Genomic DNA, 115,343 nt, shown 5'->3' with positions numbered 1-115,343 from the left:
CAACCACTTCGGAAATAAATAGTGATAGATTTGAAATCGAAAGAGGATTTGATGGAAAAAATTGGACACGAATTGTCAGTATCACTGCTGTTGCGGAAAGTTTGGAAAGATCAAATTATAGGTACGTGGATCAGAACCCTCTACCGGGTCAAAGCTTCTACAGGTTAAAAATGGTAGACAAAGACGGCAGTTTCACGTATTCGGGAACAAAAAGTGCAACAATCAATATGGCCTTGAGTGTTGGTATTTACCCGAATCCGGTCCACGACAGATTCTTTTTCCCTCCCAAAACTATCGAGCAGCTTAAGGAAATAGCCATATTCAACGTTCGAGGTCAACGTGTATACAATTCTTCTTACATATCCAGAGAAGGCGTTCCCGTAACCCAACTGACTCCCGGGCTTTTCACCGTCAGAATGTTAAATCTCGACGGAAGAGTTGAAATTCAGAAGATTGTCGTGACCAGGTAAATCCAGGATCAAAATCAAAATTAATATACCGGCTGGCGATTAGCCGGTTTTCCCCATTTATAACGGTGCGTCCAATACGCTAATTTCATGGATAGGATCCCGATGCCCGCGCCAACCAATATATCACTGATATAGTGTTTATTATTAGCCACCCGCAGCAGCCCTACGGAGGACGCAACTGTGTAAGAAGCATATGGCATCCAGTGGTAGCGGTCTTTATATTCTTCATTCAAAAATGTCGCAGCAGCAAAAGCCTGAGTGGTGTGTCCGGACGGGAATGAGGTATATCCGCTTCCGTCAGGACGAAGCGTGTGGGTTACGTTCTTCAATAGATGTACTGTCCCAATGGCCATCAATTCTCCTTTTAAAAGAATCACGGAGCGGTTGGCGATGTCTGTCTTCGACTTCATCCCCGCCAGGTCAAGGGCATATGCTACAACCAGGGGAGAGAACTGAAGGTAGTCATCAATATGGGTACGAAAATGCGGAATATGCCTATTGCGGTCTTCCGCAATTTCGTTCTTTATCGATTCCTCGGAAGGTCCGTTGGCAGCTAATCCCACAAGGATAAGCGAGGACGGGGCATATAGTTGCTGAGCTGTAAATCGAGCGGCCAGGGAGGTTGAATCCGTTCTTTCAGCAAATACTGAACCGGCAACCAGACATATTAGCGTTAAATGGACCAAAAACTTGCTCATAATTGAAGTGGAAAAGCTGAAAACTGATGGGGTTAGTTGTCGGGACCCGGAGCACTGTGCAGGAAGTCATTTCCCTGGTCTTTTGTCTTCTTAAACTCAAGTTTTCCGAATTTGTAGGTCAGGCTGATTCCAAAGGATCGGTACGGCACAAGTACTTTGTTGGCAGATATATAGTTGGCCGTCGTGACCGTCGTAACCTGGCTGATGTATTTTGTAAAGGGGTTCGTCGCTGTCAATCCGATACTCGCATTTTTGTGGTAAAACTGCTTCCGAAAGGCGAAGTTGTAGGTAAGTTGTTGAGGGCGCTTTCCCTGAATGGTATTGATTGCAGAAGAGAAGTTTCCAAAACCTTCCAATATCAAATTTTTTGGTAATTGGTAAGTGGCATTCAGGTTGAAACGCCAGTTGGTTCCGTTCGTCACGTTCCCCTGCAACAGGTTATTAACCACCCTTTTTTGAGTGACCATCAGATTTCCGCGAAAGTTCAGTTTATCAGTGATTGGCATTGAACCTGACATACTTATTCCGGAATTGTACTCAACACCAATATTCTGGCGCCGCGTCACAGAAACGTTCTGATAGGTCGAGTCTCCGATTACATAGCTCGGATAAAAGGTTGTATATGGCTTAATATCATCCGTGTTGATGCGTTCAATGAGCGCGATGTACATATTCCCGCCATTTTTGAACGATTTGTTATAACCCAATTCAAAATTGTTACCGATCTCTGGCTTTAGCAAAGGGTTGCCGGCTGTAATATTGTAAGGATCGCTCAGGTTCATAAATGGATTGATTTCGCGATATTCGGCGCGCTCCACACGGCGGGTGTATGCCAGTTTTAATGACTGTTCGTCCTTGAAATTATGCGAGAGAATCAGTGATGGCACCGGGTTATTGTAAGCCGGAATATTCGTATCTGGATAGTCAATCGCCACGTAGGTATGTTCCAGACGGGCTCCTGCTTTTACATTCAGGAAATGAAATATGGAAAATGTAGTGGAAAGATATCCGGCATAGATGTTCATATGGTAATCCAGCTGATAGGATTGAGTTGGGTCCGAAACGAATTCATTGCCCCCCGGACTGAAAACCTTGATATCCGCAATACTATTGATGTGCTGTAAAACGGTTTTCACCCCGGTTTCAATGATAAAATCCTTTTTGACCGGATGAGAATAGTCGATTGAAATGTTGGTCTGATTGTCGTTTCCCGGCGTGCTGCCCCAGGTACCTGCATATGGCATTTCCTCACCACTGTAGTTTTGCAACTGGCTGTAGTTATTACGGGGTTTTCCGAAGCTGGAACTGTATACCAAGTTCAACTCCTGACCGTCCTTTTTGAGTTTTTTGATATAATTTAAGCTGAAATCAATAGCATTAATTCCTCCATTGTTTCTTGAATTCCGGATAATGTCCGAAGTGGTAACTGGTTCCTCATCCGAGTTCAGAAGCGATTGGGTTATATCGGCGATACCGCTACTTTGGCTGTTGAAATTGGTGTAGCCAACTGAACCGATCAAATTGTCTTTTTTAGTTGGGCTCCAGTCGAAACCAATACCTGAACGGTAGCCACTTCTTCGAAAATCCTGAAAGCCGTTTTGTAAGAGAAGGGTCTTAGTATTGTCGGTTTCATTGGTTGATATGCGTCGCTGTGAGTTTGGCGTTCTTGAGCTAAGCTGCTCGTTTCCACTCAAAAATGCGTTCAGCCCAAAATTGTTTTTTCTGAAATTCAGGTTTACCGCTCCATTCTGTAATCTTGTTCCGCCAGTCAGGCTAATACTGCCATTTATTCCTTGCAGACGATTGTCTTTCAGTATGATATTGATAATTCCGCCGGTTCCCTGCGCATCATATCTGGCCCCGGGACTTGTGATGGCTTCCACACTTTTGATCTGACTGGCCGGAATGGATGCGAGCGCATCCGTGACGCTATTTCCAAACACGGTGGACGGTTTGCCGTTGATAAGAAAACGTACATTGGGATTTCCCTGAAGCTCTACGTTACCTTCTATATCAACCGAAACCTGTGGCACTTTTTTCAAAACATCCAGTGCCATTCCTGCCTGGGAAGTAATATCGTTTGCAGCATTGTATACGATTTTGTCAATCTGATTTTCAACAATGGCCGCACGACCGGACACAGTTACTTCAGAAAGCGTTTTAACCGAAGACACCATTGCGATGGTATTGAGGGGCGTCGGCTTTCCGCCTTTTACCGTGATATCAGCTATCGCTTTTTTCTCATAACCTATAAAATCAATATTGAGTGTATAAAGCCCCGGCAATACGCCTGCAATTTCAAAATAGCCCGTCGAATCTGTCACCGCGCCGTTCACGACCTTGTTAGTTTGCTGATCTGTAAGACCAACAGATGCATATTCAATGGCCTCATTGCTGGCGGCGTCCACGATTTTACCGGTTATTTTTGAACCAGATTTGCTTTGGCTGAAAGATTTTCCGCAGACAATCAGTAACAGAATTAGCGTCGATAAGAAGGGCTTCATCGGAAATTTGGAAAATAATGAAGCAAACCTAAAAGTCAATTCTGAAGATTTTTGGTAGAGGAGGTATTTGCCGGATTTTAGCAACGGCATGACTGAGCGTGGCGGCAGGTTGTTGGAGTGAGTGACTGCCATCTGAATTTAGTATTCCAAATCCCGATTTGCGTTGTTTTGGAAATTAAATGAAGCCTGTCGGAGAAGATTTTTATACCAAAAAGAAGATGCAGGCGAAACAAAAAAAACGAGGTGCTCTTTCGCAACACCTCGTTTTTAAGCATTATTCCTATCTATCTGCTAATAATTTGCATTCTGCTTCAACTGGGGATTTACGTCGATCTCACTTTGTGGGAACGGGAACAAGTAGTTCTTTGATGGATCGAATTTGCGCTTAACTCCACCCGCATCGACAATCGTCGGAACGTAAGTTTCAATAGTTTTCCAGCGCTTCATATCCAGATATCTTTTGCCTTCCAATCCGAATTCAACTCTTCTTTCGTGCATGATTCGGGTACGCATGTCGTCTTTTGAAAGTCCTGTTGGAATGGGTGGCATATTGACACCTGGTCTTGCCCGTACATCGTTAATTGCCTTATATACAGACGCATCCGGACCTGATACCTCGTTTTGAGCTTCCGCGTACATGAGCAGAACTTCCGCATATCTCAGGAGAATCCAATCCTGATCACTTTTGACACTATAATCCACAGGCATATTGTCGGCGTTGCAGCCTTTCAGTGGCTCCCAGCCGGTTTGAGATGGACCGTTATAGGTGTTAGCGATCTTGGTACCGTCTGATTTCACCATAGGTTCCGCAAAGGTTTTTACGGTAATAGCCAGACGCGGGTCACGATTCTTTTTCATATCCGTCGGGTCATAAAGTGGCGATTTGCTGATCGACAGCCCGTCTGTGCATTCAAATTCGTCCACAAACTCCTGACGAGGGTTCATCACACCCCACCAAAGATACTCCACGTCAGGGCCACTTGGAATATTGCGGTCTGGATTGAGGTATTGCGCCGAAAACATAATTTCCGGATTGTTGGTCTGACCGGAGGTAAGGAACAGCGTTTTGTAGTTATTGAAAAGGCTGAATTTCGCGTCTGTCATAATCTGTTTCGCCGCTTCGGCCGCTTCCTGAAACTTTTGGTTATGGAGTAAAACCTTCGCCTTCAATGCCAACGCCGAACCCTTTACCGCATGACCTGTATAGACCGTGTTGGGAAGGTTGGCAATCGCAAAATCCAAGTCGCTGAGAACCTGGCTAACTACCTGATCTTTAGTGCTTTGTTGGATTTTTGCTTCTTCTGCTGTTACGAGTTCAGTATAAATTGGAACACCGCCGTAATATTCCGAAAGTTGAAAGTAAAACAGCGCTCTCAGAAACCTCGCTTCGGCTTTATACTGGGTTTTTAAGTCCTCTGAAATGGGCGTGCGATCAATATTCTCCAGAAAGAAATTGGTAGACGTGATCCCCCTATATGCATCGGTGTAGATACTTGGGATCGGGCCGCCGGAAGTAGACTCAATATTGCCTTGCGCTACGTTCAGATACGATTGGTCGGAGGTATATGCATCGCCGCCCAACACATCGATCTTCATCTGTGTATAGTTGAAACTAGAGCTCAAAACACGGGCATATACACCGGCCAGCGCCATGTCGGCTTCCGCCTGATTGGTCCAGAAGGTTTCACTGGATACCTGATCAAGCGGGGTTTTGTCCAGAAAATCCGAACATGCGGAGAGTTGGAGCACAAGCGCAAGAACTGCTATATGTTTGCTTATCTTTTTCATAGTTGTCATATATTAATTGACAATACCGTTGGGCGGCAAAGTCAGATTAGTAAAATGTTCTGTTTTAAATTCTCACTCTCAGTCCCAATGCGAAGGTTTTCAACTGAGGATATGCACTAAATCGTCCTGTATTGGAAATCCTTTCAGGATCCGCTCCCGGATATTTGGTGATCGTAATCAGGTTGCCCCCCGATACATATAGCCGCAAATCTTTGAGACCAATTTTGTGCGCAACAGGTGTTGGGAAATTGAAACCAACCGTTACATTTTTTAACCGAACATATGAGGCGTTGTAGAGCATGAATGTTGAGGCAGTTCCGGTAACTGGCTGGTATCCATTGAAATACATCGCCGGTTGAGAATTGGTCGATCCTTCCCCTGTCCACCGGTCCCTGACAAAATCAAGGGTGGGAGCAGAGCCCTGGGTATAGGGAGTTACGCCCCAACCGCCGCCGTTATAGAATTTTTGCCCTTGAACGCCCTGGAAAAATGCAGATAGATCAAACCCCTTCCAATTGAGATTGATGCTGCCACCATAATAGAACTTGGCATATGCACCGTCCACAACCACACGGTCTTTGGAGTCAATCGTGCCGTCTCCATTGGCATCTTTGAATTTCAAATCTCCAGGTTTTGGGTTGAAAGGGTGTTTTGGTGCGCCGTCTATTTCAGCCTGGTTCTGGAAAATCCCATCCATTTCAATCAAATAAAATGAGTTCCACGGTAGTCCTTCCTGAATAGTAAATGTACCGTAGGTAGGATTATTCACGCGCACTACCTCGTTTTTAACCGCCGTAAAATTCGCTGTCACGTTATACCCGAAATCACCAAACCGTTTCCCATGACCGATTTCAAACTCGAAACCGGTATTTTTCATTTTTCCATAATTTACTGTTGGTGCGTCGAGGCCCACGCTCAGCGGAACAGGGACCTGATATAGAATGTTGTCCGTTGCTTTATTGAACCAGTCAGCGGTTAGTGTCAGTAATCCTGCTTTTATATTGAGGTCAATACCAATATCGGCGATGGAGGTTGTCTCCCATTTCAGATTTTCATCAACCAGCCGGTTTAATTGTACCCCCGGACTTAGGCTGGTAAATGGATACGAAGCTGTCGCAGGGTTCGCGGAAAGAATATTTTGATAAGGATACAGCCCCACATTCTGATTCCCAAGCTGTCCATATGAAGCTCGCAGTTTCAAATTGCTGACCACATTGCTTCCCTTTAGAAAGGCTTCTTCTGATATTCTCCAACCTGCTGAAACAGAAGGAAATACGCCCCATCTAGTTTGCGGGGCAATTCTTGAAGAGCCGTCTACACGTGCATTGGCTTCGAATAAGTACTTGCCCTTGAAATCGTAATTCACCCTTGCAAAAAATGATCGGATAGCCCATTCATTCGCAGTTCCATAAGTTGTTTGCCCGGTAGAACCACCGGCCGCCAGCTCATTGATGTTGTCCGTCGGGAAAGATTGCTTGGCACCATTCAAAACCCGGTAGAAATTGGATTCCTGATTGTATCCAGCCAATGCACTGAAATAATGACTGCCGATAGTTGTCGAGTAATTCAGTGTCGAATAAAGAGTCGTCAACAGATTGGTACTGAGACTATCACTCACCCCCAAATGCCAGACTCCGTTATTATGAGCAAAAGATCCATTCTGGAAATAGTAATTGTTTACCGGGTGCTCCCTTAATTTGTTAAAATTATTGTCCAAACCAACCGCCAGTTTTGTCATCCACGTTAGGCCTTTGGCCAGTCTTATGTTGGTATAAAACTGTGAGTTAATATTATACCGATCCTGGTCATAAAATCCGCTGGCGGCAATCGATTCCGGGTTTCTAACTGTCCATTCGCCGATTGACTGACTGTATCGCGCTACATAACCCGTGGAGCCATCTGGCAAAGTCATGGTAGGGGTATAGTTTGGCCCGGATCCGTATATGGCCAGCATAATCTCGTCAGACGTATTGAAACTCGACTGGATAATATCCTTTTTAGTCATCTGCATGGTTCCTCCAATCGAAATCCAGTCACGAATCTTTGAGTCTACCGACAGCAGAGCATTATATCTTTTAAAGTCATAGTTTCCCGCCACGCCGCCCTGATCAAGATATCCCAGCGAGAGGTTAAAAGTTGTATTTTCATTGCCTCCACTTACGCTCGCGTTATAGTTTTGAGCCCAACCAGTATGAAAAGAATGGTCTATCCAGTCGAAATTTGGGTATTTGGTGCGGTCTGTGGCATTTCTATATGCATCGATATCTGACTGCTGAAAATATGGAACCTGACCCGCACGTACTTTTGCTTCGTTCCAAAACTGCATATAATCAGCAGAGTTAGTTAACAGTTTGGGCAGGTTGGTCGGGTTTTGTGCCTCGACAAAGGCGTTTACTTCAATAGACAATTGTTTGCCTGTTCCTCTTTTTGTCGTCACCAAAATAACGCCGTTTGCCGCACGCGCTCCGTAAATAGATGCCGACGCGGCATCCTTCAAAACTGTGATCGATTCGATATCATTTGGAGCAAGGTTGGTCATATCGCCCACCACACCATTAACCAAAATCAAGGGTGAGCTTCCTGCGCTGGAAAACGTGCCTATTCCGCGAATCCGCATGGAGGCATTATCATCACCAGGTTTCCCTGAGCTCTGAATTACCTGAAGCCCGGATACCTTACCCTGCAGCAAATTCTGGGTATTGGTGGCCGTCCTTTTGGTCAGTTCCGCTCCGTCCACTGACGATACCGACCCTGTCAAATTCACCTTTTTCTGTGTTCCATAACCTACAACCACCATTTCTTCCAACATCTTGGAGTCGGCCAGGAGCGTTATATTGAGGATGGAACGGTTTCCTATTTTCACTTCCTGACGCTGAAACCCTACCGACGAGAAAATCAGCGTGACGTTTTCGTTGGGAATATCTATTTTGTACTTGCCTTCTGTGTCGGTTGTCACACCTTTTGTAGAACCTGAAATTAGAACGCTGACACCGGGAACAGGCTCGCTTTTTTCGTCGGTAACTGTCCCTGATAAACTTCTATCAAGAAAAACATCACTTCCCGGAGTTTTTTCGTGAATGGGTGAGCTGGCGAGTGATGCTGTTTGAGCAACATAAATAACGAAGAACATAAAAAAGCTCAGTCTCTTAATCAGGCATTGCAGCCAGATCGGTACATTTCTTTTCATAAGATTGGGTCAAATAAGGTGAGTAAATGATTAGTGGTTTAAGCAGGCAGGGCACTTAAACGCCCTGAATGGTTTCCAATTGATCAGAGAATTTTTAACAGGCGGATATGCCATAGGCGTGAGGTTTAGGATGACGAACGTGAAAATTTTATCGAAATAAGTCTACGAGAGCCTGTACCACGTTGATGGCAGCAAGCAACGCAGGCAATTGATGAAGATTTCTGGAAAAGGACTTTGTGATTTTAGACTGGTATTTTCTTGTGTAAAATTTGAATTATAATACGATTATTGCCTATGGTGTGTTGATATTATTACATACTATATTAACATCTCACTAATTTATTGTAGCAGAAATATGAGGTGGAGGAGAAAAGAAGTTGCCCGGAAAGTCTTAATTTACTGTGAGTCCTAAAAATGAATTGGGTACTTGCAGTCCGGTGGGTTAGGAAGAGGTATCTTCATCTATATGGAAGATTGCAGGTAAATAATACACCGCCGAATGGAAGGGGGGTCAGATCATAGCTCAAAAGTGCCTGATTCTAAAAGGTGAAACGGTAGGTGCTAGTTTCACCTGGCGGTATGCCTCACGTGCATCGCGTTAATGCCCTTGTTTAATTTAGCCAATATAGTGTTGGATGCATTAGAATTTTAGCTGTACCAAAGTGTAGGAGAAATCCGAAGGTTAGCAAGAGTCTCAGCTCAAGATTGATATAATATTAATGTAGTAAGAGGTTGATTTCACTATAACATATTTCAGAACAGTAATATCCAGTTTCTAATTTGAAAAGAGGTAAACCCAATAAAGTAGTTTCTCCAAAATGGCGGAGTATTGTTTTACCTCAGAGCCACATCAGTTACTACCTTATATTTGTCATTGACGACCTGTCGCCAGTCCTTCTTCCACAGTCGTTGAATAAACGTTGCGTATCGTTCTACAACATATTCTTCCGGATAGCCAATAGCGTGATTTGGTTCGTTTTCGTAGTTGAGCTCGTAAGGATATTTAAGGTTTCTGATTCTACCCGAAACTGGCCCCGCGCCGTATGCGGTCAGATAGCCCGGGCAGCCGAAAAGTGGGCCTTGCTGATATGCCAGCACATTGTCGCCAGTTCGTTGGAAAAATAATGTAGGTCTTACATTGGTTGATTTGATATATGAATCTTTGAACAGCGCATATCCCAAAGAGGTCAGAATAGCACGTAATTTAAATTTTTTGGAAGTGTTGTTGGGATCAAGCGAGCCCAGTGCCTTGACAATCCCGGGGTTGAGCGCTTCGAAATCCGCTTCTGTCATATAGGCAAACGCGCTGACCGTCATTCCACCTGAGCTGCTGCCCGCCAGCACGATCTGCGAAGAATCGATGCCGAATTTTTGTTGATTGATCAGAAAATAATCAAGTGCTTTATAGGTATCCTGAACGGCTCTGTACAATGCCCGAACGATATCTTCCTGCCGCCCACCACAGGCAAAAGATTCGCTGCCACCCGTAAATCCCACACGATAGTTGATAGCCGCCGCCGCATATCCCCTCCTTGCCAACCTCGTGGCTTTCCCCATTTCACTGTTAAGGCTTCCATATATCAAGGCTCCCTCATGCAACATTAACACAAAAGGCCGAAGCTTGAGCGTATCGTTTGCTGGAGCTACAAACGAATAGGTCAGGCTTATATTCTTGTTTAGATAATCCATGCCTTCCCCAAACTGACCGGTCTGATTTTCAATATTTTGGAACAAATCGGTAGCTCCGAAACGCGGGCTAAGAGCCAGTATAGAGTCTGTTTTGCTGAGCTGATTAGTATCGAGTTTGATGGGCGTAATTGGTCTCGGATCAGAAGGATTGTCAGGATCAACTGTTCCTGTGGTATCCGTATTGTCTATTGGCGCGGGAAGTCGTTTGATAAAGCATGAAAAAAAGACAAAGTTCACACCTAGCAGAACAACTAACCGGAAAAGGATACTACCTGACATCAGTGTATCAAAGAGTAAAGATAAAGTGGGATTATGAGTACAAATATATGACTTGTCGCACGTTTTCTAAGTCGAATTTTCATATAAAAGTGGGTGGTGGCGCAATGGACTTAATCCACTGTATTTCGAGATTATTCGATTTTAGGCAACAGAAAAATAAGATTGAAAGTAGATTTTTGTAAAATTTCCTTTTTTTTATTTGATTTAAACACTGAGTTAAAACGGGTTCATCGCCTGTATACGTAGGCTTATAAAACAGCGCAACTCTGCGAGAAACTCTTTTAACACCGCGTTTTGACTACAAATCTCACTCACAAATAAGAATGGAATTATGAAAAGAAATTGCAATCTGATCGTCCTGACGCTTGTTTTCGTTCTATTCTTTCATGCCGGGTCTTTCGCCCAGCACCCTGAACCTCTCGCAATTGGTGCTGCTGCGCCTGATTTTAGCCTAAAAGGTGTGGATGGAAAAACCTATTCTTTGAAGTCGTTTGCGGCGTCCAAAATCCTGGCGATTGTTTTTACATGTAACCATTGCCCGACGGCGCAGGCCTATGAAGGTCGTGTTAAAAAACTGGCGGCAGACTTTAAATCGAGTGGCGTGGCTGTTGTCGCTATTTCACCGAATGACCCAAAAGCAATTCGTCTGGATGAATTGGGTTATACTGACTTGAGCGACACATATGAGGATATGCAAATCCGGGCGAAGGATATGAGTTATAACTTTCCCTATCTGTTTGACGGCGATACTCAGAAAACATCCATTGCATATGGACCTATCGCCACCCCTCATATTTTCATTTTTGACAAAGATCGCAAGTTAAGATATAATGGCAGAATCGATGATGTTGAGAAGCCGTCAGGTACCCCAAAAAGCACCGATGCCTATAATGCATTGAAGGAAATGGTGGCTGGCAAGCCGGTTTCTGTGCCGACGACCAAGACATTCGGCTGTTCAGTAAAATGGGGTGACAAGGAGTTGGGCGTGCAGAAAGAGCATGCAGGATGGGCCAAAGAACCGGTTTCGTTAGAGACTATCACGGAAAGCGGGTTGAAAGAGTTAATTCAAAACAAAAGCGACAAGCTGAGATTGATCAATGTGTGGGCAACGTGGTGTGGTCCATGTGTGACCGAGTTTCCCGATTTTATGGAAATGCATCACATGTATCGTGGTCGGGACTTTGAGTTTATATCAATCAGCGCGGATGTGCCTGATAAAAAAGATAAGGCGTTGAAGTTTCTGCAGGGCAAGTTCGCCAGCAACAAAAACTATATCTTCAACAGCGAAGACAAGTACAAGCTCATAGAAGCAGTAGATCCAAAATGGCAGGGCGCACTTCCATATACGATATTGGTAGAGCCGGGAGGGAAAATCGTTTACGCCAATCAAGGTCCGATTGATCCTCAGAAAATGAAAAAGATGATCGTAGAAAATAAGTTTGTGGGTAGGTATTATTGAGCCGGTAGCAATTAGCTGTCAGCGTTTAGTTTCAACCCATAAACAATTTATCTGAGAGATATTTTTTGAGAATATGTTATTATTCTAAGTGATTGACCTGGCAGGATAAATTCACCCGAAATCTATCACCTCCCCGTCGTCAGGTACAAAAACTTTAGACAACAAATTTCTCTTTGCTAATTCACTTTTCAACTGAAGCCGGGTGGTAGGGCAGTGGTTGACAGCTTCCATATGATTCGCGATAACCTGCCCGGGAGCGTTTTCTGCAAATTTGACGATATCATCCATTCTCATGAGAAGTGGCTGAAAGATGTCAAGTTGCGCAGTACCGCAGGCAGCGACACTGATAGCCGGCTGATATGTGTTCAGAACCTTATCTACCGCGTCGGTATATATGGTATCACTACTCAGATAAATAGACGGCTGGTTGAGTAACTCGACATAATAGCCCATCACATTTCCCATAGGCCTGGCAACAAATCCATATCCGTGACGAGCCGGAATGCCCTCAATGGTGCCACCCAAAAATTCGCTTTTCTGCCAATATTCGACTGACTGAACAATATTATGGCCCTTTTTCTTGAAATCGTTCTCATCTTTGACACTGCAAGTGACCGGAATCTGTCGCTCTTGCAGAAACCGCTCACCCTCTCCATCGATATGATCGGGGTGCTGATGAGTGATCAAACAATGCGTTACCTTTTCCAAAATTGACCGACTGGAATCAGGCATTGCCACAATAGGATTTCGTCTTGGCTTAAACCGTAAGAAGGTAAAAGTTGGAATGGTCCCGACCGGTCCAATCATCGGATCAACGAGCAAGGTGACTGATTCCGTTTCAATAACCATTGTGGCATTCCGGAGGTGGTGGATTTTAAGCATCGCGTTGAGCAGGAAGGTTGGAGTGATTTAAAAAATTGTATTCCTATTTTACATACTTCATTTCATAAAGGTCGAATCCTTTCGCCCAATAATCTTTCACAATATTTACCAATTCAAATCCATTTTTCTCATAAAACATGTAAACCAATTGTGACGTTCGGACGACAATATTTTTGGTGATATCTAATTCATTTATTTTTGTTATTCGAAATTTCAGTAGTGAACTTCCTAGCGACATTCCCTGATGATCAGGGTGCAATATATCCCAGCTTATTTTGGCTTTGGTATTATTATCTGCGAAGTTGAATCCTCCGCAACCGATAATTTGGTCGGCTTTCTCGATGACATAGTAATACTCAATTTCATTGTCCAGATAATGAATCAGATCATTTTCTTCTTCTTCTGAAAAAAATGTGGGCGTGTTTAACCTGAGAAGATTCAGGATGGCTTTTTTATCGTCAATGCGATATTCTCTGATTCGAACCTCTGTACACATATTGTTCTACTGAATAATTGTTCTTGAACGCATGGTTAAATGAGTTTTGTCGCAGGGTTGCGCGCAGTATTTATGTAACCGCGGAACTCTGCGTTCGACGCTCTGAACTCAGCGTTTAATTTGCCCAGATTGGTCGTTTTGAACTGATTACAAACATAAAGAAAAACGCATAAGACTGCCTGAAATGTGAAACTTTATGTAGTTATATTCACAGAAATAATAACTGGTAACTGAGTATAATTTTTATTGCAAACGTTTTTGTTCCTGATTCATACAACAAAAACCTTTGGATATGCAACGCAGAAAATTTATTACCGACGCGGGTTTGATGACCTTGTCGGCTTCGATATTGCCTTCTTTGGCTTTTAGTGAACAGCTGGCAAAGAATAAGCTACCAAAGTGGAAAGGGTTTAATCTATTGGATTTCTTCTCGCCGGACCCTATCGGGAAGCGGAAGGGAACCACCGCAGATCAGCTGAAATGGATGGCTGATTGGGGTTTTAATTTTGTGCGTATCCCAATGGCATATCCCGCTTATCTGAAGTTTGACAGAAATCGCAATATTACTCCCGAGGAAGTTTATAAAATTGACCCCAAAGCTGTGGATCAAATTGATCAGCTTGTGCATATGGCCCATCAAAATAATCTGCATGTGAGCCTGAATCTACACCGTGCTCCGGGGTATTGTGTTAATGCAGGTTTTCACGAACCTTATAATTTGTGGACAGATCAGGCGGCTCTGGACGCATTTTGTTTTCATTGGAATATGTGGGCTGCCCGCTATAAAACTGTATCCTCGAAAAACATCAGTTTCGATCTTCTAAATGAACCCAGTATGCGCGAGGATATGAATGACCAGCTGTCTAAACGCAGTGCGGTGCCCGGAAATGTATATCGGAAATTAGCTCTGGCTGCATCTGAGGCAATACGCAAGGAAAATCCACAGCACCTGATCATCGCAGACGGCAATAATGTTGGGTCTAATGTGACGCCGGAACTTGCTGATCTGGATATTGCGCAGAGTTGCCGGGGGTATCATCCGGGAATTATTTCGCACTATAAGGCGCCTTGGGCGATGAAGGATACGGGCAATCTGCCAGAGCCTAAGTGGCCGGGTCAAGTGGGAGAGCAGTATTTGAGCAGGGAAATGCTGGAAGAGTTCTACAAGCCCTGGATCGAGTTGGTGAACAAGGGGGTTGGTGTTCACTGCGGTGAATGCGGCTGTTGGAACAAAACCCCTCATGCAGTTTTTCTCGCCTGGTTCAACGATGTACTGGATATCTTGTCATCCAATGGAATCGGTTTTGCGCTGTGGGAATTCTCAGGCGATTTTGGTGTAATGAATTCGAACCGCTCAGATGTGGAGTATGAGGACTGGTTTGGCCAGAAACTGGATCGAAAATTACTTTCCCTTATGATGAAATACTGAAATTTTATGCTATCGGCAGTCGTCCCTGGATGGTTAACTGCCTGGTTGACAAACAAATAGACGGACAGTTCTGTGCCCGTCTACTATGAAGCGTTATGTTAAGTGTGAAACAGGATTGTGTCAACTATTTGTTGGTCAATCACTTATACTGCCTGTTTACATGGTAAACAAATTTATCGTTCCCAGAAAAACGGAGGAGCTATTCCCAGGCTACGCAGATAGACGAATCCTTCTCCCCTGTGGTGAATTTCATTGTCTATAAAATAAAAAATGGACGAGCAAACAGTACCCTTGTATTGGCCAAAAGTGACCACTTCGTCCTGAAAACGTTCTGCGGGAATTTGTGCCCAGTATAGGTCAATATCTTCCGAAGCTTTGTCCCAGTGCTCTAGCAAGTGCGCTTTTGTTGTAATCTCGGAAAAATGCTCGTTAAGCGTGTTGGTTACGCCCGTTGCAATTTCCTTTAATCCCGGCGCTCCTATTCCCAACAGCTCCATCACCATTTGGGCAAACGTACGCATACCGCCTATGCTGTGGTTAAACAATTCCTGTTCAGGAAATGCGTCAATCGTTCTGCGGGTAAGTGCGCGGTGTCCTTGCCAATGTTTTAATAATTCTTCGTGGCTGATCACGCCTGCTATCTGCGTTTCCATAAGTAATTGTTTTTGAGATGATTAATTTGATTGGTCAAAACTAATACCACCCAATGACAGCCCTATGTCAGTAGTGTTTTTTTATTTCAAATTTTTAAATCAGTGCAATATTGCCAAGGTCTGCATTGACAGTCAAGGTAATTTTTCGGCATTCACCTTTTGCCCATATTGATGTAAAATCAGTCCATCGATTACCCCTCTTTCGTCCTTGGAAAAAGAAATAACCGCGTCTGTCTGTTTAGAGAAAAAGCGGTTGTCTGATTCTCCCTGAAATTCAAGAAACGGACTGCCGTTCAATTGAATATGGAGTTTATCATCAATCAGTTTTATTTCAAATAGCATCCCTGCTTTCAGAAAATCATTGGTTGCAACAACCTTGTATTGCCCTGCATATTTTTGCAGATCCGTTTTAGGAATGGCAATAGCCTTTTTAAAAGAAGGGAATTTAATGGCAGGATCGAAAAAGTAAGCAACCAGCTCATCGGTCGATTGGCCAGAATTATTGAGGATAATAATGGCCTTTTTATTCTTTTTGCTGAAGGCGACGGTCGTTCGGTAGCCACCCGTCGCGCCGCTGTGCATGATGATGTCGTCACTATTTTTCTTCATGATATGCCACCCCAGCCCGACTGTCATATTTGGCATAACATCATGCAAGGGCTTCTGAGTCAGTTCTATTGCAGATTTCAAATGGGTAGGCAATATGCCCATCTCGGCTTTGACGTATTGTAAAAGATCCTCGGCATTGGAGCGGATCGCGCCTGCGCCAGCAAAAACATCTAAATCCCAATGCGAAATCGGAATATTTCCCAGATGCGGCGTCGTCAGATATGCACTTTTGGCTGAACTGCTTGTCTCCTTCATATTCAATGGTTTGCAAATAATATCCTTGATCATGTCCTCATAACTTTTGCCAGATATTGATGTTAGCGTGTGTGCAAGCAGGGCAACGCCAATATTTGAGTATTCATACTTTCCCACCTCTCTTCTTAATTTATAATGATTTAGAAAAGTATACATATCGCTGACTCCGTAATCTGCAAATGGATTAGCCCAATCCTTTGGCTGGAAATTATCGGGGGTACGAGGGAGACCGGAAGTATGTGAAGCAAGGTCTGCAAATGTCATTTTTTGTTCATTATAAACCGGGATATGGACCGAATCCGGCAAATACTTTTGAACCGGATCCGTAAGTTTAATTTTTCCTTTGACAACCAGATCAGCTAACAGGAGGGACGTAAATGTTTTGGTGACAGATCCTATTTCGAAGACGGATTTCTTTGTGATCGGTTTATTATCAGTTGTGTTTGTTTGGCCGTAGGAAAAGTATTCTTCTTTTCCCCCTTCAAAGAACACAACCACTGTCCCAACCGAATACTGGTTATCGATTCGGCTTACCACTTCCTTTTTGATAGTATTTCTGATTTCTGCATCGTCCTTCTTGCACGAGAGAATAAGCAGGAAGCAAACAATGGAAAAAGAAGGGAAGAAATGTCGCATGTTGATTTTCATATTAGACTGGCTGCCGGGTGGAACGGCAAGATAGTCAGCATTTTAGTAGTGGAATTGTATTTTAGGAAATTTAACAAATGGAAAGAGGCATTGGTATATTGGAGATTCGGGCGCTAAAAATTTGCCACTCTACACATTTCCGGTAGTTTTGCCTGAGAGTACCTCATTGAAGTTCACTATGGATAAATTTACAAAAGCAATCGACGAGTTTGACGCGTACAACAAACGCTCGCCTGGACATATCGTTTTTCAGGATGTGGAATATCCAATTGAATATTTTTACGCTTTGCAACTTTCAGAGTGGGTTAAAAAACTGGATCCCGAAGCTTCCGAAAGTCTTTTACTTGCATCCCGTTGTCAGCATATCGGCCGCTGGGAAATTGCGAGAAATTCTTACGATGACGGTAGGGCAGGATACCTGAAATGGCGGTCGGACCTGAGTAAGTATCATGCGCATATAGCAGCTCAGATTTTGACAGGGGTGGGATATGACGAAACGGTGATCGAAGGTGTAAAAACGATAGTTTTGAAACAAAAGATCAAGCAGAACGCTGATGTCCAAACGATGGAAAATGCCCTTTGCCTGGTATTTTTGCAGTTTCAATATGATGACCTGATCGCCAAACACAGCGATGACAAAATGGTTGGCATATTGAAAAAGACGTGGGCGAAAATGAGCGATCCCGGACGTGAAATGGCATTAACGCTTAAATATAGCGACAAGGGACTTCAGTTGATCAAGACCGCGTTGGAACTCTGATTGAACCTATTTTAAACTGATTGTTTCGGGTTGACCAAAAAGTCTTTCTTCCATTTTCTGGTCATGTCCGTACACATCTTTCCGAAAATTCAACTGCCCGTTTTGGTCTTCCCATGCGGTAAAATATCCAATAAAGACCGGGATTTCATTGGCTCCACGCAGCCTTACATATTTTTCTTTGCCGGAGTGCATCGCAGTTTGAATTTTTTCTTCGGTCCATGTACTGTCTTTTCGCAATAGAAAGTTTGCGAGTTTTGTTGGTTGTGAAAGCCGGATACAACCGTGACTAAAAGCACGGTTCGTTTCCCCAAACAGACTTTTGGATGGGGTATCGTGGAGATATATATTGTAACTGTTTGGAAACAGAAACTTTACCAAACCCAGCGAGTTTGCTTTTCCGGGCTTTTGACGAACGTAGTTTCCATGCCATTCCATATTGTGACGGGCCAGATAATTCGGGTTCTTACGAATTCCGGGGAGCACTTCATTTTTGAGAATACTGGGTGGAATATTCCAATAAGGGCTAAAAACAATCTGATTTAATCGCCCCGAGAATATCACGGTGCTGTGCGCCTCTGAACCAACGACCACATTCATATCAAATGAAAGCTTTCCTGCTTCATATACATGCAGCCTAAATTCGGGGATGTTAACCAGCAGATAATCAGTGGATGGTGCAGCCGGAATCCAGCGAATCCGCTCCATATTGATCAATACCTGCCGAATCCGCTGCTGCACCGGAACATTGATTTCCCTTATGAAACCAGCTCCGATAACCCCGTCTGCGGTTAACCCATGACGTTGCTGAAAAACCTTTACCGCGTCTTCCATATCTGCGTTGAATATTTCTGTCGAATCGGCTTCTGCCAGGTCGCCTAGCTGCACCAGGCGGTTTTTGATATCCGGAATGATCGGTGATGAATCGTCTTTTTTGAGTTTTTTGCTAAAAGGAATTTCCTCCCACTCCATAGTGCGAAGACTGTCAAATCGTCGCAGGTGTTTTTTTAACAGATTATACTGTCGGTTAACCGGTTCATATTGCGCAAGATTATTTCCTTTGTTTTTAAGCAACGAGTCCAGAAAGGCAACGGGATTAACTTTTTTTCGGGGAATAAACCAGTTAAGTTCTTTGACATTGATACGTTGATCTCCGCCATAAGCCTTTTCCGTATATAAAAAGAAATGTTGTGTTAACTCCAACTCGGTATTTAATATCAGCGGATCGTTCGGATTGACCCGCGTAAGTTTCTTTAAAGAATCGACGTCAGCAATCAACTTTGGCGAATAGAGGCTGCTGTCTCCAGAATAATGGATATAGTCATCCTGCAAACTCAAAAAGCTTGAGACAAAATCGGCCATACCATCTGGGAAGAACCACGCAAACTGATAGTTTCGCTGATTATAAAAGCTCTGAATTTTATTGGAAATACTATCAGAAACGGGATGGGCTTTCTGGAAATCGGTCAGCTTTGCCGAGTCGGTAAAAAGCTCTGTAAAGGAATTTTCGACGGTAATCGTGGTATCCCTCGCAGCAATTCGCTCAGGTGCTTTTTTTGTGGAACAGGATGTAGTGAGAGCAACAAATGCGGCAAGCCAAAAAATATTTCGCATGAAACGACGTGAGATTGGTTTCTTTCTCAGCAAGATAATTAAAAATTTAACAAAGCAGGACAGTGATAAGCTTGTCAGAAAAATGAACAATGACTTTATGGATCATGCGAAATAAAAAAGCTTTTTATAACTGGACAATTTTCAAAACGGCGAATTCTCCAGGCTGGTTGGTCAAATCAGCGAAAACTCAGGAAATAGGAAACAATCAGAAGTACTAGCTAAACAGCTCAAAAACTGAATTGGCAAAAATGAATATCCAAGGAATGATACAGAGTGTTATCCCCACTAACTTCTTACCAGCCAAATTTTTGATCAAATGGCCACCAACAGTGAGGGTTAGCAACATCATTGCCTGGAAGAGGGAAACGGTGATGAAATCGAGGGAAGCTGAGCTTTGTGCGAGGTGTCTGAAGCTAATGAGAATGAGATAGAATCCGCCCAGCAAGTTGATCGTGACGATCAGGTTAAAAGAGTTGATAATTAACCTTGCCTTCCGTGCACCGTTCAGCTTGGTGTTTCTTTGGTTAACAGTTAGTAAAGAACTCATTGCTAGTGTGTTTATATCTTTTATATAATCAGATTTAACAGATGTCACTTTTGTTAAATCCCTTTAAGGTAACGATTGTTACTCAATACTGGTTCTGTTAAATAGCGTAATCCACTGAATATCCTACTTGAGACAGAAAGGTTCTATCAACGTCACATCTATGTTGACCGAGATACAATATTTCGGGACATCTTGAATAAACTTTTCTTTAATAGGTACTTCAAAGTTCGTGTTGTTGTCACCAAAATCCAAGCGCAACTTATTCAATGGTTACTGTTATTATTGTGGGGACAGAGCTGATGCGAGATTGGTTGTCTGTATCAAGAAATAAATCTTGTAATGTATCCCAAAGTTGGACTGTTGTCAGAAAACACATAATTTGAACCTTGCTTTCATATGAAGGCGGAATAATAGATTTGGCTTAAAACTTAAAATTGACATAAACTTCATGGATGCGATTGACGTTACGCTCGAATTAAACGAAAAATCCCTCGGTGCCTTTGTTCTCAAAGACGATCAGCAGAAGATAGGGGAGATGGTGGTTGCCATCAACAATGGAAAAATCACAGTATATCACACCGAAGTCGACCCGGAGTACGAGGGCAAAGGACTATCAAGATTTTTACTCGAGGCTCTAGTCAACCACGCAAGAGAACACAAACTGATGATTCTCCCGCTGTGTACCTATGTCCACGGGCAATTCAAAAAACATCCTGAGAAATATGAGGATGTCTGGCTGCATTGAGTCGGGTAGAAGGCGGGAAGGGATTAAGGGTTAATGGGGATAAGGTTAGATCTTGACTATTAACCTTTAAACCCTTCACCATTAATCCAATTTGCATTCCCGCTTGCCTAAGCTACCGGGAGATAGATCATAAAAGTCGAGCCAACGTTTGGTTCACTTCGGGCTGTGATATATCCGTGATGATTCTGCACTACTTTTTTGCAAAGTGCCAGGCCGATGCCCGAACCCGAGTATTCGCTTCGACCATGTAGTCGTTGAAACATTTGGAAAATCCTGTCGAGATATTCAATACTAAATCCGATCCCATTGTCAGTGACTTCGATACAGGTATATTGATAGTCAGGCAGTAAACCACTAATTCCCTCCAGCTCTGTCGTCTCAACGGAACGGTTATGAATTTGTATTTGGGCCGGAATGCCTTTTTTAGAATATTTTAGAGCATTACTCAGAATATTGAGAAAGAGCTGCAGCAATTGTCGTTCATTGCCAAGTAGTACAGGCAGGTTTTCAAAGGTGATAGACGCGTTTGTTTCACTGATCGCGATTTCCAGGTCGGCTACCACTTGTTTGATAACACTTTCTAAGCTGATCGGACTAAACTCACTGTCCTGGGTCGACAAACGTGAATATGCCAGCAGATCATCGATCATTGCAGACATTCTTTTGCTTGCATCCTGCATACGGTCGAGTATATAGGTGGCGGTTCCGTCGAGGTCAGCACTATAGCTGTTTCTGAGTCTTGAACCGAAAGACTGGATCTTTCGAAGCGGTTCCTGTAAATCATGACTTGCAGCATAAGCGAACTGCTGAAGGTTACTATTCGAGTTAACCAGCTCCTGATTGATTTTTCGCAATTCGTTGGTACGCTCCTGCACCCTCAAATCCAAATCGTTGGCAAGCAGTCGATATCGTTCCTCACTTTTTTGCAATTCCTGAATCGCATTTATCTGAGAGGTCACGTCGACGGCCATTTCTAGGATCGCATATGTCTGACCATCAATGTTTTGTAGCGGCTTATATGTGATATCGAAATAGAAGGTACCTGGTTCTCCATTTTTTGTGAGTTGAACCGGTGAGGCTTTCAGCTGTAATGTCTTTCCCGAGATATATACCTCATTCAAAGTTTCGAGAATTCCGGTTTGCAAGGTTACCTCCCTTAGCGGCTTGCCATGAACATCTGAGACGTTCCACAGCGCTAACATTTCTTCGTTTGGATGTTCGATGATCAGGTCGGGGCCTATTAGCAAGGTGGTCGCAACCGGAGCCTCTTCAATGAGGGTTCTGAAACGACTTTCGCTTGCCTCGAGATCGGCCCTCGCTTTAACCTGAGCGGTTACTTCATTACCTGTCGCGATTAGACAGGACACCTGACCGACATCATTTTTAACGGGAGAAATAGTGATATCATAGAAAACATTCCTCGTTGACTCGCCGCAACTGATCCCGAAATGCATCTCTTTGATATACGTAGTCTCGCCACTATTCAGCGCCTGTTCCGATGCATTTAAAAAAGGATGTTCCGATTCCTTCAATGATATTTTCTCTCCTGTGAGTTTTCCGCCGGTATTGACCAACTTCAAAAAAGTGTTATTTGCAGACTCTACAACCAAATCGGGGACTCTCAGCAGCGCGATCGCGATCGGAGAGTTGTTGATCATATTTTGAAGATATTCTTCATTACTTTTCAGGCGAGCTTGATAGTTGACCTGATCGGTAATATCCTGAACTATCCCAGAAAGTTTGACGGGTTTTCCTGTCCGGTCATACAGATATTTGCCATTCACCCTGATCCAGTGGACACTTTTGTCGTTCCATATATAGCGCGCTTCATAAGATAATTCACCGGTTTCTTCTGCGGTTTTAAACGCAATATCCCTGATTTGGTAATCGTCGCCATGCAAATGACTAAATATTGCCTCTCGTGATAGGTTGGGATTTTCCTCACCCGTCAAAATCTTGGATAAAGCGGGAGAAAAAGTAAAGTCTTGTTTATCGAGATTCACCAAAAAAGAGCCCGCGGCGGCGCTATCGATTGCCAGAGAGGCCTGGTTATCGGCGAGCAGGATTTTTTCGAGGTTGTTAACCTGGGTTGTGATATCCTGGGCAATTCCGATAAAGCCTATAGCTGTTCCTTTATCGTTAAATGTAACTCTGCCGCGGCATTGAATCCATTTCCATAACCGGCCGTCTCCGTCAACTGTTCTGAACTGCGCTTCATATAGCCCGCCCGAATCTGGTTTCAGAACATTTCGAATAGCCTCATCGACGCGTTCGCGATCATCCGGGTGAACGCGGATAAGTGATTTTTCGTAATCGACGTTTTCATCGGATTCGTAACCAAACAGTTCAGCGCACTTTTTATCCCAGGATATATGGTGAGTTAGTGGATCGAGTTCCCAAATTCCTATTTCTGCCGATGAAACTGCGAACTGAAGTTTCTCGATTTTTGAGAGATTGCTCTGATGGCTGCCGCCAGTAGTTGACACGTACTGGATGGCTCCCACCATCCGAACCGGAACCTGCTCTTTATAAATAATATAACCCTTGTTACTGACATCCATGGCGGTGCCATCAGACTTCACGAGTTTATATTGATCCGTCCAATTTGTAAACCCTTTGGCGAGCTCCGTTTGAAGCTTCTCCCGAACGCGTATTACATCTTCAGGGTGAATGCAGTTATACCAAAAATCCGGTTTTGAGGAGTTGATATCATTCGGATATCCATAAACATCAGCCAGGGTGTCGCTCCACCAAATCCTTCCATCTACCAAATTCCAGTCCCAGATCACATCTTGCGTGAGCTTTGATAGAAAGGAATATCTCTCACTTATTTCGTCCTGTACAATTACAGGGCTAGTAACTTTCTTTGTCATTTGCTAACTCTTTAATCCCAAAATTCTGCCGATGAAGATTGATATTATTAACCAGAATGTAATCAAAAGTGTGCCCAATAATATGCATGGACCGGTTCGAAAAGGCTTGTCAGTGCCGATCCTACCCGGCTCGAATCCAGATCCGTTTATCTGTTGCGTATGTGCCGGCTACGAATTTAGTTTCGGAAGACGGAATGTGGTAATCTTTTCGTAGTTGAAGGTATTGGAAATCTCACTTTATTGCGAGAGAGGGAATATTTTCCACATACCAAAGCCTGTAGTTGCCCAGGTTTATACACGAACTAAATAGTAATTAATTGTAACCCCTCTGCCGGAAAAAGGTGCGTTCCTTTCCAGAATTTGCTTATTTTAAGTATATTGACGTGTCAAAAATTATTCCGTGGCTGGCCGTTGTGGCTACCGGATTCAGTTCATTTTTCAGTATCTCTTAAACCTGCATTATGGGTTCAGACCGTCGAAAATTTATCAAAACGCTGACGATTGCTTCAACGGTATTGGCCGGCGAAAGTGTCGCCAAACCGTTCAATATTATTAAGAACTTAAAGACAATAAGTCCTAATGACAAGATCCGGTTCGCTACGATCGGTATGGGGATCCAGGGATTTCAGGATACGCGGGCGGCCTTGAGAAGTTCTCAGGATGTTGAGTTCGTCGCCGCCGCCGATTTATACGATGGCCGTAGAAAGAGAGTCAATGAGGTTTTTGGTAAAGATATATTTACGACAAGGGATTACCGTCAAATTCTCGAACGAAAGGACATAGATGCTGTGCTTATCGTAACTCCTGATCATTGGCACGACCATATCACTAAGGCCTCACTGGCAGCACAGAAGCATGTTTATTGCGAAAAGCCAATGGTACACCATATTGAGGAAGGGAATTCGGTGATCGAAGCCTGGAAGAAATCCGGAAAGACCATGCAAATTGGCAGTCAGAGAATTAGTTCAGCTTCTTTTAAGGAGGCAAAACGAATGTTTAAGGCGGGCGACATTGGGGAGATCAATTATGTAGAATCCAATAACGACCGCTTCAACGCGATAGGTGCGTGGAATTACTCTATTCCAACAGACGCGTCTCTGCAAACGTTAGACTGGGATACCTTTTTGGGGGATGCGCCCAAAGTTGCATTTGACCCCAAACGCTTTTTCAGGTGGCGGAATTATCGTGACTATGGAACCGGGGTCGCAGGTGATCTTTTTGTCCATTTGATAACTGGTGTTCATTTCGTCACAAATTCTCTCGGACCGGAACGGATATTCTCGTCCGGCGAACTGAGTTATTGGAAAGACGGCCGCGATGTGCCCGATGTACTCGTTTCCATATTAGAATATCCTAAAACCGAGGCTCATGCCAATTTTCAAATGGTACTGCGGGTAAATTTTGCTAATGCGGGTGCAATAGCTAATAATACTCGGATTATTGGAACGGAAGGGCAGATTGAATTTACGGAAAACAATCTCGTGCTGACCAAGAAAAAATTACCTCAGGCTCCGGGTTTTGGCGGCTACGACAGCTTCAACACTTTCGCGGAAAGTGAGCAAAAGGTATTTGCCGAAAAATACAACAAAGAGTATCCAGAGTCTACCCGTAAAGCAGAACCAATAAAGGAAGTAAAGTTTGAAGGACCGACCAACGAAGATTCTCATGCCGAACATTTTAAAGATTTTTTTGAAAATATAAAAAAAGGAAGTGTAGGGACAGTTGAAGATCCGATATTCGGATTCAGGGCGGCGGCACCGGTTCTAGCCTGTAATAAGAGTTATTTTGACAAAAAAGTAGTAAAATGGGATCCGCTTGCTATGAAAATTATTAAATGATGAGTTACTTTGTGGAAAAAGTTGTAATATTGTAGAATATACACTTAGATACGATGAAAATAATTTCTACAATCACTATGTAATGACCCCATTCAATGAGATTTTAGTGCTGGCATGGAATTTTAGCGAAAATATTAATATACCGTCATAATGGTATCAGGTAGCCTTAGAAAAAGAAAGTATGAGTGTATATAAAAGTGTGTTGACGGGGCTCATTTTGGGAGCTATTTTTGTGGTAAATGCAAATCCTGTGACATTCTTAAGTTTTGAGAACCAGGAACTTGAAATAATTCAGGAACGGGTTGCAGTAAGAATTGAGGATTTGCCGGAGCCTGTGAGAAATGCACTTAGAAGCGGTACCTATGAAGGGTGGAAAATCGCTGACGCTTACAGGATAACCAGGGAGGATAAATCGGAATACTATGAATTAGCTATTACCAAGGGAGAAGAAAGTGTGAAATTAAAAGTTGATAAAAACGGTCAACCGATCGAATAACTGACTAAAAGAAAACTTTACTCAACGATAAAAGAGAAGCCAGCAAAATATTTTGCTGGCTTTCTCATTTTAGTTATATCTGTTTCTACTATCCACGGCAAGACCAAGCCCTACACTGGATAATTTGTTTTCGCCTGACACAGTCGCTTTCGGGAACAATTTGCTGAATTCGTCCTGCACCTTCGGAACCTCGGTTGTTCCTCCCGTAAGTATCACGATATCAATGTCTTCTGTGGTGATTCCTGCCAGTTCGATACATTCCATTGCCGTCTGACGGATCTTATCGACGCGATTGGCAATCGAATCGTTAAACTCTTTCCTCGAAATGATTTTCGTTAGATCGTCTTCTACAAAATCAAAGCTGGTTTCGAATTCTTCCAGATCCGTCAATTTAATTTTAGCGTTTTCTGTGGTTGCCAGTAATGAATGTCCATTTTCCAGCTCCAGTATTTTCAATAACCGGCCAAACTTTTCTTTATCATGAGACTGAAACAATAGTTGCTTCACCTGCGAAAGGTTTTTAACATTGTATAATAGGTTCACCTTGCTCCACTCCGACAGGTCATGATAGTACTTTAGGGGCACTTCGAGGTTTTTCTCCCCATATGTGCTTCTATAACCAACTACCGGCATTATCGCTGCCAGGCTTAGATCCTTATCAAAATCATTTCCACCGATTACTACGCCGGTGTTTGATAGGATATCGCTTGTTCGGTCGGCCTTACCCATATTCTTTTGCGACAAACGAATAACGGTAAAGTCTGAAGTGCCGCCCCCCAAATCAACAACTATTGCCAGTTTTTCGCCCGATGTTTTAGCTTCGTGGGCAAAAGCCGCTGCAATAGGTTCGTATTGAAAGCTAATATGCTTGAAGCCTAATTGTCTGGCAATCTTGCTCAATTCTTCTTCCGCACGCTGATCTGCTCCTTCGTTGTTATCCGCAAAATGCACAGGACGGCCCATGGTAACATATTCGATATTCTGCTGAACCTGTTCGTCGGCTTTATCCTTTAATTGTTTGAGAAAAGAAGCGATAATCATGTCAAACTTCATGATTTCACCATTGACCATCGTACCCTGTTTCATGATCGGATTGCCCAATACACGTTTCAGGCTTCGCATCAGGCGCCCGGGATTTTTAGCAAGAAACATGTTCATTGCCTCCCTTCCATAATAAGGTATATTGCCCTTGCGAAGGAAAAACATGGCACTTGGAATGGTGTGATGGTCGTTTTCTGTTTTGATCAATTCAATATTGTCGACCGTAGCAATAGCAAGGCTGGAGTTGGAAGTGCCGAAGTCTATTCCGCAGGAAATTTGGGTCATAATACGCTCTAAAAAAATGGGCGCGCAAGTAGCAATATTTTTATATAAATCGCAAGTAAGTGGGCTCTATCATCCCATATTTCAATGAAATTCAAGGCGGATTTAAACCTTATCGGTATCAGGCTGTCAATAGTGAAAAAAAAGATAGGATTCTTCCAACCAAACTGCACGCATAATCATCTAATGGTTAGAACGCAAAATTTCTATTCGCTATGAAAAATTTATTTATTACAATTTTTACCCTATCACTTATTTTTGGTTGCGATCAAAAGGAAAATGATGCTACTCCGGAAGTTCAAAAAATTTCTACGGAAGTTGCATATGCCAAGCTTGCCTCGGTAAAAACCTCTGCCGGAGACCTTAAAGTTGAGCTACTATCTGTTAATGATAGTCGCTGTCCTTCCAACGCTGTTTGTGTTTGGGCTGGGGTTGCAGACGTTAAGTTTTCAATTTCGGATGAAAACAACAAAACCGATGTTGCTGTTACTTTCGCAAGCAGGGACAAAGACGCAAGCCAGGCTTTCAAACTCGGAAGTCAGAATTATTTGATTTCGGTAACCCAGGTTTTGCCATATCCGGAAACGTCGAAATCGCCGGAACTGGGAGATTACAAAATCAATGTCTCAATCGAAAAACAAAAGTAATTCTCCTTATAGAAGTGTTTGGGTGGAAAGGAATCGATTCGGTTCCTTTCTTTTTTTGTCAAAAACGGTCGTTTTTTTAGTCTGAATGCGATTTGTTGCTATTTTTATCGCTATGAAACTTGAGGTAAAATTGAACAGACGTCAAACCCTGAAAGCGATAGGGATGATCGGCGGAGGAATACTCGTCAATCCGGTTTCCGGATTGGCACTAAACGAACAGATGATGCAAAGGATAATTCCTTCTGGACATGAAAAACTCCCCGTAATAGGGTTGGGATCCTGGCAACAATTTGATGTGGGAGATTCAAAAGCTGAAAGAGAACCGTTAAAGGATGTGCTCATAGCCTTAAAGGAAAAGGGCGGGAAAGTGGTTGATGCATCCCCGATGTACGGCCGGGCTGAAAAAGTGATCGGGGATTTATCGACGGAGGCGGGGCTAAACAAGGATTTATTTTTGGCGACTAAAGTCTGGACTTCAGGAAAGCAGCAGGGAATAGAGCAGATGACCGACTCCCTAAAGAAAATGGGACGCAAGCAAATTGACCTGATGCAAATTCACAACCTGCTGGATTGGCAGACGCATCTGAAAACCCTTCGTCAATGGAAAGAGGAGGGAAGGATCAGATATATCGGGATTACGCACTATACCGACGCGGCGCACAGCAAACTGGAACAGATTATTAAGTCGGAAAAGCTTGATTTCGTGCAGTTTAACTATAGTATTAAATCCCGAAACGCGGAGTTAAGTCTCTTAAATACAGCCAGGGAAAATGGAGTTGCTGTCATTATCAATGAGCCGTTTGATCAGGGCGCGCTTTTCCGTGCTGTCAAAGGCAAACAATTGCCTAACTGGGCCAAAGATTATGATATTCACTCCTGGGCCCAGTTCTTCTTAAAATATCTGATCGGAAATACTGCCGTCACCTGCGTTATTCCCGGCACTTCGGACGTGAAACATTTGGTCGATAATGCAGGTGCCGGATTTGGAAAAATTCCAGACGAAATGACGAGAAAGAAGATGGTAAGTTGGTTGGAGCAGCTGTAACTAGCTGACAACCATACTCAGCGGTTCTTCCAGAGACACATCTTCGTGAGAAGCGTTATATATGCACTCGCCGTCTTTGATCAATAAAATTTGTGGAGATTCGTGTGTGATCCCGAACGAATTCTCTATTGCCTGAGATTCAGGTCTATTGCTGATAACGTCTACTATATATAATGGAACTTTTGGAGCGAAACTGCCGACTTCCATTCTCAATCGACGGTACGCCATAAGGCTCGTCGAACATCTAGGGCTATGCTTGTATATGATCGAATAATCGCCCGCTTCTTTGATTTTGTTGATGGTGTTCTTATCTGTAATCGAAATCCAACTCATTTCTAAAATCTCCTGTTTTTGTTTAATACTAACTTCTTAACCTAAAAAAGGTGTTAAATGGTTCAGTTATTCAACTTGACTACACCATTAGAAAGTGCCTTTCCTATTGATTACTAACCCATTGCATCGCCAGGCCTGTCAGGTAACCACCATAAGTTCCGATCGCATATCCCAAAATAGCAAGCAAAACACCTACTGGTGCCAAAGCCGGATTGAATGCCGCGGCCACAACCGACGCTGAGGCAGAACCGCCCACATTGGCCTGACTCCCCACTGCCAGATAAAAAAATGGTATTCGCAGCCATCGACAAACTATTATCAGCAAAATGCCGTGAATCGAAATCCAGATGGCTCCAATTGCGAACAGGCCGGGATTGTCAATCACAGCTTTCAGATCCATTTGCATACCGATCGTCGCCACGAGTACGTACAAGAATACCGTACCCAGTTTGGATGCACCGCAATATTCCAGTTTGCGAAGTGGCGTAGTGGACAGAAAAATTCCGATAAATGTTGCGATAGATATAATCCACAAAAATTTGGATGTGAGACTATATTTTTCGAGTTGTGGATAATTTGTAGCTAGATATGGCGCAATGAAATCTGCCAGAAAATGGGAGAGACCGGTCGCGCCGAAACCAATGGCTGCAATGAAAATATAGTCCTTCACTAATGGAATTCTTTCATTGGACTGTTTTTCAGCTTCCAATTTGTTTTTTACATCGTCTACTTCCGAAGAGTTAGCTTTCAGAAGGCGATCCATTTTAGCAACTTTGCCCGCGCCATAAATCAACAAAGCCATCCAGAGTTCAGCGCAAACCACATCGACTGGAATAACCTGCGAAAACAGCCTGTCGCTGGGTTGAAATACTTCCTTGAGTGCCGTTTGATTCGCGCCACCGCCAATCCAACTTCCTGCGATGGTCGCTAATCCACGCCATATGGCCTCATGGCCGTCACCAGCAACAGTGGAAGGACTTATTGTTCCAACAATCCATAATGCAAAGGGGCCGCCGATCATAATCCCTGCAGTACCTACCAGCATGGCGATCATAGCCTTGGGACCCAATGTTTTAAGAGAGTGCCAGTCCATCCCTAAAGTGAAAAGGACAAGGCAGGCTGGTAAGAAATATTTAGATATAACTGGATACAGCTGCGAACCAGCACCGTCAATTATTCCGAAAGTATTGAGCAAACCCGGAATAAAATAGCACAACAAAAGCGGCGGAATAACTGTGTAAAATCGTTGAAATGACCTTTGCGAAAGCGACGCAGTGTAGAATATCAGAGCAAGAACCACAAAGAGCAGTCCCAGAAGCGTGGCATCGTTTTGAATCATTATTGGAAAAAAGGTATGGTTCGGTTCCAGACAAAAATAGCGAACGGAAGCTGGAACCTAAGCTTTTCAGCCTCAATTTATCTATACTCGAATAGTTTGCAACAATTTTCGGGAAGACATTTGTCGAAAAGAAGAAACCTAGTATATGCCGTCTTTTCTCTTTGAGCCTACTGCAACTCGCCTTGATTTTAATCCAATGAGAAAGATATCATCTGGATAGCTCTGTTCAACCACTTGTTTCTACCCAAAGCCCGTAACCGAGGAATTTCCTTCCTGTAAGACCCACACCGCATGGCCCAAAGCACAATATATCGGGTTTCTCATTGACCAATACCTTTGCTTTTTCTCAAATTAGTTATGAATTGAACGTCAAGCAAATTGACATTTTTATATTATTTGATAAGAGATTTTGCTTGTTCGCTGTCTCTGATATTCCTATCAAATTTGGAGAGGAGACGGCTTATTTGGGCTGATGTCAATGAATGAGATACATCGACGAGTTTGAAAAACAGATGATATGAATAAGGATGTTCTTCTATTTGTTTTCCAAAAGCGTTAATCCGAAAACCTCTTGTTGAGTTTAGTGTGTCGCTATATAAAACCAATGATTGCTTGCCGAGCGTAAGGTTGCCCTTGATTGATACACTTTTCAAAGATTTTGTTACATTGGATTCCATAAGATTGCCAGAAAGTTTCGAGGCTGGCGATTCCAACATTATCAGGCTGGTATACACTGGTTTTTCCCTGATTTTCTGTTTGGTAGGAAAAACAAACAACCTTATGACGCTGTCTTTTGCTGACCTGTGTTTTAACTGAGCGTAGCTGGGACCTGCAAATTTCGATGCCTGAACTTTGAATGCGAACTTTCCATCTTTCGTAATCGATGAGTCCTGCACTCTGGCTAGCCTGTCTGAACGGTACATCATACCATCGGGGAGGTTGGAGATATTTCCTTCTAAAATAGTAATCATTTTTTCTTTGTTTTTTGAACAAGAAGAAATGATATAAGTTAGGGTGATGATAAGAAATGGTAAGGTCTTATTAATTCTCATTTTCAGTTTGATGATGGTTTCAAATAATACTCTAAAAAGCATAGACGAATTTGAAACATTAATTTCTGTCGGCAAAAGCTCGGATGATGAATTAACTTTGTTTAACTAATTCGGAGGAGAACGGATGTTCGAACAATGTCCTGAGTTCATCAGAAGAGTAGAATTAGCTTACAGTCAATTCGCAACAATCCTGACATTCGAAAAAATCGCCTTTTCAACCACATCCGGATTGTGAGAACATATATATATACCCAAAAAGGCTGAGTCAGGCATCTTTTCCATCTCGTGCGATCCTACAAGCTCGAGTTTTTCTCCTTTTTTCCCGGCCATTAAAGTGTAATTCTTCCCCTTTCTTGAAAGCTGAAGCGACATATAATGTTTACTGTTTGCAAAGATTTCGTCCTCGGGATCTCTCATTTTTTCACCTTTGGCAATCCGCCACTGTAGCACCGTGAGCCCATCACCGTGACTAACCGCGCTGATATGGGAAGCATCGCCATCCAGTGATTCACGTACCATCCAACCTACTTTTCGGTGTGGATCGACACCGTTTCCGACAAACTCAAAATCTGCACTGGCCGTGAAATCGCCCTTAACTTTTTTATATAGATATTGAAATTCATCTCTTTCAAACCATATGTTGTAACCCGCGCCAGACATTGTATACTTATTTGCTTGTGGATCGAACCTAGCTCCACCCTTAAGTTTCGGATTTCCGATATCCTCACTTTTATCAAAAATGCCTATTCGAGGTGCAACAGAGCCAATTAGAGCGACAGATGTTAATATGATAGCTGCGAAGTATTTAAGCATAGGTCTAATCGAAGAAAGTTGTGAAAGAAATATTGTTGTAATAGAAATATTATTTGTAAATATATTACAAATAATTCAGTGCTTTCACGCGTTTTTTTAGATGATATTGCCTCGATCTCGTTACTGTAAAAATCTGTTGTATTATTGCGTTTTAAAAGTTCAGAAATTAAATAAGGGATGAAAATTTCAGGTTTTTCGTATGTAAGAAATGGGGTGGACTACGACTATCCATTTATTGAATCCATAAAGTCTGTTTTGCCGATATGCGATGAGTTTGTCATGGTATTGGGGGACTCAACTGATTCAAGTAGGGAAGCAATAAACGCAATTGGCTCAGATAAAATAAAGATTGTCGATTCGATATGGGATATGAACAATCGAGTTGGGGGAAAAGTATTTGCGCAGCAGGCCAATATCGGACTTGACCATATAACGGGCGACTGGGCATTCCACATTCAAGCTGACGAAGTTGTACACGAAAAGGATCTGGAAAAAATCACGGCTGCAATTCAGGAATTTGATTCAGACCCTCAAGTGGACGGACTGCTTTTCCCATTCATACATTTTTGGGGCGGATATGATTATATCCGGACATCGAGAAGAGTACATAAAAATGAGATTCGGGTTTTTCGAAATAACCCCTTGGTAAGGTCATACAGAGATTCTCAGGGATTTCGCAAGTACTCAAGTCGGGAGGCTTACGAGGCAGGCGAGAAAGGTGAGAAGCTGTATGTCAAAAAGGTCAATGCCCCAGTGTTTCATTATAATGGCGTGAGAAAATCGGAAACGCAAAAAAAGAAAGAGAACACTTTTCATTCAATGTATGTGCAGGAGATCGCTTTCGCGGCAGAGACTAAGTCAAGTTTTGATTATAATCAGGTTGATCGCGTCGAAAAGTTTAAAGGATCTCATCCCGCTGTTATGGCTGACCGAATTAGGCAGTTTGATCAGCCTTTCATCTTCGATCCCAAAAAAGCCAAATGGAGACTGAAAGATAGACTTATCCAACCTATTGAGGATGTTTTAGGATTCAAATTTGGGGAATATAAAAATTATAAATTGATTAAATAACTTCAGAGGAATGTATGATTTTGAGCCTTACATAATGTGATTGATTACCTTCGACTCCTTCATGCCGGAAATTTTTAGTTCGCAACTAGCTGAAAATTAGTAGGTTTATGGATATCATACAAAATTGAACTTGCACTAATCTGACTTTTGCTGCATACTATTCATTGAGCCGAAGCAATGTCTTAGGAGTAGACCTGCCTAGAAATTGACTTTTATAACATTAAATGGTCTTTTTTGAATGATTTGATGATGATCTACAAAAAGCAGACCAAGAACTAAGGATATTTCGAATTATGTGAATAAGGTCAGATCCATGAGATGTAAAGTCGTGAACAAGCTTTTTTTTGCCGGGTTATTGATTGGAGCCGTTGTAATTCAGGGTTGTAACAACAACTCGGGAAGTAGTGGTGAAGAGCGCCTCCCTAAAGAGATTTCATACAATTTCGATGTCAGGCCGATATTATCTGACAAGTGCTTCGCTTGTCATGGCCCTGACGAAAACAAGAGGAAGGCTGGTCTTCGGCTGGATATCGAAAAAGAGGCATTCAAAGCCCTTAAGGAGCATCCTTCTGCGCATGCGCTCGTGGCTGGCAAGCCTGAGCTTTCCCAGGTATTTCTTCGTATTGCCACAAAGGATACGACCCAGATAATGCCGCCGATAGAGTCTAATCTAAAGCTTTCGCTCCGCGACGTTTCGATCATCGAAAAATGGATCAAGCAAGGCGCCAAATACGAAAAACACTGGGCGTTTGTGGCACCGGTAAAACCGCAATTGCCGGAAATTGACGACGAAAAATGGCCGAAAAATGAGATTGATTATTTTGTTCTGGCCAAACAGGAAGAAAAAGGGCTGAAGGCAAATGAGGAAGCCGATAAAGAACGGTTGCTCAAAAGGGTTTCTCTGGATTTAACCGGACTGCCTCCAACTATTCAGATGATGGACGCCTTTTTGGCGGACAATAATGCAAACGCATATGAGAAGGTAGTGGATCAGTTGTTAAAAGATCCTGCATATGGCGAAAAAATGGCGGTTCATTGGCTGGATGTCGCGAGATATGCTGATTCGCACGGATATCAGGACGACGGTTACAGAACACAGTGGCCATGGCGAGATTGGGTAATCCATGCTTTCAACAAAAACATGCATTACGACGATTTTGTAACCTGGCAATTGGCGGGTGACTTGCTTCCGAAGCCGACCAAGGAGCAAATTCTGGCTACAGGTTTTAACAGAAATCATAAGATAACAGAAGAGGGAGGGGTGATTCCGGAGGAGTATCGGGTATCGTATGTTTTGGATAGAAATGATCTGTTCGGAAAAGCTTTTTTGGGTGTAACGCTGGAGTGTTCCAGATGTCACGATCATAAGTATGACCCTTTCACACAAAAAGAATATTACCAGCTATCGTCTTTCTTTAATAACGTGAAAGAGGTTGGTATTGAGTCTGTTATCGGTGGGCCGGAGACATATGCCAAGCAGCCATTAATGGAGATCAGTAATGATGAAGTAAAGAATATTCTCACTTTTATCAACAAGCCGGACACGAATAGATTGATCGTATCCGTGATGGGTGACCTGGATACGACACGCAAAACATATATTCTCAACCGCGGTGTATATGACGCCCATGGAGACGAAGTACAGCCGGGAACTCCAAATTCTATTTTGCCATTCGGAAAACAATATGCTAATAACAGACTCGGCTTGACCAAATGGCTTTTTGACAAAAAGAACCCGCTGACAGCCCGTGTATATGTTAATCAGGTATGGCAGGAATTTTTCGGAAGGGGCATTGTGAAAACCTCCGGCGACTTCGGCATGCAAGGGGAGCTACCTTCGCATCCTGCTTTATTGGACTGGCTGGCGGTAGACTTTATGGAACACGATTGGGATATTAAACGGCTTGTAAAACAGATTGTTATATCGTCGACTTATCGTCAGTCAGCCATTGTAAGCCCCGAAAAACTGAAACGCGATCCGGAGAATATCTACCTGTCCCGATCATCGAGATATCATATTGATGCTGAGAATATTAAAGATCTTGTGTTGGCAAGTAGCGGTTTATTAGTCAAAACAGTTGGTGGACCAAGTGTAAAACCATATCAACCGGCAGGTTTGTGGGAAGGAGCAACCTCTGGCCGTGGATTGTTGTCCATATATGTTCAGGATCATGGTGCCAAGCTATATCGGAGAGGGATGTATACATTGATCAAACGAACTGTTCCGCCCCCAACTATGGGGATTTTCGATGCGAGCAACCGTGACATGTGCGAGGTGAAAAGGTTGAAAACCAACACGCCGTTACAGGCACTTGTAATGATGAATGACCCGGCTGTTCTGGAAGCTTCGCGGGTATTAGCGGGTAAATTGATCCAGGAAAAGACGGACGAAAAAAACAAGATCATCACCGCGTTCCGTCGGATCGTTTGCAGGAAACCCACTGACAAAGAAATGGATATCCTGTTAAAATATTATGAACGACAATCCAGCACTATCACCCAGCCGGAAGCGACCAAAATGCTCCAGGTAGGAGAGTATCCAATGATTAAAAATAATGATAAAGTGAAGCACGCAGCGCTCATGCGGGTCATCGCGACGATTTATAATCTCGAAGAAACGATTACGAAATCTTGAGCTATTAGGTATTAGCTGTTAGCTTTTAGTTTAGAGAGCACAGTTAATGGAGGAAACCTGAGCATCCGGTAGGTTTTTGATAAGAACTAGATATATATTCCGCAGGAACACAAACTAAGAGCTAATCGCTAAAAGCTAACAGCTAAAAAAAATGGAAAAGGAAATTCTGGAACATGGCTTTAATTTTAACAGAAGGCGTTTTTTGTCTTCTATGAGCCTTGGTGTTGGGAGTATGGCCCTGGGATCTTTGCTGATGCCAGGTCTGTTTGACGGCACAGGAGGAGAGGATGAGGCGTTGACAGTCGGTATTCCGCATTTTGCTCCTAAAGCAAAAAGGGTGATATATCTTTTTCAAAATGGCGCGCCATCCCAACAGGAGCTTTTCGACTATAAACCCAAATTGAGGGATATGTTCGGGCAGGAGATTCCGCCATCAGTTCGTGGAACACAGCGTTTGACGGGTATGACGGCCAATCAGGCTTCCTTTCCTTTAGTGGGTTCTTTCACAGATTTTAAACAATATGGGCAATCGCGTGCGTGGGTAAGTGACTTACTGCCATATACTTCCAAAATTGTTGACGATCTCTGCATCATTAAATCTATGTACACAGAGGCGATTAACCACGATCCGGCCTTGACTTTCTTGCAAACGGGTTCACAGCAAGGTAACAGGCCGAGTATGGGCTCCTGGCTGAGTTATGGATTAGGTAACGAAAATAAAAACCTGCCGAATTTTACGGTGTTGTTGTCCCGCGGTGTTGGGAATGGTCAAGGGGTATATTCCAAGCTCTGGTCGAATGGTTTCTTGGATTCTGTTCATCAGGGCGTTCAGTTTAGCAAAGGAGAAGATCCTGTACTATATCTGCGTGACCCGGAAGGCTTGAACAGGAAGGAAAGAAGAGATATGTTAGATCAGCTGGAGGAGTTGAATGATCTTTCATATCAGGAATTTGGCGATCCGGAAATTGCTGCGAAAGTGAAGCAATATGAAATGGCGTATCGTATGCAAACCGCTGTGCCGGAGGTGATGGATCTTTCGAAGGAGTCTGACGATATCATTAAACTATACGGACCCGATTGTCTTGTTCCGGGAACATACGCAGCTAATTGTCTTTTGGCCAGGAAATTATCTGAAAGTGGCGTCCGGTTTGTACAGCTGTATCATCAAGGTTGGGATCAACATGGCAATCTACCATTTGAAATAACAAAACAAGCCATGGATGTGGACCAGGCATCGGCGGCACTCGTTACTGACCTGAAGCAACGCGGACTTCTTGACGAAACATTGGTGATATGGGGTGGCGAATTTGGCCGGACCAGCTATACTCAAGGGAAACTTACGCAGGATAATTACGGACGTGACCACCACCCGAGGTGCTTTACCGTATGGATGGCGGGTGGCGGAATCAAACCAGGTTTGGTATATGGTGAAACAGACGAATTGGGGTACAATATCGCGAAAGATCCAGTCCATGTACATGATTTTCAGGCTACTATATTGCACCAACTGGGGCTTAATCATGAAAAACTAACCTTCAAACATCTGGGCAGAAGATACCGCCTGACTGATATTTCGGGTAAGGTTGTGAAAGATATCATCAGTTAATTCCGAGAGACAGCTCTCAGTCAGTTTTACTCTTAACCTTCAATTTTACCCCGTTTAATGGCTTTTGGATTCCGGAAAATTGGCGAGCAGTTATTAATAGTACTCAATATATTTATTGCATTTATACTTGTCTTTGAGGACAAGCTCATTCTTCCGGCCTGGGTGCAGTCGATTGGAAGGATGCATCCGCTTCTGCTGCATTTTCCGATTGCTTTATTGATTGTGGCTGTCCTGTTGATGGTTTTTGGTAAAAACATATATACCCGGGACGGTAAAAAATCCTCTCTTGCACCCGATTTTCTTTTAATAGGATCCATTTTGGCTGGTATAACAGTCGTGATGGGAATCTTCTTGTCGCGGGAAGATGGATATACCGGATCTGTTCTTGTCTGGCATAAATGGACCGGAGCCGGTGCGTTTTTTCTGGGGTCGCTCATTTATCTGCTCCGAAATTTTTCATGGTATAATGGCCCGCTTTTAAAAATCAGTTCGGCAGCACTGGTGTTTATTTTGACAATTGCAGGGCATTATGGTGCCACTCTAACCCACGGAGAGAATTTCCTCACGCAGCCATTGATGGCCGAGTCACAACCAGTCGCCGTTCCTGTGGAGAAAGCGGCTGTCTTTAATGATGTAATCAAACCGATATTTGAACAAAAATGTGTGAGTTGCCATAACGAGGACAAGCTAAAAGGCGAATTGATGCTGACCGATATGGCTTCCATACTCAAAGGCGGGAAATCGGGCAAGCTTTTCATTGCGGGTAAGCCTGAATTGAGTTTACTCCTGGAACGAATTCACCTTCCACTGGAAGAAAAGAAGCATATGCCACCGACTGGTAAGGCGCAGCTCACAGCGGTCGAAATGGAGATACTGAAATTGTGGGTAAAAGAAAATCCCGATTTCAAAAGAAAAGTGATTGATTTACCTGCAACTGATTCCCTGAGAATACTTGCAGCGGCCTATCTTCATTCCAAAACTCCTCAGGAAAAAAAATACGACTTCGCGTTTGCTGACGAAGAAACTGTGAAAAAGTTAAATAATGACTATCGCACGATATTGAACGTTGCGAACGGTTCGCCGGCATTGGAAGTAAATTTGTATAACAAAAATCAATATTCCCCGAAGCAGCTGGAAGATTTGGCGGATATTAAAAAACAGATCGTTTCCTTGAATCTGAATAAGCTCGGCGTGAAAGACTCGGACTTAAAAATTGTCTCAAAATTTGAGAACCTCGAATGGCTTGGCCTCAATTTTACGGACGTAACCGCAAAGGGAATAGCCAACTTGGATGGACTTAAAAAATTAGAAACCCTGACCTTATCTGGTGTGAAGTTAGATGAGAAGGATCTTCTGGCTTCGTTAAAACAATTGCCTACGCTAAAAACAGTCACGGTATGGGAGTCTGGTATCGCTCCGGAGCAAATGACCGCATTGCAAAAGTCATATGGTAAAATCAATTTTGTAGTTGGATTTAAGGATGATGGCAAAAATCCTTTGAAGTTGAATCCGCCGATTGTAAAGAATAATTCATTGGTTTTCAATTCCTCAACGTCCGTTCTGCTTGCCCACCCAATCAAAGGAGTGGAAATCAGATATACCATTGATGGATCGGAACCCGACAGTGTAAAGTCTCCGGTTTTTGTGAAATTAAACATTACAAACCATACGCAAGTAAAGGCCAGAGCTTTTAAAAAAGGCTGGTATGGTAGCGACGCGATCACGTTTGATTTTTTGAAAAATTCATTTGCACCAGACAGTTTACGACTTTTATATCCCCTCAATCGCGTGCATCAGGCAGAAGCAGCAAATACATTTTTTGACGGAAAATTAGGTGTGATTGGAGCCAATAACCCTGCCTGGGCCAATTTCTGGGGAGGTGTTCGGGACAACGATATGGGGATCGTCGCTGAATTCAAGACGCCCCAAAAGATATCGTCATTCGGTTTGCATTACATGATTGAAGAGAATACAGGAATTTTTCCACCCTCGGAAGTTGACGTTTGGGGCGGCGATGATGCAGACCATTTGAAACTTTTGACCAAACTGAAACCGCCGATGCCTAAATCGGGCGACAAACCTTCCCTTAGATTAAACGAAGCGAATTTCAGTCCGGTGACAGTAAAATATCTGAAGATCATAGCCAAGCCTGTCAATCCAATACCGGCGTGGCATAAGAGCAAAGGTGGTAAAGCGTTGTTGCTCGTGGATGAGATGTTTATTAATTAGTGATGATATTCGCCGCAATTAAATTAAGTGAGGCCTATCCTTTCATCTTCTCCAGCCGCCTCCACATTTCAGCGCAGGCCCGCGAGTTGTGATATGGGCATTTCCAAAAGTTGATTTTATCACCTTTCACAGGTGTGCCATCTTCTCTGACACTGCCATACCATTCGCCTTTCGAATTGTCTATAAAGTGTTCAGTGATATATTTCCAGCTGTCTTCTGATTTGGTTTTGAAATCTTCTTTGTGAGTCAGCTGATATGCATTGTAAAACCCGACCATTTGTTCTGCAAGCACCCACCAGCTTCGCTCAGTGTTCAAATGCTTCGTGTCAGGATTATATTCATAATTCAACGCGCCATCTTTGGCAAGGCCTTCGGTAGCAGCTTCGGCCATTTTAATTGATATCTTTTTTGAATGTTCTATCAATTTTTCATCATGTAATATCTCTGCTGTTTCGTACAACAACCATGATGCCTCAATATCGTGCCCATATGAAATGATATCCTCTTTTGGCTTCCAGCTTTCATCAAAGAAAAGTCGCATACTTGAAGTGGCAGGATTGACGATATGATCCTGAATAGCCATCAGCATATTGCTGGTCTGGGTTTTTAGCTTTTTATCAGGCCAGACACTATATAAATTGGTATATGCTTCCACCAGATGCAGGTGGGTATTCATACTTTTTATCCACGGACTTTTGCTCAGAATATAGTCATCCGTAGCCGACCAGTCACGGTTAAAAGCTTCCCGATATCCTCCATGGATAGGGTCAAAGGCATGTTTTTCAATAATCTCGAATAGTTCCTGCGCCTTTTTCAACGCTGGCGGATAGTTCGTAACTCTGTAATACTCGCTGAGGCCGTACATAGCAAAAGCATTGCCGTAAATCTGTTTTTTTGTATCGGCCGGCGTGCCATTCGCATTAACGGACCAGTAAACGCCACCGTGTTCAGGATCAAAAAAATACTTGACGATCTGCTGATATGCGCGATCCGCAAGTGTGAGGTATTTGGCCTCTTTGAAAATCCGGTGCGCCATAGCAAACGTCCATAATATACGTCCGTTCAGAACCACAGATCTCGCGGCTTCCGGCTGGGCCTCGTTTTCGTAGGTTACCCGCCCATTAAATCCACCATACTTCGTGTCAGGTCCATACTTCTCCCAGTAATCGAGGATATTTCTCAATTCGCTTTTGAAAGCTTGTGATGTAAACGCGGTCATGATGTAAAGGTGTTTTTTGAATAAAGCATGTTTAAGGGAAAACATACCTAAAAGACAAAGCGCTTGACTGCATATCAACGTCGGATTGCATATTCTGGATTCATTCGCCTGTTTTATTGATTGAAAGGAACCTCAAAGCTTTGGAGCTCCGAGGTTTTTGAGTTAAGTACATTTCAAAAAGCATCGGAATTCAAGAGCAAATCTTCAACAAAAAGTAAATCCTATGGGATGAAAATCACGGCCGACCGGATCGAACTCATCAATCAACTTTTTCATACTAAGACGAGCGTTCAAATCATAGATCTGACAGATCATAATGGTGAAGCTCTTGGAACGAAGGTGATATTGACCATTCCGGTTCAGGGTGAATATTACGGGCAAAATTTCGATAACAAACTAAGAATTGTGATACGTTCCATTATCATCGACGACGACCCAAATGCTGATGGAACGGTTCAGGTGGCTTTGACCGCCGTTTAATTTTAAAAAAAACGTACCCGGATGAAGTTTCTCATTCTTCCAGGTATGTTATTTATTTACCAGTGTTTTTGCCGTTTTCCGAATTCCACGCCCGACAAGCATCTCCTGTATTTGGTTAAATATAACTATCGAAGCTTCTATTTCACTTTTTCGAATGGCAACGCTTTCGATATTGAAGCCAAATGGTATCTTGTGTGCAACGCAGTAATCAGTCAACTCGGTTGCAGCTTCCAATACAAACTGAACGGATGCGTCGAGTATATTTTCCGCAGTCAGTAAACTCTCTTTTATCGAAGCCGGAATATGGATGCCGAGCCATTCCATAAACTCGAGTGTCTTTTTAGAGCCGCATGCCGTGATTGTAAACAAGATTGTTGGAATTTCGTGGCCACCGGCATTGCAGGTCAAAACTAGCTGACTAAGCATGTCTTTCGCGTAATTCAAATCAAAAACGCATTGAGAAACGAAGTAACTTACTCCCTTCTCCATTTTGTCTAATATTCGCTGGTCTTCGTCTTTCAGCAGCGCATGGCGTTCCGGAATAGTGACAGCCCCAATTACTGACACCTCTTCAAACTGTCGCCATAGTTGATATGCTTCAGAAAGACTGGTGACAGGCTGGAAGTCAGGAGAAGGTATGCCAACGAAAACCGGCAGAAAACCGTTTTGAGTCAGGTCTTCTAGCCAGTTTGCTAATTCCGTCTTAGTGTATTTGCCCGCCGGACGGTATATGATTTTCGGAACATCTAGCGATGACAAATACCCTCGTGCAAAATCATAGGGGTCAAGTGCATTGACGAAAGGAAAAGGTCGTTCTTCAGAAGTTCTGCTGGACTCTTCCTGTACATCATAAATAATCAGGGCATCGAGATCAAGGTCATAAAGTCGGGCCAGTGTTTTTTCGGCAATCTCACTCACCTTTTCAGGTTCAGTTTGCGATTTAGGAGGGGTAATGCCATATAGAAGCAAACCCGACTCCTTCTCTCGAATTTTGTTCAAAAACATATTAAGGAATTCATATTATAAAGGCAAAAGTAAAGAATTGAAAATTCTATCTATGCCTTTGTACATGATTTTGACATCTCCGTCACAATTAAATTCCGTTTTTTAGCCAGCTTATCCTCTGGAATATCCTCACTGTATGCCGACTTCTGCTTTCTTTACATTCCAGCCCTCAATCGTAACAACAGGGCTCGTATTGGTTTCCTCTATATATTCCAGGAGAACTTTTTTGCTTTCACCAGGTAATACGGATACGTAATTATCTGAGTAAAAGACGGGCAATATTCGTAAACCGGTCTGTTTATTTTCAATGGAGAGCCGGTTGAAGAATGCAACAGTACCTTCTGCAGGGTTCGAAAGATTTACTTCAATTTTACCCTTTTCAATCTTTTTCGCAGTCACTTTTACATTCGATTGACTTATTTCCTTTAATCCGGAGTATTCGCCGGTAGCGTCGGGAAGCCAGTAAAGATTTTCACTCACCGGCTGTTTGTCCAGATTCAGAAGTTTGAGGCTTAAAAAGGTTCCTTTTTCTTTTGCCTGTTTTTTAATCTGCGAGGCAACCGACATCACCATCCGGGTCGTTGATGGACCTATTTCCACAAAAACCTGACCCATACTATTTCGTTTTCCGTTCATATCCAGCGTTTCCATTACCAGCATCATATCATATTGATGTTTGAAGGTATTGTTTATAATTGCGATCGTGGAGTCTGCCGGGTTGTACATGGCATGCACTGGTTCGCTGCCAGAATGCAGCCCATACAGACATGCATTCGGATCCAAATACACGTCGTACATCTGACCGCGTAATGAAGTCCATGGGTTTTGCGTTTTCCAGATAATTACGCCCGTGTACCAATCCCACATGTGCGCACTGAATCCTTCCATCAAGGCTCTATATTGGTCATAATTAGCTAATTGTGCTTTCCTGCCGAAATCTGCTGCATCCTTTGGTTTGCCATACGGTTCCAGAAAATCTCCGTAGCCGATGTACTTGTGGTATTGCCAAACCGAATCAACCTTTTCTCGCTTATTATCAGGTAGATATACCGGAGCGACAAGGTTTTCTTTTGGTAGAAATCTTTGTAGGGACTCGATATCGCCGACACCCACAGATCCGATTTCAGAGTTAAACGGCCACGTACGATAATTCCAGAATTTTGTGAGCGGTTGTATTCCGTAAGGCCCGTCGCCATTGCCGCCCAATGAGTTGAAAGACATATCATCCGAATTGGAATAGTCTACAAACCAGCGTGTTCCATCCAGCTTTGGAAGTATAGAATCGCGTAATGGGGTCATGATATCCTGTGGCAGCGTTATCTCATTTCCTCCACACCATATGGCTAGCGATGGATAATTTCTGATCATTTTGATCTGATCAATCGCTGACTTCAAGAACAGGTTGTGATCGTCCGGGTAATTTCTACGAGTCCATTGGTCATCGCGCTTCTGTGGGTCCACCCAACGACCGTTGCAATCGCCGGAACCCCAGAAATCCTGCATCACGAGAATACCATATTTGTCGCACGCTTCGAAAAACTCCGGACGTTCTGTCAACGCACCGCCCCAAACCCGTAACAAGTTGAGATTCATATCTTTGTGAAAACGCACTTCCGCATCATATCGTGCATCGGAAAACCTGAGCATGGCATCAGAAATGATCCAGTTTCCGCCTTTGATAAAAACTCGCTGACCGTTAACAGAAATCTGTTTGCTTCTGGTTGTGGCATTCCAGTCGGCCTGAATTTCTCTGATTCCCACTTTTATTTCTTCCTGATCAGATAATTTTCCGTTGATCTGAAACTGAATCCTGGAGGAGTATAGATGCTGATTTCCATATCCGTTTGGCCACCACAATCTTGGGTTTTTTAATACCAAATCAGGAAGGGTAACTTCGCTGGTAGAATTGGCCTTTACCGTCACAGATTTGGTGATTTTTTGCCCGTCGATCTCAAACTGAACGATTCCGGATATCGGTGAATTGGTTGGATTCTCAAGTTCGGTCGATACTTTCACAGTAGCGGGCGTCTGAGGTGCATCTGGTACGCGTTTTCCAGGAACCAGCGTGATGATATGGGGATTTTTGAGGTTGATCTTTCCTGTTTTTTCAATCACTACCTTATCCCAGATACCTGTATTTCGGTCACGAATGGGTTGAATCCAGTCCCAGCCAGCTACATATTGATGTGCTACGCTTTTGGCGATTGTTCCGTCACCTCCTTGTCCGCCATTGGGGTTTCCAACTTCATCAGAAGGATATACGATGATTGCAAGCCTGTTTTTATGACCGGATTTAATATGGGAAGTAATGTTAAAACTTTGTCGCAGGAACATTCCCTGATGCAGTTCCTTATTCAGCTTTTTGCCATTTAAAAACACATTGGAACTGTAATTTACGCCGCGAAGGTGAAGCCAGATCTCTTCTCCGGGCTTTACGTTTTCGTCAAAATCTTTTACAAACCAGTACGTGTAGTAATCGCGTCCAACATGATAAATATCTGGTATCTTCTCATTGTTCATTCCGTAAAAAGGATCTGGAATTTCTTTGTTGGTCAACTGGGTTGTCAACACGGTGCCAGGAACGACGGCTGATTTCCAATTAGATATTGTAAAAGCGGGATTACTGATTGACTCACCATTGAACTTTATCGTGCCAATAGGAGCACAGAACCAGCCAGAGTTCAATTCATATTGTTGTTGGGCTTTAACCGGAGTGATCAGGAATAACAGGAAAGGTACTAATAGGAAAAAGGAATAAATGGATTTCATTTGAAATGGCGGTAATGCAGATGTTTGGGCAAATATATTCTATGAATATTCCGCAAAAAAGAAAGGATCTATCATTAATAAGAATATTAACGAACAATCCTTTTATTTTTAAATAATTTGATAAAATCCGGAATTATCCCATAATGCTAAGGAACAGGGGAGAGGCAAAATGGGAAATTTGAAAGCGGACCACCGAAAGCCGATTTCCAATCACTAATCATCATCGTGGTTATCGCCTCCCAGGCTGTAGTAATTATTTTCTTCGTCTTCCCGCCCGATTTCTTCGTCATCGTCATCGAGTTCTGCCCCTGGAACGTCCAGATCGTCGCCGACCATGTCGAGATCGAAATCCTTCTCATTCCATTCATTGGGATCTGGGTTTGGAGATTTCTTCCTCCTTATATCCTCAGGATCGATGTCTTTAACTATTAATCCCTGACTAAAAACGTCTTCCGATGCCGGATAATTTCCAGGAAGATCGTCATCATATTGTTCGTCTGCTTCGTCCCTTGGTGTCATAATCTACGGGTATTTTGGTTACTGATAATTAAATTTAAACAATACAGGCCTCAGTCGCAAGCGTACCGAAAGGAACAATTGACTTGCCTCGAGATCTTGTCTAAAAAATTTGTTCCTACAAAGACATCCCACCATCTACAAAAATATTCTGACCGGTTATATAGCTTCCCGCGTCCGAACAAAGCAGGAGGGCGACGGCTGCGCATTCTTCCGGCATGCCAACCCTTCCCATAGGTGTGTCCATGCGATGTAGAATTCTTTCATCAGCCTCAGGAAGTTTTTCTTTAATTCGAGGAGTTTCTATGACACCGGGGGCAAGATTGTTAACGGTGATGCCTGACTCCGCCAGTTGCATAGCAATGTTCTGCACCAGATTTAAAGATGCTGATTTAGTCGCTGCATATACAGCCATGAGAGGGTGCGGTCTCGTTTGTTGTACACTTCCAATCGTTAAAACACGTCCCCAGGATTTGTTGGCCATGGGTGGTATAAACTGCTGCATGAGCTGCAAAGTGGCAGTAAAATTGGTCTGGTATTGCTCGTTTATTTCCTTTCCGGTTATCTCCTGCCAGTCTACCGGAAGTTGAACGGAAGCATTTATGACTAGAATATCAACGTGTATTCCGAGTTTTTCTATGCCTTCGAAAACTCGTTTTGCAGCATCTGTTTTAGATAGGTCGCCTTTAATAACGTGAACCTCCACGCCCGACTTGGCTACCTGTTTGGCCACCATTTGCGCATCCGCTTTGTCAGTTCTGTAATGGACAATGATATCTGCGCCGTATTCGGCGAGGGCAAGCGCGATTGACTTACCAATTCCCTGGCTGGAACCGGTGATTAATGCAGTTTTTCCCTTGAGATTAAATTTGTCTTTAAGCATGTGCACAATATTTTACCTGTGAAAGTAAAATATTGTGCCACTGTTAGTTAACTCTAATCCAGTACCTCCTGATATTCCCTTTCGAAAGATCTGATTTCTTCTTTGAATTCTTCGGGAAGGAGCATGCTCTTGTTCGTCTTGTAGTCAAATAAAACCATCGTAGTATTACCCAAAGTAGTGATCAGTTCTTCGTCCTGAACCAGGCTGGTGACCATATAATCAAGGGTGAAACTCCGATTGCTTATTTTGGAAGTCCTGACGTAAATCCGGGCCGGGTCGGGGAAGATGAGGGGCCTGATGTACTCAATGTGTGCACTGGCTTGGATCAATCCTTTTTCCTGCCAATTCCATTTGAAGGCTTTTAGTAGATAGTAAATCCTGCCTTGTTCGAAATACGTAAGATAAACAGCATTGTTGACATGACACATTTCGTCCATGTCGCTCCACCTGATATCCAATTTCATTCCGAAAGTATACTTCTCTTTTTCAATTAGTATATTTTTCATTAATAACGTTTTTTTGAGGGTTAAAACGTAAAGTTGTAGAATATTGGCTACAATATACTATTATCAAAGTTATTACACAAATATTTAGAAATATTGTCTGGCTGTGGAGTAAAATAGTACGCTGGTGGATAAAAATATTGGTATTTTAGAGATACTGTTTTAGAAATTGGTGTCTGCTTTGCTGATATCCATATCTTTAATCCAGATGTTGCGATAAAGAACATGGTGACCTTCTGATTGCAATTTAAGCCCGCCAGGTCTGTCCGTGATCCCTTTTCCACCATCATTTCCTCCGTCTTGTCCCGAATTAGGCCCACCCCAAACCTGAGTGATCGCATGATTTGTGTGAACCTTTTTACCATTAAAGTAGAGTGTCACCAAAGGTTTTTCGACAAGCTTGCCATCTTTAAACCGTGCTGCTCTAAACATAATATCATATGAGTTCCATTTTCCAACACCATTGTAAGCTGAATATGGAGATTTCGTCTCGTTAATCACGGCACCCATACCGTGGGATGTCGTATCGCCGTCGAGTACCTGAATTTCGTACCGGTTTTGAAGATATACTCCACTGTTTCCACCCGGAGCGGTAATGAAAAACTCAACATGCGCACGAAAATCTTTGAACTCCTTTTTCGTCACAATATCTGCAGCACCATAAAGTCCTCCTGCCGCAGAAGGATCGAAACAGTCAATCGTTGAACCAGAGCCGGTTGGATCAGGAGCAACAGTCCATTTGATAGGCATTGTGGCTTTTAATCTTGGTCCGTTCCAGTAAACCCATTTGTCGTCGAGCATTTTGCGGCTCCCGTCTAAGAATACCTCTGCGCCTTTTTCTGGCTTGGTACCAACGCCGACCTGAGCAACGGCATTGTTAAAAATAGAAGCCGAAAACGCGGCAAGCAAAATGAACGACAAGATATTTTTTCTTTTCATGATCTATTGATTAAATGGACTGGGAAATTTGTAATTCCAAAAGTGGTCCGCCGACGCGATATACTTCCCCACTGCCAGAAGTAAGGCGAAATGGGAAAGCGGTACTTTTACTATTTTAATTTCTCTTCAAAAAGTTTTAATATCCTTTTATATTCATCCGTCCACGAAGACGGTTCAACAAATCCGTGATCCTCCATAGGATACGAAGCCACCTCCCAGTTGTCTTTTCCAAGCTCTATCAAGCGTTGTGAAAGTCTCACAACATCCTGATAATGAACATTTACGTCTACCATTCCATGACATATCAGCAAATTGTTTTTAAATCCTGCAGCGTGGTAAATCGGCGAACTTTTAGCATATGCCAGGCTATCCCATTGCGGTTCGTTGAGAATATTGGAGGTATATGGATGGTTGTAGGCGGCCCAATCGGTAACCGGGCGAAGTGCGGCACCCGCTTTGAAAACATCCGGCGTCGTGAACAGTCCCATCAAGGTGATAAAACCCCCGTATGATCCACCATATATTCCTATTTTATGAGGATCAACTTTGTAGTTTTTAACCAGCCACTTTGCCCCGTCGGTGTGGTCTGTCAGGTCTTTTCCGCCCATGAAACGATATATGCCTGTGCGCCAGTTTCTTCCATAGCCTGAGCTGGCCCTGTAGTCCATATCCAAAACAGTATACCCTTTGTCAGTCAGCAGGTTATTGAACATATATTCCCTGAAATACTGGCTCCACCATTTGGGCGCGTTTTGAAGATAACCCGCGCCATGGACGAAAATCACCGCCTTTCCATTGGGCTTTTTAGGCTCATATACACGGGCATATATCTCTTCGCCATCGCCAGCCTTTATCTTTACAACTTTCGCTTCTCTCCAGGGATATGATTGAAATTCCGGAAGTGTAGATTGGGTAATTCGCTTTTTCTGATCCGCTGAACCTATCGGTGTCAGGAACAGCTCCCAGGGAGTATTGCTATTCGAAAATAAATCAGCGATGGATGTTTCATCCGGTGAAATGGTAGTATTGTGAGCTCCTGTTCCAGAAGTCAGTTTCGTTCGTTCTCCACCATTTACAGACATTTTATATAAATGTTGTTCGCCCGGATGTACTTCGTTCGTGGTGAGAAAGAAGTGTTGCTTACTTCTTGAAAGGACAACTTTCTGAATCTCAAATTTCCCATTGGTTAGTACCGTTTTTGTGTTGGTTTTAAGGTCGACGCTGTAAAGATGCGAACATCCCGATTCCTCACTTTGGAAATATACCACATCCTCATTAATCCAGCCGATTTCTCCTGCGCTCATTGGATAACCACCAACGCCCGGGCCGCCTATCCACGCCTCATCCCGTTGTCTGTCAATCAGTTGAAGAGATAGCGTTTCCGGATTTAATTGCATGATCCACCGATCTTTGTTATCCAGGGAGCGAATGACAACGATTCCGTGTGCGCCTTTTTCAGACCAAAACGGCCCATGAACAACTAAACTGCGCTCTTTTTTATTCCAGATAGTATCCAATTTCGGATAGTCCTTCAGATAGTCAGGCTTGTCTTTATAACCTGGAATTGTTTTCAAACTCAATTTGCGCGTGCTGTCCGTCTTAGTGTCCAACACCCAAAACTCATCGGTTGCAACAGGCGCACCGACTTTTGTTCTCGCCTGCAATTCTTCCGTATATCCCGACTCGGTCACATAATTCCGAACAATCGTAGTCTTGGCTGATTTGTCTGCCTTAGTCAGTCCATAGGTGATATACCGGCCATCAGGGCTTATTGTCAGATTGGTCAGTCGGGAATCTTCCATATATATGGGCTTGGCATAATGTGGCTCATCGGCCTTATTAATTTTTGCAGCCGAATCTTTTTTCATTTTCCTTTCAGCCAAAACGCGGAACATCGCAAGCTGGTCGGCTTTCAGGTTTCTTTCTTCGTCCGAAAGTTTTTTGTCTGTTTTTTTAGATCCTTCGGTAAAGTTGGATAGTTGGGAAGTAGTACCAGATGTCAGATCAACTGAGTATAAATTGTTGCTCCGCTGATAAAAAGCATATTTTCCATTCTGCAGAAAGCCCGGTGCCGACTCCCTGTCCATAGTATGCGTAAGTTGAGCGACTCGTCCCGTTTTACAATCCAGAATAAAGATATCGTCGTTTTTCTCAAATATTTTCTTGTTGAAATCTGCGGTATAGGTACCCTCTGTTGGCGGAATATTACGTCTTTCAGTTGGTGAAACTTTTTCAATAGCACCTTTAGCTATTGAATATCGATAGAGCGAATCGCCTAAATTTTTCTCAGGATTCCATTTGAAATAGACCGTTTTCGAATCTTCGGACCACGAAACCTCAGAGGGAGAAGTTCCGATCCAAAGCTTGGGATCTCTCATAATTTTCTCGACAGTCAAAGTCCCAAGGTTTTGAGCGGCAAGTTGGTGAGCTGCCATAAGACAGCATGAAAAAACGATTTTTTGGAGGTATTTATAATTCATAAATATTAGCAGGAAATTGAATAGAGTGACAAGTTAATAAAATTGGCGACTGAGCCGGGGGCGTGGGCGAAGAATGAGTGAATGGGAGTCTCGGAACTTCTTATAAATTGAAGTACCTTCAAAAGAGTAGGTGACTGGCTGTTATTCACTTTTATCGGGCAGTAAGGGTTTTCAGCCAGCTGATGCGTCTCTTGCGTGAACCATTGCTTCCGGTGCGGTTACAGATTTTTAAAAATACGAGCGAAATTATGTCCTATTTTAATATTGATGCGGCTGCGGCCAATACTTTTGATGCCATTGTGATCGGTACCGGAATGAGCGGGGGATGGGCAGCGAAAGAGCTGACTGAAAAAGGGCTTCGGACGCTCGTGTTGGAGCGGGGACGGGATGTGAAGCATATTGTCGATTACCCGACTACGAATATGTTTCCATGGGAGTTTGAGCATAGGGGAGAGCCGAGTTTGAAAATCAGGCAAGAAAATCCGATCGCGAGCAAGCACTATATCTTTAAAGAAGATGCTATGCATTTTGTGGTCAAGGATGCGCAACATCCTTATATTCAGGACCAACCTTTTGACTGGATGCGTGGATATCAGGTCGGAGGGCGCTCTTTATTGTGGGCGAGGCAGGTACAACGGTGGTCAGACTATGATTTTGAGGGCCCCGCCAAAGATGGATTCGCTGTCGACTGGCCGATTCGATATAAGGATATAGCACCCTGGTACAGCTACGTTGAGAAATTTATTGGCGTATCCGGAAATAAAGATGGTTTGGCACAACTTCCTGACGGTGAGTTTCTTCCACCTCACGATATGACTTGCGTGGAGAAAGATTTCAGCGGTAAAGTAGCGAAACACTACAAGAATACCCGCCCAGTCATTATCGGTCGTGTGGCGCATATCACTGATCCTCAGCCAATTCACCTGGAACAAGGTCGTGCGAAATGTCAGCATCGGAACATGTGTCAGCGCGGCTGTCCTTTTGGTGGATATTTCAGTTCCAATTCTTCAACTATACCTTGGGCGGAGAAGACCGGAAAGATGACTTTGCGGCCAAATTCTGTTGTGCATTCCATCATCTATGATGACAAAAAGAAAAAGGCTGTAGGTGTGCGGGTGGTGGATTCACAGTCCAAGGAAATGACAGAATATTTTGCCAATATCATTTTCCTCAATGCGTCGGCCGTCAATTCCAATTTGATTTTACTCAATTCCAAATCATCCCGATTCCCGAACGGACTTGGAAATGACAGTGGTGTTCTTGGGAAATTTATCGGTTTTCATAATTATAGGGGACGAGTTACCGCTGATTTTGATGGCTTTTATGACAGCACCACAGATGGCCGCCGACCGAATGGTTCCTATATCCCGAGGTTCAGGAATGTTTTCAAACAAGAGACAGATTTTCTGAGAGGATATGCAACTTCGTTTTCAGCAAGTAAAAAAGGAACGCCCACCGACGGCTTGGGAGAAGAATTGAAACAAAACCTTTTCAAAACAAGTCACGAAGGCTGGAATATAGGACTACAGATGATGGGCGAAACGCTGACGAAAGAGTCAAATTCTGTTCGTCTGGATTCTGAGAAAAAGGATGAATGGGGTATTCCGTTATTGAGGATGAACGTCTCATTTGATGACAATGACATGAAAATGGTGGGCGATTTCTATGCTCAGATGAGCGAAATGCTGGATGTTTCGGGTTTCAAGAATATTAAAACTTCAGATACAAAGCGCAATCCTGGAAGTGAAAATCACGAAATGGGCGGTGCCAGGATGGGCCATGATCCTAAAACCTCGTTGCTGAATAAGTGGAATCAAATGCATCATTGCAAAAATGTATTCGTAACCGACGGAGCGTGTATGACCTCCACTTCGACCCAAAATCCGTCGCTAACCTATATGGCCCTGACAGCACGTGCGGTTAACTACGCCGTCGACCAGCTAAAAAAAGGGAATTTATAACTTAAAGGTTAATCACTACTGACTTAAATAGTACTCGCAATATCCTTAATGAGGATGTTGCGAAGCACTACTTGTTTGCTACAATTTTGTCCTGATTCTCTGCTAATATCAAATCCTGGCGCCCTTCGCGACGCTCATCGCGTCTATTGCGGTTACGCACCAGTGTCTTAGTTTTTATTGGAAAAACACAAAATAAATCTGTCTTTCCTAAAACTCGCTTGGAAATCCTCGACGGAATAAAATGTTGACCATGAGTATAATTGTACTATTTTATTTTAAGAATACCGCGTCATACAGGTTTAATTGTAGTTAATTTTTGAATTTGTATCCAGTAATTAATTATCTTGGAAGCTCAAATAATACCAGAATTGATGTGTTGGTAAGCATTTTCAATTCGGTCATAGCCACAACTGCATGAGACGAAGGGATTTTATACAATTATCAGGACTTGGGATTGGCTCGTTGATGCTTCCGGGAATTCCCGTTTTGGGAAATTCCATTGAACAGGAACGCCTCCTTGAACCATGGCTGGATGCAGCGTCCAAGAAAAGGCTGGCCGAAATGGCGTTAAACGAGGCCAAATCAAAGGGTGCGACATATACCGACGTTCGGGTAGGGCGATACCTTCAGCAATATCTTTTCACTAGAGAGAAACAGGTACAGAATATTGTTAATGCGGAATCGTACGGGATTGGTATACGTGTGATTGTAAACGGCACCTGGGGCTTTTCGGCGACTAGTGACGTGAGTCCGGAAGGGATCTTAAAATGCACCAATACGGCTGTCGCGATTGCAAAGGCCAATTCCAAATTCCAGAAGGAGCCGGTAATACTCGCGCCGCAAAGTGGATTGGGTGAAAAATCCTGGAAGACACCTTTGAAGAAAAATGCCTTTGAAATATCCGTTCAGGAGAAAGTGGATCTGTTGATGAATGTGAATGGAAAGGCTCTGGAAAACGGCGCGGGATATGTTACATCCAATCTCTTTTTGGTCAACGAACAGAAATATTTCGCTTCATCAGATGGCTCGTTTATTGATCAGGATGTGCACAGAATATGGCCGACTTTTACGGTGACCGTGATTGACAAAGCTGCCGGCAAGTTTAAAACCAGAGATGCGATCAGCTCGCCGATGGGTATGGGATATGAATATCTGGACGGGCTTGCAACTGAGAAAATCGCGGGACCAAATGGCCTGGTTGGATATCGGAACTCGTATGATATGGTGGAAGATGCTATCGCTGCCACCAAACAGGCCAAAGAAAAGCTGACGGCCAAATCTGTTTTGGCGGGTAAATATGATCTGGTTCTTGATCCAAATCATCTTGGACTTACTATCCATGAATCCGTAGGGCACCCTACCGAGCTCGATCGTGTGCTTGGATATGAAGCGAATTACGCAGGAACCAGCTTTGCAACTTTGGATAAATGGAAATCAAGAAACTTTAATTACGGAAGTAAGTTCGTCAATATTGTTGCCGACAAAACGCAGCTCAATTCGCTGGGTGCTGTTGGCTTTGACGATGAAGGAGTTCCTTCCAAGGAATGGGATATCATTAAGGACGGTATTTTGGTTAATTATCAGGCTATTCGTGATCAGGCTGCCATTATTGGCGAGAAAGAATCGAATGGCTGCTGTTATGCCGACAGCTGGAGTTCTGTGCAGTTTCAAAGGATGCCCAATATCTCATTAAAGCCTTCCATTGAAAAGCGCAGCGTACTGGATATGATCAAAGAGGTTGATAAAGGGATTTATATCATCGGCCGCGGATCATATTCGATTGACCAGCAACGATATAACTTTCAGTTTGGTGGACAGGTTTTTTACGAAATCAAGAATGGGGAAATTGCAGGTGCACTCGACGACGTAGCATATCAATCCAACACGCAGGAGTTCTGGAATTCCTGCGTGCAGCTCTGTGATCAGGATGACTACCGCATGTTCGGATCATTTTTCGATGGAAAAGGCCAGCCTGCCCAAATCAGCGCTGTATCTCACGGCAGCTCGACAACCAGGTTCAACGGCGTAAATGTGATCAATACGGGGAGGAAGATATAAATGGCCGGATATATTTTTTGAGGCTTGGGAGATCTTTGTAAGGCCGTTTGGTCAGGAGGTGGTCAAGTTTTGTCGGGGAGGATGATTCCTAATCGGCTGACATAAAAAATATACTCAATACACTTTTTATTAAATAGTTATAAAAAGCTAAAACCTAATAGCTAACACCTAAAAGCTAAAAAATGGCAATTCTATCTAGTCAGGAAGCGAAAGCTATTATCGACAAAGTGAAAGGTTTTTCGAAAGCGGATGAGATTTCAGTCAATCTGACTGGCGCGAGAGTTGGGAATATTCGATATGCACGAAATTCAGTTTCCACGGCCGGCGAATCTACAGACTTATCCTTGTCCATTACTTCAATTTATGGCAAAAAGTCTGGCACGGCCACGGTCAACGAATTCGATGATGCATCTTTGGAAAAAACTGTTCGGAGATCGGAAGAAATAGCCAAATTGGCTCCGGAAAACCCTGAGTTTATGTCCCTTTTAGGGCCACAGCAATATCTGGAAACAAAAACATTTTCAGACAAAACCGCTTCCATTGACCCCGACTTTCGGGCAAATATCGCATATGACAGTATCTCGCCCTGCGACAAAAAGAACCTTGTGGCTGCTGGATATCTGGAAGATAGCGCCGGATTTTCGGCAATCGGAAATAGCAAAGGATTGTTTGGATATGCTAAATCTTCCAGTGTTAACTTTTCGGTGACCGTGAGAACCGCGGATGGGCTGGGTTCAGGATATGTTGCGAGAGATTTCACGGATGCAAATTTATTACACTCCGGCCCCACAACAGAGATTGCCATGCAAAAGGCATTGGCCTCCACTAATGCAAAGGCATTGGAGCCTGGGAAGTATACAGTCATTCTCGAACCGCAGGCAGGTGTGGATTTGCTACAAAATATGATGAGGAGTATGGACGCCAGAAGTGCGGATGAGGGGAGAAGCTTTCTTGGTAAAAAAGGAGGAGGGACAAGGCTGGGCGAAAAACTTTTCGATGAGCGTGTTACCATATATTCGGATCCTGCGAATACCGAAATTCCAGGTTCGCCATATTCCGACGATGGCAGACCTCAGGAAAAGGTGGTCTGGGTAGAAAATGGCGTCATCAAAAATATGTATTATTCCCGTTTCTGGGCTCAAAAGCAAGGAGTAAAACCCATTCCTGCGCCTGGTGGTTTTATTTTTCAAGGTGGAACCAAGTCGGTGGCAGATATGATACGCAGTACAGAAAAAGGGATTTTGGTGACCCGATTCTGGTATATCCGGTCAGTTGATCCTCAAACTTTGTTATATACCGGCCTTACCCGTGACGGTACTTTTTATATCGAAAATGGGCAGATTAAATATCCGGTCAAAAATTTTCGGTTCAACGAAAGTCCGGTGATTATGCTTAACAATTTGGAGGAAATTGGCAAACCTGAACGCCGTTCAGGCAACCTGATACCTCCACTAAAAATTCGTGATTTCACTTTTACGAGTCTTTCAGATGCCGTTTGAAGTGAAATTTAAGAATTGATATACCGCTTATATCCGGCTGGGACCGTATAACAATAGGTTTTTGTGAAAAACAAAGAACATGCTTAATCTTAAGTAGTGGAGGTTTCCTGGTTTAAACGTGGAGTTGACTTGAGTATATCGCAGCGTTACGCTGAGCTTTCTTATACTCCTGAAAATCGGGAAATTAATCGCTAACCCCCAAAAAGCTAACAGCTAAGAAACACCTAAATACATATGCAACGTAGAGATTTTATTCAAATGGCAGGTCTGGGTGCAGGTGCACTGATGCTTCCAGGCATGGCTATGGGCCGAAATGTTTCCCCGGAAATGTTGTTGGAACCAGGCCTCGATGTGGCAGTGAAAAAGCGACTGGCTGATGCAGCGTTAAACGCAGCGAAAGCAAAAGGCGCTACATATGCCGATGTCAGAATTGGCCGATATCTAAACCAGTTTGTGATAACCCGCGAGGATAAGGTTCAGAATATCGTCAACACGGAATCGTATGGTGTTGGGGTTCGCGTAATCGCTAACGGCTGCTGGGGCTTTGCTGCGGTGGTCGACGCAAAAAACGAAATGCAACTTGCCAAGGCTGCCGAAGATGCGGTCGCAATTGCTAAAGCCAATTCCAAACTCATGAAACAGCCCGTGGTTTTGGCGCCTCAAAAAGGTTTTGGAGAAGTGAGTTGGAAAGCACCAATTAAGAAAAACACCTTCGAAGTACCTATTCAGGAAAAAGTAGATTTGTTGCTCGGAGTGAATGATTCAGCGATGAAAAATGGTGCCAATTATATCAATTCTTTGCTGTTTGCGGTAAATGAACAAAAATATTTTGCGTCGACTGACGGTTCATATATTGATCAGGATGTACACCGGATATGGCCGATTTTTACGGTAACTACCATTGATCCGAAGTCCGGCAAATTTGAGACCCGCCAGTCGCTGAGTGCACCGATGGGGATGGGATATGACTATCTTCAGGTGAATCCTGCCGACAAAATAACGGGTATTACAACCCGATATAATAAAGGATACGACATGTTGGAAGACGTCACTTCTGCTGCCAAACAGGCTAAGGAGAAACTGACGGCTAAATCTGTTGAGGCCGGAAAATATGATTTGGTTTTGGATCCATCTCACCTTTGGCTGACGATTCACGAGTCGGTCGGTCACCCGCTGGAATTGGATCGCGTGTTGGGATATGAGGCCAATTTCGCGGGCACATCCTTCGCCACGCTGGACAAGCTTCAATCGAAAAATTTCCAATATGGCAGTAAACAAGTGACGCTTGTGGCTGATAAACAGCAAGTTGGCTCGCTTGGTGCCGTTGGTTGGGATGATGAAGGAGTGAATACAAAAAAATGGGATTTGGTAAAAGATGGAATTTTAGTCAATTATCAGGCAATTCGTGATCAGGTGCACATTTTGGGTGAAAAAGAATCACAGGGATGCTGCTATGCCGATAGCTGGAGCTCGGTTCAGTTTCAACGTATGCCTAACGTTTCCCTGACACCGGGTAAAACTCCGCTGTCGGTCGAAGAAATGATTAAGGACGTGAAGAAGGGGATATATATCATTGGTGACGGATCATTTTCGATCGATCAGCAACGCTATAACTTCCAGTTTGGCGGTCAATTGTTCTATGAAATAAAAGACGGGAAAATAGCCGGGATGCTGAAAGACGTCGCATATCAGTCTAATACGCAGGAATTCTGGAATTCATGTGTTCAGGTTTGTGACGATCGCGACTACCGTTTGGGAGGTTCGTTCTTTGATGGCAAAGGCCAGCCGCCGCAATCAAGCGCAGTTTCTCATGGCAGTAGTACTGCTCGATTTAATGGTGTCAATGTGATCAATACAGCCCGAAAAATATAGAAACTATGTCAGTAATATTATCTGAATCAGAAGCAAAGGAGCTGATGCAAAGGGTCCTGAAATATTCCAAAGCTGATGAATGTGAGGTGAATATTCTCGGCGAAGAGAGAGGAAATTTGCGATATGCGAGAAACGAAGTTTCGACGAGCGGATCGCTGATCAATCAAAATTTGCAAGTGCAGTCGGCTTTTGGTAAAAAGGTGGGTATCGCAACTGTTGATGAATTTGATGAAGCTTCTTTTGAAAAAGTAGTAAGGAGATCGGAAGAGTTGGCCCGCCTGGCGCCTGAAAACCCGGAATATGTAAGCGTTTTGGAACCCCAAAAATATACTAGCTCAAAAGGATTCTTTGATACAACAGCCGCAGTTGATCCCGATTACCGGGCAACCGAAGTCGCCAAAAGTCTGGAACTGACCCGGGCAAAAAACTTAACGGGGGCAGGCTTTCTGGAAAATAGAAAAGGCTTTACGGCCATGATGAACTCCAAAGGCCTTTTTGCATATTACCCAAGCACGAATATCAATTTCTCTCTAACCGTAAGAACGGCCGATTCGACTGGATCCGGATATGTTGCAAAAGGGTATAGCGATGCATCCAAACTTGATATCCAGGCGGCGACTTCCGTTGCAGCTGCAAAATCGTTGGGGTCGGTTGGTGCAAAAGCGCTTGAACCGGGCAAGTATACTGTTATTCTTGAGCCAACCGCTGCGGCTGTTTTGCTCGAAAATATATACTTCGGTATGGATGCCAGAAGCGCCGACGAAGGTCGTTCGTTCCTAAGCAAACCTGGTGGAAAGACCAAATTGAACGAAAAAATGGTGGACGAGCGGGTTAATATATATTCCGATCCTGCTCATCCTGAGTTGCCTGCATCTCCTTATTCGGGAGACGGGTTACCGCAGGAAAAGGTGAGCTGGTTCGAAAAGGGAGTTGTGAAAAATATGTACTACTCTCGGTATTGGGCTCAGAAAAATAATGTGAAGGCTATCCCTTTTCCCGGAAATGTCATTATGGAAGGTGGAACTGCATCGTTGGAAGAAATGATCAAGTCTACCAAGCAGGGTATTTTAGTGACTAAACTTTGGTATATCCGTTCAGTAGATCCGCAAACGCTATTGCTGACCGGATTAACCAGAGATGGTACCTTTTATATCGAAAATGGACAAATTAAGCATCCTGTTAAGAATTTCAGGTTTAACGAAAGTCCGATTATTATGTTGAATAATCTGGAAATGCTCGGGAGGCCGGAAAGAGTTGTGAGCACCGAAACAGACACAAACTATATGGTGCCGCCAATGAAAATCAGGGAGTTTACTTTTTCGTCGTTGTCTGACGCGGTTTAATGTGTTAAGCATATATTCCCAGTTCCGGCGATAGAAACCTGACCTCTTGATTTCAGGGGGTCAGGTATATTCATGAAAATTTCTGATGCCGATTATTTCAAATGAAACTTCATCCAAAAGGTATGCAAACCCGCAGTGAATATTTAATGGTGAGTTCAATCTGATCTTTTTTGAGTTAACAAGTGAACGGATGAAACCATTTTTCTTCACACGCATTCAATACACATCGGGCAACTGGGACACCGATCAACGCATGCCATCCAATTTGTTAAACTCTTTGGTGGAATATACGACGATACCAGTTGACGAAAAGGAAAAGGTGGTTCAGTTGAGCAGTACGGAAATCTTCAAAAGCCCGTTTTGTTATCTCAGTGGACATAAACTCGTAGAATTTTCGTCCGTTGAAAGAGATCATTTCAAACGGTATGTTCTCAACGGGGGCTTTGTGTTTGTCGATGATTGCAACCATGATATTGACGGACTTTTTGCCAAATCATTCGAACAGGAAATGGGCAAAACTTTTGGCGATAGCGCATTGAGGAAGATCCCGAACAACCATCCGATATATAGTTCGTTTTTCAAATTTGAAGAGGGTCCACCCACCACTTCCTTCGAGCTGAACGGTTGGGGAGACGACCTCGTGCATGATTATCTGAAGGCTATCGAAGTAAACGGGAGGATCGGGGTGTTATATAGCAATAAAGATTACGGTTGCGAGTGGGATTATGATTTTAGAAACAAAAGATTTTTGGCGGTCGACAATACAAGGTTTGCGGTAAATATTGTGGTTTATGCGTTGACTGCCTGATATTCTTGTGAAAAGGAAACATATTGGAAACAAAGGAATTGACTCATTATAAAGAGCTGGTAGCTACCCTGCCACTTTTGAAACAGGAAATTGGCAAAGTAATTGTCGGCCAGCAGGAGGCGATTGATGAGATATTGATCGCGTTACTTGCAGGCGGTCATTGTCTGTTGGAGGGAGTGCCTGGCTTGGCTAAAACGCTGATGGTCAAGACGATGTCGGATGCGTTGGATATGAGATTTAAGCGCATTCAGTTTACTCCTGATTTGATGCCAGGTGATATAGTGGGGACTGAAATATTGGAGGAAGATCACGAAACCGGGAAGAAATTTTTCAAATTTAACAAAGGCCCCATTTTCGCGAATGTAGTCTTGGCCGACGAAATCAATAGAACACCTCCTAAAACACAAGCCGCTCTTCTGGAGGCGATGCAGGAAAAAAGTGTGACTTACGGGGGCGATAATTATGAGCTTCCTAACCCATTCCTGATCATCGCTACTCAAAACCCGATTGAACAATCCGGAACCTATCCTTTACCTGAGGCTCAGCTCGACCGGTTTTTGCTATTGATCAAACTCAGCTATCCGTCTGAATCAGAAGAATTGCAGGTTTTGAAATCAACGACAGGGACGTTAAAGTCGTCTGTTAATCAGGTATTGTCAGCGACGGATATTGTTGAAATACAAAGGCTTACGCGAGAGGTTCACGTTAGCGATGAGCTGATCGTCTGGATCAATAAATTGGTGAGAGCATCCCGCCCGGATACGACTTCATCGGAATTTGTGAGACAATGGTGCGACTGGGGTGCAGGGCCTCGCGCGGGTCAGGCACTGGTACTGTGTGCCAAAGCAAGAGCAGTATTGAACGAACGGTTTGCGATCATTCCAGAGGATGTTCAAAAACTCGCATATCCCGTTTTGCGCCACCGCATCGCCATGAACTTCCGGGCGGAAGCGGAAGGCATATCCACCGACCAGGTAATTGCGCAGCTTCTCAAGGAGGTCAAGCCATAATTCCATTCCAAATAGTATATGACCAAACCTCCCGGATTGCTGGCTTCAGATCTTATCAAACTCAAAAACCTGCTGCTTACCGGCAAGTTGGTGAGTGAGGAACTGATGTTGGGAATTCATTCCAGTAAGCGGTCGGGGATAGGGGTTGAGTTTGAACAATATAAACATTATACTGCCGGCGATGATCCCAAAGGCATTGACTGGAAGCTATATGCGCGAACGGAAAAGCATTTGGTAAGAGAATCTTCAACCGAAAGTGATCGTAAAATCAGGTTTGTGCTGGACCTTTCTGGCTCCATGAATTATGAAGAGAACTCAGTGAGCAGATTACAATATGCAAAGATCATGTTAGCCTCGCTCTCATATCTTGGCTATCTTCAGAATGATCAAATGAGTCTATATGGTTTGCAAAACGGTACTGTAAATACGTTGGTTGCAGGGAACACAGCGTCCTCTGGGAAACAGGCTTTTCAAAAGATTTTGGTCGGATTGGAAAACGTAACTGCTTCGGGCACATGGGTTAAGGAGGAAGACGTCAAGCATATTTTTCCTGAATTGAAAAACCGGAGAAAGGAACAACTCATTTTTGTCTCTGACTTTTTGCAAAGCTCTGATGAATGGATTCGCTTCATCCGGTCACTCGCCGGGCCGAGCCGTGAAATTGTAATTTTTCAAATATTAGGCGATCAGGAAATTCATCTTTCAATGAAAGGCTTTTATCGTTTCAAAGACCTGGAAACCGGAAAGGAGTTGGAACTTGATGCGGATTCAATCAGAACGAGCTACAACGAATCGGCGGAACAATATTTTGAAAAACTAAAATCTGATTTGCAAATACCTCATGTAAGCCTGGTGCGCGCTAGGCTAAGCGAACCGATCGGGATGATTTTGAAAGCATTTTTAACGAGGCGAAAAGGGTAATGGAATTTTTAAAACCGACCTGGCTTTGGGGATTATGTACATTGGTGTTGCCAGTGATTATTCATTTTTGGTATCAAAAGCGAGGAGAAACCATATGGTGGGCGACCAACCAGTGGCTTAGCGAAAAAACAAGTCTGAAACACCGCGGAATAAGACTTGATGAAATTCCCCTAATGCTAATCCGTTGTCTGTTGCTTTTACTTTTGGTGGCGATATTGAGTCAACCGATTCTTCATTTTATACCAGACCACACCAGAAGCAAGCGCGTTCATTTGGTTGAAAACAATGTCAAACTGATCGAAAATTTTCGTTTCGAAATCGAAAACGCTATCAAAAATGGAGAAAAAGTATATCTGACAGGTCCGGAACCAGAAGAATTAAAATCGTTTGAGGCGAAACCAGGCAATACTGATTTTGATATATATCTTCAAAAGAACATTCAGTCGATTACAGACGAAGGGACCGAACTCCACTTATATCTTTCAAATAATAATTCGATCTCGGTAATTCCCAAAATATATATCCCCGGAACCTATCAGATTCATTATGTGACTGTTAGCGATCAAGATAACAGTGTTAACTATTTGAGTGTTGGAAAGGGGGCAGGTCTTTTCGTCGAGCAATCTACCGGTCTGCTAACTACTGCCGACATAAAAGACATTGAGAAAAGGTACAGGAAAACTCATTTAGTGCACAGCGGCGACTATAAAGTTCGGCTGAATGTTAAAGATATTCAGTCGCGAAGAGCGACTGAAGCAGCGTTGCGCGCTTTGGAAAAGGTATATGAAATGCCGCTGAGAATATCAGAAGGAAATACTAATCAGGACTCCATTTTCGATCTTGTTGTGACAGACAATGAGTTGAAAAAATATTCCGATCAGACACTGTATGTCGTTATAGGTTCGGGGGAAAACTTCGCGCCGAATATCGTTTATCTCAACGATGCACTCCATGTCTCCAAGTCTGATTTGATACGAAACGGGCGACTTCCGGAATGGTTTGGAGAGCAGATTGTTGATTATTTCCATTTGAAAAACGAGTCAGTTCCGTTGAGTTCTGGCCGGTTGCATAAGAAATTTGAATCTGTTAATCCACCAGGATTTCAGGAGTTGACAGTTAGCAAATGGCTGATGCTGATTTTTCTCGTTACTCTGCTGGTAGAGCGAGCGATTGTTTTCAGAAAGGAGTGGCGAAATGGCTGATTTTAATGTATTGATTCGAAAAGTGAGCTGGCAATTATCAGTGATCGGGTTCCTGAAGTGCACATTACTTGCAGTTTCGTGCCATATGGTTTTGCATGCTGTCCTGGATATCCAATCTAACTTTAATCTTTTGGTCGATTTGGCGATTTTTTTTATTGCAATTTGGGTTTTCGGGGTTTTTAAAAACCAAAAACCAAAAGCAATAAAGTTGATTCACCGTCATGTCAATGTTAGCGAATATAGCCTTGAATTGTATCAAAAGCCTCAGTTGAATATTGCAGAGCAATTGCAACTTGCTCGCATTGACCGTCAAACAGGAGATTGGGAATTTCCATATTTAAGGTTGTACACAGATTTGAAGTTGTATTTTGGCGTGCTGATTTTGGCCATTGTTTTTTATCTCGGAATACCTTTTCTGACAAAGACAACTAGCCAAAAAGAGGTGGCCGGGTTAAAATTAAAGCCGATAACAGCCAAAACAATTTCAGCTCAACCTGAACTCAAATCTGCGACAATAACAATTACGCCGCCACCATACACTGACCTACCGGAACGAACTTCGGAGGACATGAATATTACCGCCATCACAGGCTCCCGAGTTGTTTGGGACGTTGCATTGTCAAACAGCGATCATCTGGAACTTAAACTGGCAAACACACGAGGAGAAGAGGTTGTGTTTCGGAAAGTCAATAAACATTTTACCTATTCAGACAGATTGGCCGGGTCAGGTTTATATGCGATCCGGGCGTATCAAAACGGAGTATTAGCTTATGAGTCAGAGTTTTATAAGATGGAAGCAATTGCGGACGAACCTGCGAAAATTGAGCCTGCATCCAAGGAACTATATCAATATCATTTCCTGAAAGACAATAAAAACATTAGGATATCTGCCTCCATGTCAGATGACTTTAAAGTAAAGCAGGGGTTTATCGTGGCTACACTTGCCAGAGGTTCAGGTGAAAATGTCAAGTTTCGCGAAGTAAGATTGCCACTTTCCCCAACTGATTTCAAGACGGCTCGGCTGGAGAAAACGATCGACCTGAACCAACTTGGCTTTGAACCCGGAGACGAGCTTTATTACTATTGGGCAGCGATCGACAATAAGCAGCCTGCGGCCAATTTCAGCAAGTCTGATACTTATTTTTTGGTTTACAAAGACACAGCGCAGACTGAGGAATCGGAGCTGGCAACGATGGCGGTCAATCTGATTCCGGAATATTTCAGAAGTCAGCGGCAGATTATCATTGATACCGAGAAGCTTTTAGCCAAAGAAAAGAAGCTGTCGAAAAAGGAGTTTAATGAAACTTCTAATGAGATAGGCTTCGATCAGAAGGTGTTACGCTTGAGATATGGACAATATTTGGGAGAAGAATTTGAAACCAATATCGGCGGAGGCGGGCCTCCGGGAGGCGAATCAAGTGTGAATGGTGCTGGTGTTATTGACGCTTTTACTCATCATTCTGACGGGCATGGAGAAGGTGCAGGAGCGCCGGAACCAGAACATCACCATGGTAATGAAACGAAAACGGAGTCCAAAGACCCGCTGGCCGCGTTAATGGAGCAATATGTTCATAATCATGACGATGGAGAGGTAAATACTTTTTATGAACAGTCGACGAGAGCGTTGCTGAAAATGGCGTTGGAACAAATGTGGCAATCTGAGCTTCATTTGCGGATTTACGAACCCAAACAGGCGCTTCCATTCGAATATAAAGCCCTTGAATATTTGAAATCGGCGCAGCAAAAGGCCAGAACCTATGTTAAAAAAAGTGGATATGACCCACCTCCAATCAAGGAAAAAGAAAAACGTCTTAGTGGCGAAATGAAGGATATATCCTCAGGTCTCATATTACGAAAGGAATATGAAAAGTTAACAACGTCGGTACTCGCAGCCGAAATATTGGGATATCTGGACGCTGGAAACCGGCACGTAAAACTGCCGTCCCATATTCAGTTGGCAGCTAGTACGTTAACACAAAGATTGATGCAGAACGTCCCTTTCAACGGCATTCAAAGTTGGACTGATTTTAAGATTTTGCAAAAAATGATGAGCGGAAAGGAATTAACTGATCTGGAATCCAGTCAATTAAAGTCGTGGCTATATCAAAAAGTGGACCGACAGATCAGAAATAAACAGGGATATTTAAGTGCCGAAAAACTAGAACAGGCTTTCTGGAAACAGCTGAAATAGCCAGTATAGTTGGGCGATACCTGACAATAAAATGACAATTTTTTGACAAACCGTGACTATACCATCCATTATTCAAAGTCTGACAAGTTTTAAGAATTGAAAATTCACGAATGATTCATATCGATTTAAATTGGTCAGATGGGGTAGCGCAGGCTACATTGGGCTTGCTCGTCTTTTTACTGATAATATATTTCTGGACTATTTTTCGAAAACCCGGGGCGAGAAATTCTCCGCGTTTTTGGGTTAAATTTTCTTTACATATCTTATTGTCGGCGAGCCTGTTAGGTTTTGTATTAAAACCATACTGGGATGGCAAGTCGAAATCCGGAACGGCTCTAATTTTCGGAAAGGATATACCTGCTGTATTTTTTAATCAAGTTAGAGATAGTCTTCTAACAGCAGCAATTCTGGACATCAATAAGCCGGATTTCAATCAAATTGATTCACTCATATTGGTTGGAGAGGATTTTCCGCAAAGCATTTTTGAAGGGATTATGCTTTCTGAATACCAACCCAGGTATCTCCAATGGATCCCTTTTGACCAAACACGGCATATCAAAAATCTCAGCTGGAAAGGGATATTGCGCCAAGGCGAAATACAACGGATATCAGGGGTCCTGAATGAAAATAAAAGTGGTCTTTTGAAGTTGAAATATGGTAATGTGTTCATTGACAGTTTGTTAGTTCAGCCTGGTCAACAAACTCTCGACTTTTCGTTTCCGGCGTTTTCGAACAATAGAACAGTAATGACATTGGAATTGGAGGGAAAGGCAGTAGATACGATACGATTTTATACCAGAAAACCTGAGCCATTGAAATTTCGCTTTTTGCTTCAAAGTCCTGATTTTGAGACTCGGACGCTGGCGACTTGGCTGGGGAAAATCGGTCATTCTGTCGATTATATATCTGGTTTGTCGAAGAACATGAATTCAGAAGTTAAGATCAATGAGGCCGGTGAACCTGATATTCTTATTGTCGATCCTCAAAATTTAGGAAACGAGTTGACTAAAAAGTATTTGGATAAAGGCAAGAGTGTGCTGGTGCTAAATCTGGAAAATCCATCTACCGACATTCATCTGATCAATAAAAGTCTGGGGAGTCACTTTCAGATAAAAGCTGATAGAAAAGATAGCACGGCTAAAAACAATTTCGAGAGCATATTACCTTATCGTTTTGTTCCGGCACTTCACCAAATACCTCTTTCGAAGTTTCCTATTCTTGCGGAAAAGAAATTGGGGATCGTTGCCGTGAGCTTGTTAAACGAAACCTTTCCAATGATTTTATCCGGCGATAGTCTGACATATAGCAAGGTTTGGAGCGAAATAATGGCTGGTTTGAGACCACCCATGAAGTCAAACATTGATCTTCAATCACTTGTATATCAAGATATTGATTATAAAGTAGTCCTCAATAACTTCATCCTCATGCCAGATCTTTTAAAGGTAGGGCAAGATTCCATTTTCCTAAGTCCATCACCTATCAATCCCCGGACGGTAACCGCAACCCTTGCAATTGAAAAATCAGGTTGGGTCAGCTTTGGCGATTCATTGGAGTTGTATGTTGGAGCGAAAACCGAGCCAGGATATAATTCAGCATATTTGACTGACTTTCTCAGGAAATATCAGGTATATCAAAGTAACCTTCAAAAATCGAAGCCATCAGATAAGTTCTCAAACAGCATTTCTAGAACAAATATCCCTGACTGGGTATGGTTTGCGCTAATTGTATGTGCGCTTCTGGCAATTTGGATCGAAGAAAAAGTCTGAATTTTACAAATTTCGGGGTAGTAATGAACACCTATTCAGTTTATTGAATCGATTCTGACAAGGGATGTTTCAGGTAGATAATGATCAGATTCAAAAAGAAAAATGGAAGCTCAATTGCTACTCCTTTGAGGTCACGATGCTGGAGGTGGAAGCATATGATAAGAAGAATCGTAGCGGCCATAAGGAAATTGCCCCAGACAAAGGTTTTTGGAAAAACAATGAGCAATGCGCTAGCGATAGTTACGACACCGAAAATCATGACAGCAGTTTTCTCCAAGCCCCACGGACCAAACATTTCAAGCATTTGTGGTTTTCCGTTCAACATCGCCCAACCTTGTTTCAGACCCATGAACACGGCATCGAGTATCAAAACGGAACTAACAATTTTTAAAATCATGGGTGGCTATTAGCTTTTAGGGATTGGCTTATGGTGATTCGTAAGTCATGTGATATACCGTGGATATCTAAATCGAGAAAGAATATCCGCTAACTAACATATCATATTAAATAAAAAAAGCAAAATCCACCCATGCGTAAAATGGGTGGATTTTGCTTTTCGACTACTAAAAGCTAGCAGTTCAAAACGGAAACGGCGCAAGAAACAGTGTGTTCAATGCATGCGCGATATGCACGTATTCCGCAGACGAATCTGGTTTCTGAACATAGTGATTCGCGCCCAGATCAAATGCCTGATCAATTAGATGTGGCTCAGAGTTGCGTGAAAACATCACGACAGGAACATGTTGCACTTTTCCATTTTTCCTTAATGTCTGAAGAACTTTAAAACCGCTCATTTCAGGCATATTCATCTCCATCATAATAAGCGATGGACGGTTGATGTGGCTGAGGTCCGACATGTGATTAAGTAAATCATTATCGTCCATAAACTCCACAACTTTCAGGTCATCCCTAACAACAGTTTCAAATGCGTTGCGCAAATGATTTCTGTCGGTAGTATCCTTGTCTGCTATTAAAATGAGTTTTGGGCTCATACGATTTGCTTTTAACTTATTAAACAAAAGTTACTTGAACACGCTGATAATAAGGTAGTTGGAATACGAATTTAGCTTAAAAGGGCGACAATGTCAAATAATTTTGTCGCACAAATTAGGATACCGGAATAGTCCAAACACCGACAACATCTATTAGAAATTCTAACTATTGGAATGATGCAACTAGAAGCACTGAAATTACAACGTGTAGAAAAGGGTAAAATTTCATGCCCAGAGCATTTTTGCACGTTAACATTTGATTAAAAAGCATCGAAATAGTTTTGACCGGGGAGTGATTATATGCAAGGTCTTGAATATGTAAATCAAGTCGGCGATTTCGAAGATTCTTTCTTTTGTCCTTGTTGAAAATCAGGTAAAACGATGCTATTCAAACGTTTGCATTAGCGAAAATCAACTTTTACATTTCGTTTACAATGTTTTACTACGAATTGTCTGTGGTATGAATACCCGATTCTACATTTGAACCATCATCCACATAAAGATGACCTGATGAAGAATTCATGGGATAGAATCTGACTATCCCGCAACTGATTTCCGAAAGCCGATTACAGAAGTTCTTACAACTATTTTCAGTAATTTTAAACAACAACCGTTTAACCATGAGGAATATACCTTCAAATCTGATCATGACAATCGTGTTTATACTGACCTTGTCAATGTCGTTGACTTTTCCGCATAATTCGGCAGACGAGTTTTTTCGCAATCCTTTGCTTTTAAATGATAAGGTTGTCGACCCAACAGCTTTTTCAACAGCCAGCGTTGGTAAACTGAGTATCGTAAAGGGCGATCCCGAATCGGGTAGAAAAGTTAAAGTTCCGTTTTATACTTATCTTAAACGTTCGGGATTAATCATTGATGGTGGGACATATGCTCAGAATCATGCGGTTACGGAGGTAGACCTGGCTCAGGTTCTGAAATATGCCAAAGCGGGAGACCAGTTAGTAATTGACCCTGCCAACAAAAATGACGAAGTGGGGCGCAGGATTATAACCGTTCAACAGGCGCAGATTGCACCAATTCAAATGAAATGGTTATATGGTGTTATTAAGATGAAAGGTGATGGTTGCTAAATTGGTTGGATGATAGGAGAGGAGAGACAAGTCTCATCAATAATGTGATTAAATTGTTCATATGGGTTTGAAAATGAGTCGGTTAGTTGTATTCAGTGTCGTCGCGGGATCTTTTGAAGAAGTTGGAAGAGCAGGTCTGTGGAAACACAGGCCTTGTTTAGGTAGGAATATGCTGGCGATATCATTGTTTTTGATTGGAGTCCTGATTAAAAGCAACACCGTCTGGGCAAGCAATGAGTCCCTTCGTTTCTCTGAAAATGCCAATCTGGCCATCAGAAGAACAGCTCACATATTGTTGAGTTCCAATGGTGATAGCACCACGACAATACCTCCTGTTCACCAGACAGATGCCAATACTTTCACCATTGAATTGACGCACGTTTTTAAATATGAAAAGTTGCCGAAGTTACTTCAGAAATCACTAGACCAGTATGGAATAAAAAGAGGGTATCACGTAGCGATATTAGACTGTGATAGCGGCGCAGTTCAGCTGGGATATAATTTTCTGGATTTACAGCAGCCAGAGGGTGTTCCCTGTTTAACAAGAACTGAAAAAGAGGGCTGTCATATCCTCAAGGTAGTTTTTGATCCCGAAAAGCAGGTGGCGAGCACATTTGTGGATTTGAAGGAGCCTGACAATGTCTCACGTTCAACGAAAAAAGAGGAAGGCTCTGATACACTCAAAGCAGTTTTTAATCCCAAAAAGCAGGTAGTGAGCACTGCCTCCGGATGGTGGTTTTTACCTTTTGGAAGTGTTGTTTTGCTGGTTGGTTTTATGTTTTGGCGCAGATCCCGAAAAGACCATATCGAAGGTCAGCTAGTGACAATTCCTTTGACGGAGCAGCGACCCAAGATTATATTCGGCAATTCTCAACTTGATCCTTCCAACTTAACGTTGATCTGTTCCAACGCTGTCCATAATCTGACTTATCGTGAAGCCAAACTACTGAAACTTTTTGTTTCACATGCTAATCAGATTCTTGAACGCGAAATAATTCTCAAATCTGTCTGGGAGGACGAAGGCGTTACTGTAGGCCGGAGCGTGGACGTGTTTGTGTCAAGGTTACGAAAAATGCTGAGTGCTGACCCGGCTATAAAAATCGCTGCGGTGCATGGAATCGGGTATCGAATGGAAGTAGCATCGTAAACTATGTTTTGGACATTTCTCAAAATCGCGCGGCGCCATCTGTGGCAGTCGAGGTTATATGCCTGCATAAACATTCTTGGGTTAACAATTGGAACTACTTGCGTTCTTTTTGCCGTACTTTTTGTGCTGGATGAACACAGCTTCGATAGTTTTCATACCAATAATCCTAACCTTTTTCGCATAACGACAACTGTAAATAAGGAAGGGAAAATCGAGACGTCCGGGGGGACAGGCCAGGTTCAAGGGCCGACTTTCAAGATGCAAGTTCCTGAAATTGTTGATTTTGTACGGATAATGGGAGGGGATATATATGGTGACGTTCGAACAGGAAGCACCGCTTCTACACTGCAATTGCTATTCGTCGACGACTCCTTTTTTGATATTTTTACTTTCAAATTGAAGATTGGTAATCCCAAAACGGTCCTTGGCAATGTTAATTCCGTAGTCATCACTGAGAAGACGGCGATGAAATTATTCAATCGGCTGGATGTGATCGGCGAACCTTTGGAAATGGACTCGGATCCTTCCGCCCGACGTATTGGTAAACCGTTAGTCGTTTCTGGTGTGGTTGAAAATCCTCCGGCTAACTCATCCATTCAATTCGATATCTTGTTTCCTTTCCGTTTTATGCAGGTTTCGTTTGAGGATTTGAGTTGGCTGAATGCATATCTTGGGACTTTCGTTTTACTTCACCCATCTGCGGATATTCGGTCAGTGGAACAAAAATTCAACAAAATCCACCGTTTGAATGCAAAGGATCAATTAGCACAAAGTGCCAGGCTGGAGGGATCACCGCCTCAGATATCATATGGTTTGCAGCCCATTGCCGATATCCATTTAAATCCTCAGGAAATTTCAGATCAAAATAGGGAAGGGGGCATTATCAACGGCAGCAAACCAGTTTACTCATATCTTTTTCTGGGTATCGCTTTTTTTATACTGCTGATGGCCAGTGTTAACTTTGTCAATATCAATCTGGCCAACTCCTTGAAAAGAACGAAGGAAATTGGTGTGAGGAAAGTAACCGGCGGAACTCAGACACAGATTATTATTCAATTTTTAATAGAATCAGGTATTCTGTGTGTCGTTGCATTCATATTGGCTGCGGTACTGACTATGCTTCTGTTGCCCTTATTCAATCAAATTTCAGGAAAGCATATCATGATCACAACATCGCCACGATTTTTGTTAGTCGTTGTGGCTTTTGGAATTCCACTGGTAAATATTTTATTATCAGGAGCTTATCCTGCTTTTCTGCTGTCTGGGTACAATCCTGTCGAAGTGTTGTATCAAAAGCAAAAGCTTGCGGGGCGAAATCGCTTCGGGAATAGTCTTGTCATTTTTCAGTTTGCTATTGCCGTGATATTAGGAATATGCACTTTGGTGCTATATCAGCAAATGCGCTTCATTCAAACGAAAAATCTGGGCTATAATCCTGACCAAATTATTTCCGTTCAAATCCCCGGACTGGCTGATACAAAGCATATTGGCTCATTGTTTAAGAATCAACTGATCGGGGAATCCAATATTGAAGGTATGTCGGTTTCAGGTGAATTTGGAATCAGGGATACAAAAGTGAATGGAAAATCGATTAAAAGTTTTTACCGGAGCATTGATGCGGACTATATCCCGACGATGGGTATTCAAATTAAAGAGGGACGCAATTTTTCAACCGATTTTCAGTCTGATCAGCAATTTGGTGTAGTGGTCAATGAAGCGTTTGTTAAGGCGGCAGGCTGGAAAAATCCCGTTGGCACGCAGCTGAAAGTGGATTCATATTTTGGTGATGAAATGTTTACCGTTATAGGAGTAGTCAAAAATTTCCATATCGGATCGTTCAGGGAACATATTCAACCTATGGTAATGGTGATGGCCGAACAATATGGTGGTGATGCAATTCTAGTAAAAGTTCATACTGAAGCACAACAGCAAACAGTTGAATTGCTCAAAAAAACGTTTCAAAAAATACTTCCAGGTGCTGTTTTCGACGCATCTTTTTTGAGTGAACAAAACGCACGCACTTATGAGCAGGAAAGGCGTTGGCAAAAAATCATAAGTCTGGCGACAGTGTTATCCATATCAATATGTTTAACCGGACTCTTCGCGTTGTCGCATTTGGCAACCACGCAAAAAAGGAAGGAAACTGGGATTCGTATGGTTTTAGGAGCTACCGTTTCAGATATCGTGTGGCTGTTTTCCGGTCAGTTTTTGAGAATGATCGGTATTGCAGTTTTCATTGCTTGTCCTTTGGCCTACTACTTGATCAATATTTGGCTGGCCGGTTTTGCATATCGTATTGCGTTTCAGTGGTGGTTTTTGGCTGTTCCGGGTGTGCTTGCAATACTGATATCGCTTATTACTGTCTCCATTCAGGCGATCAAAACGGCGTGTGTTAATCCAATAAGGTCAATTTATAATGAATAATGGGCTGTCAATTTTAATTTTATCGATATCTCCGTTCCCATATTTTATACCAATTCTTATTTTTTGGATAGTTGCGGTGAGCTGCACGATTGTTGACCAGCATCGCAACGAGCAAAAGTATTATTACTCCGGAAAGCACCGGGTTTAATACATAAAGGTATCCCAGACTTGTGACCTTTTCAGACCCAATGTTGGCGATAAGAGCAGTTGCGCCGCCCGGAGGGTGAAGTGTTTTTGTGATCTGCATAAAAACGATGGAGAGAGACACCGCAAATGCGGACGATAACCATATCTCGTTCGGAATGATTTTATGCATTGTGACGCCAATGATCGCACAAATTACATGACCCCCTATTAGGTTTCGTGGTTGCGCCAACGGACTGTTCACAATTCCATAAATGAGGACGGAAGAAGCTCCGAAAGACCCAATTAGAAACACATTGTCGGTGGAGCTGAAGCTCTCCTTATTAATCAAACCGATTAAGGCAATACCCAAAAACGACCCTATGAATGTCCAGACATGATCGGTAAAATCGATCAGGGTTTCCTTATATATCACATATCGCGCCATGCGCATATGCTTCTTAAATCTTCTTCGCAAAATCGTTTATCAATGGTTGAATCTTTGGATACCGAAAATCCTAAATGAAGGGATATCCGGGAGGTTGCAATTTACGAAAAATGGACATTTATGTTTTGTGGATCAGCATGCTACCACCACCGGGCAATTAGATACATATTTCGAAAAAGTAACGCATCTCCATATATTTTTCTGCCAAATCCAAATATCAAGGAATATATATTGATGATATTGTAATATCACAAGCGTTACAATATCTTCAAAATACTTACTTTTAGGCCATATATTATCTTTTCAACTCCTATGAAGAAAACACTCTATTCGCTTTTATTGCTATGTCCTTCCCTTGTTTTTGCCCAGGCAGTAGACCAGGCTGCTATTGCCAAAATTCGCAAAGAGGGTTACGAAAACTCGAAAGTAGCTGAAATTGCCCATCAACTGACGGATGTTTCAGGTCCGCGTTTGACCAATTCTCCGGGATATTACCGTGCTGCAGAGTGGTCGGTTAGCGAACTGAAAAAGTGGGGTTTGACAAACCCGCATTTGGAAGAATGGGGAGAGTTTGGGAAAGGCTGGGAGGTTCAAAAAAGCTACCTGGCGATGACAAAGCCTTACTATATGCCATTCATCGGTATTCCAAAAGCGTGGACTTCGGGGACAAATGGACCGATCAAAGGGGAGGTGGTTGTCGTAGATATTCAGAACGAAGAAGATTTGAAGAAATATGCAGACGGCAAATTAAAAGGTAAAATCGTGCTGGTAAAAAGTCAGGTTGACACTGATCCGACGTTTAAACCGGACGCGACAAGATATACTCAGGATGAACTGGATAAATTGGCAAATGCGGCTGCTTTTGGGCAACAGGGTTTTACACCAGAACAGTTAGAAAAGTACAGAACCATGCGAACTTTCCGCACCAAGGTCGACAGTACGATGAAGGCTCAAAATGTTCAGCTGGAATTGGCAGGCAGGAACGGTCGCCACGGTACCTTCTTCACAAGCAATGGCGCTTCATTTAAAGGAGATTCTCCGTTGGCAGGCCCATCGTTTGAAATTTCTCCCGAACATGCGGGGTTGATGGCACGACTTGTGGAAGGAGGAGTTCCCGTAACTATAGAGGCGGAATCGAAAACAGCATTTTTTGATAAAAAACTGACAACAGCTAACGTGATCGCAGAGATTCCTGGAACGGATCCTGAATTGAAAGATGAGGTGGTAATGTTAGGTGGCCACCTGGATTCGTGGCATAGCGGAACAGGAGCCACAGACAATGCAGCCGGATGTACGGTTATGATGGAGGCAGTCAGGATATTGAAAGCCAGCGGTTTGAAGCCAAGACGTACGATTCGGATTGCATTGTGGTCGGGAGAGGAGCAAGGGCTTCATGGCTCGCGCAATTATGTAAAAAACATCTTTGGCGATCCTCAAACGATGAAATTGACGCCTGCGCATGAGAAACTGTCAGCATATTATAACATTGATAATGGCACTGGCCGGATACGTGGAATTTACTTGCAGGGAAATGAAGGTCCAAGAGCAATTTTTGAAAAATGGCTCGCACCATTTGCTGACATCATCGATCATCCCGTTGTTACTTCGCGAAACACGGGCGGAACTGATCACCAAAGTTTCGATGCTTTGGGTCTTCCAGGCTTTCAGTTTATTCAGGATGGTATCGAGTATGGCACTCGTACTCACCACACGAACGCCGATACTTATGAGAGATTGGTGATGGACGATTTGAAGCAAATGTCTGTTATCGTGGCTGCTTTCGTATACAATACGGCCCAAATGGATCAGAAGATCCCAAGGAAGGAATTGCCAAAAGTTAAAGAGGAAGCGAAAGTGGGAAGGTAATATCTTGAATATCAGTTTGATATTAGAAACGAACCCGTTTGACTTGTTGTCAGGCGGGTTTGTTTTTGTGCAATGGATTACATTAATCACATTGACACATTTCTTAAATGGGAATCCCAGAACTCCATGGACAAGATAACCATTTTGCCAGCAAGTAACTCATAGATAAGTATTTACAAAAAGGTACATTTTATGTTCCCAACCAATTATACCTTTTTTTTATCTAATTAAAAAAACAAAACTTTATGAAAAAATTAGCCATAGTATTAGTTGCATTGACTGTGTTCGGTTGTAGAGATAAAGACGTCGATGAATTAATTCCTGCAGATCCGGAAAGCTTCGTTGTAGCCTTCAGAAATAATGACGCCTGGGACGCGAAAGCTGAACTGCATCTGAATAAAACGACTGACACTTTAACAATCCTGGGAATTATTGATGAAAAAAATACGAATCGACAGCTTCTTGGAATGAAGATTAAGCTGAATGGGGTAGGGAAGTATACCCTCAAACAAGGCCAGGTATATTTCTATTCTATTTTTGCCGGGGATATCATTGCAAGTGAGTACAGGATGTCACCGAGCGATATCGGAGCATTGGAAGTGTTGAAATACGATCCAACCACAAATTTGGCCGAAGGTGTTTTCGAACTTCAAATTGACAAGAATTCCAACGTTTCTGATGACGGGCCGAAAACTTATAAGTTTTCAAATGGGAAGTTCAGGGGAAAGATTTTACCTGAATAAAAAAAGAGACTAGTTAATCACTGTCAAAGTTTTTGTGATTGGGAGGAAAGGTTATTTAAGAAAGATATTAAGGAACCCGTTTGGTTTAAGTCAAGCGGGTTCCTTTTTTATGGATAAAGATCGAATTTGAAAAACGAGCTAGTGATTTACGACTCGCAAATCTTGAAACACTAGTTGCTTTACATGGTAGTAAAAAAGGCATTTTGTCCGCATTTACGAGCGACAGTGGATATTGAATAAAGCCGATTTATTCCAAAATATCAAAACGCAATACCCAATCCTCCTCCTAAATTGACAACGCCAATAAATCGCTTTTCTGAAATCTGATCTGCTATTTCAAGATCCCCAACTTTGGCTTTGAATGCCAAGTCTTTGACTTCGGCCTGGGCACCGATCACATCTCCGCTTGCATGAATATAAAGTCCTCTGAATAGTGGTAAACGTAAGCTCAATCCTCCTGCAAGACCAAATGGCGTCACCGTTCTACGGTCCAGGCTGAGCTCAATTTTTTTACCTGATGGATCAACTTCTCCGCTTGGTGTCATAGGATTTCCAACCAAATAAACGCTCGGAGTCTGCGCCTTTACAAATCCTCCCTGCACGTGCCCCACAATCTGAAGTTTAAAAATATGTATATATATAGCCGGTCCGATCATGGCACTTGCCATTTTCCATTTAGATACATCCGTTTGCCAGTTATATGTCCGTCCAGTGGCGGTTGCATACGAATTCGCGATCTTTACGATAGGTTCCGAGTTGGTGGTATTGTTGTTATAGGTGCCGGAAATCCGAAAGCCAAGCCAATTAGAAAGTTTGCGATCGTAGCTGAATTGTCCGTAATAACCTTCTCCCGCCAAACCCGCCAATGGATCATTAGGCGACGACTTGGCAAATTTTCCAACAGGCACACTGTAGCCGTAAGTAAGAGATATATAGTTACGTCTGTCTTGCGCGCTGGTTTTGTCAACTTTTAAGAAAAGTGTAAGTAGTAAAAAGGCGCTCAGGCAATGGTACTTCATCCGAATATGATTAATTTTTGATAGGAGCAGGTATTAGAATCAGATTCTCAACGAAGAAAATTCGATTTCCGCGTCCAAATTTACATTATTATTGTCTCTTTTCGGGTTTTTCATTCTAACGTTCTCAGGATGTAACTGATTGTCAATAGCTTATTTGTTAACGTGACAAGGGTTGATATTTTGATCGGTCATTAGCCACAAAAGCGTCCGGTTTTGAACAAATATTTTAATTTGAATGGTCGTAATGTATTCATATTCAATGTGTTTTGTTTTAGGTACAGATCTTTTAACGAAATAAAAAACTGAAGAATCAAGCCATATTTCATATGATTAAAAACTACATCAAAATAGCTTTTCGTAACCTTTGGAAACACAAGATGTTTTCTTTGATCAACATTTTTGGACTCGGCCTCGCGATGGCGTTCTGTTTTCTTCAGCTCATGCAGGTTCAAACCAGCTTCGAAAAAGATTCTTTTCACCCTTTTCCGGATCGTACCTATCGTATTATCACCGATGCTGTCGGTAAAGATGGGAAGAGATACGAGCTGGCATCTACGCCTATGCCATTAGGCGACAAATTGAAGTCGGATCAAAGTGTGATTGAGAAGTCGGCAAGGGTAGTCCGCAATTTTGGAGGTAGTCTGAACAATGGTATTAAAACGCTGAATGTCAGCGGGATGTATGTTGATCCTGCTTTCTTTGACATATTTGGTTTTAATCTTCAGCAAGGAAGACCATGTATCGCCCCCAGGACAGTTGTTTTAAGTAAAGAGACGGCCGAACGTTTTTTTGGGACTGCCGATCCAATAGGGAAAATTCTTACTAATCAGGATTTAGGAACATTTACCGTCTCCGGCGTTTTCGGTTCGCTGAAGCCATATACCACCCATTTAAAATCAGATATGGTCATATCAATGGCCAGTTTCGCTGAGCTGAACAAAGCGGTATCAACCGATAACTGGCTGGATTACAATACATATACATTTGTGCTTTTAACAAAGGGAAGTACGCGCGAAGGGCTCAGCAAAGCGTTGGCTCAGGTGGCGGAGGATAACAACAGAACCCTGGATTTTAAAGAATTGAAAGGCCACACTTTCCGGACTCAGAAGCTCAGCCAAATCTCTCCGGATTGGGAGAATTTGGTCAACAATCCGTACGTAGAACCTATATGGAAAATTGGAGTGAGCATTCTGGTTCCTTTGATCGTTATTCTTCTGGCCGGATTCAACTATGTCAATCTTACCTTAACGCGTTCGTTGAGCCGTGGACGGGAGGTTGGCGTGAGAAAAGTAGCCGGGGCAAAAAGGTGGCAACTAGTTCTCCAGTTTCTCACTGAAACGACCGTGATAGCCTTTTTTGCATTGAGCGTGGGTTATATAGGACTGCTTATCATTAAAGAATATGTGCATGTGAGGTGGTTGAACTGGGAGGTCCAACATACAGGTATATTATGGCTTGCATTCATCCTGTTTACACTATTTACAGGTATTTTGGCGGGAATCCTGCCTGCCAGAATTCTCTCATCCTATGAGCCCGCTCAGATTATCAAAGGGGAGTTAGGACCTGCCGGTTTTGGTAAAATAAGTTTTAGAAGATCTTTGGTAGTGATTCAGTTTGTGGTAGCATTGGTTTTCATGACTTTTACTGGCATTTCAAACAGTCAGTTTGAATATATGGCCACTGACAATGAGAATTTTAACAGGAAAGACATTCTAAATATCCCACTCACTTCAGGAGACTTCAAAGTGCTTACCAACGCGATATCCCAACAGGCAGATGTTGCACGTGTAGGACTCGCTTCGGCACCGCTCAACGAGGCAGCCGGAAAAGCTAAAATAAGCAAAATAAGTACCAGGCAAGTCGATGAAGTGGCGCAGGACTCGTATATATATGCTGCCGATGCCGCCTTCATTGATAATATGCAACTGAAGTTTGTGGCAGGGGATAATTTGCCGGAAGCTTCGGCGGATACTACTGTTCATTTTGCGGTGATTAATGAACGAGCCGTGAAAGCATTGGGCTTTAGAAGTCCGAAAGATATCGTCGGTCAAACGATCAGGCTGAATTCTACGAATGTGCAAGTCTCGGGTGTGATCAAGGACTTTTGTTTCATGCGATATGAGCTGCCTGTTGCTCCACTTGTCCTTGCTTACGACCCGAATGAAATCAGGGTTTTATCCCTAAAAATAGCAGAAGGTGCTGAAAAGGGAGACGTTGTGGCCTCGCTAACCAAAATTTGGAAACAGTTTCATCCCCATGAATCATTTGTTTACTCATGGTATGAGGAGCAGTTGTACGAAGATTACGCCGAAGGCGGTGATCAGCGTTTCACAAGTGTCATAGTACTCATCGTGTTTGTAATAGCCGCGATGGGTCTACTGGGCATGGTTACCTATACAACGGAAAAACGAACCAAGGAGGTGGGAATTCGAAAAGTGATGGGCGCCAGCGTAGCACAGATCATGCAATTGCTCTCCACGGGGTTTGTCAAACTGATATTGATCGCCTCGATCATTGCCATGCCGTTAGGGTATTTTCTCGGGAGTTTGTTTCTGAATATTTTTACTTATCACACCTCGCTTGGCCCTAAAGTTTTTCTGACGTGTTTTGCCAGCTTATTGGTGATCGGTATTTCGACAATAGGAATACAGGCTTATCGTACCGCTATGGCTAATCCCGCAGATACTTTGAAAAGTGAATAGGGGCACTTTTTTGATATGATTAATTCTTTACTAACTTTCAATGACTTTGGCAATTCCATGCTTGCAATATTCTGAATTTTAAATCATTACGTAATTTAACTTGGGAATTAATGAGAGTAATACTGATCGGCGCCGGAGGAATAATCGGTAGCGCAGTAGGCATGGCATTATTGGAAGAAGGAGCGGAAGTGATAGCTGTCAATCGTACATCAGGCGATATCCGCGTTGATATTTCTTCGGAGGATTCCATCCGGAAGTTATTTATCCAAACCGGACCAGTTGATGGTATAGTATGCGCAGCCGGCCGCGCATTTGGCGGTCCGTTGGAAAAAATCGGTCGTGATGAAGTCGATATTAGTATCAAATCAAAGCTGATGGGGCAGGTTAATCTGGTATTGATCGGTAAAGAACATGTCAATCAGAATGGCTTTATCACGCTCACGTCCGGCAGCCTCGCTGAAGAGCCTGCTTTGAATAGTGCCGCTTTGGGCATGGTCAATGGTGCCCTTAACAGCTTCGTTCTGAATGCCGCCCTCGAAATGCCCAGAAACATACGTCTGAATATTGTGTGTCCGTCTGCTTTGACAGAGAGCCTTGTCAAATATGGACTTACCAGTGCCAGAGAAGGAATTCCGGCAAAGGAGGTCGCCGAATTTTACCGCAGAACGTTCTCCGAAAACATATCCGGGCAGGTTCTGAAAGCATATGGCAAAGAAGCAAAAAGGTTACCTTGAAAGCTGAAAGGCATAAAAGTTTCATTTTGGTAAATATCCTGTCCTTAGAGACTTTGTCGCACAATCTAAGAACAGAATAAGGTTGTCTGGGTAAAATACAAGGTAGTATTTTAAAATATTTGCTTACTAATGGAACGATCGTTCCATATAAATCGTATTTATGGAACAAACGTTTCAAAATGGATAATTTTATGAAAACTCTCGAAAATAAGGTCATTGTAGTTACAGGTGGCAATAGCGGAATCGGATATGCCGCCGCGAAAGAATTTATCGAAGAAGGGGCGACGGTTATCATCACAGGCCGCAACGAGGAGAGCACCCAAACAGCCGCCAAAGAACTGGGCGCCACCGGGATTGTTTCTGATCAGGCGAAAATTGCAGACATTGGAAAGCTGGCTGAAGAGATTAAGGGGAAATTTGGAAAAGTGGATGGGCTGTTCGTCAATGCGGGGTTTGCTGCCTTCATGCCGGTGGAGACAGCAACCGAGGAACATTTTGACAATATGGTTAATGTCAACGTGAAAGGAGCGTTCTTTACCGTTCAGGCTTTTATTCCCCTATTGAACGACGGCGCAGCAATCGTCTTTAACGGATCGGTGAATGCAGCTTTGGCGGCCCCTGGGTCTGCGGTTTACTCGTTGGGAAAAGCAGCCATATTATCCCTTACAAAAGTGCTTGCCGGTGAATTGGCACCAAGAAAAATTCGTGTGAACGCCGTTTCGCCTGGCCCTGTCTCGACACCACTCTACGGAAAATTAGGATTACCTCAGGAAACACTGAACGGTTTCGCAGATGTGTTAAGTCAAAAGATATTGCTGCACCGATTTGCAGATCCGCAAGAAATAGCTAAAGTTGTGCGGTTTTTGATATCGCCGGATGCTTCGTTCATAACCGGAGTTGATCTGACTGTCGATGGCGGTATAACAATTAATACTCTCGCCTGATTTAGGAACTGGAACATTTGTCCAAATGGCGGTGTTCCCCCAGGCTGAACTTGAAGAATATGGCAAGGAACAAAGCATTTAATGAAGAAGATATCCTCGACAAGGCACTCGGACTGTTTTGGTATAAAGGATATAATGGAACATCTGCACAGGATCTCGTAGATGGTCTGGGTATAAACCGGTCCAGCTTGTACAACACTTTCGGCGACAAGAGAAACCTTTTTTTAAATGCATTGAAGAAATATCAGCAGGATCATACCGAGGTATTGGTGAAAACGGCTAATGAGAGCAGAAATGCACCGGAGGATATTTTGAAAATTTTTCAGGGACTTGTCGACGAGGGGATGTCTGACGACCTGACAAAAGGTTGCTTTATGGTCAACACTGCCATTGAATTGGCACCTCACGATCGGGAAATTGCTATGATCGTGAGACGTAATATGGAAATGGCCGAAAAAGCTTTTTTTGAGATCATCAAAAGAGGACAGCTGTCCGGTCAATTAGAAACTAATATTGAACCGAAAGTATTAGCTAGATTTCTGGCTTCGAACGTTACCGGCATCCGGGTAGCGATTCGCGCGGGGAAGAGCCGGGAAGAATTGAACGATATTGTAAAAGTGATTGAGTCACTATTGAAGTAGGTGGTTATTCCGGAATTCCGATTTTTGCAATAGGCAACTTTAGAAACGAGTTTGATAGCCTGAATGTAAGAAATGCTTCTTATGTTCAGGTTGTTGATTTTTAATGAGTTATAATAATTTTTAGAAATATTATACAACATAAGAATATTTTCTTACGTTAGGTTAGAAACTTTTCTTATGTTTGTTGTATGACAAAAACAAAGACCAGCGAAGCCAGCCAGGAGCCGACCAAATCGGAACTGGAAATCCTGCAGATTTTGTGGGAATTCGGGCCCTCTACTGCCCGGTTTGTGAACGATCATCTCAATCAGTACACCCGGCAGGTGATATATATGTCTACGCTGAAACTGATGCAGATCATGGTAGAAAAAGGGTTTTTGGAGAAAGATGAAAGCCAGATGAAACATATTTATCGTGCTGCGCAGGAAGAATCCAAAACGAAAAGTATGCTGCTGGATCGGGTCGTGGACACGATATTCAATGGATCTGCCTCCAACTTGATGATGCAGTTGTTGGGCAATAAAAAAATGTCCGATCAGGAGATGGAAACACTCAGGGAGTTGATCAAAAAGATAGACGAAAAGTGAAGGGATCGCTATGGACTCAATTAATCTGATCGAAATTTTCCCGGAGGGGCATATCAAAATAATATGCTGGACGCTGATTCATTCGCTCTGGATCGGATTGCTTATCGCTGGGCTGGCGGGGATGATATTAATCGTGACGCAAAAAGCTTCTGCCCACGTGCGGTATCAACTTTTGTGTGGATGTCTCATTGTGTTTGTTTTGATAACAGGATTGTTCCTGTTTCTCGAAAGCGCCGAGGCATCGAAGCAGTTGGCGTTTGAAATAAAACGGAATGACCTGAAAACCTTGAACACCTCTTTCGAAGCTATCGAGTCGCCGGGAGATTATGTAGGAAACTTTGTAGCATATATTGATCGTCATTCGGTTTGGGTATTCGCGATTTGGTTTGTGATTTTTAATATCAGGATTTTTAGTCTCGCAACAGGGCTGCTGTATATACGTCGAATGCGTACGTATAGGGTATATCCGGTAGGCGAGGAATGGTTAGAGAAAATTAAAATACTAAGTTCGAAACTGGAGATCCGGCGATCCGTTAAGTTGCTGCAATCGGAGTTGGCGAAAGTTCCCTTAACTATTGGCCATTTTAAACCACTTATTCTACTTCCGGTAGGTTTGTTTTTTCAACTGCCTCCCGTGCAAGTGGAAACAATTCTGCTCCACGAATTAGCCCACATTCTCCGACGTGATTATCTGGTCAATCTGTTGCAAAGTTTTGTAGAAACGATATTCTTCTTCAACCCCGCTTTATTGTGGCTGTCGGCCATGATCAGGGAAGAGAGAGAAGCCTGCTGCGACGATATCGTTTTAGCAAATTCTACCGGCAAGAGCGATTACCTGGAAGCACTGTTGACATTCAATGACACGCGGGCATCAGGGTCAAAACTGGCGATGGGGATAGGAGGGAACCAGCTGGTTAATCGGTTAAAAAGAATTATCAACCATGAAAATAAACGACTTAACAAGATGGAAAAAGTAGTATTGCTTGGAGGATTATTGATTGTTTCAGCGTTCTCCTACCTGCCCGAGCCTCATGTCAACGGGAACGAGGCTGTGTCAAAGCTAGCGAAAATTGTAAAAAGTAAGACTGTTTCGGCTGTTCTGACTGAACCCGCTATCAGTGCCCTGTATGGCGTTTCTTCCGTGCCGGAAAAAGCGTTGGCAACTATTCCGGAAGATGAGATAGTTGAAAATGAAGTTTTTAAGGACACCCTGATGAAGTTGAACAAAGTCCGTTTTGAAAACTCCAATGGCGATATGAGTAATCGGAATATGGCTGTGGAGGATGACAAGGGCAATTCGTATCAGCTTAAAATTGTAGATAATAAATTGACATCATTGAAAATAAATGGTGTGGATGTGCCTGAAAATGAGCTGGATAAGCATAAGGATCTCGTTGCCCAAATTGATAAATCGTGGGTGGCTGCTCATGAGGAAAAACGCCGGGCAATGGAACAGTCGAGATTGGAGTGGAAAGAACAGAGGTCAAAGGATAAAATGCTGCGAAAAGATGATCTGAGCTGGAAATCACGTGAATTTGCCAAAGCGAAATTCAGTGAAAAGGACAGAAAGGAATTTGAAAAGACCCGGAAAGCCTGGAAAATCGAAAAAGACAAAAATAAGAGTTGGAAGGATGGCAATGAGAAGTACAAATTCAAGGAGCTGAAAAAAGAAGATTGGAAAGAAGATGAATCGAGGAAAGATGATTGGACAAAGGGGGATAGGGAGTTTTCCAAACACGAATTTAATGACAATTTAGAATGGCGTAAAAAAGGCGCAATGGCAAGAGCGGGAGATGGGGACTCAAAATGGAGAAAAGGCGTTCATAAAGAATTTGATCATGGTAAAAAGGGGGACGGATTTAGTACACCAAGGGTTAAAAAAATGCCTCAGGAGGCGGATATATCGGCAGATCAGGCAAGAGTGAAAGGAATTATCGGAGCGCTCGTTGACGAAAAAGTGATCATTCAACCTTCTGATCTTGAATGGTTTGGGTTAAGCGAGGGCGAGTTTGTGGTAAATGGGGAAAAGCAGTCGCCGGAACTACAGGAAAGGCTAAAAACGAAATACGGAATTAAACCTGGACATGGCCTATATTATGGGCCTGTAAAAGTGAGCGGCCAAGGTGTATTTCTGGACAAGGAGGATGTGAAAACGGAGCATTGACACAAAGCCTGTCACTCGTCTTAAGCGAAAGTAAATCACGCTGCAACTAAAAAATCACACTGCAATTTTTTAGTTGCAGCGTGATTTTATTTTTAAGCACCTGGAACGAAGTTTACTTTTTAGGCATACTCAGGCTCTTTCCCTGAGAATCGTAAAGCATTTCTTTACCGTCAATCTGTGTGGCATAGTAAGTGCTTTTTCCTACTGTCACCTCGTAGGGTTTAGTCGCATTTTTCCCGTCCAGTGCCGACTGGATAGACGCCGGCATATCAGTCATCATAATGCCTTTACGCACTTCGCGAACTTTTCCTTCTTTGTCATAAATGACAGACATATCCTTACCTTCACGTTGAAAGGAACTCCGGTATACATCGTTATTTCCCTCCCATTTTGTCCCAGTTACTCCTGAGTATTCCTTTCCGAAGGTCGACGCAACATTTGCCGGAACGCCATTGGTATCCATTGCGTTGTAGGTTGACTGACTAAAATAAGGCATTGCAGGATCTGATGACCCCTGAGTTTGCTGTATGGCTGGCGTTTGCTGGGTAGCCGGTTGCGCGGGTGCTGTTTGTGCGAAGGCTCCTATTGAACCGCTCATCAAAAGAGTGGCCATTATCATTACATGTTTCATATCTTCAAGTTTTTAGTATACTTAACTCTAAAACATAATCATACCATTGTTTCCAAATCCTCAGTTGCGTATGTTATTGATTATGAACATGTAATGTTTTTTATGCAATGGGTTTGATCAATAAAAATGGGGCTGCAGGGCCATGACGGCAACATTTCTGTCGCCCAAAACGAAAGCCTTAGTGGAAAAATATAATTCAAATAATCGACGGAAGATGTATTTTTTATTTTTTTTACGCACATATACGGTGCAAAAAATTCTACGTATTAGGATATTTAAACCGTAGTTAGTTCGAATTCGGAAATGTGAGATTTGATAGCAATATTTACATTTTAACCTTACCTGAAACTCAATATGTCTTATAAGGGGCCGATAGTGCTTATCGATGATGATCCGGATGACCAGTATCTGATGAGGTGTATGTTGGAAGAACTACAGTTGGTCAACGAACTACGTCTTTTCGCTAATGGCAAACTGGCACTTGATTATTTCCTGACCACAGGCGAAAGCCCCTTGATCATCCTTTGCGATATCAACATGCCTGTTATGAATGGTTTGGAGCTGAGGGACCAGATTGATGCAGATCCCTTTTTGAAGAAAAAAGCAATACCCTTTGTCTTTTTGAGTACTTCAGTCGACCGGCTATTGGTCGAGAGAGCATACAACGGAACAATTCAGGGATTTTTCAAAAAGGAGAACAATTTTGAAGAGGGAAAAAAGACGCTGGATTTGATTATCAAGTATTGGAAATGCTGTTTGCATCCTAATAATTATTAGAACTTAGGTGATGAACCAAAGGATATTGACAGGCATAACTCAGGTACTAATTAACATAAACCCGTCAGACGGGTTTATGCTTCTGATTCAATCTGTTCCCAAAGTTGTTTTTCGGTGCCACAGACAAAATGTTTATCTCCGTTTTTGAGTATAATCAGGCTGAAACGAAAATCGGCATCCGGAACGATTTCAACAATCTCCTCCTTTGAAATCTCTACATTTTGTGTTTCATCCTCTTTTAGCGTGAATTGGGCCATTGTCATCTAGAATTGGTTGTAGCAGGAAAGTCATTAAAAACCATACCAAGGGATAAGCGATCAGATTCAGGCTCAAAGCAAAGAAGTCGACTATATAGTATGTTATCGTTATACTAAATGTTCCAGCTGCTCAAAAATCGGGATTAGCAACTTACCTCTTTCTGACAAACTATATTCTACATGAAGCGGCTTTATTTTGACAACAGTCTTTTCAAGTAAACCCTGCTGCTCCATTCCCTTCAGCGCACTTGCAATTGCCTGTTTGTTAGAACCTTCCAGCTGACGCAGCAGCGAATTAAAACGCACTGGTTCGGTTAAAGCAATTCTAAATATTTGAGGTTTCCATTTGCCGGAAAGTTGTTTTAATAGACTTTCGGCCGGGCATTGATTCTGGTCTTCGCTCATTTTTTCACAAGGATTATTCTTTATTCTTCAATATTGCCGGCTTTTTTGGTTCCTTCCTGCCGATCCGGCATTTTCGGGAGTTTGAAAGTTAAGGTTTTAAGTTTTATGCTCAGTAATAACGCTGTCAGAAATTATCTGCCCAAGATACTATATCCTTCCGTAGCAGATAGTCAACTTTTTTTGACTAATTGGCTGACTGGAAAACCTTGACGAACTTTGAATCTTTGAAACATCTTGTTGAGCGTCGGATGTAACTGTTAAGCTTCAGTAGGAACGACAATATCTTTTTTTGGCGCGGTTATATGCTTTGATATTTCGTAGTGTAAAACGGGAAAATAATTTTAATAATGACAATAAATCATAGTAATCCACTTTTATGTGACATTGAATCAGGCGTTTGTGAAATACCCGATTCGTCGGAATTGACTTCAGACCAGACTCTTGAAGTAGTCGAAAAACCTTCGAAGATCGTGTATTTTACAGATCCCATTTGCTCATCTTGCTGGGGAATTGAGCCGCAGTTGCGCAAGCTCAAGATGGAATATGGCCATAATATAGAGATTGAATATCGCATGGGAGGCCTTTTGCCAGATTGGAGCTATAACAGCGGCGGAATTAGTAAACCGTCGGATGTAGCCGGCCACTGGGATGAAGTAAGTCATCATTATGATATGCCTATTGACGGAGATGTGTGGTTGGAGGATCCTCTTCACTCATCTTACCCTCCGTCGATCGCATTTAAGGCCGCTCAGTTACAGGATTCTGAGAAAGCCGTCCATTTTCTTCGGGAAATCCGGGAAATGGTTTTTCTCAAGAAAATGAATATTACCAGATGGGAAAACATGGCTGAAGCTGCAAAAAAAGCCAATTTGGATGTTGAGCAGTTAAAAAAAGATTTCGATGGTCATGCGAATGAGCTCTTTCAGGAAGATTTGAAGCTGGGATCACAATTGGGCGTCAGAGGATTTCCAACTATGTTTTTTGTGGATAAGCAGGGAAATCAGGAAAAGGTATACGGAGTTAAGCCATACGGTATATATGAATCTGTTTTGCTCAAACATCTACCGGCAGCAATCAAGAAAGAAGTTGATTTCGGGTGGGAGGAACTTTTTGCAAAGTATAATACACTCACTGCTCGTGAATTTTCGGAGCTTTCAAAAACGCCGCGGCGTGAAGCAGAAGAGACGTTAAAAAGTCTTGTCAAAACCGGCAAATTGGAAGAGTGTGTTACTAAAAACGGCTCTCTTTGGTCAATTATCCGGCGTTGAGTATCGTCACGAATTCACGAACTCTCTTGGGATGATCTAAAAACTAATCAGAATTGTCGGCAGACAATTTAGTATTTTCTTTTTTGCCCGCATCTTCCTCAGGCGACGTCTTTTTGGCATTTTTCGCCGGGTCGTTGGGAAGCGTCCCTGATTCTTCGTTCCCTGCTTTTGCGTAAGTTCCGTCCGGATCTTTGTCGTAAACCTCATTGACATTTTTTATGGCACGTCTCTCTTTTTTTGGAACCTTTTTCATAACTCGTCTTATTTAGTAATTTATTCGTTTGAATTAAAAACAGTTTTTCAACAAAAAAGCTATCCTTTCCAGGACAGCTTTTTTGTTAATTATTTCCTAATCAGTCTTTCGAAATATCTCGTAGAGCTTTGATTTTATCATGAGCTGCGTTTATTCCCTGAGATTGAACGCTCACTATTTGCTGCGCTTCCAATGTCAGTTCATTATTAGCCAGTGCATCGGCATAAGCTTTTTTGATTGCATCTTCGCCACGTTCCGCCTCAGATAAAATGCTCGCACGATCACTACCGCCGAACAACGTTTTTACGTCAATCCAAGCACGGTGTAACGCACCGATTGCGCTTTTCTCAGTTTCAAGGTGCGGGGCGGATCCAACTATCGCAGAAAGTTCCTGTACATTTTTACGACTTTGTTGAGCATATTCTTCGAAAAGTGCCTTTAAGTCGATATTCTCGTCACTAATATCTTCAATTGCTTTTTCAAAGCCTGCTACGCGGTCATTATTAATCTCAATCAGATCTTCGATTATTCCAGTTGCATTTTCAATAGTCGCCATAATAGTTTTTAAGTTGTTTCGATTAATTCCTTATGAATATCGTGCCATGACGAATTGCAGCCTGCAATGAGGTTATTCTTTTCCGATCTTGAAAAGTCGTCGCTTATCGATGCCTAAGACTCGTGGGAATTTAGTATGGTTACGTACTTGTCCAAATTATCAAAGACGGGCCGGACCTGTTCAGAAGTTTGTACAAACCAAGATCAGTAGCAGATTCTGGTACAACCCTGTCTACCAATATACAGCCAAGGAAGTAAGAGCACAGAAAAAATGGTCTGCCTTTACTGTTCACTGACGTGAAGATGGTTTACCGAAGGTCTTTCTTAGTAATTTTCAGATCGGAGAAGTATCCCTCTGTACCCACTTCCACCCATAACCCGATTGCGCCTGTTGCATTTGCACCATGGAAGAGATCATTGACGATCAGAGCAGGCTGGGGCTTGCCATCCAGAAATAAACTGGCTTGCTGACCATTCACTTCAATACGCATTGAGATCCATTTATTCAGTTCCATATCAGCGTAAGATTCGTATTTTTCTGGTGCCTCTTTTCGCAAACGATCGAATTTGTAATTCGGGTAAGAATAGTATTGAGTAGAATGGTTTCGTCGTACCTGGTCGTTTGCCCTTCCATTTGTTGGCCGGATATAGATACTCTCATACCTTGAATTATCATCATTGATTCTGAATGCAACTCCAATAAAACCCCGTGCCGATTCTGGTGCATTTTTCGAAAGTTTGCTCAATACCTTCACTTCAATTGTACCATTACTAAAATCTATATCTTTTATTTTGATAAAAGTTGGTTCATCGACAAGCTTGATAGTGGAGTCCTTGATTACTTTTACAGCCTTTTTTCCCATTTCTTGCGCCAATTCCATGGATACCTGATAGGGATGAAGTGTCGTTTTATCAAACTTTATTTGCTGGGCGAGCAAATTTGTTGAGCTCAGTAAAATTGTGGTTACGGCAGTAATTAGTAAATTTCTCATCGTTGTTTTATGACGCTTTTCAATTGAAAAACAGAACTTGTATATTAAATGTCGGCAATTTTGCAATATTGCAAAAATGGTCAAAAAGAGGCTGGTGTGCCATTGATCAATTTTAAGAAACAAACTTTAATTATTTGAAGGATTTGGCTGAATCGACACGTTTACTGATGCATCCGAGTTGGGGTATACCATTCAGATTTGGTCGGTTAGTTTAAATATTGTCATTTGTGCAGCTTCTTTGGATTTCTAACCTGCCATTTGAGTAGACATCAACAAAAGTTGCGAGATTTGTTTTAACCAAACGTTTATTCATGTAGTCTCTGGTGGCAGCCCGGGCCATATCTGGTGGCTTGGAAACAAGTCAGGAAAGCATTAGAGCCCACGTTTTTAATTTTTAAAGGTATTTCGGATTCCGGAGGATCTTGGTCTATATTTTTAATGCACGCTCGTCTTAAAATCGAGGATCATGAAGGCAGCAGTTATTTATCAGTCAGGAGGGCCAGAACAGCTCCTGCTTCAAGAAAGACCTGTTCCGAAAGCGAGTGCAGGCCAGGTTCTGGTCGAAGTCAAGGCATTCGGGCTGAACCGCTCCGAAGTAATGACCCGAAAAGGCCTTTCGCCTGGCGTACGTTTTCCCAGAATTCTTGGAATCGAATGCGTGGGAGAAGTCGCCGACGATCCTGGTGGAGAGTGGAGCTCAGGCCAAAAGGTTGCAGCGTTTATGGGAGGCATGGGTAGGGACTTTGATGGTAGTTATGCAGAATTTGCTGTACTCCCCAAATCGATTCTCCAGCCGTTTTCGAGTAGCCTTCCCTGGGATATACTCGGTGCGCTTCCGGAAATGTTCCAAACCACTCATGGCTCATTATATAAAGCTTTGCAGATAAAAAGCGGTGAGGTGATCCTGGTTAGGGGGGGCACATCATCCATAGGGCTTTTAACTGTCCAAATGGCGAAATTAGCTGGCCTTACCGTTCTGGCCACTACGAGAAGTCCCGAAAAACTACAGTTTTTAAAAGATAAGGGTGCGGACATTGTACTGGTCGACGACAGTCAGTTAAAAAAATCGGTGCGGAATATCTTCCCCGGCGGAGTTAATAAAGTTTTGGAGCTGGTAGGAGCATCTACACTTGCCGACTCACTTCAATGTACAGCACCTGGCGGAATCGTTTGTATGACTGGAATGCTATCAGAGACGTGGAGTCTCAAAGATTTCGCTCCGATGGATTATATTCCTTCAACAGTGGGTCTGACGACTTATAACACAGGGGAGATAAGGGTTGGGGCAGCTGAATTTCAATCGTTCATCTCCGATATTGAAAGTGGCAGGATACAGATCAGTAATGGTCGTAAATTTCCGCTCAACGAGATCGTCACAGCTCACGAGTTAATGGACTCCAATAGGGCATCAGGCAAAATTGTTATTGTAAATGTTTATAACTTCCTGTGATTCGGCGATGCCCAAGTTTAGTTCCTGTGTGCCGGGGTATACGAAACCTTTAATTTTACTTGCTCGTCACTTTTTTTCAAAAGGCATCACATCAGCTAACGATCCGCCACTTAAAGAGACGAAACCAGTTATGGATTGGAGTTTTCACCGATCCTTTTTGCCTGTTCACCGAAAAAAGGGCTGGACCCAATTGATGAACGTATACTTTTAAGTCATCAAACAGAATTAAATGATATACCTAAAAACAATTGGATCATGAAAGCAAACATTGGAATCTCAGAAGAAAACAAAAATGCAGTTTCAGCCCAGCTTGCCAAATTACTTGCTGACGAATTTGTGTTGTATACCAAAACCCGGAATGCACATTGGAACGTGGAAGGTGCGGACTTTCACGCGATGCACTTGTTTTTCGAAAGCCAGTATCAGCAGCTTGACGAAGTGATGGACAGTGTTGCAGAACGTATGCGCAAGTTAGGACATTACGCACCAGCCACTTTGAGCCAGCTTTTACAATTGACCCACCTCACCGAAGCGTCGGCCAACAAAAATGACAGTGCAGGATTTCTGAAGGAATTACTCGAAGACCACGAAAGTATCATCACGTTCATTCGAGGCAACATTAACCCGTTTGCTAACGAATACCATGACGCCGGAACAAGTGATTTCATTACCAGTCTTTTGGAAACACATGAAGAAATGGCCTGGATGCTTCGCGCGCACTTCGCGTAACTAAAAGGCCGATCAAAAATGTGAAAGGTGATCAGTCCAAACAGAGCGGTTATGAAGTTAAATAATCCAACCTGGAGAAAAGTGGCCGGTATGATCATAGCGCTTACGGCGGTGTTTGTTGGTATTCAGTTTACTGGACCTAAATTGGATAACCCGGCGGTAACTGGTGATTTGCAAGCACCGCCAGATGTGAAGGAAATTGTCAGGCGGGCTTGTTATGACTGCCATTCCAATGAAACCAATTTGCGATGGTATGATGAGGTTGCTCCGTCCTACTGGCGGGTGGCTGAGCACATCAAAGAGGGTAGGAAAGGGCTTAACTTTCTACCTGGGACAAACGTGCCCCAACAGACCAGAAGGCTAAACTATGGGAATCGCTCAGCCAGGACTGGTTTGGTGCAAAAATCCCCGATCAGCTGCGCTTTGCCGAAACAGTCAGAACGTATCTCAATTCCGATGGAGAACTACTCGTGAAGTACGATAGATATAAGGGCAGACACTTAGTCCAGGCTGATGATACTTTAGGCGACGCCAAACGGAAGGCACTCCTGCTCGTACAAAGGCCTTCCATTATGCCATGAAATGATTTGGACAAACTTCATCTTCACATCCAACCTGAACCGCTGCACTTTCCAGCGGTTTTTTGGCTTATTCTTTTTTACGATGAGCACCACCTGCTTGCCCTCATGAGGATGAGCATGTGGCCGCGCTTGGTTGCGACTGGACTGTCGTCGATGTAGGTTGTGATTCCACCGAGGCTTGTCAGCAATTTCAGCGTTGCCAATTTGAGGTGGGGTATCAAAGAAAGGATGAGAAAAGCACATATCGGGAAAAAAAATGCCATTTTCTTTTTTATACTTCGAAGCGGTCTGTACCTTTGGGGCGATTGAATTTACTTCGGGTTTTGCTCGCGTGACAAATTGATTTGAAAAGTTCCAAAACACAATGGATTAGCCTTGGGCTGGTAATGCTTATGCTCGTTAAAGCATGGGTAATTCCATTGTTATACCTGGACTTTGAGTTGAGGAGAGACTACATTGCAAAAACGCTTTGTATCAATCGTAATAAGCCAATTCTTAATTGTAACGGGAAATGTTTCCTTGCCAGGAAAATAGCCCAAGCGGAGGAGCAAAAGGAACGTCAGGCTGAGCAAGACTATATGGCCAGTTTGATATACTCCGTTATGGATTCCAGAGTCCAGTATAATTTTGCTCCTGTTCAAGCAGGTTTTGAACATCGTATATCGCTTCAGTTTAATTTCAAGTCTCCGTTCGGCGGTCGTGTTGTGGCCGGGGATGTCTTTCGTCCACCTCTCGCGTAAAAACAGTTCCTCTGTTTTTTTTATCAACCTTTAGTCGAGGTTTGATGTATCGTTAATTTTTTTATTCAGGTGTTGTTGGTCTTTATTGGCTTAGCATCCCCTCGTATACATATGAAAAATATTTTTTCTGTTAACTCAGCATTTTTTGCTTTGGTTTGTTTATGCCTTATGACTTCGTGTTCAGAGTCGGGCGACAATCCGAAGCCAGTTTCCTCTGAAACCGAAGGGGGGAGATTAAGGATTGAGTTTGATAATGTTGTAGGTGATAAAAACCTGGTATTGAATGGTGTAACTTATAAGAATGCTTCTGATGAGGATTTTATAGTAACCAAGTTCAATTATTTTATATCCAACATTAAACTTGTTAAGGCCGATGGTTCTGTTTTTGTTGTTCCCCAGGATTCCAGCTATTTTTTAATAAAAGAGGATACAAAGGCATCTCAATTTGTAACACTAAGTAATGTTCCTCTTGGTGATTACAAATCCGCTGAATTTATGGTGGGGGTGGACAGTGCAAGAAACACAGCACCTATCGAAAAGAGGACTGGAGTTCTCGATCCATCCGGATCCATGATGGACGATGGTATGTACTGGGCCTGGAATTCTGGATATATTTTTGTCAAATTGGAAGGATCTTCATCCAAAGGAAATCCGGTGAATGGCAAATTCTATTACCACATTGGGCTATTCGGTGGCTATAGCGAAAAAACGGTAAATAATACCCGCTTAATTAAGGTGCCTTTTGGAGACCTGACAGCGACCGTTAGCGAAAAGGAATCCCCTGAGGTTCACTTACTTGTAGATGTTCTTAAAGTGTTTGACGGACAAGCCACTAATATTAAAATTGCCGAGTATAACAGTATAATGGGAGGGCAACCAGTTAAGTCTCAGGAGATTGCCAACAACTATGTTAGCATGTTCACCCTTGATCACATTCATTAGGAACCCGCTCATCTCTTCAGCTATGAACAAAGTATTCGCTTTCTTTTTTCTATCAACGCTTTACCTAAGCTGTAAACCGGACGCCGACCAGCCTGATCCAGTAAAAACGGGTCCCACCCCGATTGAATGGCAAAAGCCGGTAGGGTTTCCTGAACCTGTTTATGATTTGTCAAGAAACCCATTGACGGAAGAAGGGGTTGAGTTAGGAAAATTTTTATTTTACGATGGGATATTATCGAGAACCAACCAGGTGGGCTGTGGTACCTGTCACCAGCAACAGGCTGCCTTTACCCATCACGGTCACGAGCTGAGCCATGGTGTGGAAGACAGATTGGGGGTCAGGAATTCGCCTGCCGTTCAAAATATGGCATGGAACCCATCGTTTTTTTGGGATGGAGGAGTGCATGATCTGGATCTATTACCGTTTAACCCGATAGAAAATCCGGTTGAAATGGATGAAAAAGTAACAAACGTTCTTGAAAAACTCCGCCAAACTCCCAACGCAACATCGAAGATAGCTGTGGATTATCCAAAGATGTTTAAGGCCGCTTTTGGAACGGAAGAGATCAGCTCAGAGCGCATGATGAAGGCCTTATCACAGTTTATGATGACAATGGTCTCCGCAAATTCAAAGTACGACTTTTTCCGGGCAGGTGACGATAACGCTTTAAATGCACAGGAAAAACAAGGAATGATATTATTCCAAAAAAATTGTTCTTCATGTCATCAAGGGGTTCTATTTACAGATTATAGCTTCCGAAATAATGGCCTGACCCCTTTGAGAAACAACGATCAGGGTCGGTTTGCGATCACTGGTAATGATCAGGATCAATACAAGTTCAAGGTGCCGAGCCTCAGAAATGTAGGATTGACCGCCCCCTATATGCATGATGGGCGATATCACTCTCTGGAAGAGGTTTTGGATCACTATAGTGACAGTGTTCAAAAGATGGAGACCTTGGACCCATTACTGATTCAGGAAAACGGGAAAACAGGGTTTGCCTTATCGCAAGCGGATAAACAGGCCTTGATTGCCTTTTTGAAAACATTATCAGACGAACAGTTCGTTCGGGATGCCAAACTTGCAGACCCCGGTATTGGAAACGCTTTCTAATAATTTATTATGAAATACAAGATCATATTCATATTACTTTTGGTGACCCATTTATCGTACGGATGCGACGTATGCGGCTGTGCAAATAGTGGGTCATATTTCGGTCTGATGCCACAGTCCCATAAGTCGCTTATCGGTGTCCGGTACCAGAGCTTACATTTCGTGACTCATCCTGACAGCAAGGTTCTCCGGACTGAGGAACATTTTAATATTGGCGAAGTTTATGCTCGTTTTTTTCCGGTAAAGAGAGTTCAGGTGATGGCCTTCATTCCTTATAGAATCGACAAGCAGATCACATCAGCGGACACGAAAAAGCAGAACGGTTTGGGGGATATTACTGTTTTGACGAACTACAATATTCTTAACACGCTGATGGACAAGGACGAATCCGGGGCGTTTACCCATACCCTCTTAATTGGCGGAGGAATAAAGCTCCCGACAGGTAAATTCAAATTTGATGAGAATAACACATTGCAGGTTGCCAACGCGAATTTTCAACTAGGAACTGGGAGTACAGATTTTATCCTGAATGCATTTTACACGATCAATAAAGGCCAATGGGGATTAGCGACAAATGTTTCCCGCAAGTTTAATACGACCAATTCTCAGGATTACCGTTTCGGAAACCAACTTTTTGGAACGGTAGAACTGTATCGTTCTTTCCAAATGGGAGACCTGACACTTACCCCCAGCCTTGGAATATATGGCGAAAAAGCTGAACACGGTATTCAACATGGTGAGATTCTGGAAGAGACTGGCGGGGAATTACTCAATGGTTCGATAGGAGTGACGCTTTTCTCTGAACGATGGACATTTGGTATAAATGCACAAAAACCTATGGCGCAACAAAGTGCCTCTGGCCATGTGGATACCAAGGAAAGAGTACTTGTACAACTCGGATTTTTATTTTAGATATTAACAATATAGGATGAGGCCTTTCATAGCATACATATTGCTTTTTGCTATTATGCTACCCACATTTAGTCCGTGGGGGACGGTCGCGTATTTTCATCTGAACAGGAGCTATATAGCAAAAGTGCTTTGTGAGAACCGGTCAAAGCCTGAACTTAAATGTAATGGCAAATGCTATCTTGCTAAAAAGCTCAGACAACAGCAGGAAAAGAAGGATAGAGAGACCACCGAGCGCGTGGAAAATACTCCAGTTGTGCAGTTGTTCATCATAAGTGGCTTCCTTTATCAATTTGTGGAGAAAATGTTTAGTGCCAAAGAGCGGACAAACTTCTTTTACAGACTGCCCGTATACATATCTCCGTTCGACAGGATGCTTCGTCCGCCCCAGAAAGATTGACTCACAACAGAAGGCATTCATACCGGGTATCATTAGCAGATACCATTGGATTGCTATGCCGAAGCCAAACTGTTCATCAATAGATATAATGCAGGTGAACCGCATGATCCGGGATGGAATATGCGTTCGCATAAAATACTTTACTTTTAATTAAATATCTGTGAAATCAATTTTTAAATATATATCAATAGCCTTTTCAGTTTTGGCGTTTTTCGCTTGCCAGGAAGATAAAATTGTCGAGGTTGAAAAAATTGTTGAAGTTGAAAAAGAAGTTTACGTAAATGAGAATTTCGACCCAGCAAAGGCGGTGGCGAAACTTTCAATCTCTCACTTTGCAGGCGCCTTGCCATTTGAGATCAATAAAAACTTTTCTGATAACGAAGGCAATACCTACAAGTTCAACGAAATCCGCTACTGGGTGTCAAATGTTGAATTTGTGAAGGCAAACGGGGATGTGGTCAGCGTTCCTAATTCGTATTACCTGGTGGAGAATCGTGATACTTTGTTCTACTATGGCACGACAGCTACCAATTCAACCATGATGAGATCCAACCCAAGAATTCGGGAGGAAATTTTGGTTGGAAACGTTCCTGTTGGCGACTATACTAAAATTCGGTTCTCAATTGGCGTTGATCCAGTTTACAACGGCAACTTCTCCTTAAAATCCGGGGAACTTGATGTTAACCAAATGTCACAGGTTGGCGGCTGGGCCTGGCAAACCAGCTATATCTTTCTTCGTACAAAAGGTATTTATCTTGCCAAAGGAGGAGATCCAATTTCGGATTCCAAAAAGTTTGTGGCGGAAACGGGGGGAAATGATCAATATCGTACAATTGAGTTGACTCTTCCGTCGACAACGTCACTGAAGGCAGGTACGACTTCGGTCATCGATTTGAAGGCCGACGTGCTTAAGCTTTTTGGAAATGGTTTACCGGAAGTGTCAGCATTCACGGGAACAAAGCCAGCAGGTTGGGCTGCCGACCCGAATCTTTCCAGCTTTGAAAAGTTTATAAATGCCAGTTCTGCGAAAGATATGGCTAAGCTTTCTGACAATTCGAAAGATGGATTTATTACAATTAAACCAAGAAATTAACACTTGCGCTGGTTGGCAGCTTAGGCGCCAACCAGCGTACAAGTCATCTGAATTTTTAATTTTTTTCTCAATCTTTTAATAGAAAAACACATGAAACGTATTTTAATTTTTGCTGTAGCTGCAGCTCTTTTTACATCTTGTTCGAGCGACGATGACTCTTCAGAAGTGGTGACGCCCATTACATCATCGGGAGCGGAATTAACTTTTGACGCAAAGGTTGGTTCGGCGGACTTTGCGTTGAACAAAGACTTTACTATCGGTACACAGACATACAACTTTAGTAAACTGCGCTATTGGGTTAGCAACGTTACTTTGATCGATTCGAAAGGAACCGAATATAAAGTGCCAAACTCCTATTATTTGATGGAGGAAGTGGGAGATCTGGATTTGTCAGGCACAATTAATGACAGTATGATTTATCCGGCAAAGAAGCGTGAGACTATCCAACTGACGGATATTCCCGCCGGAGAATACAAATCAGTCAAATTTTCGATTGGTGTTGATTCCAAATACAATGACAACCTGAGTCTGCAGGCTGGTGAGCTTACCATTGCCAACGGCATGAGTAGCATTGCCTGGATGTGGCATTCCAGCTATATCTTTTCGTCTGTGGGTGGAACGGTGAAAGACGGTGGTGCAGCAAACGCGTTTTCTGTTGAGACTGGTTTAAACGCAAACTATAAAACCCTGACAATTGATTTTGCTGCGCCTGTCAATTTTGCTACTGCAAAAGGGGTGTCTTTAAATGTTGACGTAACCAAAATCTTTGATGGTATCGATATTGCGAAAAACCCGACCATTAATGCAATGACGGCACCGTTGATGTCGACAGTTGCTGCGAATTATGCGACAAAAGCCATCGTGTTTGGATCTCAAGTGAAATAGGCAAATGTTTGACATCAAAAAAATAGCATTTTTAGCTTTAATAGCTTCATTATCCAGCTGTGACAGACCGGAGATTGAGGAAGAACCACAGGTTTACACCTTGCCTGTTCCGGCTCACTTTCCCCGACCCATATTTGATACTGAAAATCCAATGACAAGGGGCGGTGTTGAGTTGGGGAGGATGCTATTTTATGATGTAAGACTTTCGGCGAACAACAAGGTTTCCTGCGCGAGTTGTCATGATCCTAAGCTGGCGTTTTCAGATGGCGTAAATTTTAGCACTGCTGGCGTGGCTGGCACAAGCCTGCTGCGCCATTCACCGGCTTTGTTTAATTTGGCGTGGGCTAACAATGGTCTTTTCTGGGACGGTGGCTCAACCAATTTAGAATCCCAGGTTTTCGGACCTCTGACTGCCCATGATGAGATGGCCCAAAATCTATATGAGTTGGTCGATGAACTCAATGCGGTTCCGGCCTATTTGAAAGGTTTTGAAGAGGCCTTCAATGACGAGATCAGTTCACCGAATATAGCTAAAGCATTGGCACAATTTCAACGCACGCTTATTTCGGCCAACTCAAGATATGACAGGTATCGGCTGAATAAGGCGGATGGGGCTTTAACGTTAGATGAGCTGAAAGGTCTGGAGCTAGTCAAAAAGAATTGCCAGGCTTGTCACAGCGGTGAGCTCTTCACCGATCAGGACTATCATAACAATGGCCTGGATGCAGATTTTTCCGATACATCTCACGAGGGACTGTATCAGGGAAGATCGCGGATTACCTATGACCCGCTCGATACAGGGAAGTTCAGAACACCCTCACTCAGAAATGTTGCAATCACAGCGCCTTATATGCATGATGGTCGTTTTGCAAACCTGGATGACGTTCTGGATCACTATTCGGACCAAGTTGAAGGTTCGTCGACGCTTGATTCGAGACTTGTTGCGGGAGGAATGAAGCTATCAGCCGTAGAGAAGCAGCAGATTATTGCTTTTCTCGGGACGCTGACCGATTACGGGTTTATTAGGAACAAAGATCATCAGAAACCATAATTGATTAGTTTGAAAATGAATAAGTTCTTACTTAAATATATCGCCGTGCTAGTTTTGGGTGTGTTAGGTTGCTCATACACAAAAGGAAATAGCAGTGAAGCGGAGACTGCAACACATCCGGAGCAGCGTGACCACGAGGGGGCAGTTGTGATTGAATTGGGACCTCGTTTTGGAACTGTATTGTCGATTCACGATAGCATTATGCCTAAAATGGGTATTGCATGAAGCCGAAAATGGATCTAAAGGTGCAGGTCGAATATCTGGATCATCTTTGCCCGATAATGAAGGACGATATGATGAAAGTGTACAAACGATTTCGATATTATCCGGAAGTTGGTATTCTTTCACATTCCATAGACCCGTCCTATAATACGACGACGGTTTTACAAAGAGATGTTAATGACTTCGGCGTCTCAGGCGATATGTGGCATTTCGTGACGGGCGAAAGGGTCAAAATTAGCGAAATCGGTCAGAAACACTATCTCGTGGATGACGGGACAGAATCGAAAGATCAGCTACATTCATAATGGCTCTTTCTTGTAGGTTGACAAGGATCGATATGTTCGTAGTGTATATGACGACACCTCCCAGAACAGCTCCACGTGATGATCAGGGACATTAGAAATTTATTACAAGAATATGATTGAAAAGACCCGGTTTAGAGACGTGAAATGCGTCCTCTCCGAAACGAATAATCTTACATTAACTAGTTCAATTTAAGTAATTTAAAGAAAAATTAATGAAAACTATAAACACATTTGTGATAGGCCTTTTAGTATTTTCTTCGCAAGCATTTGCCCAGCAGACTCACACAATCAAAATTCCAAAAGACGTGGAGGCTATGTTACAGAAATATGCATGTCTTGCCTGCCATAAGGTGGACGCAAAATTGGTTGGTCCGGCTTATATGGATGTTTCTCATAAAAAATATACGGATGAGCAAATTGTTGAGCTTATCTATAACCCCAAGCCAGCAAACTGGCCTGGATATCCCCCAATGACGCCGATGAAACAGGTGCCTAAAACAGACGCAGTCAAAATAGCGTCCTGGATAAATTCCCTGCGTAAAAGTCATCATTAACTGATCTGTAGTTATTAAAGAGGGCGACTTACATTAAATTTGAGACGCCCTCTTTTTTGTAGCCAAGCTAATAATGTTTGATATGCCCCAAGTTCCTGTCGCCACCAGGGGTGGAGTATTCGCTGACAGAGGTGGGTTGGTCATTAATGCCTATCATTGATGCCATGAACCAGTGGGGTGAAACCAACCGGCAGTTTTTGGAAACCGTGATAAAACAAAACCCCAAAACAATGCAGGTTTCAATGTCACCATGTCACATTTACCAGCATATGCGTGTGGGGCTTAAAAACGGATGAACTGGGTGCTATGAATTTTCGTAAACAGTTTTAACAACAATTTTTGTACTATTTACCGGAGTGCTATGCCTGGTCTATTTGCAATCCCATTTTATGTCAGATAATGTATTGTAGTACGCCACGGACTTGTGCTCAGGATCGAAATTTGTCACAATCGTGTTTTTGGGCTGGGTGTTTTCGTAAATTATCTCACTTTCTACCATATTATTTGTAGAAAACACAGCAGCTGCACTCGAACTTGAGAAAAGAAAGCTCTCAAATAATTTTACAGAATTTGGTGAGCTGTCATACTTATAATTTGCAACGAAACTAACACCAGAGTTAGGGTAGTAACGATCTTCCTTAACTATATTGCCATTTTTATCATACTCAAATTTATAGGTACAAACTACCTTCATATCTTCGTTAGCGCGAGTATAATTGAAATTAAAATATTGGATCATTGAGGTTGGCTTATCAGAGCCCTCGTATTTAAACTCATAACGGTTTGCAAGGCTGCCATCATCATAATAATCGTACACCTTTTCGATTCCATGTGGTCCGTAATCAAACTTCAAGGATACATAGGTTTCGCCGGTGCTGGTGTCAGATGTGAGGAATTTGCCCCTTAAAACTCTCCTTAAAAATCCATTCTCGTACTGGAATCGCCAACGAAGTTCAGTATTAATGATTGTCGGATCCTTGTAATTTGGTATGTGTTCATATATCTCCGTCATGTGATTGTCATTCCCGTACTGAACGGTAAAGTGCTGAGAATTAAATGATTGCAGTTTGCATGTGGTTGCAGTTATGTCTGAGAAGGCCGGAGTTGGATCCTTACCCTTTTTACATGCGATGGATATCAATATTAAAAAAAGAGTGGAGAGACATGCAGAGAGGTTTTTCATCAAAAATTCACGAGAGATAAGTTCAATATGGGGACAAATATAGGAACTATTGGTAAGTTCCTTCCGGACACACGCTAATTGATACATAATCTTACGGTTAGTAGGAAATATGAAGTTTCCCAGCGTTCAATTTCAACTCCTCGATTTATCTATGTGGGAATGAAGGCTCGGGCACATTTATTAATATTCTGATCTTATTGCAATTGTGGTAGCATTGGATGAAATATTACCGAGGATCTTGGGAAAAGTGTTTTTTGGAAGCTAGTTCAGACGAAATTCTGTCAATCACCGGAAATGGTGGTGGCTATTGCAGACCTGGAGCAACCATGATGGTTAAAGCGCAAGACGACCAACCCAATTAGAAAAACAAAAATTACTAAACTCAAAAAGGAACTTAATTTATTTACCGAACGTTCGGTAAATAAAGAATGATATGCCAAACGTGAAAATAAAACCGGATGAAGTTGTAGAAAGGCTGATGCAGGTGCTCAGATCTGTCGGGTATGACGGAGCTAGCATGGCCGAGCTTGCATCTGCGACAGGGCTAAGAAAGGCAAGTTTGTATTATAGGTTTCCGGAAGGGAAAGTAGCGATGGCAAACGCGGTTCTTGATCATGTTACTGGTTGGAGTGAAAAAGAGATTTTTGGGATTCTTTTTTCATCTGAGCCACCTATTGAACGCCTGGATGCAGCGTTAAATTCTATTAATATACTTTACGAAGGCGGCCGATTAGCGTGCGTTCTTCGTGCTTTGTCCCACGGAACAGCCGCGGAGATTTTTAGAGATAAAATTGCTGAACTATTTGAAAGATGGGTTACTGCCTTTGCGCATTTGGCAGGAGATATGGGTCACGATGTCAACGCCGCAAAATGGCTCGGCGAGTCCACTCTTGTTAAAATACAAGGGTCGTTAATACTTGCTCAGACTTTAAAGAGACCGGATTTATTTCAGGAGGTTTTGAGCGATATTAAAACAAATTTTCTTAGATAAATGTACCGCAGGCAGGACAAATTGCTTTTCAAAGCAGCCGGATCGCCGGTCATCTGATAAGCGGTTTTACTGTAACTGCATTAAACTTTTAATAGAATGGAAACGATAGACTTGTTAGATGAAATGCCATTTGTCAATGAGGAATGTGGCGACACCATGTGGAACGAAGAAAATTTGAATCCACCGAAAAGTAACGAGGATAAGGGCGGCGTAGTGTTGGATTTGATGAAAGAAGTTTCACAAAAGTCTTCTACTGCCACTGGCAAGTAAATGCATTTAAACCCTGTTTGAGATTTGTTATTAAAATATTAAAATGGATGAGTTATGGCAAAAAACTATGCGTCTGTGGCATTCACGGAAGAAGTGAAAGCCCTTCAAGAGCGATACGGCAGCCGTCAGGCTTATGCCCACCTCGAACAGAGAACCGCTAAGACTCAACTAAATGAAGGCGAAACTCGTTTTATCGAGGATCGGGATAGCTTTTATATCGCGAGTATTGGCGAAAATGGATTTCCTTACATTCAACATAGAGGAGGTAAAAAGGGTTTTTTGCGCTCAATCGATCCAGTTACTTTAGGGTTTGCTGACTTGCGTGGTAATAAGCAATATATCTCAATCGGCAATACTGCCACCAATCCTAAAGTCTCACTAATACTTATGGATTATGCACGTCAGGCTAGGTTAAAGATATATGCTGAATTGGAAACAGTGGACATCGACAGCCGTCCCGATTTAGCCGCCTTGTTAATCCCGGAAGGCTACGAGAAAATTGCAGAGCGGATTATTCTTCTGCACGTAATAGCATTTGATTGGAACTGTCCGAAGTATATTACGCCTCGCTACACGATTGAAGAAATCAACGAAATGCTGACGCCGCTGCAAGAGCATATCAAAAATCTCGAGTCAGAAGTCACCAGGTTGAAGGAGAATCAGCAGCCGGCTGATATGGAATAGTTTCATTTTTATAAGGCAATGAGGATGGATAGGGGACTTGCTTTGTTAATTTGCTGGTTAAAAAATTGGTCATAAAATTGATATAAATCCCGTAGCGGCAGTTAAAATTAAAACATGGCTCAGGCTAAAATTTGGAAGGCCGGACTGATTAAGAATTTACACTCATATTCAATAAGTTAGTTGGGGATATATCATATACAAATGCGTAAGATATATTCATTAATTATTTTTTTAGCAGAATCTGGAAATTGTGAGAGGGGTTGCATACCGCGGAGCTGGTAAATTTAGCGGCCAGCACTGTCGTCCTTATTTCCTGGGATTATTTGCACTCATGGTTTATTCGACGGAACAGCGCAATAAGGAAATGGGTATCCGTAAAACTCTTGTAGCTTCACTTTCCAACTGCTTTCACAACTTTTGCAGGTATACCTGCGACTATTGAATTGGCTGGCACATCCCTGCTAACGACCGCGCCAGCAGCGACAACGGCGTTTTCACCAATCGTAACCCCAGGTAAGATCGTCGCCGCCGCTCCAATCCAGGCGTTTCTCCGGATTATAATGGGCTTAGGAATAACTGTCTCGCGCTCGGTTGGGTCTAAGGGGTGGGTTTCAGATGTCAAATTGACCCTGGGGCCGATCATTACATCATCCTCAATTGTAATCCCGCCCATATCCAGAAAAGAACAGGCGTGGTTTATAAATACATTTTTGCCAAGTGTTATAAATCTGCCGAAGTTGGTGTAGAAAGGAGGGAATATGGTCGTAGACCTGTCGATGTTTGAACCGGTGATTTCACTCAACCGTTCCCGCACCTGATCGGTATCTGTACAAGCATTCAGGGCAGCGGATAACCGGATCGTCCGGGCCACTTCCTGTTGAAATTGATTGTACTCAGGATCATCTTTCCGGATAGGTTCACCGGCTCTCATTCTCTCAAAAATATCTTTCCCTTTTAGCTGACTACTCATATCCATCAATATTTACTCTAATTCAAAAGTGACTGTTATGCTTCCGGAACCCACTGCGGCCGCAAGTCCAGCCGTATCATCGATTCGTCCGAGCTTTGTGTAACTGTAAGATGTCGGGAATGATTTGTAGAAATGTACCAAAGTACTGGAGCCATAAATCATCAGGTCGCCCGAGCTGATCGTTCCCGGATTTGTCGAGTTCGTCGGCAGATTTGCCGGGAAACGGTATAGTTTTTCATTGCCATTTAATTCACTCATCGACACCGTCATTGGCAACTTAGCTTTAAAAGCAGTCACGGTTGGATTGTTAAGCAGCCTTGCAGTGAATGTATTGGAACCAATGCTAATTTTAAGCTTATTACTCAGCGTATCAATATGAGTGCTGTCGCTAGTTTCCATATTCGTATTGGTAATTGTTAGGACATCTGTTTTGCAGGCCAAACCTCCGGTTAAAAGTATGATGAGTCCAAAAAAGATAATAATGGAATTTTTCATTATACGTCTGTTTTAAATGGTAGCGGCATCGATCACAAACCGGTACCTGGCTTTTTTATCCACGACCTGCTGCCAGGCATCATTGATCTCTTCGGCTTTGATGATTTGTATTTGCGGGTAGATTTTGTTCGTCGCGCAGTAGTCCATCACCTCCTGAGTTTCAGGAATTCCTCCAATGAGCGATCCGTTGAAATTCACTCTGTTAAAAATCATATTGAAGTTATTGATCGTCAATTCACCATTTACCGGCTGGCCAACCTGGGTAAAATACCCGTAGGGTTTCACGCATGAAATGTAATTGGACATATCATAAGCATAGGGAACGGTGGAAATCATAAAGTCCAGCTTGCCGAACCAAGGTTTGAGATCATCGGCACCTTTCACTAAAATTGCTTCTTTGGCTCCGAATGAGCGGATATCATCAAGCTTACTTTCCGATGTCGTGAAAGCATAAACTTCGGCACCTTTTGAAACAGCCAGTTTGATAGCCATATGTCCTAAACCGCCAATGCCCACCACGCCTATTTTATCGCCTTTTTTTATGCCAACCCGCATCAATGGAGAATAAGTTGTGATACCGGCACAAAGCAGGGGAGCGGCAAATTCCAGCCCCATGGATTCCGGAATTTTGATCGCAAAGTGCTCGGTAACAACAATGTTATTAGAATAGCCGCCCTGGGTAATACCGCTCGGTGATGATTTCTCAGGACTGCCGTAGGTTCCTGTCATGCCCGTGGTCTCGCAGTGATGTTCTTCACCTTTTTTACAACTGTCGCATTCCATACAGCTGTTGACCATACAACCCACACCGGCTTTATCTCCCACCTTGAATTTGGTAACGTTTTTCCCAATGGCAGTTACAATCCCTGCGATTTCATGACCCGGTACCTGCGGGTACTGCTGCGGCCCCCAGTGTCCTTTTATGGTGTGAATGTCCGAATGACATATACCCGAATATTTGATATCGATCAGAATGTCATTATCTCCCAGCGGACGCCGCTCAAAATTCCACAATTCCAGTTTGCCCGTTTTGTCCTTTCCGGCGTACCCTTTCGACTTAATATTGCTACTCATTTGGTTTGTTTGCGAAAAAAGCCGCACAGGGTATGTGAATAACAGGCCTGTAGTTGTCATAGCCGTTTGCTGAATGAATTGTCTTCTCGATGCCTTTTTCATTATTTCAGTTTTTTAAAAATTTCTAACATGGTTTGCTGGTCAAGTGAGTTCATGTCCACCAGCTTCAATGCCTTCACCATTTTAAGCGTCGTTGTTTTGTAATGCTGGAAGTGTGGCGTTTTTAAATGCGACTGGTATGCAGCGCTGTCAGCGTATATTTCTATAATCCTGATCTGGGTTGGCAGCTCTTTGATGCTCATTGGAAAAATGGCAATTACTCCTGGTTCCTTTTCCACCGAAGCTTTGGCTTCTTCTTTCAAAATGGCACTGTATTCAGTCAGGAATTCCGGACTGATTTCGATTTCCGAGATCCGCACCATCATGTCAGGTTCAATAATGGGAGTTGCCGGCTTCTCAATGATCTCTCTTAATGAATTTGCCTGGGTTCGGCCGACGAATTGTTCGATCAGCTGCGCAACTTCCGCCAGTTGGTTGTCAGTGATGCCGGTATTAAAACCCATTTTCACATGCGACTGTAATTGCGAGTTAACACCGGTCATTGCTGCAAGGGCAGATATGGTCACGAACTCCCGATCCTGAAAGGTTAACACGTCGTTTTCGAAAATGTCGGCAAATAGGTGCTCTTTCAAAAATGAATCAATCCTTGGGGCAAATTCTCCAAAACCAGGCGCAGGCTTTGACTGCGGTGTTTTGGTCAATGATTCCAAAACTTGCCTGCCTTGTTCATATTTGTCTTTGATCCCTTTTGTTGTAACGGGTTGCTTTCCTGGCTTGTCATTGATTCCATTTGCCTTTCTTTTTTCAATTACCGTCATTAGCGTACCGATTGCATTCAGGCTTCTTGGAAAACCGCAGTAAGCATACAGCTGCACCAGGATCTCCTTCGTTTCTTCAACTGTCAAACCAGCGTCCAGGCCGTTGCCCAACTCGGTTGAAAGCTTTCCCAGGTCTCCGGCGGCGGTTAATCCGGAAATGGCTACGATACGCTGTTGACGCGCGCTCAGCTCGTGTTTTTGAATTGTGTTAGTTTGTGCTTTCATAACAGTGGTGCCTAATAGAATCACAAGAGGGAATAGGCATGAGAGCGATTTGTTTGGGTTCATTTTCACGATGTTTACTGCTTGTTGACATTGTTATATTCATCTTCCGCGACTGGTGTAAGTCAAACAACATACGGGTCAAATACTTGATTTTGGGATATGTTTCATTGCTATTCTAGTTTGTCTTTCAATTTGTATAGCAAAGGTCGGTAGTAGCACATAGTCAATTTTATACAGATTACTGGTTTATTTACCAGTTTTACTGATCTGGTCATTGATATGTTTTTCTACATGATGGCGTTACTATATTTGACCTGTAAATCACTGAGATATGGAACAAGTAGAAAGGATAGATACTGTAAAGCAGTACAATAATTGGGTGGGGGCCGATACGCTACATCCTTTGGTGAGTGTAGTCAACTTCAATGAAATACCAACTATACAGCATTTCAGGCGCTATATGGGCGTATACGCCGTATTTCTCAAAAATATCAAGTGCGGCGATATGATCTATGGGTGCCAGCCATATGACTATGAAGAAGGGACATTGGTTTTTGTCGCACCAGGGCAGGTTTATGGGATTGACAGTAAAGGAAAATCCATGAAACCGTCTGGTTATGCATTGGTTTTTCACCCGGATCTACTTGCAGGCACCCATTTAGGGAGAATGATCAAAGAGTATTCATTCTTTTCTTATGAAGTTAATGAAGCCCTGCATTTGTCGAAAAAAGAAAGGGAGACAATTATTGATAGTTTTGAAAAAATCAGGGCCGAGATAGATCAGAATATTGACAAACACAGTAAGACGCTGATTGTTTCCAATATCGAATTGTTTCTCAACTATTGTATGCGGTTTTATGACCGGCAGTTTATCACCCGCAGTAATGCTAACAAAGACATTCTGGTGCGATTTGAAGAATTGCTTAATGATTATTTTAAGTCTGGAAAAGCGCAGACATTAGGTTTGCCAACCGTCGCTTACTGTGCTGAAAATCTCTTTTTGTCTCCAAACTATTTTGGCGACCTTATTAAAAAAGAAACCGGCAATACAGCTTTGGATTTCATCCAATCAAGGCTGATTGAGGAATCAAAAGTGAAAATATTTGAAGCTAACACGTCATTTGGCGAAATTGCCTTTCAACTTGGATTTAAATATCAGCAACATTTCACGCGACTTTTTAAACAGAAAACCGGCGTTACACCTAATGAATTCAGAAGTCTGAACTGATAATTATTGCTCTAAAACGTTGGTATATGGGCCTGTAAAAGGAGGTATTATGCTGCTTAGACTTTTGTTCAAACGAGATGGGCGGATAGGTTGCAGGGCATAAGATGCCAGACGGTACCTTATTTCGCCAGGATAAAACCCCGCTTTCAACGACTTTCAATATTTCACTTTCGATTTTCGGTTTTGTCATTTGTGATGGGTTGATAGGACAGCTCGAAAGCAGCACAAAAGATTTGGGCAACCTACTACATTAATGACGGCGCGTTTTGGGTGAAAGATGGTGACCCGGTAACAACCCGCCAGCCAATACAAACTTGGGCGCATCAATCCGGGGGATACCCTTACACAATTGGCACCTACTCAGGAGCCGAAGACGCATGGAGTTTTGGCGCGGTCGCGTACGCTTCAACAATAGGGAAGACAGCCGGGGCCGTTCGCAAGTTTGCACAATACAAGATCAATAACGGCAGTTGGTACAAATCCAGTGAATCAATTGAATCAATACGCAGACGATGAAGTAAGGGCACAAAAGAATACTTTGCCTTTGGTATTCACTGAAGTAAAAGACGGTTTAATGAGTTGGTTCTACTAAGACCTCAAAGGAACGGCAGCACGTAAGCAACTCACGTTTGTAGGCCAGGACGGACAGCAATATTATACCGAGATTCAGGGCAGTTTGCCCAGGATGGGGGTAATTCAGTTCTAAGTAGTTAATGTTTGAAAATGGGTGAGTAAGTAAAAAGCCTGGTCATTCAACACGTAGACAGCTACGTAGCCGATATTCAGCGGCCATTCGTCCTTTCGTCAGCTGTCGAGGTCATTGAATATATTCTTTTAAATGGTCAAAAGCCAAATCCACTTTACTATCAGGATGTAGAGCGCGTAGGATGTTATCCCTGTATTATGTGCAAGCAAAAAGAAGTGCTCGCAATTGCTCGAAATGATTCAAAATACATTGATCGTCTCGAAGCCGCCGAAAAAGAAGTGGGTCGGACATTCTTTGGACCCGATTTCGTTCCAAAGCGTGCCAGACTTCACAAGGATCAAAAATCCGGGGTAAAGCTGGCCAACACAAGGGATGTGATTAAATATCTTACCGAAAAGGATGGCGCCGGAGGGCTTTCCATATTTGAAGATGATGATGACGATGAGCCAAGATCATGTATGAGTGCTTTTAATATCTGCGAATAAATGGGTAGCATCATATCACACCTAACCGACATCATCAACGAATACGGTTCCTACGAAAACTATCTAAAAGCAACAGCGATGGAGGATCAAAAAGTAAAATTGGCAATTGACCAAAGAGTAGAGATTGACCTGGGTAATCGACAGGGACTCGTCATCACCAGGGACAGTAGTGGCATAAAGTTCATAGCTTTTATCGGTTCGTCTAATCTCATGATAGAACTGGAAAGTTCCAATTCATTTTCTATCCAGTTGAAAAAGACTAAATCATGAAGCCGTGCCGGGGCACTTCCGGCAAAAGAGATCCTGCAATTCTGAGGATGATGATGGACAGGTACGACTTGCGTACCATATTTTTTAGGACGAATTTCATATTTTTTTCTTTTGACAAATACTCGTTATCAGATTTATATGTTAAGTTTAGCTATCTAATTTCATATTTTTTGTTGCGATTCAACACTTAATATCACATATAAATGAAGGTACTCATTACGGTTTTAAGTACATCGGTACTCATGGGACTAGGTATTCGGCCCTCAGATGGAATTTCGGTCACAAGATCGGCCACTGACAAGCAGATTGAAAGCGCTGAAATTCAGTCATTCAAAGAATTTGGGTTGAAATTTGACATTCAAGTGCTTAGCCGAAACTCCGATGGTAATATCACCAATCTTAAATGTATATGCTATGACAAATCAAATCGTCAATCTGCCTCCTGTGAGTCAGACAATTTTGGTCTCTTAGTTATAAAGAAGGATGGTGGCTGTGAAATATCTGACCAACGCACCGGAAACAAAAAGCAATAAAGGCACACTACGATTTGCATTTTGGAAGCAATTTTACTTTTCTCGGCATTCGAGTCGGAATAGCATTGTAATCAAAACACCCCTCGGCCAAACCAAGGGGTGTTGTAATAAAAATCACAACTTGTAAGCCTTGTCCCTAACAAGCTTCTTTCCGAATTTTCCGATTTCGATATAGTCGTTTTCTCCGATCAGGCCACGCTCGATCCATTTGGAAACGATTTGCGTTGTCACCCCATATTTCTCTGCATATTCGGAGATATTCAGCCACTCGCTCATTTCGAGTACCTTTCCTTCGTTAACAAGAAAATCTTTTCCAGCTTTAATAAGCTCATCGGCTCTTCTAATGAGCTCGTCAATATTGACCGTTTCTGTCGTATTCATATAAGTATTTTGTTTAAAGGGGGGCTTCCCCCTTGGTTAACTCTCAAGTTGATTAAGGATATCGAGCAGGTCTTTGAGGCGTTCAAGCAGTTTGTCGATTTGTTCTGGTGTTAGCCCGGCTTCCTCTGAGTCCCGCAGAGCCTGTCTCGTTGCTGCGGCTTCCATTCGGAGGGCAAAAATTAATTGAACTTTATTCATGTGTGTGTGATTTTATTATGCTGTAAAAGTACAGAACGACACGTTACGTGTCAAGTGTTTTGCTGATTATTTTTGCCGATTTTATTGGCAGAGGCAACAGAGTTTTGTTTCGATGAAGCTTCGCAAATCTCAATATTTACGGAAAATTATTTTGGATATATTCCAAAATAATGGATATAATCCATTACATTTGAACTGTAATAAGTGTAATTATGGTGCATCTGGAATATACACTAGTCGACCCGGAGATGGTTTGGCTTTCATATAAGGAAAATGGAGACAAGCATGTGAAGGAGCTTGTTGGAAAAGAGGCGGTTCAGTTTTTGAAATTCATTTCAGATGCTGAACAAAAAGGGAAATCGGTGTTAGACTCCTCCGGACCTTGGGCCGATGCTTTACCAGAAAATTCAGTGGTTCAACTCAAAAGCGACGATAACCGATCGGATTCGTAACGATATTAACAAATGCCATAAGGTTAATAAAGTGGGTTAATTTAGGATCCAATTCCCCGCAGATTTTTTCGGCGGGGAATTTTTGTTTTTGCTACAAAACCAAAGAACCTCGGTAAATTAGCTTCGTGAATGAAAAAAAACGTCTTGAAAACTGCAATTTTCAAGACGCAAAGATTGTAAGCTGAACGACCCAAATTTACAATCTAATGTTCATACATGCTACTGAAAATTCCTGTCGAGAAACCCAAACCCAGATGCTGCAATGTGGGCGGGGTACTATGATGCCAAAAAAATACGGATGGATCAGGAGCACGGCGCGGGAAACTGGCTAATGTGCCGGGATTATCTTTACAGCAATTTGGCACCGGATCTATTCAGCATTTCGGAAGAACAGGCGAAAGGATACGTAAGAAACCCGGAGACTTTACCAGGATTTGACCGGATTATCACAGGAACGGCCAAACATCACAACTTGCATACGATACCGTGTTATTTGGGCGGGTTGGATTGGGATTTTAGATATTTATACAATATCGCATACGGCGGAAGGCTTCATAAAGCAGTGGGGCACAAATGCGTAGTTTTCCCGACCCCGTTACGGGAATGGCGGCCAAACAACTACGCAGGGCACAAGATGCCAGACGGAACGTTATTTCGCCAGGATAAAACACCACTTTCAACGACAATCAATATTTCACTTTCAATTTTTGGTTTTGTTTTCTGTGACGGGTTGATCGGTTGGGGGGACAGTTCAAAAGCAGCTCAAAAGATTTGGGCAACCTATTACATGAATGACGGCGCGTTTTGGGTGAAAGATGGTGACCCGGTAACAACCCACCAGCCAATACAAACTTGGGCGCATCAATCCGGGGGATACCCTTACACAATTGGAACCTACTCAGGAGCCGAAGACGCATGGAGTTTTGGCGCGGTTGCCTATGCTTCAACGGTAGGGAAGACAGCCGGGGGCGTTCGCAAGTTCGCACAATACAAGATCAATAACGGTTCCTGGTACAATCCGGTAAACCAGTACGCAGACGATGAAGTAAGGGCACAGAAAAATCTTTTGCCTTTGGTATTCACCGAAGTAAAAGACGGTTTAATGAGCTGGTTCTATTGTGACCCCAAAGGAACGGCAGCACGTAAGCAGCTTACATTTGTAGGGCAGGACGGACAGCAATATTATACAGAAGTTCAAGGCAGTTTGCCACGCATGGGAGTAATACAGATATAAGGGATTAGTTGTTTAAGATGGGAGAGTAATTAAAGAGGCCTGGTCGTTTGACCAGGTTTTTTTTGATACTTTTTTTTGACCGTAAGTCAAGCTATTTCTCCCTTCGTGTTTTTCTCCTTTTAGGAGAATATATGATCTACTACATTGGGAATAATACGACTACAGAAACACAAACAGATGTTAAACCTAACTGCTACAATTCAAAATGGCAATAATTGATTTATTTTCAAAACGACAAAAGCGTCTTCGTGGGGAGGTGCCGGATATATTCGTTTTTGACATTCCGCGTACACTCCGAGTTCAAATAATTAGAATAATTACCGAAACGATTGGAGAAGGAACTCATGGAAGGCATCCGACCGACGGTACTTATAAATGGCTCCATGATGCACTTTGTCGTGAATATGGGATACTTTCGCTTAGCAATAGTAGTTTCCATGAAAGTGACAAGGAAAAGGTGGTAAATTTTATGTTGGAGGTAGATAATACTGACATGACACTCGACGTCGTCGAGCTTTCATTTTTTTTTATTACATCAATAATCAAGCCGACATACCAAGAATACCTTAGTAACACTAGGGTTAAAATGAATCCTGATGAAGCCGTAGTAGAATTAAATGAGCGCTTTAGGGAAAATGCTGTTGGTTACTCTTTTGACGGTCAGAGGATTATTAGGGTGGACTCAACATATATTCATTCGGAAATTGTTAGACCAACAATCGCCCTACTTTGGAACGATAAATTTAGAGGAGCAAATGAAGAATATTTAAAGGCACACGATCATTATAAACACGGTAGAAATAAGGAATGTTTGACGGAGTGTCTCAAAGCTTTCGAAAGTGTTTTGAAGTCCATTTGTCAAGAAAAGGCATGGGGCTATAATCAAACTGACACCGCGAAGGCACTGATTCAAATTGTTTTTAGTAATGGATTAGTTCCCCCATTTACCCAGAATCAATTTACTTCCCTTCGAAGTCTCATGGAAAGCGGCATACCAACAATTAGAAATAAGTTGGGGGGACATGGGCAAGGGCAGGTACCGCAGATTGTTGATGACGAAATGACCAGGTATGCGCTTAATTTAACCGGTGCCAACATTATTTTTCTCGTGGAACAAAGCGGAATAAAATAATCAAAAAAAGCCCAGTCAACTGACCGGGCTTTTTTGATGCAAAAGATGTCTGTCGGGCTGTAATAGAATGCCTCATCCGGGATAGCTTCTTTAAAGCAAACAGATATATTGCACATACAAGACCGCTAGCTGTAAATTAGCGGTTAAATCTTGTTTCAATCTAAGCATCATTTATGAAAAAGTTCAATCATTTACATGGAGTTGTCCTATGCCTTTTTTTCGTCCCAATTTGCTTCAGTTTGGCAAGTTGTGGTGGCGAAGAAAAGAAGCAGTTACGTCAAACCACAAATTTGCCTAAATACAGTATAGATTCTACTGATATTGGGCAGTATGAAATTTATCTCAGGGCGACTATCAATGAAAGAATTTCTAAAAGTGATCTAATAGCGATTGCTCATAAGGAAAGAAGTGAAAGGCAATCAGTCGAGAAATTTGTAGTGTACTTTTTCATGCACTCAATGAACAATCCCGCTTACGCGACGATTGCCTACCTCCGTGATTGTAGTTCTTGTTCCGATGTAGACGAGTCTGGTAATAAGTTAAATATCACTATTTGGTCAGACGAAGAAAGTCACAATGAAGTCGCTAAGTTTAAAATTCCAGAGAATATTGACAAAAACCTATTTGTGATTGCTTATTATGACGAGTCTTATAATTGCCCATCGATAATTGTATACAATAATTCTAAGAAAAAGTCAGCAAAGAAAATTACCTATTTTAGTGATGGGGGGATTGGGGAAGAGAAATTAGTAGTGGAGTCGCCAACCTCGTTTAGGGTTGTT

The 115,343-nt window shown here is 42.7% G+C and carries 106 protein-coding genes and 1 pseudogene (1 of these 107 running past the window's edge); 64 read left to right on the top strand and 43 right to left on the bottom strand.

Translation table 11 applies throughout. The features are described 5' to 3' along the window. On the top strand, positions 1-470 hold the 3' portion of the coding sequence (locus tag AC1XUD_RS23720; protein ID WP_483363521.1) for a T9SS type A sorting domain-containing protein. The gene continues 1,543 nt to the left of window position 1, outside the view; 470 of the gene's 2,013 nt are visible here — the last part of the coding sequence; the start codon falls outside the window, past its left edge; its stop codon occupies positions 468-470. Positions 471-490: 20 nt separating this feature from the next. Here AC1XUD_RS23720 and AC1XUD_RS23715 read toward each other — a convergent pair whose 3' ends face one another. From AC1XUD_RS23715 to AC1XUD_RS23695, 5 genes are all read right to left on the bottom strand, one after another. Further along, on the bottom strand, positions 491-1,168 hold the full coding sequence (locus AC1XUD_RS23715; RefSeq protein WP_483363520.1) for a phosphatase PAP2 family protein: 678 nt from the start codon (positions 1,166-1,168) through the stop codon (positions 491-493). Between the two features lie 32 nt (positions 1,169-1,200). After that, positions 1,201-3,672, bottom strand: coding sequence for a TonB-dependent receptor domain-containing protein (locus tag AC1XUD_RS23710; protein ID WP_483363519.1), 2,472 nt, complete (start codon positions 3,670-3,672; stop codon positions 1,201-1,203). Positions 3,673-3,963: 291 nt separating this feature from the next. Continuing rightward, positions 3,964-5,460, bottom strand: a complete 1,497-nt coding sequence (locus tag AC1XUD_RS23705) for a RagB/SusD family nutrient uptake outer membrane protein (protein ID WP_483363518.1) — start codon at positions 5,458-5,460, stop codon at positions 3,964-3,966. A 64-nt stretch (positions 5,461-5,524) separates the two neighbouring features. Continuing rightward, positions 5,525-8,647, bottom strand: coding sequence for a SusC/RagA family TonB-linked outer membrane protein (locus AC1XUD_RS23700; protein WP_483363517.1), 3,123 nt, complete (start codon positions 8,645-8,647; stop codon positions 5,525-5,527). 834 nt (positions 8,648-9,481) lie between these two features. After that, on the bottom strand, positions 9,482-10,615 hold the full coding sequence (locus AC1XUD_RS23695) for an alpha/beta hydrolase fold domain-containing protein (protein WP_483363516.1): 1,134 nt from the start codon (positions 10,613-10,615) through the stop codon (positions 9,482-9,484). Positions 10,616-10,946: 331 nt separating this feature from the next. Here AC1XUD_RS23695 and AC1XUD_RS23690 point away from each other — a divergent pair, with 331 nt between their 5' ends. Continuing rightward, positions 10,947-12,074, top strand: coding sequence for a redoxin domain-containing protein (locus tag AC1XUD_RS23690; RefSeq protein ID WP_483363515.1), 1,128 nt, complete (start codon positions 10,947-10,949; stop codon positions 12,072-12,074). 111 nt (positions 12,075-12,185) lie between these two features. Here the strand turns inward: AC1XUD_RS23690 and AC1XUD_RS23685 are convergent, their stop codons facing one another. Continuing rightward, positions 12,186-12,956: an MBL fold metallo-hydrolase gene (locus AC1XUD_RS23685; RefSeq protein ID WP_483363514.1), complete on the bottom strand. Its 771-nt coding sequence runs from the start codon at positions 12,954-12,956 to the stop codon at positions 12,186-12,188. Positions 12,957-12,999: 43 nt separating this feature from the next. After that, the gene (locus AC1XUD_RS23680; RefSeq protein WP_483363513.1) at positions 13,000-13,452 is read right to left on the bottom strand and encodes a GNAT family N-acetyltransferase; all 453 of its coding nucleotides are present in this window, start codon (positions 13,450-13,452) and stop codon (positions 13,000-13,002) included. 292 nt (positions 13,453-13,744) lie between these two features. Between AC1XUD_RS23680 and AC1XUD_RS23675 the strand changes: the two genes are divergently transcribed. Beyond that, the gene (locus AC1XUD_RS23675) at positions 13,745-14,881 is read left to right on the top strand and encodes a glycoside hydrolase family 5 protein (protein WP_483363512.1); all 1,137 of its coding nucleotides are present in this window, start codon (positions 13,745-13,747) and stop codon (positions 14,879-14,881) included. A 173-nt stretch (positions 14,882-15,054) separates the two neighbouring features. Here AC1XUD_RS23675 and AC1XUD_RS23670 read toward each other — a convergent pair whose 3' ends face one another. Next, positions 15,055-15,534: a DinB family protein gene (locus AC1XUD_RS23670; RefSeq protein WP_483363511.1), complete on the bottom strand. Its 480-nt coding sequence runs from the start codon at positions 15,532-15,534 to the stop codon at positions 15,055-15,057. Between the two features lie 132 nt (positions 15,535-15,666). Next, a complete protein-coding gene (locus tag AC1XUD_RS23665; RefSeq protein ID WP_483363510.1) occupies positions 15,667-17,046 on the bottom strand; it encodes a serine hydrolase in 1,380 nt (459 codons plus the stop codon). Between the two features lie 178 nt (positions 17,047-17,224). Between AC1XUD_RS23665 and AC1XUD_RS23660 the strand changes: the two genes are divergently transcribed. Further along, positions 17,225-17,806 carry a DUF4202 domain-containing protein gene (locus AC1XUD_RS23660; RefSeq protein WP_483363509.1) on the top strand — a complete coding sequence of 194 codons (582 nt, stop codon included), beginning with the start codon at positions 17,225-17,227 and terminating at the stop codon, positions 17,804-17,806. Positions 17,807-17,812: 6 nt separating this feature from the next. On the opposite strand, the gene AC1XUD_RS23655 is transcribed toward AC1XUD_RS23660, so the two are convergent. Beyond that, positions 17,813-19,417, bottom strand: coding sequence for a L,D-transpeptidase family protein (locus AC1XUD_RS23655; RefSeq protein WP_483363508.1), 1,605 nt, complete (start codon positions 19,415-19,417; stop codon positions 17,813-17,815). A gap of 214 nt (positions 19,418-19,631) precedes the next feature. Continuing rightward, on the bottom strand, positions 19,632-19,964 hold the full coding sequence (locus tag AC1XUD_RS23650) for a hypothetical protein (RefSeq protein ID WP_483363507.1): 333 nt from the start codon (positions 19,962-19,964) through the stop codon (positions 19,632-19,634). 448 nt (positions 19,965-20,412) lie between these two features. Here AC1XUD_RS23650 and AC1XUD_RS23645 point away from each other — a divergent pair, with 448 nt between their 5' ends. Further along, the gene (locus AC1XUD_RS23645; RefSeq protein WP_483363506.1) at positions 20,413-20,709 is read left to right on the top strand and encodes a GNAT family N-acetyltransferase; all 297 of its coding nucleotides are present in this window, start codon (positions 20,413-20,415) and stop codon (positions 20,707-20,709) included. Between the two features lie 107 nt (positions 20,710-20,816). Here the strand turns inward: AC1XUD_RS23645 and AC1XUD_RS23640 are convergent, their stop codons facing one another. Then, positions 20,817-23,582 carry a PAS domain-containing protein gene (locus AC1XUD_RS23640; RefSeq protein ID WP_483363505.1) on the bottom strand — a complete coding sequence of 922 codons (2,766 nt, stop codon included), beginning with the start codon at positions 23,580-23,582 and terminating at the stop codon, positions 20,817-20,819. A 461-nt stretch (positions 23,583-24,043) separates the two neighbouring features. Here AC1XUD_RS23640 and AC1XUD_RS23635 point away from each other — a divergent pair, with 461 nt between their 5' ends. Together AC1XUD_RS23635 and AC1XUD_RS23630 are read left to right on the top strand one after the other, a co-directional pair. Then, the gene (locus AC1XUD_RS23635) at positions 24,044-25,420 is read left to right on the top strand and encodes a Gfo/Idh/MocA family protein (protein ID WP_483363504.1); all 1,377 of its coding nucleotides are present in this window, start codon (positions 24,044-24,046) and stop codon (positions 25,418-25,420) included. Positions 25,421-25,601: 181 nt separating this feature from the next. Next, positions 25,602-25,916: a hypothetical protein gene (locus AC1XUD_RS23630; RefSeq protein WP_483363503.1), complete on the top strand. Its 315-nt coding sequence runs from the start codon at positions 25,602-25,604 to the stop codon at positions 25,914-25,916. 69 nt (positions 25,917-25,985) lie between these two features. Here AC1XUD_RS23630 and AC1XUD_RS23625 read toward each other — a convergent pair whose 3' ends face one another. Beyond that, positions 25,986-27,242, bottom strand: a complete 1,257-nt coding sequence (locus tag AC1XUD_RS23625) for an Hsp70 family protein (RefSeq protein ID WP_483363502.1) — start codon at positions 27,240-27,242, stop codon at positions 25,986-25,988. 212 nt (positions 27,243-27,454) lie between these two features. On the opposite strand from AC1XUD_RS23625, the gene AC1XUD_RS23620 reads away from it, so the two are divergent. Together AC1XUD_RS23620 and AC1XUD_RS23615 are read left to right on the top strand one after the other, a co-directional pair. Beyond that, positions 27,455-27,886: a hypothetical protein gene (locus AC1XUD_RS23620; protein ID WP_483363501.1), complete on the top strand. Its 432-nt coding sequence runs from the start codon at positions 27,455-27,457 to the stop codon at positions 27,884-27,886. A gap of 112 nt (positions 27,887-27,998) precedes the next feature. Beyond that, on the top strand, positions 27,999-28,931 hold the full coding sequence (locus AC1XUD_RS23615) for an aldo/keto reductase (protein ID WP_483363500.1): 933 nt from the start codon (positions 27,999-28,001) through the stop codon (positions 28,929-28,931). Here the strand turns inward: AC1XUD_RS23615 and ytxJ are convergent, their stop codons facing one another. From ytxJ to AC1XUD_RS23595, 4 genes are all read right to left on the bottom strand, one after another. Further along, positions 28,932-29,264: a bacillithiol system redox-active protein YtxJ gene (ytxJ, locus tag AC1XUD_RS23610; RefSeq protein WP_483363499.1), complete on the bottom strand. Its 333-nt coding sequence runs from the start codon at positions 29,262-29,264 to the stop codon at positions 28,932-28,934. 103 nt (positions 29,265-29,367) lie between these two features. Next, positions 29,368-30,603: a DUF819 family protein gene (locus AC1XUD_RS23605; RefSeq protein ID WP_483363498.1), complete on the bottom strand. Its 1,236-nt coding sequence runs from the start codon at positions 30,601-30,603 to the stop codon at positions 29,368-29,370. A 392-nt stretch (positions 30,604-30,995) separates the two neighbouring features. After that, a complete protein-coding gene (locus tag AC1XUD_RS23600; protein WP_483363497.1) occupies positions 30,996-31,574 on the bottom strand; it encodes a DUF4369 domain-containing protein in 579 nt (192 codons plus the stop codon). A gap of 255 nt (positions 31,575-31,829) precedes the next feature. After that, complete coding sequence (locus AC1XUD_RS23595; RefSeq protein ID WP_483363496.1) at positions 31,830-32,468, bottom strand: hypothetical protein; 639 nt, start codon at positions 32,466-32,468, stop codon at positions 31,830-31,832. 177 nt (positions 32,469-32,645) lie between these two features. Between AC1XUD_RS23595 and AC1XUD_RS23590 the strand changes: the two genes are divergently transcribed. From AC1XUD_RS23590 to AC1XUD_RS23575, 4 genes are all read left to right on the top strand, one after another. After that, the gene (locus tag AC1XUD_RS23590) at positions 32,646-33,539 is read left to right on the top strand and encodes a glycosyltransferase family protein (protein WP_483363495.1); all 894 of its coding nucleotides are present in this window, start codon (positions 32,646-32,648) and stop codon (positions 33,537-33,539) included. 313 nt (positions 33,540-33,852) lie between these two features. After that, complete coding sequence (locus AC1XUD_RS23585; RefSeq protein ID WP_483363494.1) at positions 33,853-36,174, top strand: PSD1 and planctomycete cytochrome C domain-containing protein; 2,322 nt, start codon at positions 33,853-33,855, stop codon at positions 36,172-36,174. Between the two features lie 151 nt (positions 36,175-36,325). Next, positions 36,326-37,780: a DUF1501 domain-containing protein gene (locus AC1XUD_RS23580; RefSeq protein WP_483363493.1), complete on the top strand. Its 1,455-nt coding sequence runs from the start codon at positions 36,326-36,328 to the stop codon at positions 37,778-37,780. Between the two features lie 57 nt (positions 37,781-37,837). After that, the gene (locus AC1XUD_RS23575) at positions 37,838-40,009 is read left to right on the top strand and encodes a c-type cytochrome domain-containing protein (protein WP_483363492.1); all 2,172 of its coding nucleotides are present in this window, start codon (positions 37,838-37,840) and stop codon (positions 40,007-40,009) included. 34 nt (positions 40,010-40,043) lie between these two features. On the opposite strand, the gene AC1XUD_RS23570 is transcribed toward AC1XUD_RS23575, so the two are convergent. Next, on the bottom strand, positions 40,044-41,228 hold the full coding sequence (locus AC1XUD_RS23570) for an AGE family epimerase/isomerase (protein ID WP_483363491.1): 1,185 nt from the start codon (positions 41,226-41,228) through the stop codon (positions 40,044-40,046). Positions 41,229-41,456: 228 nt separating this feature from the next. Between AC1XUD_RS23570 and AC1XUD_RS23565 the strand changes: the two genes are divergently transcribed. Further along, a complete protein-coding gene (locus AC1XUD_RS23565) occupies positions 41,457-41,708 on the top strand; it encodes a hypothetical protein (protein WP_483363490.1) in 252 nt (83 codons plus the stop codon). Between the two features lie 48 nt (positions 41,709-41,756). Here the strand turns inward: AC1XUD_RS23565 and AC1XUD_RS23560 are convergent, their stop codons facing one another. From AC1XUD_RS23560 to AC1XUD_RS23530, 7 genes are all read right to left on the bottom strand, one after another. Further along, positions 41,757-42,713 carry a methylenetetrahydrofolate reductase gene (locus AC1XUD_RS23560; RefSeq protein WP_483363489.1) on the bottom strand — a complete coding sequence of 319 codons (957 nt, stop codon included), beginning with the start codon at positions 42,711-42,713 and terminating at the stop codon, positions 41,757-41,759. A gap of 129 nt (positions 42,714-42,842) precedes the next feature. Further along, on the bottom strand, positions 42,843-45,482 hold the full coding sequence (locus AC1XUD_RS23555; protein ID WP_483363488.1) for a glycoside hydrolase family 2 protein: 2,640 nt from the start codon (positions 45,480-45,482) through the stop codon (positions 42,843-42,845). 213 nt (positions 45,483-45,695) lie between these two features. After that, complete coding sequence (locus AC1XUD_RS23550) at positions 45,696-46,001, bottom strand: hypothetical protein (RefSeq protein WP_483363487.1); 306 nt, start codon at positions 45,999-46,001, stop codon at positions 45,696-45,698. Between the two features lie 115 nt (positions 46,002-46,116). Then, entirely contained in the window at positions 46,117-46,881 is a 765-nt protein-coding gene (locus AC1XUD_RS23545) for an SDR family NAD(P)-dependent oxidoreductase (RefSeq protein ID WP_483363486.1), read from the bottom strand. Between the two features lie 53 nt (positions 46,882-46,934). Then, positions 46,935-47,387, bottom strand: coding sequence for an acyl-CoA thioesterase (locus AC1XUD_RS23540; protein WP_483363485.1), 453 nt, complete (start codon positions 47,385-47,387; stop codon positions 46,935-46,937). 159 nt (positions 47,388-47,546) lie between these two features. After that, positions 47,547-48,323: a 3-keto-disaccharide hydrolase gene (locus AC1XUD_RS23535; RefSeq protein ID WP_483363484.1), complete on the bottom strand. Its 777-nt coding sequence runs from the start codon at positions 48,321-48,323 to the stop codon at positions 47,547-47,549. A gap of 110 nt (positions 48,324-48,433) precedes the next feature. Continuing rightward, the gene (locus AC1XUD_RS23530; RefSeq protein WP_483363483.1) at positions 48,434-50,758 is read right to left on the bottom strand and encodes a prolyl oligopeptidase family serine peptidase; all 2,325 of its coding nucleotides are present in this window, start codon (positions 50,756-50,758) and stop codon (positions 48,434-48,436) included. A gap of 293 nt (positions 50,759-51,051) precedes the next feature. On the opposite strand from AC1XUD_RS23530, the gene AC1XUD_RS23525 reads away from it, so the two are divergent. The 11 genes from AC1XUD_RS23525 to AC1XUD_RS23475 all read left to right on the top strand — a co-directional run bounded on the left by AC1XUD_RS23525 (position 51,052) and on the right by AC1XUD_RS23475 (position 67,434). Then, positions 51,052-52,764 (top strand): GMC oxidoreductase, encoded by a 1,713-nt coding sequence (locus AC1XUD_RS23525; RefSeq protein WP_483363482.1) that lies wholly within the window; start codon positions 51,052-51,054, stop codon positions 52,762-52,764. Positions 52,765-53,178: 414 nt separating this feature from the next. Next, complete coding sequence (locus tag AC1XUD_RS23520; protein WP_483363481.1) at positions 53,179-54,822, top strand: TldD/PmbA family protein; 1,644 nt, start codon at positions 53,179-53,181, stop codon at positions 54,820-54,822. 182 nt (positions 54,823-55,004) lie between these two features. After that, positions 55,005-56,321, top strand: a complete 1,317-nt coding sequence (locus AC1XUD_RS23515; protein ID WP_483363480.1) for a TldD/PmbA family protein — start codon at positions 55,005-55,007, stop codon at positions 56,319-56,321. Between the two features lie 234 nt (positions 56,322-56,555). After that, positions 56,556-58,193 (top strand): TldD/PmbA family protein, encoded by a 1,638-nt coding sequence (locus AC1XUD_RS23510; RefSeq protein ID WP_483363479.1) that lies wholly within the window; start codon positions 56,556-56,558, stop codon positions 58,191-58,193. Positions 58,194-58,198: 5 nt separating this feature from the next. Beyond that, positions 58,199-59,536 carry a TldD/PmbA family protein gene (locus AC1XUD_RS23505; protein WP_483363478.1) on the top strand — a complete coding sequence of 446 codons (1,338 nt, stop codon included), beginning with the start codon at positions 58,199-58,201 and terminating at the stop codon, positions 59,534-59,536. A gap of 190 nt (positions 59,537-59,726) precedes the next feature. Continuing rightward, entirely contained in the window at positions 59,727-60,344 is a 618-nt protein-coding gene (locus AC1XUD_RS23500) for a DUF4159 domain-containing protein (RefSeq protein ID WP_483363477.1), read from the top strand. Between the two features lie 23 nt (positions 60,345-60,367). Then, the gene (locus AC1XUD_RS23495; protein WP_483363476.1) at positions 60,368-61,354 is read left to right on the top strand and encodes an AAA family ATPase; all 987 of its coding nucleotides are present in this window, start codon (positions 60,368-60,370) and stop codon (positions 61,352-61,354) included. A gap of 18 nt (positions 61,355-61,372) precedes the next feature. Next, a complete protein-coding gene (locus AC1XUD_RS23490) occupies positions 61,373-62,275 on the top strand; it encodes a DUF58 domain-containing protein (RefSeq protein ID WP_483363475.1) in 903 nt (300 codons plus the stop codon). Then, the gene (locus AC1XUD_RS23485; protein WP_483363474.1) at positions 62,275-63,477 is read left to right on the top strand and encodes a BatA domain-containing protein; all 1,203 of its coding nucleotides are present in this window, start codon (positions 62,275-62,277) and stop codon (positions 63,475-63,477) included. The genes AC1XUD_RS23490 and AC1XUD_RS23485 overlap by 1 nt, the downstream gene beginning before the upstream one ends. Further along, complete coding sequence (locus tag AC1XUD_RS23480) at positions 63,470-65,668, top strand: hypothetical protein (protein WP_483363473.1); 2,199 nt, start codon at positions 63,470-63,472, stop codon at positions 65,666-65,668. Before AC1XUD_RS23485 ends, AC1XUD_RS23480 begins: the two co-directional genes overlap by 8 nt. 110 nt (positions 65,669-65,778) lie before the next feature. Beyond that, positions 65,779-67,434 (top strand): hypothetical protein, encoded by a 1,656-nt coding sequence (locus tag AC1XUD_RS23475; protein WP_483363472.1) that lies wholly within the window; start codon positions 65,779-65,781, stop codon positions 67,432-67,434. A gap of 40 nt (positions 67,435-67,474) precedes the next feature. Here the strand turns inward: AC1XUD_RS23475 and AC1XUD_RS23470 are convergent, their stop codons facing one another. After that, positions 67,475-67,831 carry a DoxX family protein gene (locus AC1XUD_RS23470; protein WP_483363471.1) on the bottom strand — a complete coding sequence of 119 codons (357 nt, stop codon included), beginning with the start codon at positions 67,829-67,831 and terminating at the stop codon, positions 67,475-67,477. 181 nt (positions 67,832-68,012) lie between these two features. Next, positions 68,013-68,426, bottom strand: a complete 414-nt coding sequence (locus AC1XUD_RS23465) for a response regulator (RefSeq protein ID WP_483363470.1) — start codon at positions 68,424-68,426, stop codon at positions 68,013-68,015. A gap of 620 nt (positions 68,427-69,046) precedes the next feature. On the opposite strand from AC1XUD_RS23465, the gene AC1XUD_RS23460 reads away from it, so the two are divergent. The 3 genes from AC1XUD_RS23460 to AC1XUD_RS23450 all read left to right on the top strand — a co-directional run bounded on the left by AC1XUD_RS23460 (position 69,047) and on the right by AC1XUD_RS23450 (position 73,088). Beyond that, positions 69,047-69,517, top strand: coding sequence for a hypothetical protein (locus tag AC1XUD_RS23460; RefSeq protein ID WP_483363469.1), 471 nt, complete (start codon positions 69,047-69,049; stop codon positions 69,515-69,517). A 73-nt stretch (positions 69,518-69,590) separates the two neighbouring features. After that, positions 69,591-70,664 carry a winged helix-turn-helix domain-containing protein gene (locus tag AC1XUD_RS23455; RefSeq protein ID WP_483363468.1) on the top strand — a complete coding sequence of 358 codons (1,074 nt, stop codon included), beginning with the start codon at positions 69,591-69,593 and terminating at the stop codon, positions 70,662-70,664. 3 nt (positions 70,665-70,667) lie between these two features. Then, positions 70,668-73,088 (top strand): ABC transporter permease, encoded by a 2,421-nt coding sequence (locus tag AC1XUD_RS23450; RefSeq protein ID WP_483363467.1) that lies wholly within the window; start codon positions 70,668-70,670, stop codon positions 73,086-73,088. A 19-nt stretch (positions 73,089-73,107) separates the two neighbouring features. Here the strand turns inward: AC1XUD_RS23450 and AC1XUD_RS23445 are convergent, their stop codons facing one another. Beyond that, entirely contained in the window at positions 73,108-73,689 is a 582-nt protein-coding gene (locus tag AC1XUD_RS23445; RefSeq protein WP_483363466.1) for an HPP family protein, read from the bottom strand. Between the two features lie 282 nt (positions 73,690-73,971). Between AC1XUD_RS23445 and AC1XUD_RS23440 the strand changes: the two genes are divergently transcribed. Then, positions 73,972-75,525: a M20/M25/M40 family metallo-hydrolase gene (locus AC1XUD_RS23440; protein WP_483363465.1), complete on the top strand. Its 1,554-nt coding sequence runs from the start codon at positions 73,972-73,974 to the stop codon at positions 75,523-75,525. 245 nt (positions 75,526-75,770) lie between these two features. Then, positions 75,771-76,268 (top strand): hypothetical protein, encoded by a 498-nt coding sequence (locus AC1XUD_RS23435; RefSeq protein ID WP_483363464.1) that lies wholly within the window; start codon positions 75,771-75,773, stop codon positions 76,266-76,268. 260 nt (positions 76,269-76,528) lie between these two features. Here AC1XUD_RS23435 and AC1XUD_RS23430 read toward each other — a convergent pair whose 3' ends face one another. Continuing rightward, entirely contained in the window at positions 76,529-77,287 is a 759-nt protein-coding gene (locus AC1XUD_RS23430) for a hypothetical protein (protein WP_483363463.1), read from the bottom strand. 326 nt (positions 77,288-77,613) lie between these two features. Here AC1XUD_RS23430 and AC1XUD_RS23425 point away from each other — a divergent pair, with 326 nt between their 5' ends. The 6 genes from AC1XUD_RS23425 to AC1XUD_RS23400 all read left to right on the top strand — a co-directional run bounded on the left by AC1XUD_RS23425 (position 77,614) and on the right by AC1XUD_RS23400 (position 85,059). Then, positions 77,614-79,989 (top strand): ABC transporter permease, encoded by a 2,376-nt coding sequence (locus AC1XUD_RS23425; protein ID WP_483363462.1) that lies wholly within the window; start codon positions 77,614-77,616, stop codon positions 79,987-79,989. 110 nt (positions 79,990-80,099) lie between these two features. Further along, positions 80,100-80,723: a short chain dehydrogenase gene (locus AC1XUD_RS23420; RefSeq protein WP_483363461.1), complete on the top strand. Its 624-nt coding sequence runs from the start codon at positions 80,100-80,102 to the stop codon at positions 80,721-80,723. 191 nt (positions 80,724-80,914) lie between these two features. Further along, entirely contained in the window at positions 80,915-81,667 is a 753-nt protein-coding gene (locus AC1XUD_RS23415; protein ID WP_483363460.1) for an SDR family oxidoreductase, read from the top strand. 59 nt (positions 81,668-81,726) lie between these two features. After that, complete coding sequence (locus AC1XUD_RS23410) at positions 81,727-82,308, top strand: TetR/AcrR family transcriptional regulator (protein WP_483363459.1); 582 nt, start codon at positions 81,727-81,729, stop codon at positions 82,306-82,308. 188 nt (positions 82,309-82,496) lie between these two features. Further along, complete coding sequence (locus AC1XUD_RS23405; RefSeq protein WP_483363458.1) at positions 82,497-82,895, top strand: BlaI/MecI/CopY family transcriptional regulator; 399 nt, start codon at positions 82,497-82,499, stop codon at positions 82,893-82,895. Between the two features lie 10 nt (positions 82,896-82,905). Further along, positions 82,906-85,059 carry a M56 family metallopeptidase gene (locus tag AC1XUD_RS23400; RefSeq protein ID WP_483363457.1) on the top strand — a complete coding sequence of 718 codons (2,154 nt, stop codon included), beginning with the start codon at positions 82,906-82,908 and terminating at the stop codon, positions 85,057-85,059. A gap of 112 nt (positions 85,060-85,171) precedes the next feature. Here the strand turns inward: AC1XUD_RS23400 and AC1XUD_RS23395 are convergent, their stop codons facing one another. Next, complete coding sequence (locus AC1XUD_RS23395; protein WP_483363456.1) at positions 85,172-85,690, bottom strand: hypothetical protein; 519 nt, start codon at positions 85,688-85,690, stop codon at positions 85,172-85,174. Between the two features lie 354 nt (positions 85,691-86,044). Here AC1XUD_RS23395 and AC1XUD_RS23390 point away from each other — a divergent pair, with 354 nt between their 5' ends. Further along, positions 86,045-86,467 (top strand): response regulator, encoded by a 423-nt coding sequence (locus AC1XUD_RS23390; RefSeq protein WP_483363455.1) that lies wholly within the window; start codon positions 86,045-86,047, stop codon positions 86,465-86,467. Positions 86,468-86,541: 74 nt separating this feature from the next. On the opposite strand, the gene AC1XUD_RS23385 is transcribed toward AC1XUD_RS23390, so the two are convergent. Further along, positions 86,542-86,724: a hypothetical protein gene (locus tag AC1XUD_RS23385; protein ID WP_483363454.1), complete on the bottom strand. Its 183-nt coding sequence runs from the start codon at positions 86,722-86,724 to the stop codon at positions 86,542-86,544. 108 nt (positions 86,725-86,832) lie between these two features. Beyond that, a complete protein-coding gene (locus AC1XUD_RS23380) occupies positions 86,833-87,129 on the bottom strand; it encodes a winged helix-turn-helix transcriptional regulator (protein ID WP_483363453.1) in 297 nt (98 codons plus the stop codon). A 347-nt stretch (positions 87,130-87,476) separates the two neighbouring features. On the opposite strand from AC1XUD_RS23380, the gene AC1XUD_RS23375 reads away from it, so the two are divergent. Continuing rightward, complete coding sequence (locus tag AC1XUD_RS23375; RefSeq protein WP_483363452.1) at positions 87,477-88,397, top strand: ClpXP adapter SpxH family protein; 921 nt, start codon at positions 87,477-87,479, stop codon at positions 88,395-88,397. Between the two features lie 43 nt (positions 88,398-88,440). Here the strand turns inward: AC1XUD_RS23375 and AC1XUD_RS23370 are convergent, their stop codons facing one another. From AC1XUD_RS23370 to AC1XUD_RS23360, 3 genes are all read right to left on the bottom strand, one after another. After that, on the bottom strand, positions 88,441-88,650 hold the full coding sequence (locus AC1XUD_RS23370; RefSeq protein WP_483363451.1) for a hypothetical protein: 210 nt from the start codon (positions 88,648-88,650) through the stop codon (positions 88,441-88,443). Between the two features lie 100 nt (positions 88,651-88,750). Continuing rightward, positions 88,751-89,206, bottom strand: coding sequence for a PA2169 family four-helix-bundle protein (locus tag AC1XUD_RS23365; protein ID WP_483363450.1), 456 nt, complete (start codon positions 89,204-89,206; stop codon positions 88,751-88,753). A 307-nt stretch (positions 89,207-89,513) separates the two neighbouring features. After that, positions 89,514-90,197, bottom strand: coding sequence for a 3-keto-alpha-glucoside-1,2-lyase-like domain-containing protein (locus tag AC1XUD_RS23360; RefSeq protein ID WP_483363449.1), 684 nt, complete (start codon positions 90,195-90,197; stop codon positions 89,514-89,516). A 466-nt stretch (positions 90,198-90,663) separates the two neighbouring features. Between AC1XUD_RS23360 and AC1XUD_RS23355 the strand changes: the two genes are divergently transcribed. The 7 genes from AC1XUD_RS23355 (at position 90,664) to AC1XUD_RS23325 (ending at position 96,665) form a co-directional block, all read left to right on the top strand. Next, a complete protein-coding gene (locus tag AC1XUD_RS23355; RefSeq protein WP_483363448.1) occupies positions 90,664-91,647 on the top strand; it encodes a zinc-binding alcohol dehydrogenase family protein in 984 nt (327 codons plus the stop codon). Positions 91,648-91,902: 255 nt separating this feature from the next. Beyond that, positions 91,903-92,376 carry a Dps family protein gene (locus AC1XUD_RS23350; RefSeq protein ID WP_483363447.1) on the top strand — a complete coding sequence of 158 codons (474 nt, stop codon included), beginning with the start codon at positions 91,903-91,905 and terminating at the stop codon, positions 92,374-92,376. Between the two features lie 51 nt (positions 92,377-92,427). Further along, entirely contained in the window at positions 92,428-92,850 is a 423-nt protein-coding gene (locus AC1XUD_RS23345; protein WP_483363446.1) for a heme-binding domain-containing protein, read from the top strand. Positions 92,851-93,301: 451 nt separating this feature from the next. Beyond that, the gene (locus AC1XUD_RS23340) at positions 93,302-93,697 is read left to right on the top strand and encodes a hypothetical protein (protein ID WP_483363445.1); all 396 of its coding nucleotides are present in this window, start codon (positions 93,302-93,304) and stop codon (positions 93,695-93,697) included. Between the two features lie 111 nt (positions 93,698-93,808). Then, positions 93,809-94,639, top strand: coding sequence for an MbnP family protein (locus AC1XUD_RS23335; RefSeq protein WP_483363444.1), 831 nt, complete (start codon positions 93,809-93,811; stop codon positions 94,637-94,639). Positions 94,640-94,661: 22 nt separating this feature from the next. Then, positions 94,662-95,753, top strand: coding sequence for a cytochrome-c peroxidase (locus AC1XUD_RS23330; RefSeq protein ID WP_483363443.1), 1,092 nt, complete (start codon positions 94,662-94,664; stop codon positions 95,751-95,753). 9 nt (positions 95,754-95,762) lie between these two features. Beyond that, entirely contained in the window at positions 95,763-96,665 is a 903-nt protein-coding gene (locus AC1XUD_RS23325; RefSeq protein ID WP_483363442.1) for a hypothetical protein, read from the top strand. Between the two features lie 142 nt (positions 96,666-96,807). Here AC1XUD_RS23325 and AC1XUD_RS23320 read toward each other — a convergent pair whose 3' ends face one another. Further along, positions 96,808-97,194: a hypothetical protein gene (locus AC1XUD_RS23320; protein ID WP_483363441.1), complete on the bottom strand. Its 387-nt coding sequence runs from the start codon at positions 97,192-97,194 to the stop codon at positions 96,808-96,810. 28 nt (positions 97,195-97,222) lie between these two features. Between AC1XUD_RS23320 and AC1XUD_RS23315 the strand changes: the two genes are divergently transcribed. The 7 genes from AC1XUD_RS23315 (at position 97,223) to AC1XUD_RS23285 (ending at position 101,468) form a co-directional block, all read left to right on the top strand. Further along, complete coding sequence (locus tag AC1XUD_RS23315; protein ID WP_483363440.1) at positions 97,223-98,155, top strand: MbnP family protein; 933 nt, start codon at positions 97,223-97,225, stop codon at positions 98,153-98,155. A gap of 90 nt (positions 98,156-98,245) precedes the next feature. Next, entirely contained in the window at positions 98,246-99,040 is a 795-nt protein-coding gene (locus tag AC1XUD_RS23310; protein ID WP_483363439.1) for an MbnP family protein, read from the top strand. 4 nt (positions 99,041-99,044) lie between these two features. After that, positions 99,045-100,091: a cytochrome-c peroxidase gene (locus AC1XUD_RS23305; protein WP_483363438.1), complete on the top strand. Its 1,047-nt coding sequence runs from the start codon at positions 99,045-99,047 to the stop codon at positions 100,089-100,091. A 15-nt stretch (positions 100,092-100,106) separates the two neighbouring features. Then, a complete protein-coding gene (locus AC1XUD_RS23300; RefSeq protein ID WP_483363437.1) occupies positions 100,107-100,316 on the top strand; it encodes a hypothetical protein in 210 nt (69 codons plus the stop codon). Beyond that, on the top strand, positions 100,313-100,618 hold the full coding sequence (locus tag AC1XUD_RS23295) for a hypothetical protein (protein ID WP_483363436.1): 306 nt from the start codon (positions 100,313-100,315) through the stop codon (positions 100,616-100,618). Before AC1XUD_RS23300 ends, AC1XUD_RS23295 begins: the two co-directional genes overlap by 4 nt. Before the next feature lie 212 nt (positions 100,619-100,830). Beyond that, positions 100,831-101,172 carry a c-type cytochrome gene (locus tag AC1XUD_RS23290; RefSeq protein ID WP_483363435.1) on the top strand — a complete coding sequence of 114 codons (342 nt, stop codon included), beginning with the start codon at positions 100,831-100,833 and terminating at the stop codon, positions 101,170-101,172. 110 nt (positions 101,173-101,282) lie between these two features. Then, a complete protein-coding gene (locus tag AC1XUD_RS23285) occupies positions 101,283-101,468 on the top strand; it encodes a winged helix-turn-helix transcriptional regulator (protein ID WP_483363536.1) in 186 nt (61 codons plus the stop codon). Between the two features lie 74 nt (positions 101,469-101,542). Here AC1XUD_RS23285 and AC1XUD_RS23280 read toward each other — a convergent pair whose 3' ends face one another. Then, the gene (locus AC1XUD_RS23280; RefSeq protein WP_483363434.1) at positions 101,543-102,355 is read right to left on the bottom strand and encodes a hypothetical protein; all 813 of its coding nucleotides are present in this window, start codon (positions 102,353-102,355) and stop codon (positions 101,543-101,545) included. A gap of 433 nt (positions 102,356-102,788) precedes the next feature. Between AC1XUD_RS23280 and AC1XUD_RS23275 the strand changes: the two genes are divergently transcribed. The 3 genes from AC1XUD_RS23275 to AC1XUD_RS23265 all read left to right on the top strand — a co-directional run bounded on the left by AC1XUD_RS23275 (position 102,789) and on the right by AC1XUD_RS23265 (position 104,300). Beyond that, positions 102,789-103,346 carry a TetR/AcrR family transcriptional regulator gene (locus AC1XUD_RS23275; protein WP_483363433.1) on the top strand — a complete coding sequence of 186 codons (558 nt, stop codon included), beginning with the start codon at positions 102,789-102,791 and terminating at the stop codon, positions 103,344-103,346. A 96-nt stretch (positions 103,347-103,442) separates the two neighbouring features. Next, on the top strand, positions 103,443-103,616 hold the full coding sequence (locus tag AC1XUD_RS23270; protein WP_483363432.1) for a hypothetical protein: 174 nt from the start codon (positions 103,443-103,445) through the stop codon (positions 103,614-103,616). A 54-nt stretch (positions 103,617-103,670) separates the two neighbouring features. Then, the gene (locus tag AC1XUD_RS23265) at positions 103,671-104,300 is read left to right on the top strand and encodes a pyridoxamine 5'-phosphate oxidase family protein (RefSeq protein WP_483363431.1); all 630 of its coding nucleotides are present in this window, start codon (positions 103,671-103,673) and stop codon (positions 104,298-104,300) included. A 391-nt stretch (positions 104,301-104,691) separates the two neighbouring features. Here AC1XUD_RS23265 and AC1XUD_RS23260 read toward each other — a convergent pair whose 3' ends face one another. The 4 genes from AC1XUD_RS23260 to AC1XUD_RS23245 are packed head-to-tail and all read right to left on the bottom strand — an operon-like array spanning position 104,692 to position 107,942. Further along, on the bottom strand, positions 104,692-105,270 hold the full coding sequence (locus AC1XUD_RS23260) for a DapH/DapD/GlmU-related protein (protein WP_483363430.1): 579 nt from the start codon (positions 105,268-105,270) through the stop codon (positions 104,692-104,694). 12 nt (positions 105,271-105,282) lie between these two features. Then, positions 105,283-105,765 (bottom strand): cyclophilin-like fold protein, encoded by a 483-nt coding sequence (locus AC1XUD_RS23255; RefSeq protein WP_483363429.1) that lies wholly within the window; start codon positions 105,763-105,765, stop codon positions 105,283-105,285. A 12-nt stretch (positions 105,766-105,777) separates the two neighbouring features. After that, complete coding sequence (locus AC1XUD_RS23250) at positions 105,778-106,941, bottom strand: NAD(P)-dependent alcohol dehydrogenase (RefSeq protein ID WP_483363428.1); 1,164 nt, start codon at positions 106,939-106,941, stop codon at positions 105,778-105,780. After that, complete coding sequence (locus tag AC1XUD_RS23245) at positions 106,941-107,942, bottom strand: carboxymuconolactone decarboxylase family protein (protein ID WP_483363427.1); 1,002 nt, start codon at positions 107,940-107,942, stop codon at positions 106,941-106,943. Before AC1XUD_RS23245 ends, AC1XUD_RS23250 begins: the two co-directional genes overlap by 1 nt. Positions 107,943-108,273: 331 nt before the next feature. On the opposite strand from AC1XUD_RS23245, the gene AC1XUD_RS23240 reads away from it, so the two are divergent. The 5 genes and pseudogenes from AC1XUD_RS23240 to AC1XUD_RS23220 all read left to right on the top strand — a co-directional run bounded on the left by AC1XUD_RS23240 (position 108,274) and on the right by AC1XUD_RS23220 (position 111,164). Then, complete coding sequence (locus AC1XUD_RS23240) at positions 108,274-109,170, top strand: helix-turn-helix domain-containing protein (RefSeq protein ID WP_483363426.1); 897 nt, start codon at positions 108,274-108,276, stop codon at positions 109,168-109,170. Positions 109,171-109,914: 744 nt separating this feature from the next. Continuing rightward, positions 109,915-110,061, top strand: a pseudogene (locus AC1XUD_RS23235) (hypothetical protein); the annotation flags it as partial. Between the two features lie 12 nt (positions 110,062-110,073). Further along, a complete protein-coding gene (locus AC1XUD_RS23230) occupies positions 110,074-110,361 on the top strand; it encodes a hypothetical protein (RefSeq protein ID WP_483363425.1) in 288 nt (95 codons plus the stop codon). Beyond that, the gene (locus AC1XUD_RS23225) at positions 110,362-110,631 is read left to right on the top strand and encodes a hypothetical protein (protein ID WP_483363424.1); all 270 of its coding nucleotides are present in this window, start codon (positions 110,362-110,364) and stop codon (positions 110,629-110,631) included. Between the two features lie 203 nt (positions 110,632-110,834). After that, the gene (locus AC1XUD_RS23220) at positions 110,835-111,164 is read left to right on the top strand and encodes a hypothetical protein (RefSeq protein WP_483363423.1); all 330 of its coding nucleotides are present in this window, start codon (positions 110,835-110,837) and stop codon (positions 111,162-111,164) included. A gap of 114 nt (positions 111,165-111,278) precedes the next feature. Here AC1XUD_RS23220 and AC1XUD_RS23215 read toward each other — a convergent pair whose 3' ends face one another. Together AC1XUD_RS23215 and AC1XUD_RS23210 are read right to left on the bottom strand one after the other, a co-directional pair. After that, positions 111,279-111,545, bottom strand: a complete 267-nt coding sequence (locus tag AC1XUD_RS23215) for a hypothetical protein (RefSeq protein ID WP_483363422.1) — start codon at positions 111,543-111,545, stop codon at positions 111,279-111,281. A 36-nt stretch (positions 111,546-111,581) separates the two neighbouring features. After that, entirely contained in the window at positions 111,582-111,743 is a 162-nt protein-coding gene (locus tag AC1XUD_RS23210; RefSeq protein ID WP_483363421.1) for a hypothetical protein, read from the bottom strand. Positions 111,744-111,955: 212 nt separating this feature from the next. On the opposite strand from AC1XUD_RS23210, the gene AC1XUD_RS23205 reads away from it, so the two are divergent. The 4 genes from AC1XUD_RS23205 to AC1XUD_RS23190 all read left to right on the top strand — a co-directional run. Further along, the gene (locus AC1XUD_RS23205; protein WP_483363420.1) at positions 111,956-112,195 is read left to right on the top strand and encodes a hypothetical protein; all 240 of its coding nucleotides are present in this window, start codon (positions 111,956-111,958) and stop codon (positions 112,193-112,195) included. 298 nt (positions 112,196-112,493) lie between these two features. Beyond that, positions 112,494-113,429 carry a hypothetical protein gene (locus AC1XUD_RS23200; RefSeq protein ID WP_483363419.1) on the top strand — a complete coding sequence of 312 codons (936 nt, stop codon included), beginning with the start codon at positions 112,494-112,496 and terminating at the stop codon, positions 113,427-113,429. Between the two features lie 205 nt (positions 113,430-113,634). Next, entirely contained in the window at positions 113,635-114,561 is a 927-nt protein-coding gene (locus AC1XUD_RS23195) for an STM4504/CBY_0614 family protein (protein WP_483363418.1), read from the top strand. 173 nt (positions 114,562-114,734) lie between these two features. Then, positions 114,735-115,343 (top strand): hypothetical protein (locus AC1XUD_RS23190; protein WP_483363417.1); only part of this gene is annotated, 609 nt, incomplete at its 3' end.

This window comes from Dyadobacter sp. HNCC25DJ184, assembly GCF_056895215.1.
The sequence above is the reverse complement of the archived record's forward strand: the minus strand, read 5'-3'. Positions and strand labels throughout refer to the sequence as shown.

Excerpts from the sequence above, each read along its gene's own strand:
- AC1XUD_RS23715 (WP_483363520.1), bottom strand. The coding sequence starts at position 1,168 with ATGAGCAAGTTTTTGGTCCATTTAACGCTAATATGTCTGGTTGCCGGT.
- AC1XUD_RS23710 (WP_483363519.1), bottom strand. The coding sequence starts at position 3,672 with ATGAAGCCCTTCTTATCGACGCTAATTCTGTTACTGATTGTCTGCGGA.
- AC1XUD_RS23705 (WP_483363518.1), bottom strand. The coding sequence starts at position 5,460 with ATGAAAAAGATAAGCAAACATATAGCAGTTCTTGCGCTTGTGCTCCAA.
- AC1XUD_RS23700 (WP_483363517.1), bottom strand. The coding sequence starts at position 8,647 with ATGAAAAGAAATGTACCGATCTGGCTGCAATGCCTGATTAAGAGACTG.
- AC1XUD_RS23695 (WP_483363516.1), bottom strand. The coding sequence starts at position 10,615 with ATGTCAGGTAGTATCCTTTTCCGGTTAGTTGTTCTGCTAGGTGTGAAC.
- AC1XUD_RS23690 (WP_483363515.1), top strand. The coding sequence starts at position 10,947 with ATGAAAAGAAATTGCAATCTGATCGTCCTGACGCTTGTTTTCGTTCTA.
- AC1XUD_RS23685 (WP_483363514.1), bottom strand. The coding sequence starts at position 12,956 with ATGCTTAAAATCCACCACCTCCGGAATGCCACAATGGTTATTGAAACG.
- AC1XUD_RS23680 (WP_483363513.1), bottom strand. The coding sequence starts at position 13,452 with ATGTGTACAGAGGTTCGAATCAGAGAATATCGCATTGACGATAAAAAA.
- AC1XUD_RS23675 (WP_483363512.1), top strand. The coding sequence starts at position 13,745 with ATGCAACGCAGAAAATTTATTACCGACGCGGGTTTGATGACCTTGTCG.
- AC1XUD_RS23670 (WP_483363511.1), bottom strand. The coding sequence starts at position 15,534 with ATGGAAACGCAGATAGCAGGCGTGATCAGCCACGAAGAATTATTAAAA.
- AC1XUD_RS23665 (WP_483363510.1), bottom strand. The coding sequence starts at position 17,046 with ATGAAAATCAACATGCGACATTTCTTCCCTTCTTTTTCCATTGTTTGC.
- AC1XUD_RS23660 (WP_483363509.1), top strand. The coding sequence starts at position 17,225 with ATGGATAAATTTACAAAAGCAATCGACGAGTTTGACGCGTACAACAAA.
- AC1XUD_RS23655 (WP_483363508.1), bottom strand. The coding sequence starts at position 19,417 with ATGCGAAATATTTTTTGGCTTGCCGCATTTGTTGCTCTCACTACATCC.
- AC1XUD_RS23650 (WP_483363507.1), bottom strand. The coding sequence starts at position 19,964 with ATGAGTTCTTTACTAACTGTTAACCAAAGAAACACCAAGCTGAACGGT.
- AC1XUD_RS23645 (WP_483363506.1), top strand. The coding sequence starts at position 20,413 with ATGGATGCGATTGACGTTACGCTCGAATTAAACGAAAAATCCCTCGGT.
- AC1XUD_RS23640 (WP_483363505.1), bottom strand. The coding sequence starts at position 23,582 with ATGACAAAGAAAGTTACTAGCCCTGTAATTGTACAGGACGAAATAAGT.
- AC1XUD_RS23635 (WP_483363504.1), top strand. The coding sequence starts at position 24,044 with ATGGGTTCAGACCGTCGAAAATTTATCAAAACGCTGACGATTGCTTCA.
- AC1XUD_RS23630 (WP_483363503.1), top strand. The coding sequence starts at position 25,602 with ATGAGTGTATATAAAAGTGTGTTGACGGGGCTCATTTTGGGAGCTATT.
- AC1XUD_RS23625 (WP_483363502.1), bottom strand. The coding sequence starts at position 27,242 with ATGACCCAAATTTCCTGCGGAATAGACTTCGGCACTTCCAACTCCAGC.
- AC1XUD_RS23620 (WP_483363501.1), top strand. The coding sequence starts at position 27,455 with ATGAAAAATTTATTTATTACAATTTTTACCCTATCACTTATTTTTGGT.
- AC1XUD_RS23615 (WP_483363500.1), top strand. The coding sequence starts at position 27,999 with ATGAAACTTGAGGTAAAATTGAACAGACGTCAAACCCTGAAAGCGATA.
- ytxJ (WP_483363499.1), bottom strand. The coding sequence starts at position 29,264 with ATGAGTTGGATTTCGATTACAGATAAGAACACCATCAACAAAATCAAA.
- AC1XUD_RS23605 (WP_483363498.1), bottom strand. The coding sequence starts at position 30,603 with ATGATTCAAAACGATGCCACGCTTCTGGGACTGCTCTTTGTGGTTCTT.
- AC1XUD_RS23600 (WP_483363497.1), bottom strand. The coding sequence starts at position 31,574 with ATGATTACTATTTTAGAAGGAAATATCTCCAACCTCCCCGATGGTATG.
- AC1XUD_RS23595 (WP_483363496.1), bottom strand. The coding sequence starts at position 32,468 with ATGCTTAAATACTTCGCAGCTATCATATTAACATCTGTCGCTCTAATT.
- AC1XUD_RS23590 (WP_483363495.1), top strand. The coding sequence starts at position 32,646 with ATGAAAATTTCAGGTTTTTCGTATGTAAGAAATGGGGTGGACTACGAC.
- AC1XUD_RS23585 (WP_483363494.1), top strand. The coding sequence starts at position 33,853 with ATGAGATGTAAAGTCGTGAACAAGCTTTTTTTTGCCGGGTTATTGATT.
- AC1XUD_RS23580 (WP_483363493.1), top strand. The coding sequence starts at position 36,326 with ATGGAAAAGGAAATTCTGGAACATGGCTTTAATTTTAACAGAAGGCGT.
- AC1XUD_RS23575 (WP_483363492.1), top strand. The coding sequence starts at position 37,838 with ATGGCTTTTGGATTCCGGAAAATTGGCGAGCAGTTATTAATAGTACTC.
- AC1XUD_RS23570 (WP_483363491.1), bottom strand. The coding sequence starts at position 41,228 with ATGACCGCGTTTACATCACAAGCTTTCAAAAGCGAATTGAGAAATATC.
- AC1XUD_RS23565 (WP_483363490.1), top strand. The coding sequence starts at position 41,457 with ATGAAAATCACGGCCGACCGGATCGAACTCATCAATCAACTTTTTCAT.
- AC1XUD_RS23560 (WP_483363489.1), bottom strand. The coding sequence starts at position 42,713 with ATGTTTTTGAACAAAATTCGAGAGAAGGAGTCGGGTTTGCTTCTATAT.
- AC1XUD_RS23555 (WP_483363488.1), bottom strand. The coding sequence starts at position 45,482 with ATGAAATCCATTTATTCCTTTTTCCTATTAGTACCTTTCCTGTTATTC.
- AC1XUD_RS23550 (WP_483363487.1), bottom strand. The coding sequence starts at position 46,001 with ATGACACCAAGGGACGAAGCAGACGAACAATATGATGACGATCTTCCT.
- AC1XUD_RS23545 (WP_483363486.1), bottom strand. The coding sequence starts at position 46,881 with ATGCTTAAAGACAAATTTAATCTCAAGGGAAAAACTGCATTAATCACC.
- AC1XUD_RS23540 (WP_483363485.1), bottom strand. The coding sequence starts at position 47,387 with ATGAAAAATATACTAATTGAAAAAGAGAAGTATACTTTCGGAATGAAA.
- AC1XUD_RS23535 (WP_483363484.1), bottom strand. The coding sequence starts at position 48,323 with ATGAAAAGAAAAAATATCTTGTCGTTCATTTTGCTTGCCGCGTTTTCG.
- AC1XUD_RS23530 (WP_483363483.1), bottom strand. The coding sequence starts at position 50,758 with ATGGCAGCTCACCAACTTGCCGCTCAAAACCTTGGGACTTTGACTGTC.
- AC1XUD_RS23525 (WP_483363482.1), top strand. The coding sequence starts at position 51,052 with ATGTCCTATTTTAATATTGATGCGGCTGCGGCCAATACTTTTGATGCC.
- AC1XUD_RS23520 (WP_483363481.1), top strand. The coding sequence starts at position 53,179 with ATGAGACGAAGGGATTTTATACAATTATCAGGACTTGGGATTGGCTCG.
- AC1XUD_RS23515 (WP_483363480.1), top strand. The coding sequence starts at position 55,005 with ATGGCAATTCTATCTAGTCAGGAAGCGAAAGCTATTATCGACAAAGTG.
- AC1XUD_RS23510 (WP_483363479.1), top strand. The coding sequence starts at position 56,556 with ATGCAACGTAGAGATTTTATTCAAATGGCAGGTCTGGGTGCAGGTGCA.
- AC1XUD_RS23505 (WP_483363478.1), top strand. The coding sequence starts at position 58,199 with ATGTCAGTAATATTATCTGAATCAGAAGCAAAGGAGCTGATGCAAAGG.
- AC1XUD_RS23500 (WP_483363477.1), top strand. The coding sequence starts at position 59,727 with ATGAAACCATTTTTCTTCACACGCATTCAATACACATCGGGCAACTGG.
- AC1XUD_RS23490 (WP_483363475.1), top strand. The coding sequence starts at position 61,373 with ATGACCAAACCTCCCGGATTGCTGGCTTCAGATCTTATCAAACTCAAA.
- AC1XUD_RS23485 (WP_483363474.1), top strand. The coding sequence starts at position 62,275 with ATGGAATTTTTAAAACCGACCTGGCTTTGGGGATTATGTACATTGGTG.
- AC1XUD_RS23480 (WP_483363473.1), top strand. The coding sequence starts at position 63,470 with ATGGCTGATTTTAATGTATTGATTCGAAAAGTGAGCTGGCAATTATCA.
- AC1XUD_RS23475 (WP_483363472.1), top strand. The coding sequence starts at position 65,779 with ATGATTCATATCGATTTAAATTGGTCAGATGGGGTAGCGCAGGCTACA.
- AC1XUD_RS23470 (WP_483363471.1), bottom strand. The coding sequence starts at position 67,831 with ATGATTTTAAAAATTGTTAGTTCCGTTTTGATACTCGATGCCGTGTTC.
- AC1XUD_RS23465 (WP_483363470.1), bottom strand. The coding sequence starts at position 68,426 with ATGAGCCCAAAACTCATTTTAATAGCAGACAAGGATACTACCGACAGA.
- AC1XUD_RS23460 (WP_483363469.1), top strand. The coding sequence starts at position 69,047 with ATGAGGAATATACCTTCAAATCTGATCATGACAATCGTGTTTATACTG.
- AC1XUD_RS23455 (WP_483363468.1), top strand. The coding sequence starts at position 69,591 with ATGAGTCGGTTAGTTGTATTCAGTGTCGTCGCGGGATCTTTTGAAGAA.
- AC1XUD_RS23450 (WP_483363467.1), top strand. The coding sequence starts at position 70,668 with ATGTTTTGGACATTTCTCAAAATCGCGCGGCGCCATCTGTGGCAGTCG.
- AC1XUD_RS23440 (WP_483363465.1), top strand. The coding sequence starts at position 73,972 with ATGAAGAAAACACTCTATTCGCTTTTATTGCTATGTCCTTCCCTTGTT.
- AC1XUD_RS23435 (WP_483363464.1), top strand. The coding sequence starts at position 75,771 with ATGAAAAAATTAGCCATAGTATTAGTTGCATTGACTGTGTTCGGTTGT.
- AC1XUD_RS23430 (WP_483363463.1), bottom strand. The coding sequence starts at position 77,287 with ATGAAGTACCATTGCCTGAGCGCCTTTTTACTACTTACACTTTTCTTA.
- AC1XUD_RS23425 (WP_483363462.1), top strand. The coding sequence starts at position 77,614 with ATGATTAAAAACTACATCAAAATAGCTTTTCGTAACCTTTGGAAACAC.
- AC1XUD_RS23420 (WP_483363461.1), top strand. The coding sequence starts at position 80,100 with ATGAGAGTAATACTGATCGGCGCCGGAGGAATAATCGGTAGCGCAGTA.
- AC1XUD_RS23415 (WP_483363460.1), top strand. The coding sequence starts at position 80,915 with ATGAAAACTCTCGAAAATAAGGTCATTGTAGTTACAGGTGGCAATAGC.
- AC1XUD_RS23410 (WP_483363459.1), top strand. The coding sequence starts at position 81,727 with ATGGCAAGGAACAAAGCATTTAATGAAGAAGATATCCTCGACAAGGCA.
- AC1XUD_RS23405 (WP_483363458.1), top strand. The coding sequence starts at position 82,497 with ATGACAAAAACAAAGACCAGCGAAGCCAGCCAGGAGCCGACCAAATCG.
- AC1XUD_RS23400 (WP_483363457.1), top strand. The coding sequence starts at position 82,906 with ATGGACTCAATTAATCTGATCGAAATTTTCCCGGAGGGGCATATCAAA.
- AC1XUD_RS23395 (WP_483363456.1), bottom strand. The coding sequence starts at position 85,690 with ATGAAACATGTAATGATAATGGCCACTCTTTTGATGAGCGGTTCAATA.
- AC1XUD_RS23390 (WP_483363455.1), top strand. The coding sequence starts at position 86,045 with ATGTCTTATAAGGGGCCGATAGTGCTTATCGATGATGATCCGGATGAC.
- AC1XUD_RS23385 (WP_483363454.1), bottom strand. The coding sequence starts at position 86,724 with ATGGCCCAATTCACGCTAAAAGAGGATGAAACACAAAATGTAGAGATT.
- AC1XUD_RS23380 (WP_483363453.1), bottom strand. The coding sequence starts at position 87,129 with ATGAGCGAAGACCAGAATCAATGCCCGGCCGAAAGTCTATTAAAACAA.
- AC1XUD_RS23375 (WP_483363452.1), top strand. The coding sequence starts at position 87,477 with ATGACAATAAATCATAGTAATCCACTTTTATGTGACATTGAATCAGGC.
- AC1XUD_RS23370 (WP_483363451.1), bottom strand. The coding sequence starts at position 88,650 with ATGAAAAAGGTTCCAAAAAAAGAGAGACGTGCCATAAAAAATGTCAAT.
- AC1XUD_RS23365 (WP_483363450.1), bottom strand. The coding sequence starts at position 89,206 with ATGGCGACTATTGAAAATGCAACTGGAATAATCGAAGATCTGATTGAG.
- AC1XUD_RS23360 (WP_483363449.1), bottom strand. The coding sequence starts at position 90,197 with ATGAGAAATTTACTAATTACTGCCGTAACCACAATTTTACTGAGCTCA.
- AC1XUD_RS23355 (WP_483363448.1), top strand. The coding sequence starts at position 90,664 with ATGAAGGCAGCAGTTATTTATCAGTCAGGAGGGCCAGAACAGCTCCTG.
- AC1XUD_RS23350 (WP_483363447.1), top strand. The coding sequence starts at position 91,903 with ATGAAAGCAAACATTGGAATCTCAGAAGAAAACAAAAATGCAGTTTCA.
- AC1XUD_RS23345 (WP_483363446.1), top strand. The coding sequence starts at position 92,428 with ATGAAGTTAAATAATCCAACCTGGAGAAAAGTGGCCGGTATGATCATA.
- AC1XUD_RS23335 (WP_483363444.1), top strand. The coding sequence starts at position 93,809 with ATGAAAAATATTTTTTCTGTTAACTCAGCATTTTTTGCTTTGGTTTGT.
- AC1XUD_RS23330 (WP_483363443.1), top strand. The coding sequence starts at position 94,662 with ATGAACAAAGTATTCGCTTTCTTTTTTCTATCAACGCTTTACCTAAGC.
- AC1XUD_RS23325 (WP_483363442.1), top strand. The coding sequence starts at position 95,763 with ATGAAATACAAGATCATATTCATATTACTTTTGGTGACCCATTTATCG.
- AC1XUD_RS23320 (WP_483363441.1), bottom strand. The coding sequence starts at position 97,194 with ATGCGAACGCATATTCCATCCCGGATCATGCGGTTCACCTGCATTATA.
- AC1XUD_RS23310 (WP_483363439.1), top strand. The coding sequence starts at position 98,246 with ATGAAACGTATTTTAATTTTTGCTGTAGCTGCAGCTCTTTTTACATCT.
- AC1XUD_RS23305 (WP_483363438.1), top strand. The coding sequence starts at position 99,045 with ATGTTTGACATCAAAAAAATAGCATTTTTAGCTTTAATAGCTTCATTA.
- AC1XUD_RS23300 (WP_483363437.1), top strand. The coding sequence starts at position 100,107 with ATGAATAAGTTCTTACTTAAATATATCGCCGTGCTAGTTTTGGGTGTG.
- AC1XUD_RS23295 (WP_483363436.1), top strand. The coding sequence starts at position 100,313 with ATGAAGCCGAAAATGGATCTAAAGGTGCAGGTCGAATATCTGGATCAT.
- AC1XUD_RS23290 (WP_483363435.1), top strand. The coding sequence starts at position 100,831 with ATGAAAACTATAAACACATTTGTGATAGGCCTTTTAGTATTTTCTTCG.
- AC1XUD_RS23280 (WP_483363434.1), bottom strand. The coding sequence starts at position 102,355 with ATGAAAAACCTCTCTGCATGTCTCTCCACTCTTTTTTTAATATTGATA.
- AC1XUD_RS23275 (WP_483363433.1), top strand. The coding sequence starts at position 102,789 with ATGCCAAACGTGAAAATAAAACCGGATGAAGTTGTAGAAAGGCTGATG.
- AC1XUD_RS23270 (WP_483363432.1), top strand. The coding sequence starts at position 103,443 with ATGGAAACGATAGACTTGTTAGATGAAATGCCATTTGTCAATGAGGAA.
- AC1XUD_RS23265 (WP_483363431.1), top strand. The coding sequence starts at position 103,671 with ATGGCAAAAAACTATGCGTCTGTGGCATTCACGGAAGAAGTGAAAGCC.
- AC1XUD_RS23260 (WP_483363430.1), bottom strand. The coding sequence starts at position 105,270 with ATGAGTAGTCAGCTAAAAGGGAAAGATATTTTTGAGAGAATGAGAGCC.
- AC1XUD_RS23255 (WP_483363429.1), bottom strand. The coding sequence starts at position 105,765 with ATGAAAAATTCCATTATTATCTTTTTTGGACTCATCATACTTTTAACC.
- AC1XUD_RS23250 (WP_483363428.1), bottom strand. The coding sequence starts at position 106,941 with ATGAAAAAGGCATCGAGAAGACAATTCATTCAGCAAACGGCTATGACA.
- AC1XUD_RS23245 (WP_483363427.1), bottom strand. The coding sequence starts at position 107,942 with ATGAAAGCACAAACTAACACAATTCAAAAACACGAGCTGAGCGCGCGT.
- AC1XUD_RS23240 (WP_483363426.1), top strand. The coding sequence starts at position 108,274 with ATGGAACAAGTAGAAAGGATAGATACTGTAAAGCAGTACAATAATTGG.
- AC1XUD_RS23230 (WP_483363425.1), top strand. The coding sequence starts at position 110,074 with ATGTGCAAGCAAAAAGAAGTGCTCGCAATTGCTCGAAATGATTCAAAA.
- AC1XUD_RS23225 (WP_483363424.1), top strand. The coding sequence starts at position 110,362 with ATGGGTAGCATCATATCACACCTAACCGACATCATCAACGAATACGGT.
- AC1XUD_RS23220 (WP_483363423.1), top strand. The coding sequence starts at position 110,835 with ATGAAGGTACTCATTACGGTTTTAAGTACATCGGTACTCATGGGACTA.
- AC1XUD_RS23215 (WP_483363422.1), bottom strand. The coding sequence starts at position 111,545 with ATGAATACGACAGAAACGGTCAATATTGACGAGCTCATTAGAAGAGCC.
- AC1XUD_RS23210 (WP_483363421.1), bottom strand. The coding sequence starts at position 111,743 with ATGAATAAAGTTCAATTAATTTTTGCCCTCCGAATGGAAGCCGCAGCA.
- AC1XUD_RS23205 (WP_483363420.1), top strand. The coding sequence starts at position 111,956 with ATGGTGCATCTGGAATATACACTAGTCGACCCGGAGATGGTTTGGCTT.
- AC1XUD_RS23200 (WP_483363419.1), top strand. The coding sequence starts at position 112,494 with ATGGATCAGGAGCACGGCGCGGGAAACTGGCTAATGTGCCGGGATTAT.
- AC1XUD_RS23195 (WP_483363418.1), top strand. The coding sequence starts at position 113,635 with ATGGCAATAATTGATTTATTTTCAAAACGACAAAAGCGTCTTCGTGGG.